Genomic DNA, 115343 nt, shown 5'->3' with positions numbered 1-115343 from the left:
GGTGGATGCACTTAAAGTGAAAAACGGGGACAAAATCGAGCGCTACGGTATTAGCGCACAACTGCGCTTTTTCTTACTCGGGACGTGGATTCCGATGCAAGGAGAGAACAAATATATTTTCGATAAGGAAGAAGGACGAACAGGTACACCTACCGCAATGACGATGACAAGCGACGGCACATTGAAAACATTGTTGACCGAGTGGCAGAAAGTGCTTGCTACTGGAGGTGCAGAATTTACGGATGCGGCGCCAACGAAAGGATTTCAGTCTGGGTTGTATTCGATGATTCCGGCATCTACGGCGTCGATGGGTGGATTTAAGAAGGATATTATTGACGCAGGCTTGTTTGATGTAGGGGTTGCAGAATTACCACGCGTTAACGGGGCGAGCACGAGCGGTACCGGAATCGGCGGCTCTGCTGTTTATCTTTTTGACCGTGCCAATAAAGATAGCTTGTTGGGTGCATGGGATTACTTGAAATACCTAGCGACCCCAGAGGTGTCAGCGAAATGGTTTATGAACACAGGCTATTATCCGATGAATACGAAAGCTATGGAATTAAATGAAACGAAGGAATTTTTGGTGAAAAACCCGCAGTTCAATATCATCAAAAAGATTAGCGAGAATTCTAAAAATTATAAGAAATATTTGGAGCCATGGATTCCTTCCTTTACGGACGTAGATCGCATCGTTCAGGATGAAATTATTCGCTTCAGCAAAGGTACGCAAGATGTAGACAAGACAATTGCCAATATTGACTCCAAATCCAAACAGATGCTTAATGACTGGCGGCAAGCGAATCCGCAGTAGGGGAGTCGAGCGTAATGCACAAAGGGCAATTAACTTTTTTTGGCGGGGTAGGTGAATCGGGCGGCGTACAGGTTCTCTACGGAAAAGGTGAACAGGCTGTTTTCTTCGATTTCGGTGTCGAGCACAGCAGCCTGCTGTTCCCTAAACAGTTGACGCTGTACGAGCCTGTAGGAGCAACACCCGGTCGTGAGCTGCGGCAGTTCTTGCTTGGCGGAATGACCGCTCCGATACTTGAGCTGTACGACCCGCAACATATCAAGGAACTAGATATGGCGAAGGTACGCCGTTCTTGGGGTAACATTGATTTTCCTCATTACGAGGGAATCCATTTGTTTATTGGCCATATGCATACGGATCATATGGCCCTTCTTCCTTATGCGAACCCGGATATTCCCGTATATATGAATCACGACGCGCATTCCCTGTACCAGGGAATGGTTGCAGGAGGCCATTCCTCTGATACGGCTGCACGAATTATGGTGTGCGACGATTTGAGTGTCGTGGATTTCGGCGAATTTACGATGCAGATCGTCGAGATGGACCACAATGCTACTGGGACGGCGGGTATTATTATAGACGGCGGCGACCACAAAATCGCTTATACAGGAGATTGGCGAAAACAAGGCAAACATCCGGAACGGATCGACCGGTTCATCGAACTTTGCCGTGAGAAGCGGATCGACCTGTTAATTACGGAAGGAACGCGTCTTACAGCGGACCCATCTGCTGTGTTGTCCAACCAGATGACGGAAGACGAACTGCTGTCTCGGTATGCCAATATCGTGGATGAAGCGGGTGGACTTATTTACCTGCAAATGTCGCCACGGGATTTGGAGCGAATGGCCGACATGATTGCCATTGCGGTAGAAAAAGGGCGAAAAGTTGTCATGGAGGCTTCCCATGCCATCATCTGGCATAGGGCCAATCAAGAGGGTCTGCGTATTCTAGAAGGGCATCCCGCGCTTGGCGTTGATATTCTAATCGTCGATGCAACAGTCACGGACAGGATTCAAGTACCTTACCAGACGATTTCCTTGGAAGAAATGGCCGAACGGAAAAACGAATATGTTTACTTTTATAAATTTCCCGATCTTGCCCATATGATTGAATTGGAAACGCTCGGTGATTTGCAGGGGTGTTCACATTTCATTCAATCCGATTATAGCGTAAAACTTGATCATGCTGATGTGGCGAAATATTTGAAAACATTCGGAATTACCGGCCATTCGTTGTGCAACGGTGGGCACGCGCATCCGGAAGCCATCGCCGATATGATCGAGCGAATAGCTCCTAAAGCGGTTATTACACTGCACAGCCGTCATCCAAGGTCGCAAAATACGAGAGGAATTCCTGCGTATTTTCCGCAAAAAGGAGAGACGGTGGAGGTCGCTTCGATCCTTGCCTTACCAAAGTACATATAAGAGATAAAGATATCTGAGGGAGAGGAAAGACGATGACCACGATTACTTTCGTCAGGCACGGGATTACCGATCATAATTTGGAGAAGAGAGCACAGGGTCATACGCAAAATCCGTTGAATGAAACGGGTAGAGCGCAAGCGGCATTAGTTGCCAAGCGTCTCTCTGAAGAGCAATGGGACGTCTTTATCTCAAGTGATTTAAGAAGAGCGCGAGAAACAGCGGAAATTATTTCTGTCGCCATCGGCAAGCCGGTTGACTTATTTGATGTGCGGCTGCGTGAAATGGATAGAGGATTAATCGCCGACACGATCGAAGAGGAACGAGTTGCACGATGGGGAGAGAATTGGAACGAGCTGGATATGGCTCAAGAAACCCATGAGTCCATGCGTGCGCGAGGACTCGACTTTGTTCAGGATATAGCTTCGCGGTATGCTGGCCGGAAGGTGCTTGTCGTCACTCACGGTTATTTCCTTGGACAAACCCTTAAGGAATTAATGAAGGATGAGTCAACGGGTGATGAATTGCACAATACGTCCGTCACTACGATCCTTCATAACGGCGAGGAGTCGGAGTATCTGCTGTATGATTGTGTTAGACACTTGTCAGAGCATGAAACACGATTAGGTTAATCTAATAATAGAGGAGAGTATGATTATGAAAGCAAAATTGAGAATGAAAATAGCATCACTTTTCCTATTTTGTATGGGTTTGCTTATGTTCAATATAACCTCATTTGCTGCTGCTCCTGCTGAAGCTGGCGTTTATTTTATCAACCTTGGTCAAAAAGGAAATGCTACCCTAATTAAAACAATTAGCGGTACTACGGCAAGCTATGGTTTGGTTGACACGGGAACGAGTGGAGATTACACAACGTATGTAGCGCCATATTTAACATCCGTACTTGGATCGACGAAATTGTCTTTTATCGCTTTCTCACATATGCATGGCGATCATGCAGGGGGTGCCGAAGCGGCAATCGCTAGTTTTGCGGATGCCAACACGACACTCTATCTAAAGGACGTAGCAGATCCGTCATCAACGTATTCGGGTGAAGCCAGTATTGCCAACAGAGCGAATGCGATTATTGCTGCAGCTAAAGTTAAAAACATGCCGATCGGTAAAATAAAGCCGTATGAAGCCTTCGATAATGATGTTGGTTCTTTATCAGAGCTTAGAGGTTTATCGGCTAATAAGTTCAAAGCGAAAATTGAGAAGTTTACTAAAAATGCACAAGGCAGCTACGTTTCGGTTGGCATGTATGATACGATTTCATTTGGGAAATTTACAATGACATGGTTTAATGGAAACGACTGGAACCATGAGTCAATCATAGAACAATTATCATCAAACAAATGGGATGAAAACTTGAACGCTGCAACTTTGTTGTTAAAGTGCACAACAAGTACGGGAACGAATTTCAGAACATACTTGGGCGCTGATGTAGGTGAGAATAGTAATCAAAATTATTCTTACGAAGTTGGGAGAAAAATAGAAGAAATCGTAGGGAATATTAGCGTTTATCAGGTTGCGCATCATGGTTTCTATTTTAGTCTCATGCCGGACTCGATCACTAGCACCATCAATCCTAAGTACGCGATTGTTACGAATAGCTATAATGACATCGTGAATTCTTATTACGAGAACCATAATATCACGAACCCGACTTCTGCCGATTTAACAGACGCTACCAGCACGCTAAAGGAAACTTTGAATAGTACAGTTCTGCAGAAAATGTACTTTTTAAGTGGAAAAGGCGGCGGAACGGATAATAGGATCATTGATGCCTTAAAGGCAAATAATTATGCCCTGCTTAACTGGACTGGATCGACTATCAAATCAGGAAATGTAAACGTTGAATTTGGCGGAACGGATCTTACAATCACGCAACCTTAGAATCTCCAATTGATTCAATTGTCGTAAAATTGTCACAAATTTTCAATCCCGATGCGGCTCGAAGCCAGGATGCATCGGGATTTTTTGCGCATCCTCTCAGAGGGGATTTGTTAATTCTCGAAAAATAAACATGCATATGTCATTCGTAAATTTTTCATTGACAACCTAGTAGGTGGGATATATAGTTGTGACAATGATAATCATTATCACAATTAAAAAGTGTTACAACATGAAAACCAACTATCCCCAAGTTGCGTGCCGGACCTGTCGAGGTTTCGGCTATTTTTAAGCAGATCGTCATGTTGACGAACGAGACGATCGTAAAAAAGCGCAAAACAAAAAAGAAAAGGGCGGGAATACCAATGCTTACAAAACAAAAAATCTCATTCAAAACTTTACTTATTTCAGCTGCGATTATGATACCACTTGTTGGTTGTGCATCGGAGAAATCAGGCTCAACGCCTGCTAGCTCAACTCCAGCAGCAACGCCAGTTGCGAGTGCTGCTGCTACTGCTGCGGCAACTACGGTCGCAGATGCAACGAAATATCCAATCGTAATCAAGCATGCTTTTGGTGAAACGACAATTCCAAGCAAACCTAAACGGGTTGCTACGATTCAATGGGCTAACCATGATGTTGTACTTGCGTTAGGGGTTGTACCTGTAGGTTTCTCAGCGGCAAATTACGGTGTACAAGATAAAAGCGGCCTTCTGCCTTGGACAGCTAAAAAGCTTAAAGAACTTAACGTAGATAAGCCTAATGTTTTCCAAGATACGGATGGTCTTAATTTTGAGGCTATTTCAGCTTCAAAACCGGATGTTATCCTTGCTGCATACTCCGGTATCACACAAAAAGATTATGAAACGCTTAGTAAAATCGCTCCAGTAGTTGCCTATGCAAAAAGCCCTTGGGTAACTACATGGCGTGAACAAGTCCTGTTTAATGCTACAGGCATGGGGATGAAAGCTGAAGGCGAAAAACTGATTAAGGACACCGAAGATCTGATCAAGAAAAAAGCCAGCGAGTATCCGCAGTTGAAAGGTAAAAAAGTTGCATTTACCAACTTCTCCGCAAAGGATTTATCCAAAATTAATATTTATACAGCTGCTGACCCTCGTGGTGCTTTCTTGATTGAGCTAGGCATGGTTTATTCGGAAGGTGTTACGAAAAAAATTACAGACCCTACCGCTTACAACTTGAAATTAAGTTCTGAAAATGCGGATGCACTTAACGATGCGGATATCTTAATCGGATATGGAGACGACGCTTTATTACAAGCCGTTAAAGCAGATCCTATTCTTGGTAAAATTCCAGCGGTTCAAAAAGGTGCTGTTGTCATGATCGGTAATGGTACACCTCTGGCAGCTTCCGGAAACCCAAATCCTCTTTCAATCTCTTTTACGATTGATGAATACTTGAAATTAATCGCAGCAGCAGTTAAATAAACCCATGAATCGTTCATCGGTTTCAGACAGCACACAACTAAACTCGCATATTCCAAAGCATTTTGTGTCAGTACTACTGATCTGTCTAATCTTGCTTGTCGTTTGCGTAATTACATCCCTAGCCTTCGGCTCTCGAGTGGTAAAATTACAAGATGTATTCGATGGTTTATTTCACCCCAATGTCGACTCCTACGGGGCGAGCATAGTTCAAAAACGGTTCTCACGAACCGTTTTTGGTTTGTTCTGCGGTGCAGCACTCGGTGTTTCTGGCGCGCTTATGCAAGCGGTCACGCGTAACCCGATTGCTGATCCGAGCATACTGGGGGTTAACACAGGCGCATCGTTATTCGTCGTTTGTGGCATTGCCTTCTTAAACATCACGACGGCTAATCAATATATTTGGTTGGCTTTAGCCGGGGCAGCACTTACTGCGATTTTCGTATTTGGAATCGGCTCAATGGGGCGTGGCGGTGCCACACCCATTAAGCTTCTTTTGGCTGGGGCTGCCACAAGTGCCGCCCTATCTTCGTTGGTCAGTGCGATTATGGTGCCACGCTCTTATGTCATGGATCAATTCAGGTTCTGGTCAGTTGGCAGCGTAGGCTCAGCTACTTGGGATGCCGTCGCTACTTTTACCCCGTTTCTGATCATTGGTATACTGGTCGGCATCATTTCTGGCCCCGCACTCAATGCGTTAGCACTGGGAGATGAACTCGCGACTGGGCTGGGGATTCGAACAGGTACATTACGTTTTATTGCAGCCTTTGCAGGGGTTATTTTGTGCGGCGCAACGACTGCTCTCGCTGGCCCCATTGGCTTTATCGGGCTTATCTCAACGCATGTCATTCGCCTAATACTTGGTCCTGACTTGCGTTTCGTTATTCCAATGTCAGCCCTCTCAGGAGCCATCATTCTGACAATATCTGATGTCATCGGTCGGCTTGTCGGTAGCCCTGGAGAGCTCGAAGTTGGTGTCGTCACTGCGTTTATTGGAGCTCCAATACTAATCATTCTAGCGATGAAATCGAAAGTGCGTTCATTATGACAAATACATCTATTGCATTTATTATGGCGGGAAGACGTCAAAGACGTCGGCGATGGGTCCTTGTTACTAGCATACTTGCATTACTCTCCTTCGCGCTTTGCTGTGCCATGCTTTTACTGGGGACTACTTTTTACTCGGTCAAAGATGTCATTCGCGTGCTCATGGGGGAAGAGCTTCAAGGTGTGTCATTTGCGATCAATACCGTACGTTTACCGAGAATGTTAGCAGGTCTTTTTGCCGGATTTGCTTTCGGTATTGCGGGAAATACCTTCCAGACCATGTTGCGTAACCCACTTGCCAACCCGAATGTCATCGGCATCACCGCTGGTTCGAGCGCGGCAGCTGTATTCTGCATCCTGATCCTTCATGCGAACAACACGGTTGTTTCCTTTGCTTCCGTGATTGCCGGGTTGGCTACTGTGCTGTTCATTTATCTATTGTCCAGAGGAAAAATATTTTCGATCGGGCGATTAATTCTGATCGGCATAGGAATACAAGCTATGCTGGACTCTGTCATATCTTATTTGCTACTGGTCGGTGCACAGCAAGATCTACCTGCAGCGTTCAGATGGCTTAGCGGCAGTCTCAATGGCGTTCAATTGTATGAACTTCCGCCTCTGATCATAACGGTACTGATCATCTCGCCTTTCCTTATCGTGCTCGGCAAACATCTGAGTCTGTTGGAGCTTGGCGAACAATCGGCCACTACACTAGGTGTAAACACAGACATGACAAGAATTGCATTAATTCTAAGTGCCGTCTTCCTGGTTGCTCTTGCTACGGCTACAACGGGTCCAATCGCCTTTGTCGCTTTTCTTTCGGGACCGATTGCCAAAAGATTAGTCGGGGTTGGTTTCTCAAACGCAATTCCGGCGGGGCTAGTTGGCGTTAGTTTGGTTTTGGCATCAGACCTCATCGGGCAATTCGCTTTCGAAACCAGATTCCCTGTAGGTATCATAACCGGAATCCTTGGAGCACCGTATCTGATCTTCTTGCTAATCCGAATGAATCGAAAGGGAGATTTATAATGAAGCCGACACATCTTTTTCAAGCCGATCAAACCGTTTCGGGCTATGATAATAAAACCATCATCCAAGGCGTCAGCCTGGTGATTCCAAGTAACAAAGTCAGTGTTATTATTGGAGCAAACGCCTGTGGCAAGTCTACGCTTCTCAAGACATTGGCAAGGCTCATTAAGCCGGAATCAGGAAATATTACCCTGGATGGAAAGCAAATCGATAAAATTCCGCCGAAGCAATTGGCTCGTGTTTTGGGTCTACTGCCGCAATCTCCCATTGTACCGGAAGGTATTTCCGTTGCCGATTTAGTGGGGCGCGGTAGATTTCCGCATCAAGCGTTGTTTAGCGGATGGACCATGAAAGACTATGAAGCCGTAGCCGAAGCCATGGAAATTATGAATATTACGGAACTTGCCAATGCAAATATTGATGAGCTTTCAGGTGGTCAAAGACAGCGCGTGTGGATTGCGATGGCTCTTGCCCAACAAACCGATATTTTATTTCTCGATGAACCAACAACTTATCTGGATATTACGTATCAGGTTGAGATTCTTGACCTACTCACTGATCTTAACCGGAAACACGGGACGACGATTGTCATGGTTCTTCATGATATTAATTTGTCCGCGCGTTATGCCGACCATATTTTTGCACTGTACAAAGGAAAGCTTGTGGCAGAAGGCGAGCCTTCAAAGGTTGTCACAAGCACCTTGGTGAAAGACATCTTTGGGCTAGATTGTGCGGTCATTGAAGACCCTGTTTCAGGTTCACCGTTAGTCATACCCAAGGGGAGATATCACGTAAATCAGGATTAAGATAAAGGCAACCAGTTCCTGCTGGTTGTTTTTTGTTAGGTAGAGTGACTGTCTGAGGATTCATCCACTAGCCTATTGTCGCGATATTGCACTTTCTGTGGCACCAATATGAACTAAAAAGTTGTGCGTCTATATGCTATTGTCAATCTGTATCACCATACAGAATGATTTGATTTCTTATACTTTCAGTAGAAAGAAGGATTGACGACAATGAGCAAAAAACTTCGTATTGGTATTATTGGAACTGGTGGCATTGCTAGGGCCCATGTATCTGCGTATAAAAAGCTAGACTATGTTGAGATCGTTGGTGTGGCAGACGTGATTCCGGGTAAAGCGTTCGCATTTACGCAGGCGGAAGGTTTGACGGAAGCGGCTTACTTTGAAAAACATGCTGATTTATTGCGCCTGGATTTGGACGGGGTTAGTATCTGTACGCCAAATGTCTCCCACCATGTGACGACAGTTGATTCATTGCGTGCCGGTAAAAACGTACTGCTTGAGAAGCCAATGTCAGTGACCCTGCAAGAGGGCATTGATATGACTCAGGCAGCAAAAGAAAGCGGCAAAATGTTAACACTTGGCTTCCAGCCGCGCTATGATCCGAATATGAAGCTATTACAAACGATTGTGCAGTCTGGGCGTCTTGGTAATGTCTATTATGTAGAGACGGGTGGCGGGCGTCGTCGTGGTATGCCAGGCGGGACATTCATCAGTCAAGCACTGGCTGGTGCAGGGGCGATGGCGGATATTGGCTGTTATTCATTGGATATGGCACTGAACACGTTGGGATACCCTCGACCGCTTACCGTGTCTGCCTTTACGTCTAACCATTTCGGTACAAATGCACAATACCATCCAGAAGCAAGTAAGTTCGAGGTTGAAGATTTCGGTGTCGCTATGGTGCGTTTCGAGAACGATCTTGTGCTGCAGTTCAAAATATCGTGGGCGATGCACATGGATACGCTCGGTCCAACAATGTTCCTCGGTACGGATGCAGGCCTGAAGGTCATGCCGGCAGGTTCTGGACCTTGGTCAGGTGTTTGGGATGGATCTGTTGGTTCCATTACGTTATTTCACGATGAATTCGGTGGCCATACTTCTACGCCAATTCCAATTGTTGAACATAAATTGAATTTATTTGATCAAAAAGTTCATGATTTCGCTGAAGCTGTGCGAGATGGTCGACCTGCACCCATTCCTGGGGACCAAATTCTCATCCAGCAAGCAATCATTGATGGGGTACTACGTTCTGCGTCAGCCCGTCGTGAGGTATCTGTCGAGTTGCCGAGGTAAATGCTTCAAGTAAAACAGCCAATTCTTTGGCTGTTTTTTTTATTGAGAATAAATGTCACACTTAGGCTTCGCCAGTTGTCTTATCTAAGGACGCTTTGTTTGTCTCATGCAATGTTTATTCTTTTACTGAGCATGGTTCACTTGAAGATGAAGAATAATAAGTAGATATGACCGAGATTACTCGTAGTAAGCAGGAGGAGTATTATGGAAAGTTACACCGTGGATCAACCCATTAGCAGTATGGAAGAATTGTATATCACTTACAAACCTCATTTATTTTCCATTGCTTATCGGATGTTGGGCTCTAGATCTGATGCAGAGGATATGGTGCAAGATTTGTTCATAAGCATGCATGGTTCTCACAATGAAAATATTCATAATATGAAATCGTATTTAAGCAAAATGATGATTAACCGGTGTCTGAATGAATTAAAGTCCGCGCGCAAAAAGAGAATCAGCTACGTTGGCAATTGGCTTCCAGAACCAACAGTGCAACTCAATGAGGATCGTCCATTAGAAAGCGTAGAACGTCATGATACGATTTCATATGCTTTTCTTATTTTGATGGATAAACTTACACCTACAGAGAGAGCTGTGTTTATTCTTAGAGAGGTCTTCGCCTATGAGCATAGTGAAATTGGTGAGATGATTAACAAATCGGAAGTGAACTGCCGTAAGATTTTCAGTCGTGTTAAGAAAAAAGTAGAAGACTCCTCAGAAAACAATGAAATGACAACCCACCATCCGGTTGAAGAAAAGGAACTGGTGACACGATTCATTTCAGCAATATCGAATGGTAATATTCAATCCTTGGTGGATATGTTAACCGAAGATGTCATCTTGTTTGCAGACGGTGGAGGCAAAGTATCAGCAGCAGTTCATCCTATCTTTAATAGAGAACGAGTGCTCAAGATACTCAATGCGCTGTCCGATAGTCGCTTTCCTGAAACGAAAGCAACGCTTGTTGAGGTTAATGATCAGCCAGGGATACTTTTAACGCAAGATGGCGAAACAACCGGGGTTATTTGCTTTGAATGGGATGCCCACACGAAGAACATTCAACGAATTTATGCCATCTTTAATCCTGACAAGCTCCAACATGTAAACTAATGGATTATCGATGTTTTACGTCTGTTACGAATACTGCCGATGCCCCATAAAATCAAGGGTATAACAAGGTAGACGGCAGGGTAAAAGTAGCAAAGAAGAAACATATTCTTAGTCGTGTACGAAAGCCGAATATGGTGAGTGATATAAATCACAAAGACGAACATGATCAAAGTCATCACCCAAGAAATCAACTTCCAATTCTTGAATCCAGTCCACTCCGATAAACCATAGCTAAGGATGAACAAGCATACCGCAATTTTAACGAAGGCACCAATCAGCCATAGTGGTATGAAGAAAGCATCGATATTCTGAACGAAATTGAGAATGGATATAAATTTGGTTAGTGAATAGACAGGAGTGACTAATTTAGCAAGCATATTAGGACCTGTAATGAACAGAAGCACCAAAGTGGCTAGTACACCCCATATCATGGATAGCGTAGTCCCCCACAGGATCGCTCTCTTGGCGGTTCGCTTATTCTCAGCGAAAAAGAAAAGCATGAGAATGATGGAGGGGTCTACCATTTGGCTGTATGCCATAAAGGTCCCATTAAGTATATGTAGCCAACCTGAATCTACATAGATGGGCAGCATCCGATTCAACTCCATGTCCTGAGGATTCAAGAATAGCTGTACGAAAAACATGAATACGAATACAGGACCAATAATCTCAGCACAACGGCTAATCGTCGTAAGGCCTCCTTTATGAACCGCATAGGCAACGAGAAATAACATGCATAAGATAATGACAATCATTGGGGTGTTATGAACGAGAACTAAATTTACAAATTCGGCCATACATCTTACAATATTGGTCATTTGCATAAACCATAGCAGGAAATACAGGATGACAACGATTTTACCAATCACAGTGCCCAAGAGATCTTTCATGAAACTGACTAACGTTTTATCTTTATTCTGCATGCATACACGGAGCATGATCCAAGTGATTGCAATCATGATCATGCTTCCAAGTAGAATGGATATCCAACAATCTTGACGCGACTCCTCCGCGGCTAATTGGATGGGAAGGTAGGAAACCAAGATGATGGAGGAAATTGTAATCATCCAAAAGATTTGATAACCGCTTACTTTCATACTTCCCACTCCTTATCCCCCTCATTTTAATTGCCCGCCTAGAGTTCCCAACGACCTGATTAGTATTTTCGCTTGGACAGTGATGTCGACTCTTTTGAAATTATTATCCCAATCGTCTTTTTGCAACTTCCACCAGGATGGATATTGGCGATGAAGATAAGCCCCAATCCCGAAAACATCGGTTCCCCAGTTTTGAACTTTTCCCAGTGTTAGCTGTAATTTTTTTTGGACTTGCTCGTCCACGTATTGCTGAACTTCTACGATATTGTCTGCAACGGACATGTCTAATGAGGTGGTGTTTTCCAGAAGATAGGCTTGTGCCCTCACAGTTACTGCAACCCGTTGAGGATCATTGTCACTTACGGATTGAAATTGGCTACTAAGATGTGTTAGACGAAATGATAAGATACCGGTGCCATCCTTCCAAGTAATGGTAAGACTTTGTGATTTTTCTTTACCAGATATCCAAGCAACGTCGGAGCCTTCCGCATCGTCCAATAAACCAGTGACTTTCAGTTTCTTATTTAAGATGGCATATCCGGAAAATAGGGCAAGGGGCTCCTCTTTTTTTGTGTTTACCTTCCTATTCTTGATCTGGAAAGTGGGAACAAGAGATCGGTGTTCTTCGGATACATTGTCGATAATAAATTGTCTGGTTGAAAAATTCCTCATTCCGTTGATATGCATCTCTTTTCCAGCGGCAATGCTTGATAGATTCTCTAATGGATGCTTAAGGAGAAGGAAATCCTTGGCACTGCTGCCTTTAATCATGAGTGTAATATCTCGTTGATTATTTGCTGGGTCTCTGCCCAGCTTATCAAATAACTTGCTAATATCGTTCTTATTGAAAAATTCTTCGCTGATCGCGATCAGTATACGATGGCTCGTCATCAATCTACGGGACATATCTCTTTGGATTTTCTCAGTTGCCTCAAATACGTCCTTCCCTCTTGCCGACATGACGAAGAAACTATCTGCATTGCCGGTTCCCCTACTTTTGGCATTCATCTGAGAAGGAATTGCGATCTGATGGCTAACTTCAATGTTCCCGTTCTCAACATGGTCAATGGCTGTTCCTACGACAAAAGCCAGTTGATTAGGCTCGACGAAATCGGTGCAGCCGGTGAAAAATACGATGAGAAAGAGAGAAAAACATGTTTGACTGATAACTCGAATCATGTTGAACGTCCTTTCTTGTTTCGACCGTTCTTCATCCAGAAGGGATAACGGATGAGCATGTCTTTAATCCGTCGGCCATCGAATGGAGCTACCGGGCTTAAGTAAGGCGTTCCAAAGGATTCAAGTGATACTAAATGGATCAACAAGAAGATCATGCCAAAAGCGAAACCTACGAAGCCAAGCATACCTGAGATGAATAGCATGAGATACCGGATTATACGGAAAGGAAGCGTGGCACTATACCTCGGAATCGTGTAAGCAGCAACACCTGTTAAGGAAATAACGATAATGATCGGCGTCGAGATTATACCGGCTTCAACAGCGGCTTGTCCGATGACCAAGGCACCGATAATACTGACGACGGGCCCGAGTTGATTGGGGAGATGAACACCTGCTTCTTGTAATCCATCGAAAATAAACATCATGAGGAACACTTCAATAACGGTGGGGAATGGTGTATTTTCCCTTGCCGTTGCGATCCCAATCATGAGGTAATTCGGGACCATTTCGGGATGGAACGTTGTTAGTGCGACGTAAATAGCAGGTAAGGCAAATGAAATGAACGTCATAATGTATCGGATCATCCGAGTGATGATAACAAATATAAACCGTTCGAAATAGTCGTCTGCAGATTGCAGACCTGACCAGAGAGTAATAGGGAGAATAAGGGCGAAGGGGGTTCCGTTCGTGAGGATTGCAAGCTTTCCGTCTAATAGGCTTGCAGCCACGATATCGGGTCTTTCGGTATTCTGGATTTGGGAGAAGAGAGAGAAGGAACTGTTTTCCAGCCATTCTTCGATATAGGATGAATCAATAACGCCATCTAACTCGATTTTATCTAGCTTTATTCGAACTTCGGATAATACTTTTTCGTCTACAAGTCCTTTCATATAAGTAATAATTACTTCGGTTTGTGTGTATGTACCGACCGTAAAGGATTCCATTTTCAGAAGCGGGTGAATAATTCGTCGTCTAATTAACGTCGTATTCGTGCGAATATTCTCGACAAAGCCTTCCTTGGAGCCGCGTAAGGTTGCTTCTTTCTTGGGCTCTTGTATACCTCTCGTCTCGTAACCTTGAACTTGCGCAATGAGGGCAGAAGCTTCACCATTCACCAAGATGCCTAAGTTGCCATGCAGCACGTGATCAACTAGATTCGCTAGAGAATTATCCGTCTTTATATCTGTTAATGGTATCCATTCACGTCTGAACATTTCAGATAGTGACTGTAAGCGATCAATACCTTGAGGCAAACCGTTAAAGAGAAGTGGCTTGAGCAGGTTATCCTCAACGCCTTGTAAGCGAGTCATTCCGTCCAAATATACGAGTAAAAGCTGAGTTTCATCCATTAAAACAAATGACCGCATAACAAAGTCTGAACAATCCGCAAATTGTTCAGTGAGATAGGCTTTGTTTACTTCCATATGTTTGCTTATTTGACTCAAGATGATCCCCCTATGCCCCAAATATCTTTCACATATTATGAGCAGAGGAGTGGGCGATTATGCAGATTTTGGTATGAATAAGAAGGAAGTGCAGGATCATAAAAAAAAGAACCCTTCGCAGGGTTCTTTTTAAAAAGCGTATTGCTTAGCTCAAGCCAGCTTTTGTAAGTCCAAATGCTACATCTGCAGAACCAGGTACATTCTTGAATGCAATGTTAATGCGATTCCAAGCATTGATGGACATGACAGAGAAAGTCAGATCCGAAAGTTCTTTTTCGGAATACTGTTCACGAACACGGTTATACAATTCGTCAGGTACACCGTGCTCAGGCAGGTTAGTCAGGACTTCTGTCCAAGCTAAGGCAGCTCTCTCGCGTGGAGAGAACAGCGTGGATTCACGCCAGATCGAAATGTGGTAGAGACGAAGCTCGCCTTCCCCGTGAATCTTAGCTTGCTTAATATGCATATCCAAGCAGAATCCACAACCATTCATCTGAGAAGCTCTGATGTGAACGAGATGAAGCGTCTTCTCTTCCACAGCACTTTGCTGTTCTGCGTTGCTGAATTCCAGCATTTTTTTGAAAAACTCCGGTGATTGTTGCATATAATTTATACGTTGTGCCATTTGTATTACCTCCTATTTGTTTTGACACTTATAAGACAATTGGCACCTCTCAAGTGTGACATCATCGATATATTTATATTTTACTTCTATTAATAGCAACGTTTTTTAACAGGGGAAACAGTTTCCATTAGGCAGAAGGTTCATAGTGAAGTATCATTTAGAACAGGGTGATTTCATATGTTCATTTCTCCTATGATGCTGTACAATGCCAAGAATAATAAACCATTTTACAGTAAGAATCATATTGCAGAATTAAAATTAGATGGTTTACGTTGTATTCTTTCCAACATGGATAAGCTGTATGTGTATACGAAGCAGAATGACTTAATTACGCATAAATTCCCAGAATTACTTAGATGTCCTGTACCAGAAGGCACCGTACTTGATGGTGAATTACTCATATTGGATGATCAAGGGAAACCAGACTTTGAAGCAATGTCCGCGAGGTTTTTGTCTAAGAAGAATAAGAAACCTGTGATTTTTTGTGCTTTTGATATTATGCGCTACAAAGGGATTGACGTCACGGGATTAAATTTACTTGAGCGTAAAGAGTTGTTAGACAAAGCGTTTACTGAAAATGAGACATATAAAAAGATTGAAATGTACGAGGGAAATGCGATCGATTATTTTGAACGGGTTCGGTTGCGAGGAATGGAAGGTATTATTATTAAATCCAAAAAAGAGAATTCAACATACGAAATCAACAAACGCTCGATTCAATGGCAAAAAGTAATCAACTGGACATATGCCGATGTGTATATTTCTGGTTATAGAAAAAATAATTTTGCCTTATTAGCCTCGATTGATGCAGCTGACGGTACTAAGTTTCCAGTAGGCATTATTGAATCAGGACTCTCAACCACGCACCAGAACGTGATTGAGCGCGTGAAGAAACGGCTGGTCTTCAAGGAAGACAAGAATTTTGCCTATATGGAACCGCGGATAATGGCTAGAATCAAGACGAGAAGCTGGACCCAAAGCGGCAGACTACGTTCACCGGAATTTATGGAATTTGTTATCTAATCATACAAAACAGTAAAGTTTATAGAGACTAAATCCACCTAGTAGAAAAGGGGATTCGGTCTTTTTTTGTGGATTCAGATTCCCGCTTATTTACATAAACTTCTTCTGTTCAGCGCATGATATACCTACTTTCGAAATGTCAGGATGAATGGTGAGTACGTGTTTTCTATAAAAAATATGCTGTTCAAATCAAAACCAAAGTTCAAGCAACCAAACCCGAAGGAGAATTCATCCTTTCACTTCGTACCTGAGTTGGCTCAAATGACGACACAATTCCAAGAAGCATTTCGGATGTTCCCTGATTTTGTAAGTCGAGAATTGAACCACAAAGTGACATATGGTGTTTATTATATAAGCAATTTGGTGGACACGGAGCTTCTTTATCAAGAAGTTCTTAATCGAATCATTGATTTAGAAGAGCAGCCTTCTCCTGAGAAGCTGGTGAATGTACTTCCCATCGGTCAGCTGCTGTCGGAGGATAATTGGAGCTATATGCAGCAACATGTCTTGCAGGGCTGGACGTATATCCACATAAGCGGTTATACCTACGGTATGCTAGCCAAAACGCCGAAACGAAGAGAACGAGCACTAGCTAAGCCCGAAAATGAGAGTCAAATATTAGGTCCGCAAATCGCTTTTACGGAAAGTCTAGATACCAATTTAGCACTGATTCATCACTATTTGCCTAATCCCGATTTAAGTGAAATAGCGATGAGTATGGGAGGTAATACTCAAACGGATGTTCGTATTGTCTACTTGAGCAATCGAGCTGATCTGGAGATGGTTTCCCATATTTATACCAAAATTCAGGCGTTGGATCTGGAAGCGCTTTTGGACGCAACGATTCTAGCACAATGGTTGGAAGACAATCCAAGCTCATCTTTTCCGCAAATGATTACGACGGAAAGGGTGGATCGAGCCATATTTCCGCTTCTAGAAGGAAAGGTTGTTATTGCCGTTAGCGGCAGTCCGCAGGTCATCGTGTGTCCGACTACGTTTTTCGATTTTTTTAAATCCATAGAAGATTACTACTATAGATGGTTCACGGGGCTGTTTTTCCGCGGGCTGCGTATTGTAGGTATTGCGATTTCCCTGTTCGCTACGGCTAGTTATGTGGCGGCACTTACCTATCATTACGAAATCATTCCTCAAGCCTTTCTGGTGCCTCTGGCCCAATCTCGTGCTAGAGTCCCTTTTCCTCCGCTTGTTGAGGCGCTGATGCTGGAAACGATCATTCAGTTGCTTAGTGAAGCGGGTGCCAGACTGCCCTCCAAAGTAGGTCAAACGATGGGGATTGTGGGCGGTATTGTTATCGGTCAGGCAGCGGTACAAGCAGGCTTTACCAGCAATATTTTAATCATCATCGTAGCATTAAGCGCCTTATCCTCGTTCACGACACCGGTGTTAGCGATGGCAAATACGATTCGGATTATTCGCTTTCCAATCATTCTGTCCGCAGGTATTATCGGTGGTTTAGGTATCGCGGTAAGCATTGCTTTTTTAATTCTGCATTTGCTGCGACAGTCCAGTGTGGGACAGCCTTATTTCTACCCGCCCTACGCTATCCAGAATAAAAACAAACGAGATGGCATCCTCAGGCTCCCTTATAAACTAAACCCGAAAAGATCTGTCTTCGCTAATAGTGCGGAGAACAACCCGAAGGGAAACACGGATATTGATGAGTAACAAACAACAAACGTATATGTACAGCAGCTTTCTACTCATGTTTATTATTCATGACGCTCAGGTGGGTGTGGGACTTCCCGGATTTCAACGAATTGTGTTTGGTGATACAGGTCATGATGCCTGGATAGCTGTTTTGCTTGCGGGGATCGTAACGCAGGTAATAGTTTGGCTGATGCTAAAAATGTTGGCGAAATTTCAGAATAAAGACCTCTATGATATTCATTTGCTGGTCTATGGCAAAGCGATTGGACAGGTCGCGAATCTGATTTATATGATTTATTTTTTAATAGCTACTATTATAGTGATGCGCAATTATATTGAGATGATTCAGGTCTGGTTATTTCCGAATGCCCCGCAATGGGTGATTGCCTTGTTAATTATCAGTATCGTATTTTATGGCGTAAATGGTGGCTTGCGAACGATTGTAGGCACTTGTTTCATCTTTGTAACCTTTACGGTTTGGCTAATCTTCCTGCTGTATTTCCCACTGAAATACGCGGATTGGACCGGTATTTTGCCCGTAATGGAGACAGATCTGAAGCATCTCAGCAAAGGTGTTCTTTCTATGTCATTCACCATGGCAGGGTTTGAGATACTTTACTTTATTTATGCCTATGCCAAAGATAAGTCCACTGTCCAACGGTACACCCAGATAGGTCTCATGAGTGTTAACTTGGTGTATACGGCTGTTATGTTTGTGTCCATTGTTTTCTTCAGTGGAGGTGAGCTCTTGAAGACGGATTGGGCTACGTTTACTATGCTGAAAATTATTAAGTTCCCATTTCTGGAGCGGTTTGAGTACATAGGAGTGAGTTTATGGCTGTTAGTGATTGTTCCTAATCTGCTTATGTATAGCTGGGCAGCGACGAAGGGGCTGAAGAAAGCATTCTCATGGAAACAGAAATACTGGCTGTATCCATTCATGGGAGTTGCTTGGGTCGCTTGTTCTTTCATTGACTCCCGTATTCAGATGGATCAGATCAATGATGTCTTTGCAAAATGGGCGTTCTACATCGTTTATGTCTATCCTGTGTTGCTCTTCGGAATTGTCCACATCCATTTCTGGAGACAGAAGAAAAGGAGTCAATCCGAGGTGATCGTATGAAAAAATTCAATATCATGTTCCTATTGCTGCTTGTGCTCACGTTGACTTTCAGCTTGCATTTGGAGAAAAACGTTTTGGAGAAATTAGGCATGACGATCGCGGCGGGGTATGACCAAGGTGAGGGAAATAAAATCAATGCTACCTTTGTGATTCATCAAATAGATCCGAACTCCAGATCGAATGTCATGACAATTAGTTCAGAGGGATTGACCAGTAAAGGTGCACGTGTTGCTGCTAATCGGAAATCGAATAAGAAAGTCGTATCGGGTCAGTTGCGGGTGGCCGTTTATGACTATAAGCTGGCACAGAAGGGGCTTTTACCCTTGGTAGATACTTTATTTCGGGATGCTTCAATTGCTAGTACGGTGTATATGGCTGTCAGTAAAGATACGGCACAGGATTTGTTAATGCATAAATATACACAGTTCCCAGATGTCGGAACATTCATCGTCGACAACATCAATCAGAATATTATTGAGGAGCAGATGGTTTCAGGCACCTTACATGAGTTCCTTTCGGCTTTGTATTCTACGGCAGACCCGATGGTGCCACTGTTAGAAAGAAAAGGCGATACGGTTGAGCTTAAAGACGTGGCTGTGTTTAGTGAGGATAAAATGGTAGGAACTGTTGACCCGAAGGAAGCTTTCTTCCTCAAGACGATAAGGGGTCGATATAAAACAGGCAGTATTGAACTGTCTTTGGACACGGATCAATTGGGAGATATCGCGAAGCAAGTCAAGGATAAGACGGTAAGAGTAGTGCTCGAGAATATTTCTAGCAATAGTACCAAAAGGCTGATTAGCCAAAATCCGCTGAAGTTTCAGGTTACTATTCAATTGAAGGGCATGCTTACGGAAAGTTCTGCACAATTTGATCTCGGTCAGGCCGAGGTAATTCAAGCCCTGGAAAAGCAAATGAACAAAAAATCCGAAGCGCACATACAAGCTTTATTAAAGAAATTAACGGCCTTAAACTCAGATCCAGTCGGATTTGGCGAAGTCTACCGCAGTCGGGTGTATCATTCCAATCTGACCAGCGAATCGTGGCATGACATGTACAAAACTGCCTCGTACGATGTCCATGTAGATATGCGGATCGTGCGATTGGGGCAAATCCAATAGCGCATAAAAAGTGTTGCCAATCAAACTGTAACCTGATAGTATACACTTAATCGAATATGAACCTTCGGGGCAGGGTGCAATTCCCTACCGGCGGTGAGGATACGTGTGTGTATCTCCAGCCCGCGACTCCTAGCCAGCAATGGCTGGGACTGACTTGGTGTAATTCCAAGGCCGACGGTATAGTCCGGATGGGAGAAGGTGAAGAACAGCTTGTTAAATTTTTATTAAATTTAACAGGTCTGTTTGTCAATGCCCCCGTTGAAATGAACGGGGGCATTGTTTCTTCGAGAAGGTTCAATTCAGACCGTATACTAGGAGGTTTTTGAATTGGAAAATGCATTTAAGTTTGGAAGTAAGGGTGCGACTGCCCAGTCAACTCGTACAGGTGGTATGAGTGGGATCTGGTATGTAGCGCTTGGCGCCACACTGTGGGGATTGGATCCGCTCTTTCGGATCCTCTTGTTAAAAAGCTTGACCTCAGCGCAAATCGTATTCATTGAACATGTTTTATTGGCCATTTACGCTGTACCTATCCTGATAAAGTATCGCAGGACGTTAACTGGCAAGCTATCCCTGGCCGTCATAGGAGCACTGCTCTTCATCTCTTGGGGAGGATCGGCTATCGCTACCATTCTCTTCACTGCGGCGTTCTCTCATGGAAGTGCCAACGCCATCTTACTTTTGCAGAAATTACAGCCCTTATTCGCGATTATATTAGCTCGTGTTCTATTAAAAGAAACATTGCCTTCAAAGTTTTTTGGATACATTGTTGTGGCACTGTTAGGTACTTATCTGTTGACGTTTGGTCTCGGTTTGCCTGACATGGGCTTGAAGGATTTAGGTACGATCAGCTGTTTATTATCAATTCTGGCAGCCGTATTATGGGGCGGTTCAACCGTGATGGGGAAATACTTGCTTCAGCAAAATTTGAATTTCCCAATTGTCACTTCACTGCGCTTCTTACTGGCCCTCCCGTTATTAACGGTCGTGCTTTTAGTAAGTGGTGACCATTGGCAGTTGAACGGTTCAAGCAGCGGGCTGACGATCATCGCAGTAAACCTGCTGTTCCAAGCCTTTTTCCCTGGATTGCTCAGCATGCTGCTTTACTATAAAGGTTTATCATCGACGAAAGCGTTCTTTGCTACGCTAGCTGAACTTGCATTCCCTGCTGTTGGTGTATGCATGAATTGGCTTGTATTTGGCCAAAAGCTGACGATAGGGCAACTGCTTGGTTTCATCCTGATTTGGTTAACCTTATGGTTGATGAGTCAGCAAAGCCGGGTTAAAAATTTACACTAGTCAAATAATGGCAGATGTTTTAAGCTTGACTCATTGATGTAATGAGGAGGGCTTTTTAGGATGGAAATTAAATTATTCAAAGCATTGTGGGGCATGGAGGGTTCTCTAGAGTCCCAGTTTGAGCGTATTGCTGCTGCGGGTTATGATGGCATTGAGGCACCTATGCCGACTCTAGCCGACGAGGAACAGTTCCGGAAGCTATTAGAAGCGTATCATATGGACTATATCGCCATGGTCTTTACTGAAGGACCTAATCATATTGCTTCATTCGAGGAACAAGTGGCACGTGCGGTATCCTTTCATCCCGTCAGCATAACTTCACATAGCGCGAAGGATGCGATGCCGTTCGAAGAGCAAGTCGAATACTTCCGTGTAGCAGCTGCTATTGAGCAGAAATGCGGTATCGGGATTGGCCATGAGACTCACCGCGGCAGAGCGTTGTATAATCCTTGGGAAACTGGCAGGCTGCTGGATGCTGTGCCTGGGCTCAAGCTGACAGCGGATTACAGCCATTGGTGCTGTGTTACCGAGACCACTTTGGAGAATCAAGAAGAGAATCTACACAAGTCTTTTTCCCGTGTCCAACACATACATGGCCGTGTAGGTTATGCACAAGGACCACAAGTCCCAGACCCAAGAGCGCCGGAATACGCACACGAATTACAGCGGCATATGAGCTGGTGGGATAGCATCGTTCAAGCGAAGAAGGAGTCCGGCGAAACAACGATAACCTATACGCCAGAGTTTGGACCTCCAGGTTATTTGCATACCTTGCCATTTACGAATCAACCAGTAGCGGATTTATGGGAAGTATGCCTTTGGATGGGAAAACATTTCAAAGGACAATATAAGAGTATCTAATCCTATTACTCTCTGTTGAAGGTACAATCATGCTAAGCAAATTACAGAAAATGCCTGCCTCGCGACTGATTGTGATCGCATATTTAATTGCCATATTTTTAATTGCTATCCTTTTAAAATTACCTATTAGCTTGCAATCGGGCGCCACAATCTCTTTTGTGGACGCCCTCTTTACTTCCGCCAGTGCTGTCAGTGTGACAGGCCTCACGACGGTAGGGATCAAAGATACGTTAAGCGGCTTCGGTATTGGCGTACTAATCATGGCTTTTCAATTCGGTGGTATCGGCGTTATGACGCTAGGGAGCTTTTATTGGCTATTGTTCGGGCAGGAGATCGGATTGCTGCAGCGCAAGATGATAATGATTGACCAGAATCGCAACAATTTATCTGGGCTCGTTCAGTTAATGAAGCTAGTACTAGGCTTTACGTTGATTCTTGAGGCGATTAGCACACTGGCCTTTGGCTTGTATTTTTATTTCGCTGGGGAATACGGATCGATATGGAGCGCAATGTATTATGGCATGTTTCATACCATTTCGGCGTTTACGAATGCAGGTTTTGATTTGTTCGGCAATTCTTTACTCGATTATTCGGGAGATTATTTCGTACAGGCACTCACTATGCTATTGATTGTATTAGGCGGGATTGGGTTTCCAGTACTGGCTGAGTTGAGAGAGTATTTGTGGGGTGGCCATAAAAATTTCCGTTTCTCCTTGTTTACGAAGCTTACCATCATTACAACCTCAGTGTTGTTATTGTTCGGAGCGATCGGATTTTGGTTAACGGAGCGAACGCATGCGCTGGCAGGTATGAGTTGGCATGGGAAGATATTAAGCTCATTATTCATGTCTGTCACATCACGCAGCGCGGGGCTGACAACGATTGATATTTCTACTATAACGGAGGCAAGCTTACTGCTTGTATCCATACTAATGTTTATAGGCGCAAGCCCCTCCAGTATGGGGGGCGGTGTCCGGACAACGACAGTAGCCGTCATTGTATTGGCTTTGATTGCATATGCACGCGGGGAGAAGGAGCCGAAGGTGTTTGGCCGGATGATTAGTCAAGAGGACTCCCTCAAGAGCTTTGTGTTTTTCTTAACGGGAATTGCACTGTTGCTTGGAGGAATGTTTGTGCTGCTCATGGCAGAGCCGAATCGTTGGGGAGTGTCCGCCATCCTATTCGAGGTAGCCTCGGCATTTGGAACGTGCGGTTTGTCTACGGGAATTACAGCTGATTTGGGCAGCGTTAGTAAAATCTCATTGATTGTGCTCATGTTTATTGGAAGGATTGGTTTATTTCTGTTCTATACCTTATTTACCAACGGGAAGAAGAAACCTCTTATCCGTTATCCAGAAGAAAAGCTGATCATTGGATAAACAGCAACCAGAAACAGACGAATGGAAATTTTTTGAATATCATATGTTGTATGATGTTATACTAAGATAAAACGCAGCCTAGGATTATCCTGTGGCTGTTTTTGTTTTTGAATTCTGGGGGATTTTGACTACTAAAGTCGAATTCACAAATAATTTACCCAGGAAAGTGAAACGTGATTGAATTTCATGCGTATCAGATAAGGGAGTTCACTAAAACAGGTAAGCGAAGGGAGGTGGCCTCGTTGACAATCAGTTTAGTCAAAGGTCAAAAGATTGATTTAACTAAAGGTAACGCAGGTCTTTCTAAAGTTGTGGTTGGATTGGGTTGGGATCCTGCAGTTGTTGAGAAGAAGGGGTTCTTCGGCTCAAAGAAATCGGCAGTCGAGATCGATTGTGACGCTTCCGTGATCTTATTGGATGAAAAGGGAAGAATAACGAATCAGAAACATGTGATTTATTTTGCTAATCTACAAAGCCCTGATGGTTCAGTCGTTCACTCTGGTGACAACCGTACCGGAGACGGCGCTGGAGACGATGAGACGATTTCTATTAATTTAGGACAAGTTCCCGCTGAGGTGAGCAAAATCGCATTCGTCGTGAATATTTATGACTGTGTGAATAGAAAGCAAGATTTCGGTCTCATTCAATCCGCATATATCCGTGTATTGAATGGTGCAAATCAACAGGAGTTGGTTAAGTTTAACTTAACTGATGACTATTCAGGTAAATCATCCCTCATCGTTGGTGAAATTTACCGACACGGCAGTGAATGGAAATTCAGTGCAATTGGTGAAGGCAGTACTGATACAACTATTGGACAATTGGTTAAAAGATATCAATAATGGCTCAGCCAAATCCTATATAAAAGAGAGGTAATTCCCATGTCTATTTCATTATCTAAAGGTCAGAAAGTCGATTTAACGAAAACAAACCCAGGCTTGACGAAAGTTCTCGTTGGCTTAGGATGGGATACGAACAAATATGATGGCGGTAAGGATTTCGATTTGGATGCTTCCATTTTTGCAGCGAATGCGGCTGGTAAAGTTAGCAACGAATCCGATTTTATTTTCTACAACAACACCAAAAATGCGAATGGTTCCATCGAGCACAAAGGTGACAATCGTACAGGTGCAGGCGATGGCGATGATGAAGTTATCTACGTTGATCTTAGCGCAGTGCCAGCTGAAACAGAGAAAATCGCATTCTGCATTACGATTCATGATGCGGAAGCAAGAGCGCAAAACTTTGGACAAGTCTCCAATGCTTATGTGCGTGTACTAAATGAAGGTTCTGGCTCAGAATTAATTCGTTTCGATCTTGGCGAAGATTTCTCCGTTGAGACAGGTGTAGTTATCGGTGAACTTTACCGTCATAGCGGTGAGTGGAAATTTAGCGCTATCGGCAGTGGATACAAAGATGGACTAGCAGGTTTGGCACGTGATTACGGTTTGCAAACTTCCTAAGTTGGAAGTTTAATTAAATGGGTGGTACTTTCAGGGTATCACCCTCCTTACTCTTCTTAATCAATTCGACTCGAGAAATGGTGTTCACTTGACCAGCTTTGTTGCGTTATGGATTGGAAATCAATGCTCCGAAGAGACGAATCGTGTTATTGGAGAATGATATAGATGAGGCTTGAAGCGCGTGAGGTTGAATAGCAAATAAAACAGGGGGTCCACCTTAATGTCAGACTTTTTTCAAAGTTTTGTAGATAACTTCATGAATTTTTTCAGTTGGGACGTGCTCTCGGCAACACTTACTGATCCCGTAAACTGGGGGATTATTGGTACCCTTATTATTCTAGAGGGACTACTTTCAGCAGATAATGCACTCGTTCTTGCGGTTATGGTTAAACATTTACCGAAAGAACAACAGAAGCGAGCGTTATTCTATGGTCTACTCGGTGCCTACATATTCAGGTTTGTTGCAATTGGTGTAGGAACGTTCTTAGTCCAGATTACTTGGATTAAAGTGGCCGGTGGTGCTTATCTCCTATGGATTGCATACAGTAATCTCTTCAAGAAGAAACATGATAACGCCGAGGGCGGGGAAGTTAAGAATAAAGGCCTTTCCTTCTGGCGTACAGTATTAGCAGTAGAAGTCATGGATATTGCTTTCAGCGTGGATAGTGTACTTGCTGCATTCGGTGTTAGTGACAAGGTTTGGGTATTGTTCCTTGGTGGTATTTTAGGAGTACTTATGATGAGAGGCGTGGCGCAAGTCTTCTTAAAGCTCATTGACAAGATACCGGAATTGGAAAAAACTGCGTTTATTCTTATTATTCTCATCGGTGCCAAAATGATTGCTGGTGCGTTTGGTTTCCATCTTTCACACTTCGTTTTCTTCTCCTTAATTATTGCTTTGTTCGGAGGAACGATTATTCTAAGCTCACTTCGCAAGAGGAAGGCTGGATCTGTAAAAGGATCTTAATAACTACATCATATGTTTAACAAGGACAATCCCTCCGCTAAGGAGGGATTGTCCTTTCAACAAATAAGGGAGGAATCGGCATGCGATATTTCAATTATTTAACTGCGGATGAAGAGCAAGCTTTATTTTTTTTACCGCCGAATTCCTTCCATAATCATTCGCACAAAGACATTCTAGCACATTCCATTGGTGCGGCTCTGTATATGCCAGCGACACGGCTTACGTTTGCAGAAGACATCGCATTTGGTAAAATCGAAGGCCTTGTTTCCGTTGTTCTTGATCTGGAGGATGCGGTAGGGGATAACGAGGTGCATGCAGCAGAGGAATCCCTCATTGGACAAATGAATCGAATCGCTCATTGGATTGATGTCGGCATTCTTAACGCAGATAATCTACCTTTGATTTTCTTGCGAGTAAGAAGTGTCAATCAATTGAATTATTTACTGGAACGGTTAGAGGATCATGTAGCCCTTCTGACAGGTATTGTATTTCCGAAATTCACAGCTGACAATGGTGAGGCTTATTTTCAAATTTTAGAAAATTATAATGATGAGAAAGCAGAAGCTGCGCCTACTTTGTATGGTCTACCCATTTTAGAATCAGGAGCGATTATTTATAAGGAAAGTCGAACTTCTACCTTACTTTCGATTAACGAAATCATTAAGAAATATAAGCATTTGGTCTTGAATATTCGCATTGGTGCCACGGATTTCTCAAGCTTGTTTGGGCTTAGACGCAGCCCTGATCGGACGATCTATGATATTGTACCTATTCGGGATTGCGTTGCGGATATTCTTAATATCTTTGGGCGTATGGAAGCTTCTAACGTGATCTCTGGACCTGTGTGGGAATATTTCCCCACGAAAGGACTTATCAACGAAGTCATGCTGGACAAGGAAAATGGCATGATCGGCAAAACCATTATTCATCCTACGCACATTAAGCCAGTTCAAGCGCTCTATACGGTCACGCATGAGGAGTACACGGATGCTACGAGCATTCTATCCAATAATCATGGAGATCTTGGCGTCATGAAAAGTGCGTATGGGAACAAAATGAACGAATTTAAACCCCATTCTAATTGGGCGAAGCGTATTCTTTTACGATCACAAATTTACGGGGTGCTGCATGAACAACAATCCTTTGATGGACTATACATTAGGACTAACCGAGCGTACGTATAAAATAGCAGGTGATTTGGAGCTCGACATCACTGTGACCTCCAATCCGTATAACATCCCTTTGGATGCGTTATTCGCGATGGCAGCGAGAATTAATAAGAAACGGTCTTTTTTGTTTGTGAGCAAAGTATTAGGCAAGCATATTCCTTTGAATCCATACACTTCGCTGCTAAGTGGGACTGTATTAGCGCTACTACTGCAGCAAGCTTTAGAGGGCAAGGAGTCCGAAGAGAAGGTACAACTGGCAGTTGAAGGGCTTGTCTTTCCAGAGAAAGCGGAAGCTGCCTATAAGACGGTCATGTCTGAGCGCCTACATCTGCAGCAGCCCATTACTTTTATTGGATTTGCAGAAACAGCAACAGCAATTGGTCATGCGGTGTATGAGACGTTTGGACAAGGAAGTCATTATTTGCACACGACACGTGAAGTGATCGAAGAATCACCATCTATCCTTCAGTTCGAAGAAGAGCATTCCCATGCTACGGCCCACTATGGTTACTCCGACGACCCTGCGATTCTTGGACAACCCGAAATTCTTGTTCTAGTGGATGATGAAATTACGACAGGCAAAACATCGCTCAATATCATTCGCGACCTGCAAGGGAAATATCCGAAGAAAATATATTATGTGCTAGCGCTCTTGGATTGGCGTACAGAGGAAGACATCTTACAATTTGCTCAATTGGAGAAGGAATTGCAAGTTACGATTCACGTTATTTCCTTGATAAGCGGGTATACGAAGGTCTATGGCTCAAGTGAGAGCCTAGCTCTGCAGCCGCCAAGCCCTCTAGCTGAGGAGCCTACAGGGGCTCTGCAAATGTTCTATGTGAATGATCTATTCGCGCACGCACCTTTTGCAGGTGATCGTCCCTATTTGCAGCATAGTGGTAGATTCGGGCTAACACCCGCGAATACCGAGCAACTAGACCGTTCCATCACGCAAACGGCAGAGCGGCTCAAGCGCAAGCGTACAGGTAGCAAGACGCTCTGTGTGGGTACAGGGGAGTTTATGTATATCCCGATGCGAATTGCTGCTGAGATGGGTGCAGGGGTCTCGTATCAATCTACGACGCGCAGTCCCATTCATGTCATCGAACAAGGTGACTATGCGGTGAAATATGGTCATGCTTTTCCGTCCCCTGAGGATGAGAACGTTGTGAATTTCTTCTACAATATCGCGTATGGCATGTACCAAGAGATATTTCTTTTTATGGAAAGAGAAACGACGCCATCCGCTTTGGAGCCGATCTTGCGCATTCTTCAAGCGAAGGGTCTGCACACCTTGCATATTGTCTTTTTCTCCCCTCAAACGGTGGACTGGAAGGAGGCTAGGGTATGGAAGATTGGCGATCCAGAGCTATAGAGGAGCCCCAACCTATGGGCAGCTATCCCTCTGCTGATGTGACATTTTTACTGAAGGATATCAGCCATGTACAGCTTGAGGTTGCCTTGGATGCAAGAGAACGGGCAATTCAATCCGGGACGCACTATTCCGAAATGCTTCCGCAGGAGCATCTGCCTTCCTCTGAGTATTTGAACTTGTATCATGAAACCCTGAAGCTATCTGCAAGGAAAGTAGCTGTTTCCGTGGGGGCTGTTGCCGAGATTATACGGGCCAAGAAGGGACCGAATACGGTCCTTGTGTCCTTGGCTCGCGCGGGGACGCCTGTCGGTATTTTGATCAAACGCTATTTGCAAGACATCCATCAGCTGAACCTGCCGCACTATAGTATCTCCATTATTCGTGGCAAGGGAATTGATGAGAACGCTCTCTTGTACATGTTGCAGAAGCATCCTGAAGCAAAACTGCAGTTCATAGATGGGTGGACAGGCAAGGGGGCCATTCGTAAAGTGCTAACCCAAGCTTGTGGCAAAATAGCAAAGGATTACGGGATCATCTTGGACGATGATCTAGCGGTTCTCGCCGACCCCGGTCATTGCACAGATATGTTCGGAACCCGCGAAGACTTCCTGATTCCGAGCGCATGTTTGAACTCGACGGTCTCTGGTTTAATGAGTCGAACGGTGTTGCGTGACGATCTGATTGGGCCTACTGATTTTCATGGCTCCAAATATTACAAGGAATGGTTGGAACACGATCAGTCAACGCATTTTATTGATACGATCGTGCCTTATTTCAGTCAGGTGACAGAGGAAGCTCAGACGATTGCCAAGGATATGTTGTTGCATCCACCCGCCATATCTTGGCATGGCCTACGAGATATTCAAGCCATTCAGGCTACTTATCAAATGGCAGATATTAATCTCATCAAGCCAGGAGTGGGGGAGACAACGCGTGTCTTGCTCAGGAGAGTGCCGTGGCGGATCTTGGTAGATCGCATGGATAATCCGCATATTCGTCATATCCTGCTCTTAGCTGAGGCACGTGGTGTCCCTGTTGAAGTGTATCCAGGTCTCACCTATTCCTGTTGCGGCCTCATACAATCTGTGAAAGGAGATGCCGAATGATTTATGCAAGTGATTTGGATCAGACCTTAATTTATTCTCAGCCTGAAGAACGTGCAGCGCACTGGGGAGATCGTATCTTGGTCGCCGAGCTGATAGATGGCAAAGTACGGTCTTACATGTCCGCAGCCACGTATCAACGTTTGCAAGCGCTGATGAATGAGCTCATATTCATCCCTGTGACAACACGAACCATCGCGCAATATGTACGGATTCATCTCATCAGCCAAACCCTGAGACCCCAATATGCCGTGACAAGCAACGGGGGAAATATGCTGATCGACGGCAAGGTCGATACGGATTGGAGAGATCTCGTCAGGTCACGTGTTAGCGAGACGAGTGCGCCTGTGGAAGATATTCGCCTAGCCATGCATGGCGTGTTAAGCCAGGATTGGGTGATCAGCTCAAGTTGGTGTGACGATCTCTTTTACTCCCATATCGTAGATCGTGACCGAATGCCTAAGCAGGAAATCGCTGAACTCAGCACTGAATTGATGGGGATGGGCTGGCGGACTTCTGTTCAAGGAAGGAAGGTGTACATCGTCCCTGAGGCTGTAAGCAAGGGAGCAGCGGTTGCACACCTGAGCGAGATTCTTGGTGGACGAAAAGTCATCGCTTCCGGCGATTCTCTTCTGGATCAGAGCTTGTTAGACATCGCTGATTTCGCGATTGCTCCAGGTCACGGAGAGCTATTCCGCCAAGAGCAGATGGGACAGTCCGGGAAATATCGATTTACCGAGGAATCTGGTATTTTTGCAGCTGATGATATTACATCATTTGTACATTCGACACATGACGAGCACAGAAAGTTGCTCATAAAGGAGCCCTCATGAAAAAAGTATGGTTTAACCGCTGGTTCTCTGTCGCTTATCATTATATGAACAGCATTCGTAACAATGAGGACGGAGCTCCTTTCAAGATGTACGCAACCCATCCGGATCGAACGCATATGGCGCTGCAAGCGGCAGATTATGCAGATACAGAGCCTGTCCTCGGTGACGATGATTACGTAGAATTTGCGCTCAACTTTTGTAAGCAGCATGGGATTGATGTATTTATTCCTAGATTGCATATGTACGCGATTGCCAAGCATATTGATGAATTTGAGAAAATCGGTACACGTGTAACCGTTTGTCGTGATCTTGAGCTCCTTGAAAATCTCATGGAAAAGCAAAAGTTCTACGAATCCATACGTCCAAAGGGAATTGTCGCAATTCCCGATTATCATGTGGTGAATACGGCAGAGCAGTTTCTAGAGGCGTATGATGCCCTCACAGCGGCTGGTCATGGTGTCTGTATGAAGCCAACGAATGGTGAAGGCGGCAATGGTTTTAGGATTATCAGCAATAAGCGGAATGCGTTGAATGACATGTTTGGACCCGTCATGCCGTATCTCACGAAAGAGCAAGCCTACCAGAACTTCTCGACAGTGGAACGTTTTGATGACGTCATGGTTATGGAAGTACTGAATGGTCTTGAATACAGCATAGACTGCCTAGCTTCCGCAAAAGGTGAGCTTCTTGCTGCGGTTCCGCGTCGTAAAGCAGATGGTCGATTGAGGCTGTTGGAGGAAGTACCAGAGCTGATTGAACTTGCTAATCAGGTAGCTGCTACCTATCGCATTCCTTTTAATTATAATATTCAAGTCAAATACAATCAGGGTGTACCGAAGCTGCTTGAGATTAATCCTCGGATGTCCGGCGGTTTACATGTAACCTGTTTAGCGGGCATTAACTTCCCATATCTGGCGGTGAAATCGCTTCTTGGTGGACATGTTGAGGTCCAAAAACCGACCTACGGCTTACTGGTAAGCCATATTGAGCAATATGTTATTATGAATCTCGGCGAATAATAAGTAACGCGCATCATATCTTTGATAATAGATGATCATTCGTATCAATCAGTCAAAGAGGGTGCGCTGTATGACCGTAGGCGGGATTATCTTATTCGGAATTATTGTAACGCTAATTGTGATTGCAAGTGCAGAGAAAGCGGAATATGTGTCCAATTTTATCGATAAATAGTCATCTTTGAAGCCTGAAAAGGTTTCTTTTTTTTGCTTTGATTTGGTAGAATAGTAGATAGGTAGTTTCATTAGTGAAGGAGATTTAACATGCTGCAATTAAGCGATAGTCAACTTGCAACAATGTGGAGTCAAGGAGATGCGAAAGCGTTTAATCGACTTCTGGAGCTGTATAAGGACAGAATTTATCGATTGGCTTTTCGTATGCTTCGTAATAAATCGGATTCCGAAGATGTTGTTCAGGAGACTTTTTTGCGAGCACATTTGAATTCACATCGATTTGATGCTACCAAGAACTTTTCCAGCTGGATTTTTAGCATTGGCAAGAATGTAACCATTGATCTGATGCGGAAGAAGAAGAAAGAACTCTCCATGGACACGAGTGCGTTTCCTTCGCAAGACGAGCGCCCATTGATTGAGAAATTGGTGAGTCTTGAGAAGACGCCGGAGCTTCAACTGATTGAGCAAGAAACATTTATTCAGGTCGAGCAGATGATTCAAGACCTACCGGATAAATACAAAGATCTTATCGTTTACAAATATTATTTGGATATGTCCTTAGAAGACATCAGCCGTGAAGTGAATTTACCTGTTTCTACGATTAAGACGAGGCTCTTCCGTGGTCGGAATTATATCAAAAGAAAATGGGGATCCTTATTCTTCATGCTGCATAGCTTATCCACAATGATCATTTTATAAAGGTAAGCCGATAAGGCTTATTTTTTTGCCCCCATTACCTTATGATAAGGAGCTTCTCATGAGTATTCCTAAATTGGATGCACCAAAACTTCCTAAAGAATTACCTATCATTACGCTGCAAGAAGGAAAATTTGAACCTGAGGATTGCTTTCATACAGGCATCATTAGTGATTGTGTAATTGATAATCAGTCTGCTTATAAAGTTGCATTTGATAAAATTATTTTCCGCAACGTGACCTTTACCCGGATCTCGATGAAAGAAATTGAGTTCACGGATGTAATTTTTGACCGATGTGATTTGTCGAATGTGAACTTCACTGAAGCGACGATTCACCGTACAGAATTTCGTAATTGCAAAATTATGGGCATGGATCTCACGGGAGCCACGCTGCGAAACATCTTTTTTCAAGATTGCTTAGGGGACTTTGCAACATTCCGGATGGCTAATCTGAAGCAGATTACGTTTCAATCTTGTTCTTTAATGAGTTCTGATTTTTATGAGGCTACTTTGCAAAAACTACAATTTGAGGGTTGCCAGTTGGACCAAGCTCAATTTACAGGGGCTAAGCTCGAAGGCATTGACTTAAGCACATGTGAGTTTACAAGCTTAGGTGTAAGCATTGAGGATCTGCGGGGATGTATCATATCTAGAGGGCAGGCCTCGGTATTTGTAAGTCTTTTCGGGATCAAACTAAAAGAATAAAGGCCAGGTGAATGGAGGGTTAGACGGTGAAGTTTGGATTTGATATTGATGATACCCTCATTAATTTAAGAGAGCATGCGTTTCATATTTATAATCGGAAGCTGAAGCAGAACATTGGGCTAGAGGTGTTCCAAGCCCTGCCTTCAATGGAAATTCACAGTGCGTTTGGATTAACCAAAGAGGAGGGGGGAAAGCTGTGGCACAGTCTGCGCGATGAGATTTATTATTCGGATTGCGCGACATTTCCCCATGCACGTGAGGTTCTCAACCAGCTGGTAGCGGACGGCCATGAGGTGTACTACATTACGGCTCGACCCAAAGAGCATACGGAACGAACCCGACAATGGCTGATCGATCATGGATTTCCTGTAGCGGAAGGACATTTCTACTGTGGGATGAGTGATTCGGAGAAAGTACATATCATAGAGGCGTTAGAGCTGGATTATTATTTTGATGATAAACCGACGGTTCTGGAGACGTTAGCTCACTTGCCGGTCCGTAGTTGTGTGAAGGACAGATCCTATAATCAACATCTGGATTTGCCGCGGATTACGTCCTGGGATGAGCTGAATGACATGTTAAAAGGGTAAAAAGTGCTCGCATCGTTACAAAACGATTCGAGCACCCGGACCAAGGGAGAGCAGATCTTGCTCTCCCTCTTTTTCTAGCTGCTGGAGTAACTCATCGGTATCCCGTTTCGGCGCATGAACGAGAAGCTTGAAGTTACTGCGCATAGATCGGACCATCCGGCGGACATCGGGGAGTCCTTGATGAATTTTGTAGCGGATGGCACGTATCCGGCATCCACGATCAGCATCCGGCAGCGCGAGTAATCGATGCGCTGTTGTTCCTTTGGCGGCATGCCCCGTAATCAGGATGCCATTATTGTTGTGATTACGCAGCATGTCGTAATACCACTGTGCTTTCACGGATTGCATCATGCCATCCGTGGTGATCCAAATGGCCGCGCGCGAACACGCGATGTCCTCCTGGAGTAGACGTTCGCGATCATCATCGGTAGAGATGATCGCTGAACGGGAGCTGCTTAAGGCTTCGGCTAATCGTGCAGCCACGCCGACCTTGAGCCAGCTTGGATGTTGAAGCATGAGCTTCATGGCTTCAATCAGCTCTTGCTCTACGCGGATCGGCGTATTCGGGTAGCGCTGCTCCATCAAGAGCAGCAGCTCCTGCCCCCGGCCGCACACAGGAACTGGCAGCAGTAGCTGGCCGTTTGCGGCTAATATGCGATCTGCTTCTATGAAGAGAGACTCGAGCTTCGACTCTTGCTCTTCGGTATCCGTGCTATAGGCAGCATCGAGGATAGCACCATCCAAGGCAGGACTTAGTTCAGTCAGCCGCGGCGTATCTGTACCGAGCACAATAGAATCCTCGCTATAATCACCCGAGTAGAAAAGTCGCTTTCCTTCAAGCTCAATCATGAGCCAGATGGAACCAAGCATATGTCCGCTGCGTCCCCAACACACGCGCAGTTCAGGAGAAATAGTGAACCATTGCTGTGCGGGCACAGCTTCTTCAATGAAAGCGTATTTGACCGCTGCCAGATGGGTATCATCGAAGGGCAACTCGCCACCTTGTTGACGAACGTAATTCCCCCAGCTTGAATAATAACCAGGCAGTTGTTCGGCTGTAACTCTTGTCGTCCACACGACGCCAGTGTACCCTAATTTGTATAGCAAAGGGATCGCAATCGAATGATCTTCATGGGCGTGAGAAAGAAAAACCGCATCCAATGCGGCTACTTTAGCAGCATCTAGGAGTGGGTATTCACCGATGCCTTCACGCTTTACCCCACAATCGAGCATGAGACTGCTCCTCGTATTTCCAATCCAATAACAGGAGCGACCGTGTTCACCGGCTCCGCCCCATACTTCCACATGCATCATTACGCATTCCACTTTCTGTTTGAATTCATGTTGTTGACTATCAACAGCAGGATCGTCGTTATACCAACTGAAACGACAGCCATAGCCATACCAAGCGAAATTTGACCTTGCTCAAATTGAGCGAAAATATAGGTCGCCGACGTCTGCATCGACGGCGGGAGTACCATCATCGAGGCGACGAGCTCGCGGAGCGAGATGGTGAAGGTCATCATCCAGCCGGCGATAATGCCCGGCAGGAGAAGGGGTAAGACGATACGTCGGAACACGTACCACGGCTGACCGCCGAATACTTGCCCGGCTTGCCGCAAGGATTCGTCAAGCTGGCCGTTGCGTGCCTTGACGTATTGCACGGTGTACGGCAGGAAGAATACCACGTACGTGAGGACAACCATGCCGTAGGTGTTGTAGAGATGGAGCGGCATCCAAGTCGAATTCCATAGCATGATGAGTCCGACCACGAGGACCATGTCGGGAACCGTGTTCGGCAGCAGGCTGAACATATCTGTAATCCGTTCCGGCAAGCGCTTGCCGCGCCCGATCGTAAGGGCGCCACGTACCGAGCGCTGCCGCTAAGCAGGCAGCGAGCAAAGCGAGCCCCATGCTGTTCGTCAAGGCCTTCATGCTCAGTGAGCCCCATGTCAGAAGCTCACCGTAATGGCGAAGCGTGAGATTCGTCCAAGCGAGACCATTACCCCTCAGCTTCATGAGTGAAGCTGAGATGATCGAGAAATAAGGGATGCCAATCGCTGTGGCGAGAACAAGAATCACATACAACCAAGCGAGTGCCCGCTGCCAGTGCCGATATCCCATGACTTTGCCTTGTGAACTTTTACCACTAACCAGATTATAAGAGTGCTTCCGAACAATCAAAGATTGTACGTACCAGAGCACGAGACAGGCCATCAGAAGAAGAGAAGCTAATGAAGTCGCTTTTCCAAAATCGACGGGCCAACTAGAAATCGAGGCTTGAATTTCTGTCGTAAGCACGAAATAACCAATACGTTTTCCGAACGTGATAGGTGTACCAAACTCGGCAAGTGTTTTAACAAAAATGAGCAAAGCGCCCATGATATAGCTGGAGAACACAAGAGGCAGCAGAACCCGTCGTAACGTATACGAATAGCTAGCACCGTGCACAGCCGCGGCTTCTTCTTTATTACCACCAATTTGCACAATGGCATTGCGGAGAATGAGATACAAGAATGGGAATAAATGCAAACTCATGATGGTGATCATGCCGAAAAGGGTGAAGAAATGAGTGCTAACCCAGTGTGCACCTGGAAAAAACTGCTCTAAGTATCCTCGCGGCTGCATGAAGAGAATCCAACCCATTGAGCCGATGTATGGCGGTGTCATAAAGGGGATCAGTAACACAATGTCTAACCAGCGATGCTTGCGAAGTGGTGTTTTGGCCATGATCCAAGCGAGCGGCAAAGCAAGCAGCGTACTGCCAACGACTACCCAAATGCCCAGCATGAAAGAATTTGTGAATACACCCGACAAATCTTTTTCGATTACGGTTCGTAATGGGGCAAGGAGATCTAAAGTCCCCTTTGTCCAAATACTTTTCCAAGCCACGAATAGAAGAGGAAGGACGACTAGCATGGCTAGTAGCAGCAATGCTAAGTACGTCCCTGTGCGTTTTACGATCATCTTGTCGTCATCCCCAACCTCAGCTTACTTTTTAAATAATTGCGTAAACTTTTGTGTAATCGCATCTTGATTCTCATTCATCCAGCTCCAGCTCACATCAAAAGTAGGGATATCTTTCGCATTAACGCGTCCTTGAATTTGAATGTCACTGCGACCCGAAAGCAAGTAAGAGTCCGTAACCAATTTCTGAGCTTCATCGGAAAGCAAGTAATCAATAAAAGCTTTGGAAGCATCGACATTTTTGGACGTTTTCATAATCATCGCAGGTCGCGGAGAGATCACCGTTCCGCTTGCTGGATAAATCAAATCAATCGGTTCACCTTTTGCTTTTGACGCGTAAGTCATATAGTCAACGCTTGCCATAACAATCTTTTTCGCGCCAGAGATAACCGGATCCATAGCTTCTTGGTTAGCACCAGCAATAATAGCGCCATTTGCTTTCACTTTACCGAAAAGATCCCAAGCAGCGTCACCGTTTTTATTCGTATAGCCAGACATGAAATCAAGAGCGGAACCAGATTGAGCAGGATCTGGAATATTAATTTGATCTTTCCATTCTGGTTTCGTTAGATCGCTCCACTCTTTAGGCGGATTCGTTACAAGCTTTGTGTTATAAGCAATACCTAATGCTGACAAGCTGTAGCTAAAATAGTTACCCTCTTTATCCGAATAAGCTGGAATTAATTTATCGATATTTTTTGCTTCTTTATAAGGGAGAGTTAACCCACTTTTCGTCATTCCGATTGCGGAAGGAAGTGAAGCTAGAATAACTACATCGACTACTGGATTTCCTTTTTCCGCTTCCATACGTGCCATGATTTTACCTGTCGTACCTTGGAACATTTCAACTTCTACACCAGTTTTTGCTGTGAAGCCTTTTTGAATGCTAACGGCAAGTGGGTTAGGTCCCGCACTATAAACAACGATTTTACCGCTTAACTTTTTTGCTTCAGGCGTTGTTGTTGGAGCTGTAGACGTGGATGCAGTTGCTGCTGTTGTTGGTTTTTCCGTTGCTGTTCCAGCGGTCGTCGTTTGGCTGCCCGTTCCACACCCCGTTAATCCTACGCCGATCAAAACCGTCATTAAAGCTAATGTACTCGTGTGCAAAGATTTCTTCATTTTTGTTTTCATTGTTAAACTCCCTCTCCTATGTATGGTAACTGCTTAAGAAAGCACGTGAATCTGCTGCTGTGAAACGTAAAGCTTTACGAAATCCCCTACCCTTAATCGCGTAGGATGATACGCCATCCAAACTTCTCCCGTATTTAAACGCACGGTGACCTCATACCGTTCTCCCATGTAACTTACCGTTTGTACAACGCCTTCATAGGTGAGGTCATTCTCAGAAAGAGATTCCCACCGCACATGCTCAGGTCGGATTAGTCGCTTGTCCACTTCTAACCAATTGGTTTTGCCAATAAAGCGAGCAGTGAAGGGATGCGTAGGCTTTTGATAAATGGCTTCTGGGGTATCTTTTTGTAAAATACGACCATCTTTCATTACGATGATTTCATCTGACATCGACATGGCTTCAGTTTGATCGTGTGTGACATAAACGGTGGTGAAACCGATTCTTCGTACCAAATTCATGAGTTCTAAACGCATTTCTTCTCGCAAAAGGGCGTCAAGCGCGCTCATTGGCTCATCGAATAATACAAGCTGTGGCTGGACAACAATTGCACGAGCAAGCGCAACACGTTGCTGCTGGCCTCCTGAAAGTTCGTGCGGATAGCGCTTTTCCTTCCCTTGCAGCTGTACCAACTCGATCGCTTCCATCGTTCGCTGGCGCCAATTTGATTTGTCACCAGTAGCTTTGAGTCCAAAAGCAACATTCTCCAGCACGGTTAAATGCGGCCAGAGTGCAAAATCTTGAAAAACCATACCAAAATTACGCTTGTGTACAGGGCGATTGATCCTGCTCTTCTTCGAGAACAAACAGATATCTCCGAAATGCAGCTCACCCGCATCAGGTGTCTCCAGTCCAGCAATGATTCGAAGTAGGGTAGTTTTACCGCAACCCGAGGGACCGAGTAATGTAGTGAATCGTCCTTTGGCGAGAGAAAGCTCAATACCTTCCAACGCTGTCATAGAACCAAAAGATTTGCTTATACCGCTAAGTTGTAGAGACATCGCATGCTTCCTTCCGTGCTTTTGATCTCACTTTTAGTGTAAAAGCCTATCGTCAGCTAAGTGTCAAAGCAAAGTAAATAGATTGTTAAGTTTTTGTTGTGTATCTATTCATTTCCATAGATTTTTTCTATAATGGTCCCCAAAGCCGATAGATGGTGGGTAGGAAAGAGGGATGAATGCCATGAATTGGAACATGCTAAAACTTCAAGTAATAGAGCTATTGGATAAACACAAACGAATCACGTCAGTTGCTGAGCATCTAGGGCTTAAGCAGCCCACAGTCTCCTTTCATATGAAATCGATGGAGCAGGAGCTAGGCGTGCAACTATTTTATTCGCGAGGCGGCAAGGTTCATTTAACCGAAGCGGGGCAATCATTGAATCATTATGCGAAGAAAATTAACGCACTTGTTCAGGAAGCTGAACGAGTCGTGAGGGAGTTCGATGAGCGTGGCAGTGGTCATTTGAAAATAGGAGCAAGCTCCGTTCCAGGAACCTATGTGCTTCCAGAGATGCTGAGCTCATTTTCGAAGCTGTATCCGCAAATTTCAGTCTCTTTAACCGTAAGACCAACACCCGTCATTCAAGAAATGCTGCTAAATCATGAAATTGATATTGGCATCATGTCGGCAGAACCTTTCCAATGGTCTCCACTTGTTGGGGAAACGCTATGTGAAGATGAGCTCGTTTTCTTTTTTAATCCCAATCATCGCTTTGCGAGGCAAGAGTTGCTGCACCCTGAGTTCTTAAACGAAGTACCTTTTATCCTGCATGGGCAGGAGTCTAGCACAAGAACCATGACACTCAACTGGGCTAAAACACTAGGAGTTAAAATAAAACCAGTTATGGAGATGGACTCCTTAGAAGCGATTAAACAGGCCGTTATGACAGGGGAAAGTGTTTCAGTTATCTCTAAAATAGCCATCGCAAAAGAACTGTTACGAGGTGAATTGAGCTGTCGAAGCATCCCTCAAAACCCTTTTAAACGCTACATTTATTTCACCTACAATGCGGATCGCATCCGTTCATCTGTCTTTGATAGCTTCCTTTCCTGCTTACATGATTCTGTACGATCCTTCTAATCCTATTTACAAAAAGCACAAATCTAGATGACAATCTACAAACAAATCACCTTTATGCTCAGTTCTGTAAGGGAAAAACTTTCCAGAACCGTAGAGGAGATGAAGTGATGTTTAGGAAAAAGGCAATGACTGTCATTATGGCGGCTGTAGTTGGGACTAGTTTAATTGCTAGTATCGGCGCGGCACCACAGTCAGCAAGTGCAGCAAGCAACATGGTTCCAGATTACGAGGTAAAGCTTCTCCTTAATCCAAGTGTCGTACTTGGAACTGATTTCAAGTTGACGAGCAGTGTAAGATCAGCATTTGGTATGCCAGATACCGTTACCAAAATGAACGTAGAATTCCTTGATACCAATGCCAAAGACATCTATAACAATGGCTGGAGTCCACGTATTCGTAAGACAGAAGGTGAGAGTGACTTTGAACTTAGCTATAAAAAGAGGTATGCCATAACTGGAAGCGACATTAATGGGGCACTCACATTGGCTAATCAACAAGGATTTAACTCAGGGGATACAGGGTACGAGGCGCAAGTTGAGTGGGGTTATCAGAAGAAAACACTTAGTATCACTCGTTCGAAACAAGGAAGTAAATCGGGCTATAGCGGAATGGATCTGCCTAATCTATCGGATTCACGCAGTTTACTAATAAATAATGCTCCTGATAAATTTAACAACTGGGTTTCTAGTGGTTGGGGAACTAACAAGCTTTCGACTTCACGAGTCTTTGGTCCAATCCTTGCTAAACGATCCATTGGTACATGGAGTGGGTTGCAGTTGTACATTGAAGTTTGGCCAATAAAGAATGCAGCGGGGACAGGCACTGAATACGTCGTGGAAGCTTCCTTCAAAACAACAAGCCAGACGACAGCATCTACCAAACATGACGAGTTAATTACCTACCTTCAAGGAAAAGGCTGGTTCCTTGCACAAGATTCCTTGAAGACACAATTAATTATGGATCGTTACTAAATAACGAATGGAGATGAGTAAATCAATGTTCCAAGCTCATAAATTGTCCAAAGTAATCATGGCTTCAACCGCAGCGGCTTTGCTATTAACAGGAGGCATTCTTAGTCCTCAGCAGGCTTCCGCAGCGAACGGTACACCGAACTATGAGGTTAAATTCAACTTAAATCCAAGTGTCGTAGTGGATTCAAGTCATAATTTGATCAGCAGCGTACGCAGTCAATTTTCAACCGGTTCTTCCTCCAAAGCCTACCGTGTTCAATACATGGATACAGCAACAGGAGCCATGGATGCGCAAGGTTGGAGTGATCGTATTCGAAAAAAAAGCAGCGACAGCACACATCAATTCCAATTCAAAAAGCGCTACCCAATCACCAATGGAGATATTAATGGTGCTTTAACGACAGCGGCCAACGATGGCTTAAATAGTTCAGCATCCGGCTTCGAGTTCCAGGTGGACTGGACCTATAGTAAACAAACCTTAAGTGTCCAGTATGAAAAAGACGTGACCGTGTCTGGCTATAGTGGCAGTGGACTTAATGTGCCAAACTTGGCAACATCTCGCTCCGTTTCTGTTTCCAATGCGCCAAGCCAGTTTAAAAACTGGACCAGCTCAGGTTGGGGGACAACGCAATTAAATAATTCAGTTATTTATGGCCCTATTGATTTTAAACGATACGAAGGTACCTTTGAGGATTTAGATCTCGATATCGAAGTATGGACCATTCTCAATGCAGCAAAAACAGGAACTGAAGACATTGTGGAAGCTTCCTTTAAGACAGACAGTCTAAGCGAGGCTACGAGTGTTCGCACTGCATTAATGAATGTACTATCCACTAAAGGCTGGTTAGTGCAGTCTGATGTTCTAAAAACAAGCTTAATTATGGAGCGTTACGCACCTGTAGCCCAAACGCCAGATACCGCTGCTCCTTCCGTACCAGCTGGATTGAGCGCTACTGCAACCTCTAGCTCTCAAGTTCAATTGAACTGGACTGCATCGACAGACAACGTCGCAGTAACTAGCTACGATATTTTTCGTAACGGTTCCAAAATCGGAACATCATCAACGCCAAGCTATAGTGATTCGGGATTAACAGCATCGACAGCGTACAGTTACACCGTCATTGCTAAAGACGCGGCAGGAAACGCTTCTGCAGCGAGCGCGACTGCAGCAGTTACAACGCTAGCAAGTGGCGGCTCTGGTACAGGATCACTGTACTACAACATAAATGGAAGTTCCGTTTCGTACCTAGAAGCTGAGACTTTCACAGCAAAAACAGGCACATTCGCACAAGCGACTTGTTCGGCTTGCTCAGGTACAGCTAGCATGCAAACACCTAATGGATCTGGAGATAGTGATTCCAATTACCTCAAATATGACCTTGAAGTCACAAATGGCGGTTCCTTCTACATCTACTTGCTTTCCCAAGGTCCAGATGGCAGCTCGGATAGCTTCAACGTAGCTGTTGATTCAGGCAGTAACTACCAAGTAACAACTGGAAGTGCTGGCAGCTGGGCTTGGAAAAAACCAAGCAGCTCCATCTCACTTTCAACTGGTACACATACGCTTTACATCAAAGTGCGGGAAGACGGCGCCATGGTCGACAAAATCGCCCTCTCCAAAACAAGCAGCACCCCAAGCGGACTTGGCGGTACAGCACTCATTCCATCAACTCGTTAAAGAAAAATGCCTTTAAGCGTGAAGCTCTCATCCCATCCACGTGATGGTATTGAGAGCTTTTTTGTACAAATGATACAGGCAAATACCACCATAGTTCCAAGAAATGATCCTCAGCAATCTATTCGTCAAGCCTCACCGCGAACTCCGTGGGAAGCTCCACAGCAAACCCCACCGCGCCCTCCATGGGCTTCCCCTGCCAGTTTCGGCAGCAAGCCTCACAGCGAAGCCACACGGTAATTTCCGCCCAACGGAGTTCTTGTATCTTTTTCTCGTTTCTATTAGCAGTATCCCTTTAGCTCAGAAAGTGCTCGCAGTCGTGAATACTTCAAAAACGTTACTTTTAGACAATACAATAAAACTGATTAGAGCTAGGTTATGGAGAAATGGACTAGATGGGGTTAGCAAAGTTATGGAGATATGCAATTGATGGGGTTAAGCAAAGTTACAGAGATATGGTCTAAATGGAGTTAGCAAAGTTTATGGAGAAATGGACTAGATGAGTTAAATCAAGTTATGGAGATATGCAATAGATGGGGTTAAGTAAAGTTACAGAGATATGGACTAAATGGGTTAAATAAAGTTATGGAGAAACAGACGGGATCGAGTTAAACAAAACTATGAAGTAACGGAATAGTTGAGATAGAAAGTAATGTTACATCCAAATGCACTAAAGTAGATTGAGGTAATGATATTTGTGAAATGGACTAAACGCAATTTAAGGAATGAAGTGTAGGATTTTGATTTGTGTAGGAAGCATGCGTTGTGTTACTTCATAGTGGGGAGTTGGTGGTTCTAGAATTATTCATACAGGTTTTGACTAGATGTTCAAAAACAGGAGTATCGGATTTAATAAGATTAATACGATAGCAGAATTCGTCTAAATACGTTTGAAGATATTTGGGCCCGATACCGTGAAAGGTAGTGTTGAGCCATGTACTAGCCTGTTTTGCGAATTCGAGAAGGGGGCGTTGTTTTTTTGAAGTGTAAAAACCTGTGACCATTTCAATTGTATCAACCAAAGGATCAATGTGTTTTTGTTGAAAGCTGTAAGTATCGGACTTTGTTATATGTTTGGAAAGAGGTTGATTAGGTATGACATGTTTAATTTTAATCATAGTTGAAGTCTCAGCTTGATCAAGCGATGAGCCGATAAGAAGTAGTTGTTCCTGGGGATGTTTATGGACGGTTGGATTAAAAGGGCGCCCATATATAGCAGAGTTAATCAGAATAGATCCAGTTAACGGACAGTGGTTATCTGCCTGATGAATGGAAGTGCGAATTTTATGGAGGATTAGCCAGGCTGTTTTGTAAGTAACCTTAATAAGCTGGGACAGCCCTGTAGCTGTAGTGCCAATATGAGTGCGTGAAATTAAAAATATAGCCAGCAACCATTTGCGAAGTTGTGTTCTCGAGCCCTCCATAATTGTTCCCGTAAGCAGCGACACTTGATGCCGACAGTTGGAACATTCATATAAGGGTAACCGTCGTGTAGTAGTTATGTAAGCATGTCGGTGCTCACAGCGTGGACAGCAAAAACCTGTCGGCCATTTGGATTGAAATAGATATTCGATGCAGGCATCTTCTGAGGAGAAATGTGAGTTAAATTGCTCAAGGGACCAGCAAGAAATGTTCATGACATCTATCCTCCAAAGTACATGAAATGGAAACGTTTGTTCCTATTTATTATATCAAACATATGATCGTATTTCAATAATTTGGGGGTTTTCTCTTGAAAGTTATTTCTGAGTTAAAGGGATAGTTGTGATAGCTAAATCGAAATTAAGATAGGAGGTAGGTTGAGTGGGAGGCAAAGTGAAAAAATAGTTGACCGGAAAAGGTGTAGTTTTTGGAAAATGGAAGAGGAAGAGGAAGAGGAAGAGGAAGAGGAAGAGGAAGAGGAAGAGGAAGAGGAAGAGGAAGAGGAAGAGGAAGAGGAAGAGGAAGAGGATGAGAATGAGAGGGGGGAGTTAGTGAAGTTAGTGGGGGAGAATTGTGTCCTGATACGCGCGGGAGGAAGGAATGTGTTTTCTTCTTTTTTAGGTCATGTCCGCATAAGGTAGTACTAATGAATTGGGCGCTATAACAGGAACGGGGCAATAGAGAAAGGGGGAACAGAATGCTGCAGAGGCGACGGTGGAGAAGCAGACCAACTGTGAAAACAAGCCGAAAAAAAGTACTGTGGATTGGTCTGCTCATCTTTGTCTTGTTTTGTGTACAGTTTTTTATCTATGTAGAACGGAATATTAGACCACCTTTAATGAATTTGGCCAAGGTTAGGGTTAAACAGATTGCAACTCAGGCAATTAATAGTGCGATTGCTGAACATGTTGCAGGTGGAGCGAATGCTGAGCAGTTGATTGATTGGAAAATGGATAAAAACAATAAAATCACGGGTTTCATGTTGAATTATAATGAACATATGCGGATTACTTCGGAAGCTATTAAAACGGTGCAAGGTGAGTTGAACGGTTTGGAAACAATTTCTGATCATATTCCTATTGGGCAAGCGATGAATAGTGCGATTCTGGCTTCTTTTGGGCCCGATATTCCGATTAGGTTGCTTCCAGTTGGAAGTGTGAAGGTGGATTTGCATACACGTACGCAAAATGTCGGCATTAATATGGTGATGTTCGAAGTGTATGTGCGCATTATTGCTGAGGTTTCTGTTATTATCCCGTTTGATTCGGAAACGGAAATCGTAGAAACGGAGATACCAATTTCCTACTCGCTTGTAGTTGGGGATGTTCCTACTTACTACTATGATAATAAAGGAAATCCTGTGGGAGGTTCGAAGGAAGGCACCCCGCCAAGTATAACTTTACCAACAATTCCTAACTCAGGGACTACGAGTGCTCTCCCTAAGGAGGGAGTTACCAAATAATAAATAAAAAGAAGTAACTCACCCAAAAGGGGGGTTACTTCTTTTTGCTTCGATCTTCGCGCTCCCATCTGCGTAAGGAAGGATAGGGATCATAGCTCCACTCTGTTGCCCCATTATCGCGATACAGACCAAAATGAAGATGAGGTGGGAATTTGCCAGATGTACCAGGTTTCCCATACCCAGAGCTGCCAACCCAACCAAGGGTTTGTCCGGGTTTGACGATGTCATTGATTTTAATCGTTTTTTGAAATCCAGATAGGTGGGCGTAATAGTGATAGATGTTATTGAGATCGCGAATACCAATTCGCCAGCCCCCGTAGGGATTCCATCCTTTTATTTCAACGATGCCGTAACAAGTGCTTCTTACAGGTACGCCGTAGCCAGCGAATAGATCTGTACCTTCATGGGTCCGATGTCCTCCCCAACCGCGACTATCCCCCCAGGTGCTGCGGTACGAGTAGTTGGATGTGACAGGTAGAGGGAAAGCATGCGTATTTGCCTCTAGGCTACCCAAAGACTCATAGATGGCAGCGAATTGTCGGATTCGCTCCACGCTTCGTGCATTTTGGTAGTAATTCCAGAGATTAGTTTGTAAGTTATCAACTTTAGTCCCATTGCTGCTTAAGATGGCAGCCATTGCTGCCATTACATCTAAATCGTTGGTGCGTTCTGCAAGACCATCCCCCGATCCATCCCGGCCAACGCCATGGAAAAAGGAGACGCTTTTCAGATTAGTGTCTTGTGGATCTGGGTTGAGCATGCCTGCCCAAATTTGTTCGGAGAAATAAATATTTGTCATGCGTTGTTGTACAGTTCGTTTCTTCACGGTATTCATTGTTTTCTCATATTGATCAACAGCAGCTAAGTACGTCCAAGGGATACCTGTGAGTAAGCCTATTTTTTCAAAAAGTTCCTTTCGCTCTTCTTGTGTATACTTCGTGGTTTGGGAACTCGGCGTTGGAACAATCTGGTCATTAGCCATAGCATGTGATGGGTAAAGATGTGAAAAAGGCGTTGGTGTGATTGCTGATAGGAGGAGGCTAAGGACGAGAACCTTTGACCAAAATGCTCTGCTTTGCATCTCTATCATCCTTCCTGAAATGTTAGTTCTTAGGATGTACGGATTTGTGGTTGTTTATCCTTCGATCTTTCGTTGCCCCGAGATATTTGCTATGATGCCAATAAGAGGTGGGAATAGTGACTTTTAACCATAGAGAAGAACATGTTGATGATGACATGCTAGTCGTTCAAGCTAATTTGGATGATGTAAATCCAGAGTGGATGTCTTATGTGATGGATAAGCTTTTTGATGCAGGTGCAAATGATGTTTACATGGTGCCTATTATTATGAAAAGAGGACGCCCAGGCATCATGTTGAATGTGCTTGTGGACGAGGGACGTCTATCTGCCATTGAGGAGATTATTTTTAGCGAAACTACGACACTGGGTATTCGCTATATGCAGGCATCGTGTCATCGATTGGCAAGAGAATTCGAAAATGTGGAGACTCCTTGGGGGACCTTAACCGTAAAGGTTGGCTATCATGCTGGGAAATTAGTGCAATTTGCACCTGAATTTAAGGAATGTGAACAAGTGGCAAGGCTGCATGAAGTTCCTCTGAAGATGGTCTATGAGGAAGTTAGGTTGTTATTTATGCAACAACAAAGACAAAAAAACGCTCTTCCACTGTGATGGAAGGGCGTTTTATCTTTTTATTGTGGAGTACCAGGAATGGCATCGCCTTGGTGCGTATGAGAATGAGAGTGACCATGATGATGGTCGTGATGATGCTCGTGTTTGTGATCATGATCATGACTATGATCGTGGCTGTGAGAATGGTCATGATGGTGGTGATGGTCATCGTGTGTATGCGCATGTTCATGGCTATGTTCATGTGCCAGATGCTCATGACTTACTTGCCATTTTCCAATAAAGGGGTCGATTTTACCAACTACTACACGTAGTACATTAGGTTGCTTAGGCAAGTCTCTTGTGCCTGCGCCATAGCCAATATGATCAACTACCATGGGTGGGAAGCTTTTGGAGAATTCATCAACAATTCCAGAAATAATACCGGCTCCTGTTGGCGTTGTCATTTCTAAACTATAAGGAGTTGAAGCGATAGGTACGCCTTTCATCATCTCCAGTGTGGCCGGAGCGGGTACTGGATAAATACCGTGATCGATATGTATGGTACCAGATCCAAGTGGCACTGGTGAGGAGAAAATACGCTCGATTTGCAAGGAGTCGATGGCTAATGCAACACCTACGATGTCGACGATAGAATCTATGGCACCGACTTCATGAAAATGCACTTTTTCAATTGGAGTTCCGTGAATTTTAGCTTCGGCAATCGCAATTTTTTCGAAAATAGCCAAGCTTAGTGCTGTAACACGCTCATTGAATTCTGCTTTTCGAATGGTATTGACGATTTCTGAATAATGTCTGTGTTGCTTCGGTGGATGCTCAGGATCAAGAATGACATCCAGTTTGAGAGCGGAAATCCCGCGTTTCATAACACGTTTCCATTCCAAGGTGTAAGGCTCTAGTTTGATTTTGGAAAGCTCATCCTCAATATAAGCACGATCTGCTCCCGCATCAACCAAAGCGCCAAGGGTCATATCGCCGCTAATTCCAGAGAAGCAGTCCAAATATAAAATGCGCATGGTCGTTATTCACGCTCGTTTCGACATATTTTTGTTAATGAGTCCAGCATAATAACCACCGCCAAAACCATTGTCGATGTTAACGACGGAGATGCCTGGCGAACAGCTATTGAGCATGGACAGCAACGGTGCGATCCCAGCAAGGTTCGCGCCGTAACCAATACTCGTCGGCACAGCGACGATGGGTTTAGACACAAGCCCGCCCATGACGCTGGCGAGTGCGCCTTCCATGCCGGCTACAACGACAATCGCGTTCGCACCGCGAATGAGTTCGAGCCGGCGGAAGAGCCGGTGAATGCCAGCGACACCCACGTCGTATACACGTTCAACGTGGCTGCCCAGGCATTCTGCCGTAAGTGCGGCCTCCTCCGCCACGGGGAGGTCGGAGGTGCCTGCGCACACGACGGCAATATAGCCGTCGTGGACTTTGAGCAGCGGGCGCTTAAACCAAGTGAGAGCCCGTGCAGTTTCGTGGTAGGTGACACCTGCCACGTTGGCTACAACATGAGCGGCTTTGGCCGGGTCGACGCGTGTGGCTAGCACGCGGTCGGTATGCTCCATCAGCCGCCGGAAAATGGCCTCGATCTGCTCGGGCGTCTTACCTTCCCCGAAAATAACCTCGGGGAAGCCTGTACGCTTCTCGCGATCGACGTCGAGCTGCGCAAATCCAAGATCAAGGTTGGCGGGACCTGATCCGCCTTCCTTGATGATTTGCTTTTTGGCTTCTTCTATATCCAGATCGCCGGTCTGAACGAGTTTTAAAATCTTCTCTAAGTCCATCATAAGGAAGCTTCTTTCACCTTATCTTTCGTTTCCTGGGATAGTACTTCATTCATACTTCCCGTGCGGTAGCCTTGCAGGTCTAGCGTGACATAGGTGAAGCCAAGCTTGCTGAATTTTTCATAGATCGCATCGCGATGTTCGACGACCTTGTGAATCTCATCTGGCATGACTTCAATACGAGCAATCTTCTCGTGATGACGCACACGTACCTGATAAAGACCAAGCTGGGAAAGGAAGTACTCGCCTTCATCCAATTGGTCAATCTTCCACTTCTCGATTTGTGTGCCGTAAGGGATACGAGAGGATAAGCATGCAAAAGAAGGTTTATTCCATGTGCTTAAACCAAGCTCTTTGGAAAGCGCTCGGATCTCGTCTTTGGTTAAGCCGGCTTCTTGCAGCGTGCTGCGGACGCCTTGCTCATTCTTCGCTTGTAGTCCTGGTCTATAGTCGCCTAGATCGTCGACATTGGAACCATCCAAGATATATGGATATCCCAGTTCCTTTGCAATGTCTTGTAAATGGGAATAAAGCCCCGTCTTGCAGTGGTAACAACGGTCAGGATTATTGGCAACGAAATTCGCGTTTTCCAATTCCTTGACCTCCGTTTTGTGCAAGCGAACACCAAATTGTTCGGCTAGTTGTGCTGCGGCATCGAACTCCCTCGTGGGAAATGTTTCCGAGGCTGCGGTTACGGCAAGGACTTGGTCACCAAGCTCTTGCTGTGCACGTTTGAGGACGAATGTACTGTCAACCCCTCCGGAGAAGGCGACGATGACACGGCCCATGTTTCTTAAAATTTCGCCAAGCTTGCGATCTTTCTCGCGCGTCACTTCAGTTATGCTCATGTTTCTTTCCTCCCATACAGCCTTTATGTAGTAAGCTGAGCTGTTTTGGTCCATCTAAACAAGTGTATCACAAGTGACCCCCAAAGTGGATTGTTTTGTCAGTCATTCATGTTATAATAACATCATTGAGAAACCAAATAAAAAGGCGGGAATTACAGTGCCTAGAAAAGTATTAGAGAGAAAACCAGACTGGTTAAAGATCAATCTCAAAACCGATGAGAATTTTAAAGAAATTAAATCTATGATGCGTTCCAAGACGTTGCATACAGTGTGTGAAGAAGCCAAATGTCCGAACATTCATGAATGTTGGGCGAATCGGACAGCGACCTTTATGATATTAGGCGATATTTGTACGCGTGCATGTCGCTTTTGTGCAGTCAAAACAGGTCTCCCTACGGAACTTGATCTGGAAGAACCAGAACGTGTTGCAGACGCAGCCTTGCAAATGGGTCTTCGTCATTGTGTTGTTACTTCTGTTGCACGTGATGATTTAACAGATGGCGGTGCGATGATTTTCGCAGAGACGATCAAGGCGATTCGCCGTAAGCTGCCGCTATGTACAGTTGAAGTATTAATTCCTGACTTCCTAGGTCGCGAAGAGTCACTTGCAACCGTACTAGAGGCAAAGCCTGACATTCTTAATCACAATATGGAAACTGTCGAGCGGATGTCAGATCGCGTTCGTTCCAAAGCGAAGTATCGTCGTTCGCTGGAGCTGTTGCAGCGTTCTAAGCGGATAGCACCGAACATTCCAACCAAATCCAGTGTAATGATTGGTGTAGGGGAAGAGTGGGACGAGCTGCTTCAAACGATGGAAGACCTGCGTGAGGTGGATTGTGATATTATGACGATCGGTCAATATCTGCAGCCGTCTACGACGCATTTAGCGGTATCCAAATATTATACACCTGAGCAATTTGCCATGCTGAAGGAAGAAGGCATGAAACGCGGCTTTAAGCACGTGGAGTCCGGTCCGTTAGTGCGCAGCTCCTATCATGCGCATGAACAAGTGAAAGCAGCATCAAGCGTTTAGAATTTATTGAACGGATCATAGAAAGGAGAGCTTCCTACCACCATGATTCATATCGCAAATAAAACATACGAGCTTGTTACCGATCACAAAAATGGTTGGAACTTTGAAGTGTTCAAAGAACGTTTCAGCGAAGTCTTGGAGCGGTACGATTATATTGTAGGCGATTGGGGATATAGTCAATTACGCTTGCGTGGGTTTTTCAAAGAAATTCACCCGAAGGCGACCAAAGAATCCTCCATCGCAGCTCTTCAAGATTACTTGAATGAGTACTGCAATTTCGGCTGTGCGTATTTTATTATTGAAAAAGTAAACGCGCCTAAACAGCAAACTCCAGCGGAAGTAATTAGTTCAACTACAGTGTAAGCAGCTGCAGTCATAAAAAAACGCCATCTGAACTCCAATAATAAGGAGCGTAGATGGCGTTTTGTTGTTCAAGGATTGTTCAGTCCTATTTAACTTCAAGTCCGACGAATGCTTCACGGACACGATTCCAGAAGGGGAATGGTCGGAAGCGAGCGAATTTTACTTTCACATTGGAAGCAACACGGCACCGAATGGATACCACATCTGCACGCTGCATGTATTTATGGTCCAAAGACAGAAGCATATTCTGTTGCGCTTTCGGGTAAATGTCACAATGGTGATGCTTCGGTAAAATCATCGATGAACCTAATGTACGGTAAACACGATTGTTGATCGACGCAATCTCAGCAATTTGAATAGCTTCTAGCGATGGATGGACCATGGCGCCGCCTAAGCTCTTGTTGTAGGCTGTACTGCCTGCAGGTGAAGAGATGCAGATGCCATCTCCACGGAACATCTCGAACATTTCGTCGTTCACGTGAAGTCGTGCGACTAGCGAAACTTCGATACCGCGAATCGTAAACTCGTTAAGTGCCAGATGTGTTTCTACCCCTTTGTCGGTCGTAATTTCAATCTCGACAACGGGGTATCGTACGACTTGCAGTTCCTCAGGTGTTGCTACGCTAAACATAAGTGAAGCCAGGTGATCCAACTCATTGGGCTTCCAATCCGCAAAAAAGCCAAGATGCCCCGTATGGATCCCAACGAATGCGATATGATCTAACTTGTCCACATACTTATGAAAAGCTTGGAGCATTGTGCCATCTCCGCCAATGGACAGGACGATATCGGGATTTTCCTCATCCCTTGGCATACCTTGTTTCGCGGCGAGTGTGTGGAACCGTTCAGTCAGCCCCTTGGAGATGTCATCGCCTCGTTCAATGACGTTATATTTCAATCTTGTTCCTCCTAAGAGTTTTCATAGAATTATCTGCTTTAATAATTAGAGCAATAGGCGTCGATTTCTTGGAGAATGGAGTCAGGTGTATGCCGGAATTCTGCGGCAACGCGATAACTGTCGTTACTGAAATGCGCAACTCTGACAATTTCGCCGTAGACTGTAATGGGTTGGGTAAGACTCGGGAGGATAAAGCTGAACTCCAGAATCAAAGGAAAGAAAAGTCGGTTGGATGTAACAAAAGATAATCCGCCAACACTAATATCGAGGAGTTGCCCTGTAAATGCGACACCCTTCTGTGCAGACAAGTTTCGTATGCCGGCAACACGCAGTGTAATTGGTGTGCGAATGGTAAGCTTTGCACGAGGATGGCGTCGGTTTTGATGCTGAAAAACTTCCTCAGGAAGCGACAGCGTTAGAGAACAGATCGTCTTTTTGAGTTCAAGTTGAAGCAAATCAACATAAGCATAATATAAAATGGCACCGTCTTTGAAAGAAAACTCTACGAATGACACATGGTCAAGCTTGTCAAATGGGTATACACCCGATTGTTCCAGACAAACTGTTATCGAATTTTCACTTATTTTGTCGATAGCAAAATTATCTTCAAAACAGAAAGGCTGTCCATCTTTGCATTCACCAACAATGATAATATGACAATCCCGATTTGGCGAAAAGGAAGCCAATTCTAGTACCTTATTCCAATCCATAGCATCACCAAGTCGTTAGATTTACATTCACATCTGCCTATACATCCAGTAATTCTTCTCTCATCATAATTTATATAAGTCAATAAGAAAAGCCCCAAACGGGGCTTTCTCTAAGGTTTTATGATTTTCTTGTTAAGACAAGGTGCTCGTCACGAGTGAGAGTTCAAAGGAATGCGCAAAGTTGGTTGAGATGGGGCGTACACGTATAGAGAAGTGAGGACCATGAATAAGATGTGACGGAATCGTAGCTTGGAAGCGCTGCGAATGATCAATAAGCTCCCCGATGGGCGCCATCAGGATGATTTTTTGCTCCCAAGTTTCGCCATTTTCTGCATAATAAATGACTTCGACTGCCGTATCCTGCGGCCAAATGGAGCCGAAGTGTATGTGCGCTGAAATCACCTTCGTCGATGGAGGGATTTCGTCTAGAGGAACGTCGGAAGTCGATTTATTGGCGTGATCATCGATACTCATAATTCGCACCTGATGCCAATTGGTGCGAATGAATTGTTTATAATCGGCCACTTTGGTAGCAACATCATAATGGTCCGCTACAAAGAGGCGAGCACGTTTGGCAGTGGGAACATACGTAATATTCGTATAATCCTGCACCATGCGGTGTGTGTTATAAACAGGTGTCAGTGATTGAACGGATCGCTTCATGCGTCCAATCCACTGGTGTGGAACCTCACCTTGATTGTAGTAGAGGGGAATAATCTCTGTCTCCAACAGGTGATAAATCGCTTTCGTATTTTCTTTTTCCTGCGCGGCCCAGTCCGCGGTACCCGTGGATCCGATGGCCCAACCATTCATGCCGTTGTAGCCTTCTTCCCACCAGCCGTCCAGCACACTGAAATTGAGGACGCCATTCATGGCAGCTTTCTGGCCGCTGGTACCGCTTGCCTCGAGAGGTCTGCGAGGGTTATTTAGCCACACATCGACGCCTTGCACAAGATATCGAGCCATATTCATATCATAATTCTCGAGAATAACGATCTTTCCAAGGAACTCCTTCAGCTGTGAGATACGGTATATTTCTCGAATTAATTCTTGACCGGGGTAATCAGCAGGATGGGCTTTGCCTGCGAAAATAAATTGCACGGGTCTCTCAGGATCATTGATTAATTTCTTGAGCCTATACAAATCATTGAAAATCAAATTCGCCCGTTTGTAGGTAGCGAACCGTCTCGCGAATCCAATTGTAAGGGCTTTAGGATTTAAATAGTGCCGTACCTCTTCAATCCGTTCTTCGGATTCCCCGTTACGTGTACGCTGCTCCATGAGATTGTGGCGGGCATAGCGTACTAAATCTTCCTTCAAATGTTGATGAACCTTCCAGATGGATTCATCAGGAATGACCTCGATTTGTGCCCATTGATGCTCGTTGGATTGCTCTGCCCGCCATGTACCTGGGAGGAAACGGTCGAATAGTTCTTTCCAAGCAGGTGCTGTCCATGTATCCAAATGAACACCGTTCGTGATGGATCCGATAGGCACCTCACTGGCATCGATATGCCCATGGAATTCTTTGAACATTTCGCGTGAAACTTGCCCATGCAGCTTGCTTACACCATTTCGCAGCCCCGCTGTATTCATCGCCAAATGTGTCATATTAAATTGACCGGACTTATGATCAAGTCCTAACGCAATAATGCTTTGTTTATGCTTAGGCAACTCGCTGAATAGGAGTCCCAAATAATGTTCCACCATCTCGACAGAGAAGGTATCATGACCCGCAGGGACAGGGGTATGCGTTGTAAATACAGTGGCGGAGCGCACAGTTTCTACAGCAACGTGAAAAGAAAGGCCTAAGTGAAGCAATTCCTTCAAACGTTCTAGGGTAAGGAAAGCCGCATGGCCTTCATTGATGTGGTAGACATTCGGGTAAATCCCTAGCGCTCGAAGCATTTTGACACCACCGATTCCCAGCACCATCTCCTGAGCTATCCGCATATCTTGATTGCCCCCATACAACTGGGCAGTCAGCGCTTTATCTGCGTCATTATTGGCTTCATGGTCAGTATCCAGCAAAAAGACCAGATTGCGGCCTACGCGAGCAGCCCAAACCAAAAGGGTGATATTTCGACCTGAAATATTTAGTGTGACAGTGAGCTGTTCGTTATTTTGAAGTACAGGACGAATCGGTAATTGCTTAAAATCATAGGAGAATAGTTCACTTTGTTGACTGCCGTTCGCATCAATCTTTTGTGTGAAATATCCTTTTTTATAAAGCAGACCAACACCTGCAAGCGGTATGCCCAGGTCACTGGATGATTTGATATGATCACCAGCAAGGATACCAAGCCCTCCGGAATAAATCGGAAGCGATTCATGAAACCCAAATTCGGCTGAGAAATAAGCGATTTGGACATGGCCTTCGTCAGAATGGTTGTTCTGGAACCAGCCGGGTTCCTTCATATGCGTATCGAATCTGGACATGACTTTTTGATAGCGTTCGATAAAATTAGTGTTCTGACTAAGTGCCTCTAGTTGAGAGGCGTCTATTTCATGCAGCAGTCTTACGGGATTATGGCCGTAGGCTTTCCAGCGATCAGGGTCGATGCTTTCAAAAAGCTGGAGGGCATCATGGTTCCAGCTGAACCATAAATTAAAGGCAAGCTCGTTTAATCGTTCAATTGCCTGCGGTAACGCTTTCGCCTCTTGGGGGACGGCTTCTAACATATTTGAATATTCGCTCCCTTTATAAACATGATCATAGTTTCCCATATTATCTTGTTCCACCAACCTTTTCATACACCAGTTTAAGTAAGGAATATGCGAGGAACAGACCCATGATGACTGTAAAAGAACCAACAAAGACCATCGCACTTATCGGGAAAATAAGTTTTAGATAGCTCATCAATGGGGCTGCCGCGTCATAGTGAGGCGCAAATACGGCTTGCGGACTTCGAAATTGCTGCATAGGCTCCCAAATCAGGAGAACAATAGCAGCAGAGAGAAATCCATGAAGGAGGCGGGCAAAAAGAAAAGGGAGATAGCGCATGTTGGTATGGCTTAGCAAGCTAACAATTTGAGCATGCACGGACATGCCTGCCCAGGAGAGAATGAAGGCGCCTATCGCGACTTTACTGGAGAGGGCTAGATCAGCGGGTGCCCCGCCTGCAGCCTTAGCTCCTAATGTAACTTCGAATAACCCGTTCATGACAGCTTGTGAGAGCTCATGAGGTAACCCTGTGATGGTTAAAAGGGACGTAATGAGCAGGTAGAACACATTCATGACCTGGGCAGAGGTGAGCACTTCTAGAACGACGGAGAAGAAAACAACAAGTCCACCTACAACGAATATTAATCGTAGAGAGTGGAGAATAGAGTCACTTAACAAAATGCCTAAAGAACGACCATCCTGCATTCTTGCGTTGTGCATGGTTTCGAAGGCTTGTTTCCATATAGGGCCCCGTTCCTTAAGTGGCTGAGGCGTAGGTATGGCTTTTCTGCCATGAAACCGCATGGTGAGACCGATCAGGAAAGATCCTCCATAATGGGCAATGGCCAAAATAAAGGCTAAAGTAGCATCATGGAAAAATCCGATCGAAACAGCCCCGATCAGAAATATAGGATCCGAGCTTGTTGTGAAGGCAACCAGCCGCTCGCCTTCTTCCCGATTGACCAGCTTCTGTTCCCAGAGCTGCGCCGTTAGCTTAGCTGCTACGGGATAGCCAGCAGCGAAGCCCATTGCCATAACGAATCCTCCGATGCCAGGAATTCGAAAGACTGGACGCATCATGGGATCAAGCAGCGTGCCAAAGAAATGAACTATTCCGAAACCAAGCATGATTTCGGAGATAACAAAGAATGGGAATAGCGCTGGGAATAGCACATCCCACCAAATGGAAACGCCGCGCAAGGCAGCTTGAAACCCGTCATGAGGGAAAAGGACTAAGCATACAATAATGCCAATAATGACGAATGACATAAGTAAGGCTGGGGTGAAATTTTGTTTCGGCATAGACGATAGATACCTCCTCTTATTCAACTATATGAATAAGCTTGGACATACATGCCGTCCCGAATTTCTTGAAGTAGTAGTAGGACTGGACAGCCGTTAATTTTAGTCCTTGGGACTGTTCAGACCTTGTTTTTATGGTAAAATAGAACTAGTACACGTAAATCCTATACATCGGGAGTGATTCAAATGACAGGTGTCATTGCCGGATTGGTTGTCTGTATGTTCGTGTTTGTCATTCGAGAAACGCTCATGCACACAGGAGATGAGGATTTAGAGAACTATTGAATATGAATTGCGAGGTTCCTAGGTATGTCAGAGAGCAAGAACAGAACCATATTTGAGTTGATGGGTGGAGCGGAGACGGTAAATCGTTTGGTAGAGGCTTTCTATCCGAAAGTCGTGCAGCATCCGTTACTTTCGCCGCTCTTTCCAGCTGATATAGACCCAGTTATTGAGAAACAGAAGCTGTTTCTTACCCAATTTTTCGGTGGTCCAAGCTTGTATTCTGATCGCCATGGTCATCCGATGATGCGAGCTAGGCATATGCCATTTCCAATTACAAGGGAACATGCAGATGCATGGTTATCTTGTATGACCGAAGCTATGGTAGAAATAGGCATGCCGGAGGACCTAAAGGCTTTTCTCATAGAACGGCTTAGAGGTTCGGCATATCATTTTATAAATACACCTGAGGAAGACTAGTCCGTTCTTCCTACCACACTAACTAGGGAAAAAGGCGGGAATTCAAGTGGTCGAACCCTTATATGAGATATCAGTAACATGCACCTACTGTACCAATTCGTTCAAATCGAAGAAGGTTCGACCAAGCTTCAAAAAAGCGAGTAAATCAGATACGGATTTCTGCCTTCACTATAAGGAGATTAATCCGGATTATTACGTTGTTCGGATCTGTCCTTTTTGCGGGTATGCGCATACAGAGAACTTCTCGGATAAATGGACTCCGACAGAGCGAGAAGTGTTTCATGAGAAAGTAGCTCAGAACTGGTCGATGCGCGACTATTGCAAGGAGCGTACGTGGGAAGATTCGCTCCACTGTTTTAAGCTGGCTCTTCTCAGTGCACAAATCAAAAACGAAAAATCCCGCGTTGTTGCTGGTTTATTACATCATTTGGCTTGGCTGTATCGGGGTAAAGGTGACTCGGAGCAGGAAGAACGCTTTCTATCCTATGCATTAGATGCTTATATCCAAGTATTTGAAACGGAAGGCATGGATTTAAATAATGCGAAGCTCATGTATCTGATGGGAGAGCTAAGCCGAAGATTGAAACGTTTTTCAGATGCGGTCAAATGGTTTTCACGTATCATTAATGATCGTAAGATCATGGATGCCGGGATGATTAGAGCTAGTCGTGAACAATGGATTATAACGAGGGAAGATATGCTTGCTATGCGTCTAGAGCTGCCTGAAGAGATGAAACAAGCTACCTAACTGAAGCCAATATAGGCATATAAATAAAATGAACGCTCAACCATGATACGGTCATCAACCGAATGGTTAAGCGTTCATTTTTTGTACAATGACTTGGGGATGTTGATAAAGGGTGGGCCGGTTCTTGCCGGTATGCTTGGACTGATAGAGCGCGTGATCAGCTTCTGAAATAAGCGTTCTAAGATCCATGTGCGAAGATGCTGATGTTGAAATTCCAATCGAGATCGAGATCGGTGCAGCTTCCAGTCCATTCTTTTTATGTAGAAACAATTCGGCAATTGAGGTACATAAGGTTTGGCCGTAGCTAAGGACACGGGTAGGATCGGTTTCTGTACAGAGCAGAATAAATTCTTCTCCCCCATATCTGGCTAAATAATCTTGCTCATCAATCAGATGATGCAGAACAGAACTTACTTCCTGAAGGAGTTGATCGCCTTCCAAATGCCCGAATCGATCGTTGTATAACTTGAAGTTATCAAGATCAATCATCATGATGGAGATTTTCCGCTTATGTAGTGCACGCTGTGCAATGGGCATAAAGCTTCTTAAATTGGGCAGCTTGGTTAAACCATCTTGATTCGCTTGTAATTCAAGCTTTCGTTGCAGTCGCCAATTGTTATTCTCGTCGTTCACCATAATGATGATCATGAAGAGGGTGGCAGATGTAATCGCAAACATGAATAATTGATCAAGGGTATATGACCAAGAGAAACTGCTTGTCAGGAAGCTATGTGTAACTAGACGAAGAATGAAAACGAATGCACATATTTGGAGCGCTAATCGAATAGGAATGTCCAAGAAGCCGTTGCGGTACTCTTTGTTATGAAAAAAGGAGCTAATGAAGGCTGGGGCAATGAGGTCTTGTGCGATGATAAACCAGGCTTGATTGTCAGATACGATGAGACTAGTACCTGCAGGCAGTAAGGTTGAAAAGAGAGCAACAGGTAATCCATATCGCAATCCGGCCATGAAGATGGGTAATGAACGAAGATCAATTAATCCAAATGTCTCCGGAAGAGGAACCAGCATCATGATGATGCTGGCCAAACCTGTAAGCAACGATGCAAATAGATGTTCGTGTGAATCAATTAGCATTTTGCTATGAACTTTTAACGCCAAATAATTTAAGGTCACTAAGGTACATGCGCTTGTCAAAGGAATGAGATACTCATTCATAAAGGTTCGTTTGCTCCTTGCAATGAACTACGAATTATGTTTGTTTCGTACCGCGGTGTCCGCTAATAAATAATCTCGATCTGTATCCACAAGTGTCAATTTGTTATGACAGCAAGGGAACACAAGGAGTTTCTTCTTACCTTCGTGTATAGAGGTGAGTTCATGAATTTTGAGCGGCAATAAGACATTTGAGCTCAAACAGAATGGACATTGGGCCACGTAAACGTCCTTCATGATGATGTCGTAAGGCCACGTATTGGCAAAAGGTATCAAGGGTTACTTCGTTTCCGTTTCGCTCTTGTCGGAAGAAGAACTTTTCGCGAGCTCAGCTAGTTTCTGCAGGAGAATATGTTGTGGCATATGCATGAGATGTTCTAAAGGTACTTTAAGCTGTTCCGCTAACTTCACAGCTGTTTCAGGAGAAATTTGCAACGGTTTCATTATTAAGAAATCACCCATCCTGTTCCGATTTAGTCCGAAGGAACTATACATAATTGAATCATACTTTTTGAAGAGAAGCAATGAGGAAGATGCGGATAGTTGGCGAATGGCGAACGGATATGATTTAATTAAAAGTGGAAAGGATAGGTGATCGCATTGTTAACATTACCTCTTAATCAAACATGGAATCTTGAAACATTTTTCCCTGGAGGAAGTGACTCTCCTGCATTCGCTGCACACCTGAAGAAGCTTCAGGAATCGATTGCATCTTTTCAAGAGCAAGTACGTCATACAGCTTCCCCGCAAAGCGTGGAGGACACAGCGCAACTAGCACAATTGATTGAATTGCTTCAGCACAATGTGATGCATATTCATGAGGCTGATTCCTTCGTGGGTTGCTTGCAGGCGGATAATCAGAAGGACAAAAAAGCACCTGTGCTAAGTGGACAAGTGAAAAGCTTATATGCCGAGCATTTATCGTCCCTCACACATTTTGATCAGATTCTGACAGGTGTGCCAGATCAGGTCTGGGGAGCGATACTGCAACAAGAGCCTTTTCAAGCTATCGCCTTTTCGTTGGATGAACGTCGCTCACTAGCTAAAGAAAAACTCCCGCCCGAACAAGAGGCGTTAATTAATGATTTGGCCGTAGACGGCTATCATGGGTGGAGCGATTTGTACAATTCGACCGTAGGTCAATTCAGCATGGCGGTTGAAGTTGACGGCAAACAAGTTGAATTATCAGCAGGTCAAGCCTTTAATAAGTTGCATACGGAGAATCGCGAAGAACGTCTAGACCTATTTGAAAAATGGGAACAAGCTTGGACAGCTAAAGAGGAATACTGCGCAGAAGCATTGAATCACTTGGCTGGCTTCCGTCTTCAGGTTTATAAGGCAAGAGGCTGGAAAAGCATACATAAAGAACCGCTAGCGATCAATCGGATGGAAGAAAAAACATTGAACGTGATGTGGGATGTCATTGACCGTAATAAAGGTCTTTTCGTGGAATATCTCAATCGAAAAGCGAAGCTGCTTGGGGTTGACAAGCTCGCATGGGTTGACGTGGATGCACCGCTTGGCGATTCATCCAAGAAGATTTCCTATGACGAGGGTGCGAGTCTGATCAGTGATCAGTTCAAGCAATTTAGTCCGAAGCTTGCTGCCTTCTCTGCGGAAGCTTTCGAGAAGCGCTGGATCGAAGCAGAAGACCGTCCTGGTAAGCGCCCTGGCGGCTTCTGTACGTCATTCCCGCTAGCGGGTGAGACACGTATCTTCATGACGTACGGCGGAACGCTGAACAACGTCTCTACGCTCGCTCACGAGCTTGGGCACGGCTATCATCAGCATGTGATGACGGATATGCCGGCTCTGGCGCAAGAGTATGCGATGAACGTGGCAGAAACCGCATCTACCTTTGCTGAGATGATCGTAGCGGATGCTGTCGTGAAGAGTGCGTCGACAGATGAGGAGCGCATTGTTCTGCTCGAGGATAAAATCCAGCGGGCTATCGCGTTCTTCATGAACATTCATGCGCGGTTTATTTTTGAGACGAACTTCTACGCGGAACGCAGTCAAGGCTTAGTTAGTGTGGAGCGCCTTAATGAGCTCATGGTCGATGCTCAAAAGCTCGCTTACAAAGATGCTTTGAGCAGCTATCATCCGCATTTCTGGGCAGCTAAGCTACACTTCTATGCGACGGATGTGCCGTTCTACAATTTCCCGTATACCTTCGGATACATGTTCTCTGCAGGCATTTACGCAAGAGCTGTGCAGGAAGGCGCGTCCTTCGAAGACAAGTACATCTCACTGCTTAGAGACACGGGCAGCATGAATGTAGAAGAGCTTGCGAAAAAACATCTCGGCGTGGATCTGACAGAGCCAGATTTCTGGCAAAGTGCCGTCGATATGGCAGCGCAAGACGTGAAGCAATTCATGGAACTAACGGAATCGAAAGTTCGCGTTTAGGCTATTTGCATAGAAAAACAGCCCCTCGGAGAAGGTCTCGAGGGGCTGTTTCGTTTATGTATTAAAGTTTAAATATCTGAATCGTCTGCTGCAGTTGGGTCACTACCCGCGTCATCTCTTCCGCTTGTGTAACGATGCCCTGCACGGTTGAAATTTGCTCATTCATCGAAGCGGACACTTCTTGCGTACCAGCCGCGGATTCTTCTGTAATGGCTGAAATGTTTTCCATGGCAGCAGCAATTTGTCCGGAGCTTTGAAGCATGCTATCGCTTTCTTCAGCGAAGCGTGTGATCTCTTCCGAGATAAAGCCAACGCTGCCAACAATCTCAGCAAATACAATTTCGGTTTGGTCGATCAAGACGGTTTGCTTTTTAACGACATCTTCGTTCACTTGAATGCTGCGAATCGCATCTTGAATCCCTTGTTCAATGCTCTTAACGAAGCCGAATACTTCGCGCGTTAGGGACGTAGATTCTTCAGCGAGCTTACGCACTTCTTGAGCTACGATGGCAAAGCCACGTCCATGTTCACCAGCTCTAGCTGCCTCAATGGATGCGTTAAGGGACAAGAGGTTCGTTTGTTCAGCAATCTCAGAAATGGAACGAGTTACATTTGTAATACCAGCTGCTTGGCGTGCAAGCATATCAATTGTATCGGAAACCTGTCTAGTTACTTCTACATTTCGTTTCATGCCGACGCCTTGGCTCTCAACCGATGTGCGTCCTTTTTCAACGAGGGTCATCATTTGATCCGAACGGTGTTTCATTTCTTGGGCAGATCCAGCATAATTGACGATTTTCACTTCAATATCTTTGGATGTGATGGAAACGCCTGAAATCTCTTCGGAAATTTGTCCCGCACCTGCTGCCAGCTCATGGGCCGAAATACTCACTTGTTCAAGAACAGTGCGGAAGCTTTCATTTTTTACATAAATATCACGGCTTGTCTGGAAAACCTGCTTCGAAATAGTCCCTGTATCACGTAAAATATCGCGAAGCTTGTCAATCATTTTGTTAAAAGATTGACCTAGTTGACCTAGCGAGTCGTCACTTGTGATAGCAACTTTTTGGGAAAAATCACCTTTGGAGATGTTAAGCGCAATGCGGGAGATATCTGCAATGGGCTCTGTCAGTTGAGCTTCAAACCAACGAATGAACGGAAAACTTCCTGCTAGAATGATTACCAGGAAAATAATGCCAAGTAAGCGGTTCCAGTCTGAGGCGAAAGTTACAATTAACATGAAAAGCGAGTTTAAACCAATTAGTGCAAAACAACCAAGTTGTAGTTTCTTTCTAAACGATAAGGATGAGATTTGTTCCAATCCGACCGACTCCTCTGCAAAATTTGTTAACATATGGAGAAAATTATTAGGTGTATTCGAAAATTATATCACTGAACATGGAAACATTCTACAGTTTTTCGACAAGAATCGTTCGGTATTTACAAGAAAATTGACATTTATATTAACTGAATATAAAGAATTTACTGAATTATTAAAATATTGTAAATAAACTGTTGAATTCTGTAAATTCACTGAGTATAATAGGGCTACAGTCACAATAAATTAACATAAATTACAAATTAAAGTAATATAAGGAGTGAAAGCACAAAAATGGATCATTTTACACTTGCGAGACAAATTGATCTGGTATTTCGTAAGATCAAAGAAGAGCTTTCGCATATGAACTCCGGCACTGTTTTTGTTCATATTCGGAACAACGAGATTGGTAAATTTGGAATTAAACACCTGCCGTTTGAAGGTACAGAAGGTGCATTGTCAGCAGCTGATAACGTGGGGCTGACGGAGTTACAATTTCAATCTTTCCGTCAAATGGCGATAGAATCATTGAAGCGTAAGAAGAGCTGGACGCACGGGGAAATTTTGTTCGACTTCGCGGTAAGAAGAAATGTCATTTCCGTTAGTGTAAGTTTAGAAAGCAATTATAATATGGCTGCTTATGCAAGAACGATTTAGCACTTATACCGAAATAAAAGAAGAACCCCTATCACAATTGTGATTGGGGTTCTTTCGTTAGCAGGATGCGACCCTTGCCATACGGAATGCACATCGGTGTCCCGAAGATCGGATCGGTGGTCACCTGACAATCCATATCAAATACTTCTCGCAACAAGGAAGCATTGACAATGTCCTCTGGCTTGCCTTCGGCATAAATAGCGCCTTTTTTGATGCTGACAATGTGGTGAGCATAGCGACAAGCTAGATTAATGTCATGAAGGACCATGACAATTGTGCGTTGTTCTCTCTCATTTAGCTCGAATAATAAGTCCAGTACCTCAATCTGATGGGTAAGATCTAGATAGGTGGTTGGCTCATCTAGGAGCAAGGTAGGTGTGTCCTGAGCTAAGGTCATTGCAATCCATGCGCGCTGGCGTTGTCCACCAGAGAGTGAATCTACGGTGCGATCGGCAACCTCTAACATATCGGTAAGTTCTAGAGCCTTCATGACCTTGTTCTCATCCTCTTCACTCCATTGCTGCAGCCAGCTTTGATATGGATATCGTCCTTGTTTGACGAGTTGTCTGACGGTGAGGCCTTCTGGTGCTGTAGGCCCTTGAGGCAGGATGGCCATCCGTCTAGCGACCTCTTTCGTAGACAGCTTAGCGATCTCATGGCTGTTCAATAAGATGCTCCCCGAGGTCGGTTTCATTAGTCTGGCCAGCGAGCGCAGCAGAGTTGATTTCCCACAGCCATTGCTACCGATAAAAACAGTTATTTTCCCCTTGGGAATTTGTACATCTAAGCTTTGAAAAATGGTTGTTTCTCCATATGTCAAGCGAAGCGATTGGGCTTCGAGAGCTGGGTCTAAGGTTGTCATGAACATGTTCTCCTTTGTCGTAGACATGGCGGCTTAACCGCGATTTCTACTTCGATATAGGACATAAATGAAAATAGGGGCGCCGATTGCTGCCGTGAAAACACCTGCTGGAATGTCGAGCGGTTTGAATAGGAAACGACCCGCTAAGTCAGCAAGCAATAACAGTAGGGAGCCAGTTAGTGCAGAGACAGGTATCAAAGAGCCGAAGCTAGGACCGACTAGTTTACGTGAAATATGCGGGGCCATAAGCCCGATAAACCCGATGGCTCCGCCAAATGCAACAGCAGCTCCCGACAAGGCAACACTGAGCATAATTAACAGAAATCTTTGACGTTGAACCCGGCTACCGACACTCATTGCGATATCCTCGCCTAGGGATTGAACGGTAATATGCCGCGCACAGATGAAGATGACCGGGATTAAAACAATAACCCAGGGTAACAAGGGATAGACGGCTTTGGTCCACGATACACCGTAAATGCTGCCCGTCATGAAAGTAAGTGACTGCTGAGCAAGAACAATAGGGCCTGTAAGCATTAAGAGATAGGAGATTGCACTCATCGCAGCTGTAAGCCCCGTACCAATAAGTACGAGTCGCAGCGGAGTTATGCCATTTTTCCATGAGAAAAAGTACACTAGCAAGGTTGCAGCGAATGCACCTAGAATGGCGGCGACTGGAAGCCAATGGATGCTGAGTTTGTCTGAGAAAAAGAAGAAAAACGAAACAGCACCAAGCGATGCCCCGCCTGTTGTGCCAATCGTATCCGGTGAGGTTAGCGGATTGCGGACGATCCCTTGCAGAATCGCACCAGCGACGCCTAACGATGCACCGATTAGAACGGCCATGATGACACGTGGAAGACGCAAAGTTCGCACAATCATGTTACTTGAATCAGTTCCATATCCGAATACGGCTTTTACAACATTCAAAGGCTTAATTGAAATACTGCCGACACCTGTACTTATAATCATCATGAGGATGACGGCAATGAATAGAGATAGAGTGATGATGATGGCTTTTTTGCTTATTAAAAAAGAGTAACTTTGGCTTCGGATTGTCACATCACGCTTGGAAGTACTCATTTCAAGAGTCCCCCTTTGCGCGCAATATAAATAAAGAACGGAACGCCTAGAATTGCTGTCATAACGCCGACATGAACTTCCTTCGGCATAATAATAAATCGAGCACCAATATCTGCGCTTACCAAAAGGATACCTCCAAGCACGGCGCAATATGGAATGACCCATCGATAATCAATGCCTACCAGGAAACGGACGATATGAGGAATCATGAGTCCGACGAAAACAATAGGACCCGCAACAGCGACGGAACCGCCAGCAAGAATGACAATTATAATTGCAGTGATTACTTTTATGTACACCGTTTGTTGTCCAAGCCCTTTGGCAATGTCGTCACCCATCGATAAAACATTAATATGAGGTGATAACACGATGGCGCCGATCCAAGCAAGCAGCATATACGGGTATACGGACTGCAGCATGGCCATTGTACGTCCTTCTACGGAACCAACAAGCCAGTACAAAACTTGCTCAAAAGCTTTGCCATTACCTAGAAGAATCCCTTGGGTGAGTGAAGCGAAAAATGCTGTCATCGCTGCACCGGCGAGTGTAATTTTCATGGGTGTTAAGCCGTCGCGTCCTAGCGATCCAAGCCCATAGACCAATGTAGCACTTACGGCAGCACCGAAAAAAGCAATCCATGTAAATTGCGTTAGACTAGATGTGTTGAAAAAGCTAACAGCGATAACAATCGCAAACGCAGCTCCTGAATTAATTCCGAAAATACTCGGCGAAGCGAGTGGATTTCGAGTCATCGCTTGCATGAGGGCACCGGCTACTGCCAAACTGCCACCAACGAGTGCAGCAATTAATGCTCTAGGGATTCGTACAGTCTGAATGATAATAGATTCATTCGTGGGTTTGTCAGAAGGATCAAAGGAAGTAAGGATTTGATCCCAGGAATACGTTTTGAGGCCAAATCGGACACTGCTGAGCATTAATGCCATGAGCACACAGGCTGCAGCCAGTAAACCTATGCTCTTATAAATACGAGAGAGACGTTCTGTCGTCGTTGTGGCATGCATGATGGATGGTTACCCTCTTTCTTTCTACCTTTCATTGTACCTTTCTTGCTTCATTTATTTTAAAGATAACCGTACTTGAAGTCAATGAATATGAGAATCATTATCACGAGTGTTGACAAATGAGACCCGATTCTAGTAGTATGTGCTAGAGAATGAGAATCGTTATCACGATAAATTCACCAAGGGGGAACAAATTTATTATGTTTAGTACAAATCGTCGCAAAATTGGAAGAGCGTGGGCTTTGCTTGCATGTCTCTTTGTATTTAGTATGATCGTAACGGCATGTGGGGGAAAAGCAGATACGCAAACATCCTCTGCTTCTGCAGCGCCGCAAGAAACTGCGAAGTCAGATGCTCCTCGTACAATTAAGCACGCTATGGGAGAAACAGCAGTACCTTCTAATCCAAAACGTGTTGTCATCTTAACGAATGAAGGAACGGAAGCATTACTTGCACTAGGAATTAAACCAGTTGGGGCTGTTGAGTCTTTTTATGGGAATCCTTGGTTTGACCATTTCAAAGCGGACATGCAAGGTGTTACAACAGTCGGCGTTGAAGGACAACCGAATTTGGAAGTCATCGCTTCACTTAAACCTGATCTAATTATTGGTAATAAGCTTCGCCAAGAGAAAGTGTACGAGCAATTGAAAGCCATCGCACCAACGGTGTTCTCTGAAACACTGCGCGGTGAATGGAAAAACAACTTCAGTCTATATGCAGATGCTTTGAATAAAAAAGCTGAAGGCGATAAAGTAATTTCCGACTACGATAAACGAATTAATGATTTCAAAACCAAAGCAGGCGACAAGCTGAAAGAAAAAATTGCTGTTGTCCGGTTTATGGGCGGTAAAACAAGATACTACTATGATGATATGTTCTCGGGTGTAGTTTTCAAACAGCTTGGTTTCGCTCGTTCGGATGCGAAGAGTGCTGAGAAATCCTTTGAGGATATTACGAAGGAACGTTTAACAGAGTTGGATGCCGCTGATCGCGTATTCTACTTTACGTATGAAATCGGTGATGGCAAAGGGAATAAACAAGAGCAAGAGTGGATGAATGATCCACTTTGGAAAAACTTGAAAGTAGTCAAAGAAAATAAATTGGTCAAAGTAAACGATGCAACTTGGAACACAGGCGGCGGAGTGAGATCGGCTAACATCATGTTGGATGATTTGTACAAAATCTACGACATTAAATAATGTAAAAAAGGGCTTTCACCGAGTATCTACCCGGATGAAGGCCCTTTTGTTGCTTAAGTATTTTGGATCGAAATTATCTGCTGAATTTATTGCTTGTACCAGCAAGTTGTTGCTCAGCAATTTGAACGAGACGACGAGTGATGCTGCCTCCGATAGAACCTGTGTCATAAGACGTCATGTAGCCGTAGTAGCCATCTTGAGGAATTTGGATGCCCAATTCTTGAGCAACTTCATACTTCAATTGGTCTAGTGCTGATGAAGCTTGAGGAACTACTAAGGAGTTACTGCTGCGAGATTGTCCTGTAGCCATCTGATATCACCTCCAGTAATAGGTAGTATGAACAGTTTTGTTAATATTACTCATTATTTTTTTGGAAATTTTAGCCTTTTTTTAAAAGCTCAAAAGCAGGAATGTTTCGTCTTTGTTATAATGAAAGAATGTCGTAGGGAAAGCGGGGAGAAAGCATGTTTGAACTAGCGATTAAGGGCTGGTCATTAGATAAAGATTTACAAATTATTCAGGCGGACGTTCACATGTCTGTGGAAGATAGCCTAATTATTGAAGAACCTTTATGCATTGATGTTGGACTGCCTGCTTTGTTGTACAGCGCATTGCATGATACCGCACCGAACCGTTATGCCCCTGCTGATCAGTGGGAGCGGATGCCGTTCTTCGTCTGTGGCTGTGGGGACCCGGAGTGCAGAGGTTTCTCCTTCGTTGTACGCCATTTGGCAGCGGAGCAGCTGGAGCTTTCGTCTGTAGAAGAGCGAACGAATGGAACGTACCGCGAACTCGAGACGCATGTCATTCCTACTCGTGAATACCGTCAGCAACTTGTTGACATTGGCGAGACGTATCTGAAATTTGTAGCTGAGTTGGATTACCGGCCTTATTTCCAGGATACAGTGAAGGTCGTCGAAGAGCTTGTCGCACAATTACATCTTAAATTACGGAGTGAATGATATGGCGTCATCAGTGAAATTTTATGTGGTTTGGGTAGGGCACAAGCCAGGTGTTTACCGTTCATGGGCCGAATGCCAAGCCCAGACCAATGGCTATCCACAAGCGAAATTCAAGTCTTATGAGTCTGAAAATGAAGCCCGCCAAGCACTTGAGAAGGGCTGGCAAAAGTCGCTTAATTTTGCTGCTAAAGGGACTGGAACTCAAGCTGCGGGTAAAAAGTCAGCAACTCCGGAGTCTGCACCTGAGGTTGATTATGATAGTATTTCTGTGGACGTAGGCTGCTCAGGAAATCCAGGAATTGTGGAGTACAAGGGAGTAGATACGCGGACTGGAGAAATCATATTCTATCAAGGACCGATTTCGAAGGGGACGAATAATCTAGGGGAGTTTCTTGCCATCGTACATGGACTAGCCTACTTAAAGAAAAAGGGAAGTAAACAAACCATTTATACGGATTCGGTGACTGCACTGAGTTGGATTCGCAAGAAAGAAGTATCGACTAATTTAGTTCGGGATGTATCAACGGAAGAAATTTGGACATTAGTGGATCGCGCATTGAAATGGCTGCATACGAATACGTACACGAATAAAATCGCCAAGTGGGATACAAAAAAATGGGGCGAGATCAAAGCGGATTTTGGCAGGAAGTAAGTGGATGAATCTTGTTTGCGAGTTGCTGGCAAGCTGAATTAGACTTACTTTGATGCGTTATCACACTAAAGGGAGAAATATTACGAGAAGTGTGGTATGATAGTTTCATTGTTTTCATAACAGATATGAATTCTAGGAGGAATCAAGTATGGCACAACAAAAACAGCGCAGTGACATGATTAAAAAAGGTTTTGACCGCGCACCACACCGCAGCTTGCTGCGTGCAGCCGGCGTTAAAGAAGAAGATTTCGGCAAGCCGTTCATCGCGGTTTGTAACTCCTATATAGACATTATTCCTGGACATGTTCATTTGCAAGAGTTTGGTAAAATCGTAAAAGAAGCCATTCGTGAAGCAGGCGGCGTTCCATTTGAGTTCAATACAATCGGCGTTGATGATGGTATTGCTATGGGTCATATCGGTATGCGTTATTCCTTGCCAAGCCGTGAAATTATTGCGGATTCCTTGGAAACGGTAGTAAACGCGCACTGGTTTGATGGTATGGTGTGTATTCCTAACTGTGACAAAATTACACCAGGTATGATCATGGGTGCACTCCGTGTTAACATCCCAACGATGTTAGTAAGTGGTGGACCGATGAAAGCTGGTAAAGATAAAAATGGAAAATCCATTTCCCTTTCTTCCGTATTTGAAGGCGTTGGTGCTTTCCAAGCGGGCAAATTGGATGAAGCGGGTCTGGAAGAGCTTGAACAATACGGTTGTCCAACTTGTGGATCATGCTCAGGTATGTTCACAGCGAACTCAATGAACTGTCTTGCTGAAGGTCTTGGATTGGCTATGCCAGGTAACGGTACAATTCTTGCTGTTGCTGAAGAGCGTAAACAATTCGTTAAGGATTGTGCAAAACAACTGATGGTTCTTATCGAGAAAGACATCAAGCCGCGCGATATCGTAACGATTGATGCGATTGATAATGCATTTGCTTTGGATATGGCAATGGGTGGTTCTACGAATACAGTTCTTCACACATTGGCAATCGCGGCAGAAGCGGGGATCGAGTATCCGATCGCTCGTATTAACGAAGTAGCAGAGCGCGTTCCTCACCTTGCGAAAATTGCACCAGCTTCCGATTACCACATTGAAGATGTGCATTTGGCAGGCGGTGTGAGTGCGGTAATTAATGAGTTGCTCAAAAAACCAGGTGCTTTCAACGGTGACTGTCTATCCGTTACGGCACAAACACTTCGCGAGAACGTGGCTGGACGTGAAATTCAGAACTTTGACGTTATTCGTCCACTTACGAACCCACATAGTGAGCGCGGTGGTTTGGCAGTACTGTTCGGTAACCTAGCTCCTGAAGGCAGTATCGTAAAAGTTGGAGCTGTTGATAAGTCCGTTGGTGGACGTCACGTAGGCCCAGCGATTTGCTTTGACTCTCAAGACGAAGCATTGTATGGTATCGCAAATGGTAAAGTAAAAGAAGGACACGTTGTTGTCATTCGTTATGAAGGACCAAAAGGTGGACCTGGTATGCCAGAAATGTTGGCACCAACGTCGCAAATCGTAGGTATGGGTCTTGGCGCGAAAGTAGCTTTGATCACAGACGGACGTTTCTCCGGAGCATCCCGCGGGATCTCACTTGGGCATATGTCCCCAGAAGCTGCTGAAGGTGGACCACTTGCTTTCGTACATGATGGCGACATCATCGACGTAGACATGGATGGACGCAAAATCGAATTGCAAATCAGCGATGAAGAGTTTGCAAAACGTCGCGAGTCATGGACAGGGTTCCAACAGAAGATTACTTCTGGTTACCTAGCTCGTTATACCAAAATGGTAACTAACGCAAGTGCTGGCGCTATTTTGAAAATCTAATTTTTATAAGATAAAAGCCCTATCCGACTTGATCGGTAGGGCTTTTTTTTGCACTAGTGGATGCATGTTCAAAAGATATACTACTATCACTATCCCCTAAGCTCAGATCAGCACACGGAGAACGACAACCTGAGCGAAAGGGATAGTGGTCATAGATTCGGTTCTCATGACACTCCACGTACCGCGTAACTTAGGCATGAACCCATTCAAGCCAGGAAAAAATGCATAAACAGAAGCGATCCGCTCAAAACTGTTATCCCTACCACGATCGATAATGAGAGGACGAAACGCGCCTTGAAGATCGATAGCATCATCAAGGTGCTCTTCACATCGATCATAGGGCCGAAGACTAGGAAAGCGAGCAGAGAGCCTGGTGAGAAGGATTTGGCGAAGGAGGCAGCTACGAAAGCGTCTGTCGTTGAGCATAAGGAGAGCAGGTAGGCGAAGCCCATCATAAACACATGAGAGATGAAGGCGCCTTGGCCGATGGCGCTCAGGCTGTCTTGTGCCACGAATGTTTGTATCAGTGCTGTCAACAAGGCACCAAGCATCAAGTATTTACTCATCTCGAATAGCTCGGAGGAGCCGTGACTGACCATCGTCATGACGCGACTATCACCGTGAGCGTGGTTGTGACCATGGTGATCATGTTGGTGTCCGTGATCATGATGATGCACATGGTTATGCTCGTGCTTGTGGTCATGATCATGGCTATGATCATGATGGTGAGCATGAGCATGTGTCTTGCTTGCAGCAGGCTCAATCGGATGGCGCAATGGATTGCTTTTTAGGAAACGCGTGAGCAGGAAGCCAATGAAAAGCGCAACGCCAAAAGTGAGCCCCATGCGTGAGTAGGCCATGGCTGGGTCGCCTCGGAAAGCCATCCACGTGGAAGCGAAAACGATGGGGTTAAGGATGGGACCGACTAGAATGAAAATGACGGCGATGTAGACGGGCATCCCTTTGCGCATCAGTTTGCGGACGAAAGGGATCATGCCACACTCACAAAGGGGGAACATAATGCCTAGCACACAGGCAAATAACACACCCCCAAGAGGGTGTTTAGGTGTCATGCGCTGAATGACACCCTCAGGAATGAAGTTTTCTACGATCGTAGACAGCAGCACGCCGAGAATCATGAAGGGAAGGGCGTCTAGGAAGATGTCCAGAAAAGCCATAAACACTTGGCTGATTGGATCCATGATCATCCCCAGTGGGGGGAGTTGTCTTGTTGTCACGATTAGAAACAAGAGAAACACGCAAATCACCGTGGAAACAGGAAGGCTCCATCGGTATAGAGTTGAGGACAATGCATTGACACCCCTTTGCCGCAAGGATTGGTATGTATCTATCCTATGTACATGCTAGGCTATCTAGGACAATGTCCTCGATTGACATTGATCTTTAAGGGTGTATAATAATAGAAAATCAATTGCGATGATAGGAACAAGTACGTTTGTCTTTTTCGTTTCTCAGAGAGCCGGTGGTTGGTGCGAACCGGTGAAACAAGCAAACCGAATGGATCCTTGAGCTTGAAGCTGAACGCTGTGTAGAATCACCGGAACCTAGGCCGGATTAAAACCACAGTTAACTATGCTAAACGGTAGCTCTCCGTTATCAGAGCCTGAAGGTTTACATGCGCATAACTTTGGTTATGTAGGTAAACAAATTAGGGTGGTACCACGGTCTCTCGTCCCTTGCGGAGGGAGGCTTTTTTGTTGTCTTTTTTACCGATACGAATGAGAAGAAGTGAAAATCATAGGAGGTTTTTAAGATGAAACGTGTATTATCAGGCATGCAATCCAGCGGTCAGCTGACGATTGGTAATTATATTGGTGCACTACGCAACTTTGTGAAGCTGCAGGAGCTCCACCGTTGCTATTTCATGGTGGTTGATATGCACGCAATCACAGTGCCGCAAGATCCTGCGGCGCTCCGCGAACAAACCGAGTCTATCGCTTCGCTGTACATTGCTTCGGGTCTAGACCCGAATAAGGCATCTGTCTTCCTACAGTCCCACGTTCACGCACATGCGGAGCTGGGCTGGATTATGACGACGCTAACCCATATGGGCGAGCTGGAGCGCATGACACAATTTAAAGATAAGTCAGAAGGCAAGGAATCAGTGGGTGCAGGGTTGTTCACCTATCCATCGCTAATGGCAGCCGATATTTTGCTGTATAACGCAGATTTAATTCCTGTTGGCGACGATCAGAAGCAGCATTTGGAGCTGACGCGCGATTTGGCGAACCGTTTTAATAACCGTTTTGGCGAAATGTTTGTCATGCCACAACCCTACATGCCAGAAGTTGGCGCAAGAATTATGTCATTAGATGATGCTTCTAAAAAAATGAGTAAGAGCAACCCGAATGCCGGTAGTTACATTGCGATGCTGGATGAGCCAGATGTGATCCGTAAGAAACTTAGCCGTGCCGTCACGGATTCTGGGCGAGAAGTTAAGTATGATCCTCAGAACAAACCAGAGGTAAGCAATTTGATGTCGATTTACTCACACTTTGCGGATATGAGTCTGGCTGAGATTGAGGCTAGATACGAAGGGCAGGGGTATGGTCCGTTCAAAAAGGAGCTTGCTGAACATATTGTTTCTGTTTTGGAGCCAATTCAGCAACGCTATCGTGAGATTCGCAGTTCGGGAGAAATTTTTGATATTTTGAAAAAAGGTGCGGATGAAGCTGCAGAAGTTGCTAATCAAACGCTGCTTGAAGTGAAGAAACATATGGGCTTTATTGTTCGATAAAGATAACCTCTACAATCAAAAAAAGCTCAAAATCCCTAAAGTCGGGGATTTTGAGCTTTTTTAATTTACTCGCTAGGTGTATTTTTACGACGCATCTTAGCCTTCACGGCGAAACCGTAACCGATAAATCCTAACGATATAAGAGTGAAGAGGAGTACCATCCAAGGCTCACGAAGAGCAATGAAAAGGGAGATAGAAGCGAGCAGCAGTGTACCAACAACTGCGAATAGGAGTGCGAGTGGTTTACTCATAGGTGTGACCTACTTTCTAGAAGTTATGGCTATGATCTTATTTTAAACTTTTTTTAACGCTGTGCATATAAATTCATTTCCTTCACATACTATCTTTGCAAGCTTGCAAATACATCAAAGATTATAGCTGACTGAAAGGAGTACGATCCTGATGGCACAATCTCGTAGCAGTAACACACTAGTCGTTCCGCAAGCCAATCAAGCTTTAGATCAATTGAAATATGAGGTAGCTCAAGAACTGGGCATTCAAATCCCTCAAGATGGTTACTATGGCAACATGGCAACCCGTGATACTGGTTCTATTGGTGGTGCGATTACTCGTCGCTTGGTACAAATTGCTGAGCAATCGCTCGCGGGACAATCTGGGTCTAACTACCGTTAACTTAGAGTCTCCGTACTAGCATACCCGAAATATGTAATAATAAAGCTCAGGAGCCTAAATAGCTCCTGGGCTTTTGGTGCGTAATCGAAAGATCTGCAATGAAAAAGACCCAGGCAACTTGCGCATGGGCCTCGTTCGATGTTGGATCTCAGTTCATGAACTTTCAGTAAAGATCAACCTTCAGTTTCTTTCCAAGCTTGGTATCGTTCACCCATCCAACATAAGAATCAAGGGTTTGGAAGTTATGATCCATCAGGATGACACCGACGAATGGATATTGCTTACGATGACGATAGCGGACATCTGCCCATCTGACTTCATAGCCCCATCGATGTTCTTTGACCTCTGCAGAGGTGAAAGAGGAGAAATAGAGGAGCGATTGAATATCCTCGTGATGCTTGGAAACCTCGATAGCGGGGTGCTCTGTGCAAGTAATTGTGTCCAGCCACTTGAGCTTGCCATTCTTGAGCTCGCCTAATTGATAGGTACCATCGGCGCACTCTTTGACGACATTCCAGACGTAGAGATTGAATGTTACAATAAGCGTATATTTGTCACCGGGTTGATAGGTTGCATCTTTGCGATAGAGACCTTTTTCGATAATTGCGTGGTCTAAGGTTCGCCAAATGTAATAAAGCGCGAGTAAGCCGTACAAGGTTGGGAAAATCAACTGTGGCCTAGCGAGATCGAAGGACCACATGAAGATTGCGGCAATGTGACTTGTGAAAATAAATGGATCGAAGATGTGAATGATGTTCCAAGATACCCATTTTTCCGAAAACGGTCGAATGGCTTGTGTGCCATAGGTATTGAAACAGTCGGTGAACACATGCACACAAACGGCGATGCCGATCCACATGGCCAGATGTAAGAAGGAAATACCATGGAAAAATGGCGCAAGAGCACCAGTAATCAGTAACGTCCATAAGGGAAGGGCTGGCAAGGAATGTGAGCGACCACGGTGATTACGAATATAGACGGCATTTCCCTTGAAACGGAGAAGTCCATCAATATCAGGAATCTGAGAACCGACGACAGTTCCAATAAAAACAGCCGTCGTTGCTGCAGTATTTGCAGAAATGCTCGGGTCAATTTGCGAGAGGCCTGCTAAACCTAAGCCAATGACGAGATGAGTGCCTGTATCCAACTGGTTTTCCTCCTAAGTTTTTCTGTACATAGTTTGTCTGCAAAGTGAAGGGTTATTTAACATCTTCCTCTTAGTTTACCATTTTAGAGTAAAAAATAAATCAGAAGGAGATCTAAAAATGTCTAAAGTTTTTGTAGAGTATGCCATAAAATCGGAATATCGGGCCTCATTTCTCATCTATATGCAAGAGGTTCAGCGGCGGGAAGGGCGTTTGGAGCTATTGGAAGGAACAGATCAAGAAGGACTTTATGTAGAAATTTGGCATGATGTTACGTATGAGGATTATCTAAGTATGAAAAAGGATCGTTTGAATGTTGAACGGATGCGTGAAGGTCAGCATGGGGATTGGGAGCTTTGGATTCAAGGCGGTATAACTAAACTGCATATGTGGCATTTCTCAACAACAACATTTTCGTAAAACAAAAAACCGCTGCTCTATTCGGGCAACGGTTTTCGTATGTGTTTCAGCTATTATCTGGATATGGATCCGCCACGGAAGGGATAGCTGTAATTGAGTTCTTCATCAAATGTAATGTAATCCAAGTTCACCATAAGTAATAGGAAACGCATGCCAGTTACAGGATCGCTGATGATGATATGATCACGACCTGCAGCTTCCAATCTTCCTTTGAAAATCTTGGCGTTCCACTCGGAGTTATTTTCATATGTCATGTAGATGGTGGCCATTTTACCGAGGTTCAAACGCAGGATATTCTCGATATACGACTCTTCCACTGGAAGGCCAGGGATATTAACGCCTGTTTGTAATCCACTCCCTGGTGGTGTGAGAACGGATCCCGCTGGAGTTTGGGGAACAATTTTATTCGTAATGGTAGTTGGTACAGGGTATGCCGGATAGGGATTGCCGTATTGCATTTGCGGCATTGCTTGATTACCTATTTTGTAAGGGTTATTCAACATGATGATAATTTCCTCCTTGAGCTTTCGATATGAAAGCTTCCTTCATTTAATGTGTTTTAACGATCGAAAAGGTCATTTTCCATAATCATCATATTGTGCTAGTGCCTATTTGGTGACGAATTTGAAAGGATTTCACAAAACAAAAAAGCTCCCGAAGGAGCTTATGTGAATAGAAATTTATAGCCGACACCCCACACAGTCTTGATGTGCTTGGGTTCTTTAGGATCATCTTCAACTTTTTTGCGAAGGTTGGCGATATGCACATCGATTGCACGTTCCGTTACTTGGGAATCAAAGCCGCGAACACGGTTTAACAACTCTTCTCGACTGTAAACCCTACCTTGATTCTGCCAGAAAAGCTTCATGATTTCGAATTCGGAGAAGGTTGTTTCAATATTCTTGCCGTCAACGTAGAGACAGCGTTTCTCGAAATCCAATTGTATCCCTTGTTGATTAAGTACATCGGCAGGCGATGGAGCCAGTGGTGAAAAGGTGCTGGAACGTCGAAGTAAGGCTTGAATTCTGGCGGATAGCTCTCTCATCGAAAACGGTTTGCACAAATAGTCGTCAGCACCCGTCTGAAGCCCCTTTACACGATCTGAAACTTCGTTCTTGGCAGATACCATTAGAATTGGAATGTTCGAGGTATGACGAATCGTCGTACATAAGTGTATCCCATCCATATCGGGAAGCATGAGGTCAAGAATAATCATATCAGGCTGAAATTCTCGAAATAAGGCTTCACCTTGTCTGCCATTCTCCGCACGTTTCACTTCATAGCCATCTTCGTATAAGTAAATGGACATCATTTCACCGATACTTACATCGTCTTCAATAATTAAAATTTTAGACATACAGGTTCCCCTCCTTTTCCTTTAAAAGGCTAGGTGCTCGCTATGCCCTCCGCAATAATAGATCCTATCTATATGACATGTTATCCTATCCATTTTGTGACGTCCAGTTTTAACTTTATTTTCAAACGAGAAAAAAAGAAGCTGTTCGTAACTTAAACCCTCGGTACTCAGGTTAAGTTAGCCAGCTTCTTGGGGGTAAGGTGATAAGGCAATAAAACAATCATACGGTCAAATGCTTTCGGACAAGATCTTCGCTTAAATGCTCCGCTTTCCCTTCGGCGGCAATGGTGCCGCGGTCGAGAACATAGTAGTAATCCGCAATACTTGTAGCAAATTCTAAGCTTTGTTCGACTAGGAGCACCGCAATTTCTCGATTGCGCTTAATCGTTTCAATGATCGCCTCGATCTCCATGACGATAGATGGCTGTATCCCTTCCATGGGTTCATCCAACAACAATAGCTTAGGTCCTGAAGCTAACGCTCGTGCGATGGCTAGCTGCTGCTGCTGACCGCCACTGAGGTCGCCACCTTTGCGATGAAGCATTTGGTGAAGGACCGGAAACGTATCGAAGAGTGTTTCAGGCAATTTCTTGCGGCGATCAGCCGCGGCCTCGAGGCCTAACATGAGATTTTCCTCGACAGAAAGTTGGGGAAATATTTCCCGGCCTTGTGGCACATAGCCGATACCAGACTTCGCGCGGCGATCTGGCGAAGTGGAAGTTATGTCATTGTCCAAGTAATGGATATGGCCTGATCTTGGCTTAATAAGACCCATAATACTCTTCATCAGTGTTGATTTACCAACCCCGTTGCGCCCCATTAGGCAAACGATCTGACCGGGTCTTACTTCGAGGTTGACGTTACGAATAACCATGCTTTCGCCATAGCCGGCTTCTATATTCTGTAGTTTAAGCACCGCGCTCAACTCTCCTTCCGAGATAAACTTCCGCTACTTTATCATCATTCTGTATGTCTTGCATGGTGCCTTCTCGAAGGACGGTTCCTTCATGAAGTACAGTTACCGTTCTAGCGAATTGGCGTACGAATTCCATGTCATGCTCTACGACAATAATCGTTTGATTCTCTGCGATCTCATGAAGCAGCTCGCCGGTTTTCTCTGTTTCACTGTCGGTCATGCCTGCAGCAGGCTCGTCGAGCAGCAACAAGTCAGGCTCTTGCATCAGCAACATGCCGATTTCGAGCCACTGCTTCTCACCATGGGAGAGGGAGCCTGCGCGTTCTTTAGCCTTACTCTGCAGGCCGATCATGCCAAGCCTGAGGTGGAGGCGATCTCTTTGTTCGCTAGTTGTTTTAGCCCAGAGCGCGCTGAGGAGGCCGCGCTGCTGCTTCATAGAAAGTGCTAGATTCTCAAAAACCGTCAGGGTAGAGAAAACCGTAGGTGCTTGGAATTTACGTCCAATACCTAGCTGGGCAATCTGGTGCTCTTGGTGCTTGGCGAGGTCAATCGTTTCTTTGAAAATGACATGGCCTTGGGACGGCTTTACTTTGCCGCAAATGACATCGAGCAGCGTTGTCTTACCGGCACCATTAGGGCCGATAAGAAAACGGAGTTCGCCAGACTTTAACGAGAAATCTAGATTTCGCAAGGCTTTGAATCCGTCGAAGTTCACCTCAAGTCCCTTGACGCTCAGGATGGTCTCGTCAGTTGTCGGTTGTTGTTTCGCTAATTGTCCTAGCATTGAAATGTTCCCCTTTCTGGTTTTCATAAGCAGAGTTTACGTTTCTATGACTTCTTGCGATGAAGTGATAATTTTGGGATGGCTATTTCGTTTCCACTTAGGGAGATAGTGTGTCAATGTGCCCACGATTCCCTTCGGCAGTAGGAGAACGACTATGATAAACATGGCTCCCATCATGATCGGCCACCAAGCGGGGTAAGCTTCGCTAAACGTCGTTTTGGCTGTATTGGTAAGTAAAGCCCCAAGAACGGCACCGCCAATGGTTGAACGACCGCCAATAGCTACCCATAGCACCATTTCAATTGAGGGTACAATCCCCATTTGCGCTGGCGAGATAATACCTTCTTGAAGTACGAAGAGTACACCCGCAAGTCCAGCTAAGCCTGCCGAGACGCAATAGATGAAGACTTTATACGTGACGGGATTATAGCCGATAAAGCGCACCCTGTTCTCACCATCCCGAATCGCAGTGAGGATATTGCCGAGTCGGCTGGTTACGAGTAAAGAACTCAGGATGAGAACCACGAGTACAACGGCTAAGGTGAGATAGAAGAATATCAGCTTTGTCGATTGGGATTGCAGGTTCAGGCCAAGAAAGGTTGTAAAATTCGTCAAACCATTCGTGCCGCCTGTATAACCTTGCTGACCGACGAACAGTGTTACGGTAATGATGACTAATGCTTGCGATAAAATGGAGAAGAATGCCCCTTTAATCCGATTGCGGAAGGTGAAATAGCCAAGAATGAAGGCGACAATCATCGGTACTATGAGCGCTAACAGGAACGCTGCTGTTGCACTGTGAAACGGTACCCAGAACCACGGCAAGCTTTTGACACCACTCCAGGACATAAAATCAGGCAATTGATTAGGCGTGGAAGCAAGCTTCAGATGCATCGCCATGCAATAAGCGCCAAGCCCAAAGTAAACGCCATGTCCCAGACTTAAAATACCGGTATACCCCCAGATTAAGTCAATTCCGATCGCGATAATGGCATAAGCCAGGAATTTGCCGAGTAAGGATAAACGAAAGTCAGACAAGAACAGGGGGGCAAGCGCAATGAGTAATAAACCTATCCCATAGATGGTTAGCTTGAGCTTAGATTGTCTGGCAAAGAGCATAGATGAGGTCACATCCTTTCTTCAATCTAAGGATCTCGAACGCATCGTTACAAGTCCCATTGGTTTCCACTGTAAGAATGCGATGATCAGTGTAAATACAAGCACTTTACCGAGTGTAGCGCTGGTTGTATATTCCAAGGCGGTATTGAAGACTCCGATCCCTAGCGCGCCAGCCACAGTGCCAATTAACTTCCCGATTCCACCTAGTACAACGACCATAAAGGCGTCGACAATATAATAGGTGCCTATCGTAGGTCCAATCGGACCAAGCAAGGACAATGCACAGCCAGCGATTCCTGCCATGGCTGAGCCGAAAGCGAAGGACTGTGCATCGACTCTACGTGTAGAGATACCTAAACACGAAGCCATTTGGCGATTTTGCATAACGGCTCTCATACGTCTTCCGCCAGCGGAGTGATAGAGATACAGATAGATGATGAAGATACATAATGCCACGAGCCCAAGGATAAAGAGTCTCTTATAGGGAAGGATCAAGTCTGCTGTTACATGCCATCCGCCTTCCAGCCATTGCGGTGCTTTAACGGCCACATTGGGTGCCCCAAAGATGGAGCGCGCAATTTGTTGCAGGGCAAGAGAGACACCCCAGGTAGCCAATAGGCTATCCAGTGGTCTACCGTACATGAAACGGATAAGTACAACTTCGAGCAGCCAGCCGATAGCAAAGGCTACTACGAAGGCGACACCAAGTGAAACGACGAAGTACCATCCGAATGCAGAGGCTGGCAAATAGGTTTGGAACCCTTTTTGTACGAGGTAAGCCATATAGGCACCGATCATAATAAATTCGCCGTGTGCCATATTCATCACATTCATGAGACCGAAGGTAATGGCGAGACCGATGGCGATTAAGAGCAGAATGGAGCTTAAGCTGAGTCCGTTAAATATTTGAAGCAGTAGCAAACTCATGACAACATCTCCTTTCTGTAGAAAGCGGGAGTGAAATGATGAAATCCAGGACTGCGGTTAGGCAGTCCTGGTTTCTGAGTGTACAGAATGCTTATCACTTCGTTACTTCTGCGCCCCATGGGTACGTTTTGAGGAATGGATCCGGTTTGAGTGCTTTCCCAGAATTCCAAATTTCTTTAATTTGGCCATCTGCTGCAATTTGACCAATTCGTGCTGTTTTGTAAATATGTTGATTCTCACCATCAATGGTGACTTTGCCTTCAGGTGAGTTCCACTCGATACCTTTGGCTGCTGCTTTGACTTTCTCAACGTCAAAGGAACCAGCTTTCTTCACAGCTTCAGCCCACAGATATACAGCTGTGTATCCAGCTTCAATTGGATCATCTGTTACACGGTCTTTACCGTATTTCGCTTTGTAAGCCTCAACGAACTTCTTATTCTCTGGTGTATCTGTCGTTTGGTAGTAGTTCCATGCTGTGTAGTGACCGTCGAGAACGGAAGCGCCGATACCGCGCACTTCTTCTTCAGCGATACTCACGGACATCGTAGTTAAATCTTTAGACGTAATCCCAGCATCTTTCAGCTGCTTGAAGAAAGCAACGTTACTATCACCGTTCAATGTGTTGAAGACAACGTCTGGTTTTTCCTTTTTAATCTTACTAATGATTGTATTGTAGTCCGTGTGTCCAAGCGGTGTGTACTCTTCAGCAACAAGCGTTCCGCCATCTGCCTTGAGCTGCTCTTTAATAATTTTGTTAGCAGTTCTTGGGAATACATAGTCGGAACCGAGGAGGAAGAATTTCTTGCCTTTGTTTTGCAGGAGCCAAGTTACTGCGGGGATGATTTGTTGATTCGTTGTCGCACCGATGTAGAAGATGTTAGGTGAGGACTCTACGCCTTCATACTGAACCGGGTACCAAAGTAAACCTTTGTTTTGCTCAACCACAGGTAGCACAGCTTTACGGCTAGCGGATGTCCAGCAGCCAAAAATTGTAACTACGCTGTCTTTTTGCAGGAGCTTCTTTGTCTTCTCTGCAAATGTTGGCCAATCCGATGCCCCATCTTCGATGACGGGTTTAATCTTTTTACCTAATAGACCCCCAGCTGCATTGATTTCGTCAATTGCCATGAGTTCAGCATCTCTAACGGATACCTCACTGATGGACATTGTACCTGTTAGTGAGTGAAGAATTCCCACTGGTACGGTGTCGCCAGATGTTGTTGAAGCCGCAGGTGCAGTCGTCGTAGAGGTGGTAGTTTCTGTCTTCGCACAGCCGGCCGCTACCAACATCAAAGCCATACTTAGTGCAACTGTAAGCTTACCTTTGTTTCTTATCTCTCTCATTCACGTCCCACTCCCTTGCCTTACAAGATTTGGATTACATGGCTTATGATAAATGCCGATACAAGTTAATGTCAATATACATGACATAAATGGAATCTTTTTTGTTGTTAATGCACAAAAGGAAGTGGGATTCCTGTGAAAATCACATAAAAGCGAAATATTTTTATGGAATTCAAGGCTTGAATGTAACTATATATAACATTAAAGATTTACAATCCTAAAATACACGAATATAATGAGTGTAAAGGATTACCATTATTCGGTTTTTGGTGAGGTGAGACATGTGCATTTAACGGAAAGAGAAAAAGAGAAGCTGCTCATAACTGTGGCAGCTGATCTAGCTAGACGAAGGCTAGCCAGAGGATTAAAGCTTAATTACCCTGAAAGTATCGCTCTGCTGACTTCTGAAATCATGGAAGGAGCTAGGGATGGCATGACAGTTGCCCAACTTATGGCTTTTGGCACGACGATTTTGAAGGCAGATCAGGTTATGGAAGGCGTTCCTCAAATGATTCATGAAGTGCAAGTGGAAGCTACGTTTCCCGATGGAACAAAATTAGTTACGGTACATGAACCCATTACATAATTACTCAGGAAAGGGGCGAGCGCATGGTTCCAGGTGAATATCGAACAGCCAAAGGTTTTATTGAAATGAACGCCAACAGACAGACGATAGAAATCATTGTTACCAATACAGGAGATCGCCCAGTCCAGGTAGGATCACATTTTCATTTTTTCGAAGTAAATAGAGGCTTAGCATTCCCACGAGAGCTGGCATTCGGCATGCGGCTAGACATTCCAGCTGGAACGGCTGTCCGTTTCGAACCTGGCGAGCAGAAGCCCGTTCAGCTTGTCGAATTAGGCGGAGCAAAGCTGTCTTATGGGCTTAATAATTTGAGTCAAGGCTTGGCGGAAAAAGACAAAATGTCGGTTGAAACAAGAGAAAGATGGCAGACTTGGGAGGGGATGCTCGGTGAGTCGAATAGATCGTAAGAACTATGCGCTGATGTTTGGCCCAACAACAGGTGATGCCATTCGATTGGCAGACACAGAGCTTTGGGCACAAATCGAGCATGATTACACTGTTTATGGAGATGAATGCAAGTTTGGCGGCGGGAAGGTTATCCGCGACGGTATGGGACAGTCCAGCGGCGCCACCCGTGCACAGGGTGTCTTAGACACATTAATAACGAATGCTGTCATTATTGATCATTGGGGCATTGTCAAAGGCGATATCGGTATTCGGGATGGTCATATTGTCGCAATTGGCAAAGCTGGTAACCCGGATATTATGGATGGCGTACATCCGAATATGATCGTAGGTGCAAGCACGGAGGTTATTGCAGGTGAGGGCAAGATCGTGACGGCTGGCGGCATCGACGCACATATTCATTTCATATGCCCACAGCAAATTGAAACGGCACTTTCTTCAGGCGTAACGACGATGATCGGCGGTGGTACCGGTCCGGCAACGGGAACGAACGCGACAACCTGCACGCCAGGTGCTTGGCATATGCAGCGGATGTTGGAGGCGGCTGAGGGGTTCCCGATGAATCTGGGATTTACAGGCAAAGGGAACTCATCCTTCTTGGAGCCTTTGACAGAACAAATTGAAGCGGGCGCCATTGGCTTGAAGCTTCATGAAGATTGGGGAACAACGCCGGCAGCGATCGATATGTGCTTGGAAGCAGCAGATCGTTATGATGTGCAAGTAGCGATTCATACGGATACATTAAATGAAGCGGGATTTCTAGAGGATACGTTTGCAGCGATCAAAGGGCGTACCATTCATACGTATCATACCGAGGGTGCAGGGGGCGGTCATGCACCGGATATTATCCGAGCGGCTGCTGAACTGAATGTTCTCCCCTCCTCAACGAATCCGACTCGCCCATACACGATTAATACCATTGAAGAACATTTGGATATGTTGATGGTATGTCATCACTTAGATAGTCGTATTCCGGAAGATGTGGCATTCGCAGATTCTCGGATTCGCCCTGAAACTATTGCAGCGGAAGATATTCTGCATGATCTTGGCGTGTTCAGTATGTTGAGCTCCGATTCCCAGGCAATGGGGCGTGTGGGTGAGGTCATTATTCGTACGTGGCAAACAGCGGATAAAATGAAAAAACAGCGCGGGCCGCTAGCTCCCGATACTGCTGATCATGATAATTTTCGCATTAAACGGTATATAGCGAAATATACAATCAATCCAGCTATAACGCATGGTATCTCACATCTTGTTGGGTCCATTGAACCAGGCAAGTTTGCAGATTTGGTCGTTTGGAATCCGATGTTTTTCGGTGTGAAGCCGGATCTGGTTCTCAAAGGGGGCAGTATCGCTTATGCGCAAATGGGAGACCCAAACGCCTCCATTCCTACCCCTCAGCCTGTCTTCGGCAGACTGATGTTTGCAGCATTTGGGAAAGCGTTGACGCAAAGCTCGATAACCTTCGTTTCTCAGGCGGCATATGACAGTGGGATTGCAGAACGCTTCGGATTACAAAAGCGGGTAGAACCTGTGAAAGGCTGTCGCAGCATTTCTAAGAAGGACATGATCCATAACGATGGAACACCTTCTATTGAAGTGAATCCGGAAACCTACGAAGTGAAAGTTGACGGCGAAGCAGTAACCTGTGAGCCTGCGACAGAGCTGCCGATGGCTCAGTTATATTTCTTGTTTTAAATATAATAGAAGGAAGCCGCGATTGAGGATTGAGGTGACGATATGACAGCAACAGAACAATCATCCTTTCATTGGTTAGCCTATCAGCAACTGTTGGATTCGGCGCTTCCAATCGGCGGGTTCTCCCATTCATTTGGCTTGGAAACACTTGTCCAGCAGGGGAGACTGACGACGATCTCCGAGCTGGAGGCCTACATTCGTTCGATGCTTGCTAATAGCTGGGTATCTTCTGATGCGATGGTCATTAAAGCGGCTTATATGCACATTCCTAGCGGGGAGCTTAGTAATCTGTGGGACATTGACCATATGCTTCATGTGCAGCGAGTTGGAAGTGAGAGTCGGATTGGTGTTCAGAAAATGGGACGCAGACTGCTTCAATTAGCTCGATCCCTCTATCCAGAACTGAATTGGCAGCCTTTTGATGAGGCAGTGAGTGCTGGGAGATGCAGCTCGAATCATCCTGTTGTTCACGGATGGGTGAGCTACCATCTTGGTGTTTCACTCCATCAGGCAGTGGAGGGTTATCTATATAGCTGTATCCTGACTTGCATCAATAGTGCGCTCAGACTGATGTCCATTGGACAAACGCAAGGTCAGATGCTCCTGGCGAAGCTAGTCCCTTTGACAGGCAGCGAATGGCAGCGTGTTTCCGAGATGGATCCAAAGGAAGCATACACGAATTCACCTGTGGGGGATTTAGCTATGATGCAGCATGAAACCTTATATTCACGTTTATTTATGTCTTAAAAAAATCTAATTATAGATCTGAGGAGGAATGACGATGTGTCAAGGTAACGGTCATCATCATCATCACGAATGGGAGAAGCCAGCAGCAGATCGCGATCGTCCAATGCGAATTGGCATCGGAGGTCCCGTAGGTTCAGGCAAAACAAAATTGGTAGAACGCTTAGCCGGAAAGCTCAGTAACCGCTATAGTATAGCTGTTATAACGAATGATATTTATACGAAAGAAGATGCGCGAATTCTGATTAGCACGGAAGCGTTGCCGGAGGAACGAATTATTGGGGTAGAGACAGGTGGATGCCCGCATACAGCGATTCGTGAGGATGCTTCAATGAATTTTGAGGCGATAGAAGAGCTGGAGAAGCGTTTTGAGAATCTCGATATTATTTTCATTGAGAGTGGCGGCGATAATTTGGCGGCTGCTTTCAGTCCGGAGCTTGTAGATCGCTTCATTTATATTATTGATGTAGCCCAAGGGGAGAAAATCCCACGTAAAGGCGGACCTGGTATCATGCGTTCGGATATGCTGATCATTAACAAGATCGATCTTGCCCCCTATGTAGGCGCTAGCCTCGAAGTAATGGATTCCGATACGAAAAAAATGCGCGGCGAACGTCCCTATATTTTCTCCAACTTGATGGGTGGTACGGGGCTGGATGATATCGTTACCTGGGTGGAGACGGAGTTCAGCCATGCCTAAGCTGACTGGGGAGATATCTGCACAATTTGCTGTACGCAGCGGTCTTACGCGACTCGTGCACAAGTATCATGCCTCCCCGCTCAAAATCGCTAAAACGTTCCGTTATGAGAACGATACGTTTCTCGATGATGCCGCCCCCATGGATCAATTGGGCGTATATATGATGGATTGCTCACCTGGGCTGATGGCCGGTGATCATTATGAAATTAACGTGCGCCTTGAAGAGGGCGCACGTGTTTTTCTAACGAACCAGTCGTTTACCAAGGTTCATCCAGCTGCAGTGGATCAAGGTAGCACGCAGCATCAGATCCTTCGGCTTGCAGCAGATTCGCTGTTAGAGTATATACCTGAGCCGTTGATGCTATATAAGGACGCCGAGTTGTTCGCGGAAACAGAAGCACATCTAGCGAAGGGGTCAGCATTGATATTCTCGGATGTTATCTGTCCAGGGCGAACACAACGGGGGGAAATATTTCAATATTCGCGATATGTGAATCGGATGAAAGTTTGGTTTGAGGGAGAGTTAATCTTTTATCAAAATCAGCGTATTGAGCCGTTGACCATGCGTCTGACTTCTCCAGGTTGCTGGGAAGAAGAAACGCACATGGGGAATCTGTTTATTTTCTCTGATCGTCTGAGCCAGCGTCACTTGGAGGCGATTGTGGAGAAACTGAGTCAGTTGGAAGGTGGTACGGTTCGAGTGGGAGCGAGTATGACGTATAAATATGGCCTCGTCGTGAACGTTATGGGCAGGCATGCTTGGGAGCTGCAAGATGTCCTGACCAAGGCATGGCATCAAATCCGGCGCAGTTTATTTGATTTAACACCGTTGCTAGTAAATAAATAGGAAGAGGAGGCAGGTTTCGACCTGTCTTCTCTTTTTTTATAGGGGCCAGCAGGTGGGGATTATGTTTAAAGCTAATGCTTATGGTCACTATCCCATTGGCTCAGGATTGTCGATGCTTGCTAACCTGAGCCAATGGGATGATGGTGATAGATAGCTTAATGAAAGCATAGATAGGGGGTTTCAGGTGCCCCACCCGTTAATCCTCACAACTTTTTCACATATTCCAAAATGGAATCGAATGGTAAGTGCATTTTCCACGCATACTGGAAGGGAGAATCGACAATCTGATGACAACTGCCCGTGCTTCATTGTCAAATGATGTAGGGGTTGGTATGATGAGAATGTTCATTAAGATGTAGGATCGGAAATTCGACATAGAGGAGGTAAGCGCACATGGATAATCAAGTCACTTACGAAAATGTTTCAACCGGCTCGTCCCAAGGGCAAGCTGGAACTGATGCCATAGATGCTAGCTCGACGAAAGGTGCAAATGGGCCTGTGACCTTGAAGGAATATTACCGACTGATAAAACCGGGTATTATTTATTCCAATTTGATGACAGCTTTCGCTGGATACTGGGTAGCGGCTAAGTGGGAAGTTGACTGGCTCCATTTATTTATGACGATGTTAGGCACAGCACTTGTTATGGCTGGAGGTACGGTACTAAATAATTTTCTGGACCGTGAGATGGATGCGAAGATGGAACGCACACAGAATAGAGCACTGCCAAGTGGTCGGTTAAGCGCCAATTTTGTTCTTTGGTTCGGAATTATACTTGGTACGATTGGATTAGGGGTTCTCTATTTAGGAGCGCATTCACCTTTAGCTACATTAATGGGCTTACTTGGATTGTTCTTTTATGTTTGGATCTACACAGCGTGGTTCAAAAGAACATCGGTATGGAGCACATTCGTAGGCGCGATCTCAGGAGCAGTACCACCTCTGATCGGTTATTGTGCGGTTAGTGGGAATATTGATTTGGGAGCGATCTTAGTTTTCTTGTTCTTATTCCTATGGCAGCCACCGCATTTCTGGGCGCTTGGCATTCGCCGTATGGAAGAGTACCGTGCAGCGGGATTCCCGCTTTTGCCAGTAGTTAAAGGGACTTTCGTGACGAAAATTAGTATGGTTCGCTATGTTGTACTATTAGTACCTGTTACGGTGATGTTAACGGCGTACGGCTATGTAGGAACTATCTTTTTGATCGTATCAACAATACTTGGTTTAACATGGGTTTTCATGAGCGTCAAAGGGTTTAAAGCAAATGGGGAAGCGGAAATTGTATGGGCAAAACGCATGTTCTTGTTCTCCCTTTTATATTTAACGCTGTTATCGATCTTGATGGTCATTGATACAACGGCGAAAATTAGTTAATCTGGGGGACGGAAACGATGGGGACGTTTTTCGAAAAAAACTGGTTCAAATTAGCATTGGGAGCAATATTAATTGCGATGATTGCATCCTTTGCTTATAAATTAGTGACGAATGGCAGTAAGCCAGATGAAAGATTAACAGCTATGAAGGCTGCACCTTCTTTTCAGTTACAGGATTTAGATGGCAAAACGGTAACCTCCCAAGATATGGAAGGTAAAGTGCGACTCGTCTATTTCTTCTTTTCTTACTGTCCTGATGTGTGCTTACCGACAAGCTTTTTAATTTCACAAGTGCAAGATGAATTGAAGAAAAAGGATTTACTTGGCTCGAAAGCAGAAATTTTATCAATTACAATTGATCCAACGAGAGATACACCAGAGGTGTTAAAAGCATTCGGAAATCGCTTTGAATCGAAGCCGATTCCGGGCGGATGGACGTTCCTCCGTGGTGAGGAAGCGAAGGTTCAGAAGCTTGCTGAGGACTTCGGTATCATGGTAATCAAAGAGAAGGACGGTAACTTCTCGCATGCTAATGCGATTCTTCTAGTAGATCCAAAAGGTCAGCTAAGAAATTACTATGACGCTAGCAATCCAGAATTGGATGCGGAGCATATCGTGAAAGACGTTGTAACCCTTTCAAAAGGGAAATAACGCAAAATGGTTATTCATAAGCAGGGTTGGGCGCAGGGTAGATAATATACGCGTCCAGTCCTGCTTTTTCTAATTGCTGTATGAGATATTCCTCAGGTGTTCCCTCGACACCCGCATAGCCCTTACGGGTATACATGTGTTCTGCGTCTGGAAATGTATCACGCAGCAAAAAGCGGATCTTTTTGCCTGAAGCATCATTATCCGTGAAAATATAAACGGGCAGATGGTCAACTTTTTTTCGCAGTGCGTCAAGTGTAGTGGAACTAGGCGTTCCGAACGTGCAATGGATGCTGACTGTATCATCAACGACGCGCTTTAAGCGACTTTTATCATTTTTACCCTCAACAATAATAGCAATGGACATCGAATCACCTTCACTCCTTTTTAGAGTAGTATACCCCGTTTGGAGCGGCGATCCAAGTAACATGCACCAGCGATATTTCCTGGGAAATGACAAGGATTTACAGCGTGTGACACAGGAAAAAAAGGCCTGACGACATCAAGCCTTTTTTCGATGAGGAAATTATGATGTTATCAGTGGCGATTTGAAAGTGCGAAGCGGCAAAAGTGATAAGGCTAGCATCAGAATGAAAAACGCGATGAAGTAGGAGGAAATGTGATCACGAAGCTGACCAGCCATCATTGGGCCAATGAAGGCGCCGACAGAGTAAGAAATGGATAGCAATGAAAATACGCGACCGTATCTAGCACTGCTTGTTATGCTGGCAAGTAATGCTGCAAGTGCAGGATAGATGACACCTTTGGCCATACCGATGAGAAAGAGAGAAACCGTCAAAGGAATCGGCCATTGAATGGCTAGTCCGAAAAATACGGCGGCAAGCCCGATACTGCCGACAATCGTCCGAAGGAAGGGTGATATTTTGTTCAAAAACCAGAAAGAGATACTTAGCAGCGCACCTAAACTGACCAATGTAAAAAATACGCCAGAAGTAAGGATGGACTCCCGTGCTGATTTCATTAGAGGGAGCTCAAAGAACAAAATCCCTTGCGAGCATGAAAGTGCCATAGGGATGAGGAAGAACAGCCAAGGGATAGATACATCATTGGAACCCTCATGGGGATCTGTAGAGACATGATGACCATGAGCATCTAAGATAGCTGTTGAACCTGTTTGTTTCCCTTGGTGAGCTAAGAGTTGCTTCTCTTTTACACCGAAAATAGCAAGGAAGCCCGTGATGATAAGGATCCAGCCTAATACGGAAAACGCCGTGGTAAAGCCGATTTTGGCCACTAAAACAGCACCTGCTGCAGGAGAGACCACGGATGCCAAGGTGTGAACGAGGCCGTTGCCGGCCATAAGCTTGCTTTGCTGAATGCGGTCACGGGCTATTCGCGCTAGTAATGACAAACAGGCAGGGGATAGGAAGGCAAGAACAAATCCGCTGATGGAACGAATGTAGAGCAAATGCCAGGGGTCTTTGACATTCGATTGAAATAGTAAGATGATCCCTGCTACAATTAAACTACAGACGATGAAGATTTTACTGCCGTATTTGTCTACACCATAACCTGCAATGAGATTGCCAGGGAGATGGGTAAGAGAGTAAACACCCATGATGAGCCCTATAAATGAAGGAGCAGCGCCCAGTGATAAGGCGAAAGGAGATAAAATCGGATATTGCGCGTGTAAATCAAAAAAGGCAACAAACATAAATAAGTACAACCATATGGCTGTTCGCACGGTTTCACCACCTCGATCCTTTCGTCAACGACATAGCCGTTTATTTCATCTCTTCTTAAGTTTTACGCCGCTCGTCCCAAGGATATGACCGTTCGGGACAAAAGACACAATTTCGTACATAGGAGGAAGTATGGATCCCATTGTTTATATACTGTTGGCTGCAGTTGGTATATTTCTCGTATTCCGTTTAAGACAGTCCTATCTGAGAACAGGGAAAACGTTGGATAAAACCAATGAAATCGAGCAGAAGCTTGCACAATTAAGGAAAAAAAGAGATGAAGATTAAGGAGTCCATGTAGTATGATAGGAATGGACTTTTGGATGATGAGGAGGGGATAAAGATGGATCAGTGGATTTCGTTTGCACAGGATCGTTGGTATTTAATTGTAGGTGCTATTATTGTTCTATTTATTGTGATTGGTATTGTCAAAACCGTAGTGAAATGGGTAGTAGTTCTTGTCATTGTAGGGGCGCTTGTCGTTTATGGAGCGAGCTATAAGGATAAAATAAAGGATATTGGGGCAAGTGTCGTTTCCCAAGTCAGTGACGATATCAAGGATAAGGCAGTGAGTGCCTTGACGTCCGAGGCCAAAGAAGCCAAATTTAAGGCGAACCCGGATGGTTCCTTTTTAATTACGACGAAAAGCTTGCAGGTAGAAGGTAAACCAGGATCGGATGAAGTACAGGTCACGTTTCTCGGGAAATCCTTCAAAATGAATGCCAATGCAGCTGTGAATGCATTTATTGAACAAGCCAAGAAAAATACCTAGCTATTACGCTGGTCAGCCTATCAAAGGAAGGTGAGTACGCATGACGGATAACACGTGGTTGTCAAGCTTATCAATCAATCTCATATCCATCTTGATCGTTCTCACCATTGCGGCTTCCGTGCTGCAGGGATTTTTCCGTGGTGGCTCTGGCTCGGCTAGGCATTTTGTAGCCATGTTGGTGGAAGCCGTGCTCGCTGTAATATCCCTGTTGATTGCATGGAAAGCTGTGCAACTGATTTCACCTTGGATTCAAACGTGGTTAAAAGATCAGAATCTGCAAATTCCAGTGGTTGATTTAAGTGCGATAAAACAAGCCTATTATACCGTCATCACTAGCTTGCGTGATTTTCCATTACTCCGTTTCGGAGTTTTATTTATCCTTGGTTATGTCATTATCAAACAAATTTTGAATCGCTTGGTGGATGTATGGCTTGGACGTTGGTTGGCTGAACGGTATGCCATGCCGAGACAAAGTCATTCCGTACTTAGTTCCGTTTCAGGCGGTGCCATTGGTTCTATAGCTGGATTTGCTAGAGCGCTCATGCTAATCGCAATTTTATTCATCTATGTTTCCTTGTTCCCACACTCGTTGATAACCCCCTATATTGAGTCCTCAGCCATGTATCAAAAAGGGGCTAAAGAGGTTATTTCACCCTTCACAGGTGATTTTATAGCGGAGAAGGCGCCTGTATTCACACGTGCGGTTGAGCAGGAATTCACTAATATTTTACAACGGAAATATGAAGTACTTGATGCGAAAATCCCTGGCAATATCGCGGATGCGGCGAAAGAGATTACGGCGAATGCGCAGACGGATGAAGAGAAAGCCAAGCTACTGTACAGTTGGGTTGGCACCCGAGTCAAGTACGATTGGAATAAAGTGAAATTGTATGAAGAACAGCGGATTTGGAAGGAACAGACACCAGAGGATACGTTTAATACCAAAGAGGGTGTTTGTATCGATTACTCTAGGTTATATGCCCAAATGGCCAGATCGATTGGACTGGATGTGAAGGTAGTCACGGGTTTAGGGTATGATGGACAAGGGGGGTATGGTCCTCATGCTTGGAATGAAGTGTACTTGAAAGAAACCAGCAAGTGGGTGCCTCTGGATTCAACTTGGGTAGCAAGTGGTGCGAATTGGTTTAATCCGCCTAATTTTGATCAAACTCACGTGAGGGACGTTTAGCATTAGGCTTGTTAGAAGGAGACGATATGCGAAAAGAATTAACATCATACAAGATGATTTATTTGGATGCAGGTGACACCTTAGTAACGATTCCTGCGGCACAAACAATTTTAAAGCAATACTTAGAATTGCGCTCTGTTGACCGAGATGAAGCGCATATTCATGAACTTTTTACAGAAGCATTTCGTCTATTTTATTATGTTGAGAAAAAAGATAACTTCGTGGTATGCAGTCCTGAGTCAGATCGTGAATTCTGGGTTAACCTATACCACTATGTCCTGCATAAACTAGGCATTCATGAAGATTGGACAGAGGAAGAAATTTTCAACTGCTGTCATGAGCTTTATGACATTTTCACGGCGCCAAAGTATTACGATTTGTTCGATGATGTGAAGCCATTTCTAGAAGCACTGCGCGTGAGAGGCTTTCGAATCGGTATTATCTCTAATTTTGCTCCAACGCTGAAAGCCATTCTGGCAGACAAAGACGTATTGCACTATTTTGACCCGGTACTTGTTTCCACAGAAGTTGGCTTAGAGAAGCCTGACCCCGCAATTTTCAAGCTTGCGCTGCAAATGGCGGACGTTGCGGCTGAGGATGTGCTGTATGTCGGGGATCATGAGACGAATGATATATGGGCTCCTAATCAAGTAGGCATTGATGCTGTTCGTATCATTCGGTACCCTTACCATACGGGAGATGGGATTCGTTCTCTACTCGAACTGATTCAGGAGCCTACCGGCGATGTACGAGAGAAAGGATATGAACCCGCATGAAATCATCCATTATGGATGATCCGAAGAAAAAAGAAATCACTAAAAAACGGCACTTTTCGTTTCGGATCAATATATTTTTCTTCGTTACCTTTTTATTGTTTTCCGTGCTAATCGTGAGGTTAGCGATTCTTCAATTCGTTCAAGCCAAGGATCTGAAGGCCGCAGAGAATACCAATACGAATCAAACCAACAAGATCGCTCCGATTCGCGGTAATATTTATGATTCAACAAAATCTCCGCTAGCCTACACGATTCCGGTGCAGTCCTTATTTTTTCGTATTGAACCAGGTCAGGATAAGGATGCTAATATTGATTTAGCCAAGCGCATTAAGCGGGATGTTTTTGACCCATTTGCTAAACCCAATACCGTTAGCCCGACAGCTGAAGAGATTGTTCTTGCCATGGATTTGGGCTATGACATTAATAAAAATAAAGTAAAAGACCCAAGCTACTATTCCGTTCCTCGCCGTATTAAAGCGGATTTATCCAATGCTGAAATTGCATTTTTGCTGGAGCATCGTGATGAATTCAAAGGGCTGGAAGTAACGGAAGAAAGTATCCGTACTTATGAAGTGGAAGAAGATAAAACGACAATTGCGACGCAATTGGTCGGGTATACGAATGCTTTTTCAACCCAAACTGCGAAAGAAATCTATAAGGATAATCCGAATAGTGAAGAATATTTAAGCAATGAAAATGTCGGTTTCGATGGCATCGAACGGATGTATCAGGATGAGCTGCGTGGCAAGAACGGGAGTAAGAAGTACCCAGTGAATGCTGCCATGAAAATCATTGGAAGAGCCGAAGTAACAGCCCCGATTAAGGGGAATAATCTGTATCTGTCGATCAACAAGGACGTTCAGAAGGCGACGGAGAAAATGCTGAAAGATCATATCCAATATCTGCGAAGTCCTACTCATGCCAATGATTTGTATATGAAAACGGGGATGAAGGCTTCTTCGGGCTTTGCGGTTGCCATGGAAGTGGATACGGGCCGCATTATCACGATGGCGAATTATCCAGATTATGATGCGAATGCTTGGACGGGTGGTATATCGCCTACTATTTATAAGGATATCAGTACGTTTATTTCCAATGGTACGATCATGACGGCAAAATCGAAGTACCCGGATGAGAAAGAAAATGCAAAGCATCCTTCTTCCATTGTTTTCATGGGATCGACGATTAAACCATTGTCTGTCTTAATTGGTTTGAAAGAGAAGCTGTTTACATCGGGGCAAAAATATTATGATTCAGGCACATTTACCTTCGGTAAAGATGGCAACAGTGCTATTTCGAACTCCGGAAAAGCTTCCTATGGCCCAATTAATGCAGCAGAAGCGATTGAACACTCCTCGAATACGTATATGTCGGCTATGGTTGGTATTCCATTTTGGAACAAATTCGGACGTGAGAATTCGAAAGTAACGGCAAAATGGGCAGAATATCTGGCTAAATTCGGCATGGGTGTGAAGACGGGCAGCGGGCTTCCAGGTGAATTCGCTGGCTCCAACGACTTTATCAAAAATGCGGAAAAAGACAGTTATCAATCGGCCATGGTCTATGCTTCTTGGGGTCAGAATGAGAAAACGACTACGCTTCAGTTAGCGCAGTATACGGCAACACTGGCTAGTCGTGGCAAACGGATGAAGCCTTTGTTCGTCGATGAAATTCGTGATTACCAAGGTGAATTGGTGAAAAAGGTGGAGCCGGAGGTCCTCGAGGATGTATCGAAGGAATTCGCTCAAGCCGATTGGAATACGATTATCCATGGGATGAAAAGCGGTGCCGAAGGCATCGAAGAATTGCCATTCAATGTCGCTCGTAAAACAGGTACTTCTACACAGGTTGTAGCAGGTGGATCTGTAGAAAATGCGGTACTTATCGCCTTCGCTCCGGTCGAGAATCCGAAACTGGCTGTGGCGGTTGTTATACCTGAGGGTGGATTTGGACGTTACGGGGCATCCCCAATTGCGGCGAAAATCTTCCAAGCGTATGACGCGGCGAACGATGGTATTTTGACAAAGCTTGGCGGCGGGAAGAGGCCGTGGTAATGATAAAGAGAGCTTGCTGCGGCAGGCTCTTTTTTTTTGTGATATGAGCCACTTGCCCCAGCCCGAACCCGAACTCGAATCTATTGTCAGTTACCCACAACCACTTCCCCAATGAAACGCTGGTTGCCATTTTATAATAGATGGATTTCCTGTAGTTAATTTTTCGTAAAATTGGTACAAATAATGAATAAATGGATTTTATACAGTTAATTTCAGGGTATTCTGGAAATATGCGCAAATGAGCAGGAATTAGCTACATATTTTCCATCTATTACGCTAATTAAGGTGGATTTCTCCGAAATAGCTGTACAATTTACAGTTAAATTCACTTCACTGGGACTAGAGGTGAGCAGGAGTCGAAGTGGCAGTTACGCTTTTTTAACACGAAAATCTGACACAATACTCTCCTTTTTCAGCAGCATGCACCAGTTACTCTCCAACGGCATACCCTGTATCAAGGGGGAGAACTTGCTCCACCCTAAATGTTGCCCTAACTCAACTTTTATGCGTGTAGGAAAGGTGGTCGATTCATTTGAAAAAAAGGCGGTTATCTGCTTCTTTAAAACGACTTATCATTTCCATCATTTTTCTATAGGATACAGCTATTCTCGTACCCTCATGGCATTTCCTGAATGGCGGGCTGATATGGTATACTAATATATCGGTTGTCCAAGAGAAAGAATGATGAGCGTACGGAGGAGTGAGTCTCACCATGTGTGGTATTACGGGTGTTATGTATTTTGAAGATAGAGAACCAACTGAGGCTAGCTTGAAGCAAATGACGGATGTGATTGTTCATCGAGGACCGAATGATGAGGGCTTCTGGACAGAGAATCGCATTGGCTTAGGATTTAGACGATTATCCGTTATTGATATCAAAGAAGGCCATCAGCCACTAGCGAATGAAGATGAAACCGTCTGGATTATTTTCAACGGTGAAATTTATAATTACAAAGAGCTGCGCACGATGTTGAAGGAGCGCGGTCATATCTTTCGCACGCAGAGTGATACTGAAGTCATCGTTCATCTTTATGAAGAGTTCGGCGAGGACTGTGTAAAGCACATGCGCGGAATGTTTGGCTTTGTGATCTGGGATCGCAAGAAAAAGCAGCTGTTCGGAGCGAGAGACCACTTCGGCATTAAGCCGTTTTATTATCATGTGAGCGACCGTCAGTTTTTGTTCGGCTCAGAAATCAAGAGCTTGCTGGCGGCCGAAGGCATGAACCGGTTGATCCATACGGACAGCTTGCTGAATTATTTGACGTTTCAGTATGTACCAGAGCCGCATACCATGTTCGAAGGTATCTATAAGCTGCCGCCTGCTCATTCGGTTACGATCACCTTTGATGGCAAAATGTCCATACATAAGTATTGGGATCCGATGTTTGAACCGGAAGATAAGCCATTTGACTATTATGTGGAACAAATTCGTGAAGGCTTGAAAGAATCCGTCAAACTTCACATGGTCAGCGACGTGGAACGCGGATGCTTCCTATCGAGCGGAATCGACTCGACGGCGATTGCCACGCATATGCGGAATATCGAACCGATCCGCACGTTCTCAGTTGGCTTCGAAGGTGCCAACAACGAGACGCCCATTGCTGCGCAGACCGCAGCAACGCTCGGCACAGAGCACTACGATAAAATCATCACGCAGGATGATTTCTTCGCGACCATGCCGAAAGCGATCTGGCACCAGGACGAGCCTGTTGCCGATCCTTCGGCCATTGCCCTCTACCACGTGGCGCAGCTTGCGCGCGAGCACGTGACGGTTGTGCTGTCCGGCGAAGGCGCGGACGAGCTGTTCGGCGGCTATCGCATTTATCGCGAGCCGCAATCGCTCAAGCCGCTGGATCAGCTGCCGCCATCGGTGAAACGCATGCTGAACCGCTTCGCACGCATCCTGCCTAGCGGAGTGAAAGGCCGCAACTATGTGTTGCGGGGAACGACTCCGCTTGAGGAACGGTTCCTCGGGAACGCCAAAATCTTCTCCGAGGATATGAAGGCAGAAGTGCTCCGTCTCGATAGCGAGATGCTGCGCGCCTACAAAAACCCGGTGCAAATCGCCGGCGATTACTATAACAAAACGAAGCATCTGGATCCAGTCAGTCGGATGCAATACATCGATATGAATTTGTGGATGCCTGGCGATATTTTGATGAAAGCCGACAAAATGACGATGGCACACTCCCTAGAGCTGCGTGTTCCATTCTTGGACAAAGAGCTGTTCGAAGTGGCTCGCCGCATTCCAGCGAAATATCGCATTGCGAATGGCACGACGAAGTATATCTTCCGTAAAGCGATGGAAGGGATTATTCCCGATCCGATTCTGAATCGTCCGAAACTAGGCTTCCCTGTTCCACTCCGTGATTGGATGAAGGGTGCGATGGGTGACATGGTCATGGATCAAATCAAGTCCAGCGGAATCGAGGATTATATCGATATCGAGGCGGTTGAGAAAATGCTTCATAAGCACCGTATTGGTCAGGGAGACTATGCGAGACGCTTGTGGACCCTTTATATTTTTGCTCTTTGGCACAAAACGTTCATGGAAGAACTGCCTAAGAAAGTGCTCACTGCTTACTAGGTAGACATCATATAGGCTTCATGAGACTAGGAGTTGACGAGATTGTGGGAAAGTATAAATTAATCGCACTCGATATGGATGGAACCTTGTTGAATGAGGACAAAAAAATATCTGCCGAGAATCAGGCGGCTATTCGTGAAGCATCGTCACAAGGCAAAGTCGTTATTATGTCTACAGGTCGTGGAGCGATAAGCGCGATGCCTTTCATTAAAGAATTAGGTCTCTCAACCCCACTTGTCGTAGTCAACGGCGGTGAAGTGTGGGCTTCGCCGGATCGGTTACTGAAACGTACACTTGTACCGATTGAAACGATTCGTGACTTGCATCAGTTAGCGGTAGCTCATGACTGCTGGTGGTGGGCTTATTCCGTGGCAGGCGTGTTCAATCGTGAAAGTGAAGGATTAAATATGGATGAGCATGAATGGCTTAAATTCGGTTACTTCACAGACAATGCGGAGAAATTGCAACGCATTCGCGAAGTTGTGGCGAGCTGGGGAACGCTTGAAATCACCAATTCGCATCCATCGAACTTGGAGATGAATCCGCTTGGCGTCACCAAAGCAAGTGGTGTTGAAACGGTGTGTGACTTTTTGGGTATTTCGATGTCCGAAGTTATTGCTATGGGTGACAGCGAAAATGATATTGCGATGATTCGTGAAGCAGGACTTGGCATCGCCATGGGCAATGCACAGGATGAAGTGAAGCGAATCGCCGACATGACGACGGTTACGAATAATGAACATGCTGTTGCACAAGTCATTCGTACTTACATGCTTGCCTAGTTTAGACAATGCACTGTCCTAAGAGGACCGTGAATCCGTTTAAGATAAATGGAGGAATGAACTGAGCATGATTACCTTAGGTTGGATTGTCGTTATTCTTTTATTTGTTGTCGGAATGGTGGGTGCCATTTATCCGATTCTGCCTGGCGTATTGGCGATTTACGCGGCCTTTTTCATCTATGGCTGGCTGATTACTTGGGAGCACTTCGGCTTGTGGTTCTGGTTGATCCAGACCTTGATCGTCATTATTATTATCGTGGCGGATTATGCGGTTAGTGCATTAGGTGTCAAAAAGTTCGGCGGCTCGAAACCTGCAATCGTCGGAAGCACCATTGGTTTGATCATTGGCCCATTCGTGATTCCAGCATTCGGGATCATCCTAGGTCCATTCATCGGTGCCGTAGTGGGTGAATTAATTGCTGGAACTTCGTGGCAGAACGCTATACGCGCAGGAATTGGGTCCGTGCTAGGTTTTTTCGCCAGCTCCGTGGTGAAATTTGTTTTGCAGCTCGCTATGATTATTATTTTCTTCTTGTGGATCTTTTGAGGCCTAGATAGACGTAATAAAACTGTAAGAGAGAGAAGGAACGGACTTGACGAAGGTAACCAAAGATTCCCTTGTAAAAGGGACGCTCATTCTCACCGTAGCCGCGCTTGTAGCGCGGTTTCTCGGCGTTTTCCAGCGTATACCGCTGGTGCATCTGCTTGAGGAAAAAGGAATGGGCAGCTATTCCATTGCTTTTAATTTATATTCTATCCTGCTCGTTATCGCAACAGCGGGTATTCCGAGTGCATTAAGTAAAATGGTTGCCGAGAAGAGAGCCATCGGTCGACCTCATGAAGCGCAACGGATTTATCGAGCAGCGATCTGGTTTGCTGTAGTCGCTGGGGTTGGGATGACGGTACTGTTATATGTCTTCGCACCTATTTATGCCGAGAACATTTCACATGGTGGCCCGGATGCAACGTTAGCAACGAGGGCGATCGCACCAGCGATGCTGTTCTTCCCGCTTATCGCGATTATGCGAGGCTATTTCCAAGGCAGACAACATATGATGCCCAATGGTATTTCACAAGTGGTGGAACAAATTTTCCGCTTAATTACGTCGATTCTACTTGCCTTCTTCTTGCTTAATATCTCACTGGGTTGGGGAGTTGCAGGGGCTTCCTTCGGAGGTGTTGTCGGAGGTATTGCTGCACTTGCGGTCATGCTGTACTACGGTATGAAATTGAAGCGAAGTGATGCAAAAACGGTCCAGTCTACTGTTGCTGCATCACACGCCGCGGCAGAGCAGATTGGTGCCGCACGTTCAGGCGAGCAACCATCGGAAATGTTCAGATATCGGGATATTTATCGAAGCTTGCTAAAGCTATCGATCCCAATTGTCGTTTTCTCCGTCACCGTCACATTGGTGTACGCGATCGATACCTCGATGATTATTCCGTTGCTTGAAGATAAGATTGGTGCCGCGGAGGCCTTAGGCTTAGTAGGGATCATTGGTGGACGCGCGCAATCACTCGCGGGGATTCCCATTATTTTGGCTATCGCGTTGAGTCAATCGGTTGTACCTATTATTTCAGCTGCTTATTCACGGAAAGACTTAAAGCAAGTCGGACAGCAGACGACGCGCGTGCTTCAACTGGCTATCCTTTCAGGTCTTCCAGCCGTACTTATGATTTGTATTGCGGCTAGACCGATCGACTTCTTCGTGTTTGGGTACGAGGATTCCGCCTATGGTATTGCACATGGACCTGCGATGATCTCCTTGCTGACGGCCGGTGCAATGTTTCAGATCGTGATGCAGACCTCAGGAGCCGTTCTGATGGGGATGGGACGGATGAAGCCACTAATGGCTCATGTTGGTGTCGGCATCGCAATCAAGCTGCTTGGCAGCTTCGTTCTAGCGCAATGGTTCGGCATATACGGTATTATTATCTCCACAGGACTTTGCTTTATCGCGATGTCATGGTTGAATTTACGCACGCTCCGCAAGGAAGTATCGTTCACGATTCTGGGGCGCCGATTTGGTGGACTTATCGTAACAATTATTGTCATCGGCGTTCTAGGCTTTGCAGCAGAATGGGTGACGCACAACTATGTGGTGCCATTCTCTTGGTACCGCTTGAATCAAGGCATTCAGGCCGTGTTGATTTGCGGATTCACTGTGGCTTTGTACCCTGTTATGCTGATGCTAACACGTGTGGTGACGAAGGATGATGTGAAAAGCTTCCCATCACCTATACAGAAGCTCATCGCGAAAGTGAGTCGGTTGTTGAAGCGATCTTAATGGCATAAGTATCACTAACGAATGAGCTTCTTAATCGCTTGTGCACTAAGAACAGCGAGTTCAACTTTACTTAGTCCGAGGCACATTTCCTTTGTTAAATCGTAAGCAACCGGAACAGCGAAGGATTGCATATGTTTCAGAGGTTCCTCTAACTCAGTAAACCAATCCCCACGCTCAACCGGCGCTAGTGGCCTGTCAGGCCATGCTGAATGAAGCGGTGGACTATAAAACGGCGCTGCGCCTTTCTTAAGGCTGTAACCATCGAGCCTCTCCTGATACTTGAGATCAGGAGGGGTTTTTCGTATTTGTGCAAATAGATGAGGCCAGTAATCAGAACGTGACCCCGTATGGGGAGTAGAGGCTGCAAAAGCTATTGCACCCTGAAGGATGCCTGGTGCCCAAAACAGGATGGCGTATAAGCTTTTGCCGAATTCGATGCGTTCAGAAAGGTTCTTGAAATTTTCAAGAATAAGGCCAGCGAGATGTGGTTGTGGTGGATCTAGCGAAGCGGAACGAAAAGGGAATCCGACTTGATTGAGCTGCAGCCAGGCTTGTGTCTTGAACTGTGGCGTATTTAAAACCGTTTGTTTGTAGATTGGATTCTGAACGACGCGCTCCTCGACGTAATGCTGTTCATTGACAATCAACCCGAGGGTGAGGAGGGTAGTATCTTGATATAACCAAAAATCCTGCCAAATGGGCATCATCCAGGCGGATATATGCAAATGAGGAAGAAGATGAAATAAGTTAAGCTTCCTCCGTTTGCTTTCGGCATAGAGCAGCAATTGCGGGTAAGCATCTTGAAAAATAAGAGCATTTGCGCGCTCGAGAAAGGCAAATAAATGCTCAGTGGCTTCGTTGTTCAATAAATGAGGCAGTAATTCGCCACGCAGATCGGTCATGCACCAGCCCCCATTGCGGGAAACCATGTGGGCTAACAACGCCCAGTGCAGCTCAGGGAAGTCTCTATAACAAGTCCAGTAGGCTTGTGTACGAGTTACGTTATTACGATTAAGGACTTGGGTCTTGGCGACAATTCGGGCAACAATCTCTTGCTCATACGCCGTGATGGCGGGAGGAATAACGCCTCCTTGCTGCAAAGCATGCTGTTGGCGCAAAGCTTTTTCTAGTCTCGCTAACATCGTAGGCGTGATCTCGATAGTAGGAAGCGAAGCTGCCTTTTCTGCATCTGAAGAGGTACTCAACTTGGCAGCCTGCTGTTTAACAAGCTGAACAATGGCACCAGGCAATCCTCGCATTTTCCCATATAAGCTTAGGTTCTTCTTATTCTCCGGCGGAAGTTGTACTCGCATTATGTCCTCCTTTCTTCGCGAAATCCTTCTTTCTATTATTTGCATGTTGGGGTCGTGGTATGTCAACGGTGTGGAATAAAGGGGAGAGTGTAACTTTAAATACCAATTGTTGACAGATAAAGTGTATGAGTAGTATAGTACACATAGAGTGTATGAACCATGTAGTACACACACTAAATACTTCCAGTTTTACCTAGAAAGGAACATAGGAGATGGGTAGATGAACATTACATTTAATAATCGCGATCCCGTTTATCTGCAGGTTGTCAGGTATTTTAAAGAGGAAATGGCCACGGGCAGGCTGGTAGGCGGACAAGAGATTCCGTCAAGGCGAGAGCTAGCAGGACTGCTTCAAATCAATCCGAACACCGCACAGAAGGCTTATAAAGAAATGGAGGAGCAGAAGTTGATCACAACTGCAGGTAATTCCCCGAGTCGGATAACGACGGATAAGCAGATTTTGAATACCATTCGTGAAGAACTCATTCAAGAAGCCGTTGGGGTGTTCGTACAATCCATCAGCAAAATCGGGCTGCCAACGGAAGAATTGCTGCGTGTTGTGAAAGAACAGTATGAGGCAGAACGCGCAAGGGAGGTTGCGGAATGATCGAAGTAGATGGACTGGTGAAGCGATTTGGGCGAAAAAATGTATTGGAACAGGTTTCCTTTACCGCGGAGAAAGGCCAAATCACCTGTTTGATTGGGATCAATGGCGTGGGTAAATCTACGATTATGAAGGCGATCATGGGGCTGACCCCCATCCAAGGAGGAGCTATACGTGTGGATGGTCAGATACCAATTTCAAAATCGTATGAGAAGGTTGTATTCATTCCGGATACTTTAACTATGCCCTCTCATATGAAAATTAAAGAAGCCATGCTATTTATGAAGGATTTCTATGGGAACTGGAATGAAGTGCGGGCGGAAGAGTTGATCACCTTTTTCAAATTAAATCCTGAGGATCGACTTTCGAGCTTGTCCAAAGGAAATTCTGCAAAGGCGAATCTGCTGCTAGGACTGTCTTTGGACGCAGACTATTTACTCATGGACGAGCCATTCTCGGGGATTGACATGTTCAGCCGAGAGCAAATTACAGCCGTATTTACAAGCCATTTGATGGAAGATCGCGGTGTTCTGATCACGACCCACGAAATTCATGATATTGAGCATTTAATTGATAAAGTAGTTTTGCTGGATGGAGGGCGGGTTAGCAAACAGTTTTACCCAGAGGAAATGCGCTCGAATGAAGGAAAGTCCGTTGTGGATGTCATGAGAGAGGTGTATGTGACTTGAAATTCTTTATCAAGTTGTTGAACTGGGAACTGGTACGGTTTAGCAAACTATATGGTGCTTTGGCACTTCTGTTGGTGGTATCTCAGTTTGTGGGAATTTGGTTAACGGCCCAATCGTATCTAAGTGATGCACATGCTTGGGCAGACAGAAATGGCGGAACAGTTGCGCAATACGCGGAAAATTTTCAAAAATTGAATCTTATTAATATTTTTCATTCGGTCTGGTACGAAGGAGCTATCAGTTTATGTGCAATCGTTCTGCTCCTTTATGTTTTCATGATTTGGTACAAGGAATGGTTCGGCCGGAATACGTTTGCGTATCGACTGCTTATGTTGCCAACTTCACGGATGAACGTATATTACGCTAAGTTAAGTGCGATTGTGCTGTTTGTATTTGGTTTTGTTTCCCTACAATTTGTGGTGATTCCGCTGCAATTGTCCTCCTTCCTTGCTATCATCCCAGCTGAACTACGAGTAGAGGTTACTATTGGAGAATTGATTCGAAGAGATCCTTTGCTGAATTTGTTTATGCCGAGCTATGTTATGCAATTCATTTTATATTATGGAGCTGGCATTCTAGGTGTTTTTGTACTTTTTACGACTATACTTTTGGAACGAAGTTATCGTTGGAAGGGCATTATTGCTGGTATTCTGTACGGTACAGCCGTTCTGATCGTGATCGTTTTGCCACAAGAAATAAGTCAATTAGGAGTTACACTTCCGCTATTTCCAAGCGAAATCGTGTTGCTGCAGGTGTTCATCGGACTGTGTATGATCGCCATTTCAATCGGATTTAGTTCGTATTTGCTGCGAAAAAAAGTGACGGTGTAAATTCTCGAATTCTCGAAATTCGGGTGAAGGGCTTTCAAAGAAAATGCTAAGGAGGTGCACGCATGAAACGATACTGGCTGCTTGCTACACTGATACCTTTTTGTGTATTAGCTATGGGAACGTATTATGTGTCAGGTACTGGTGATCAGAAACCGGAGTATGAGTTAAAGACGATGAAAGGCCTAGAAAGCGATGCTGCTGGGCTGCAAATTAAGGTAAATATGGATGGCATCACGACAACCGTTTCTACGAAAGGGAACGAGTCGGAAGTCGAGCAATTCTCCTATTTGGCTAGGCTTGATGCTGAATCTTACTATGAGGACGATTTGAAAAGGCTTGTCAGAGAGCATCGTTCTTTCATGCGAGGGAAGAATGATGTGAATGCCTTTTATGAGGATGATCAGATACTTGCGTATGCGGGTACGGAAGCTCACAACGATGTATCGAAGAAGCAATCTAACCAGTTAACCATCTCAATAATGGAAAAATTGGACGAAGGAACATCATCATTTCATGTTCTATCCGATAAGAAAAACGATGAATATATAAATATCCATGATGTTCAGGTCAAAGATAAGATCATGAAGGTACTTGTCAATCGTATGCGAACGGACAAATATCCGCAGTTCTATCATGTTGGATATGATATGTATACGATTGATCTTGCAAGCAAAAGCTTGCTGAAAAGCGAGCAGATCCTCTCTGCCGAGACACAAGTGAATGAAATAAGTACATGGTATATATCTGGTAATGCTCGGATTAGCCCTACTGGATATGCGATATTTGATCGCAGTGAAAATAAAATCGTAGATAAGGTCGAAAGTCAGACCGTAAAGAGAAATGAAGGGTTAGTAAACCGGGAAATTCGAGTATATGATATTTGGAACGGACAATGGCGGACACTGCAGAGCGAGCAACTACATCATTTTTTGATGGAAGATAACTCGATGGGAATGTCTATCCAGAATGCCAATCAGGAGATATCATTGGCTGCTATTTCGGAGAATAAAGACACTCACGTCATGGTAGTTAATGTAGCGGAGAATAAGGTGATTCGTGATGTTCAACTACCGCTTCAAGCGATTCAGAAAGAGTGGGGCAGAGTCAATTATAGCCTAGTAGAGAAGGATCGCTTGTATCTACTCATGTCTGGTCGTGGTCGTCCCGTACCAAACGTTGCAATCGTTGAACTGCAAACGGGGAATATCCTCTATCAGGGAGAAATTGAGCGTAAGAATCTGAAGAGTATTGGCTATATCAATGCGAACGGAATCAAAGTGCAGAACTAAAATTGCAGAAATAAAAGGTAGAAACCCCCTAATCACCATGATCAGGGGGTTTTCTATGTCATAAATGGGGATAAGTACCGAGGTGAATATCCAATTTCAGGTAAAGTTTCTTGCATAAGATATCTTAATCTATGAGTGGCTTGTGAGGTGATTCCCATCCGGAAACGAAAACGTCTTGAAACAACGATCCGAAGAAAGTCAAAAAAGAGCAAAGAACGGCTGCGTAAAGCCAAGTATGTCTCAAAGACTTATTTTTATTATACCATTTCAGACGGAGACAAGCGTTGGTATACGGAAGAGGATCGTACCAAAGGTTATGGCGCTCAATCGATTCCAGATCCGAAAACTGTCACATTCGCACAAGTTTTCGTTAATGGTGTACTTCAGCCCAGCACGCTCTATCACATAGATAAAGGCTCTATCATGTTAACTTCGAAGGATGTGCCTGAAAAAGGTGTTCCCATCATCGTGCAATGTATTCGCGTCTACAAGCGAAGATCGGGAAGGGGGTGAATTAGATGGCAGCCTCACTTATTAAACTTTTTGTTACAGCAGCGTTGGCGAATGCTCCAGTTGCTTCGGGCGGTGTTGTGACAACAACCGTAGATCCCGATGTGACGAGATACAATGCAGTACTTGACGCAGGTATGATTGGGGGTACGGAAACAACGATTCTTGCAGAGGATTTTCTTGATGACAATGGTGATCCCTTACTCGCGAACGAACTACCAGCCGTACCTACTAACGGATATATTAATGTGTATGTCAATGGTGTGTTACAAGAAGCGGGTCTCTCGACGCTAACAACGGCTTCCTTGGTGTTAGATACGATCTTAGCGGTAGTTGGTACACCTGTCGTTCTCGAAGTTGCTGATTTCTCAAATACAAGCTCTGCGATTACTACACCACAAACCATTTCTGCGCCAGCAATTAACGTTACAACATAAGAAAAAAACAATCTTACATGAAACTGTGTAAGATTGTTTTTTTGTTAGTTGTCCAAATCTTCATTTGTTTGCTGCGCGGCACTAGTTTTAGGGAGCCGTCCTGAACGGAGGAGCGCTTCTCGGAGTAAATATTCAATGTGTCCGTTAACACTTCGGAACTCATCTTCAGCCCACTGCTCTAGAGCTTGGTGCAGCTTCGGATCAAGTCGAAGCGGGAAGTTTTTCTTGAGAGCCATACCATGGCCTCGTTAGTACAACGTTCCGGTATTAATGACCGGAGTCGCTGAACGATCAGATACAATCGCAACAAGCAGATTGTTGATCATGGCAGCTTTACGCTCCTCGTCAAGCTGCAAACCTTTGGCTTCCAATTGTTCGACAGCCAATTGAACCATGCCTACTGCACCTTCTACAATAATGGAGCGAGCTGATAAAATGGCAGAAGCTTGCTGACGCTGCAGCATCGCACTGGCAATTTCAGTGGAGTAGGCAAGGTGAGTCAGACGGGACTCAATCACCTCAACACCTGCAACGGAAAGTCGTTGCTGAAGCTCTGTGCTGAGCTCGGCCGCAACCTCATCGGCATTGCCTCTAAGTGAGTAGCCTTCTGTTTCGTAGCGGTCATATGGATATTTGCTGGCTACATGACGCAACGCAGTTTCACTTTGAATTTCTACGAATTTCTCATAGCTGTCCACATCGAACAAGGCTTTATACGTATCTACCACTTTAAACACGATCACAGCAGCAATTTCGATCGGATTCCCATCGATATCATTCACTTTTAATTTGACACTGTTAAAATTGCGAACACGCAGCGAGATTTTCTTATGAGAAGAAAAAGGGATAACGAGCCATATCCCGCTTTTACGAATGGTTCCTAGATAGCTCCCGAAAAAAGTAATGACGGTAGCTTGATTCGGCTGAACGACAGTAAATGACGACAGCGAGATGATGCTAACGACAATTAAAATAGCCCCAATGAGAAAGCTTTGTTGTGTGAAACTATAAATGCCTAGCCCAAGTGCGGCGAAAAATAAGAGTAAGCCAATAAAGCCATTGACTGACCCTGCTTTAACTTCTTTCATAGATGTATTGCCTCCCTTAGTTTAAATATTATTTTGATATTTATATGATATCACTTTTTACTTTAATTGTAAAATATTAAAATAAGAAATCCAGCCTTGCCGAATTGGGCAAGGCTGGATTTCTTGGACTACTATTGAATGCCGCCTAGTGATCAAGGAAAATAAAGATCGTTAGTGGAAAATAAAGTTCGTTAGTGGAAAATAGAGTTCGTTAGTGGATGTTTACTTTTGTGAACATCCACTTTTGAATTCCAGCTTCCAGACCCTGTTCTTGTATTGATACTTACTTTTCAATGGCATGGAGATGGCTCCATGTCTTTTACTTTTCAAAATAGGAGTGGAGTGATTGGTCGCTGTTTTCGTTTGGACAAGCCAGGCGTTTACTTTAATCCGATACCGTTTTGCGGTAGCTTAAGCATAAGCATACCACGTGTTACCGGACTCTCATTATTTCCATATATTTCTTTTATACAACCGGTTGTATGGTATTATGGAACCAATAGACAGTTGTTGAATTTTAGAAGTTAAAATGAAATGTGGAGGAACTATAAATGCTTTCAGTTACTATGTTTCCTGCAAAAAATGGAGATTGTTTTTTGATATCGTTCGGTGAAGATTCAAAAAAACACATATTAATAGATTGTGGATATGCTGAAACGTATAAAAGTTATTTAAGAAAAAAACTAACTTCAATAGCAGAAATAGATGAATATATATCATTATTTGTAATCACTCACGTCGATCAAGATCATATATTAGGGGCTATTCCTTTTATTGAGGAAAATAATGTAAAAAATATTATTAACATTTCAGAAATATGGCATAACAGTTATCGGCATTTGCAGTTTTCGAAAGGTAAAGTGGGCAATATTGATGAGTTAGAAAAAAAGGTGCTTGAAGAAGAAATAGCATTAGGTAGTTCAATTATTGAAAATTCGGAGGATGGTATCGTAGATTCTGAAATAAGCGTTAAGCAAGGTTCGACGTTGGCATCATTAATTTATGAAGGCAAATACAATTGGAATAAGTCGTTTGATGGAAAAGCAGTGAGTACTTGTGTAAAGCAATTCATCGAGATAGATGACGTGAGATTATACATATTGTCACCCGACAAAGATAAATTAGACTCTCTTTCGAAGGATTGGCTAATGCATTTACAAAGCTATAAATATAATTTTAACTTATCTGAGGATCAAATGTTTGACGATGCGTTTGAATTCTATATGTTAGGAAAACCAGAATTAAATATTGTTGACGAGAGTATTTCTAGGAAATCAATAAATACTTTAGATTACTTTCTAAATCTGAAACAAAATGAAATTGATACAGCAGTATTGAACGGCTCTTCAATTGCATTTTATATGGAATATAAAGATAAAAAGCTCTTATTTCTCGCTGACTCCCATCCAGATATTATCTGTTCAAATATTGTAGAACTTGGTAAGTTAGGTGTGTTGGAAGGTGGTTTTGATCTTGTGAAGATACCACATCACGGAAGTGTGAAAAACATGACACCTGAGTTAGCCAAATCAATCCCATCCCGAAAATACCTAGTATCCACTAATGGTACAACACATGACCATCCTGATTTAGCAGCAATAGCGAGAATTCTTCTTGCAGGGCAAAAAGGAAAATTAAAAGAACTTATTTTTAACTATCCTACAGAGACGGCAATGATGCTGGATAACAAGGAATGGATGGACAAATATAATTATTCAGTAAATATTGCAAACGGTGTTAATCCAGTAACTGTCGAACTGTAAAGGAGATTACTATGGATATTTCAATATGGAAGTCAATTCCTAAGATTGAATGCGGGTCTCAGAAGGGTACTGCATTTCTAGTTTCCCCTAACATTGCCTTGACAGCAACTCATGTAGTCGGTGAGTGCTTAAGCCAAGGAAAAGAAGTAAAGCTTATTTTCAGAGATATTTTTGGTTTGGAGCAATTAATAGTAGATGCAAAGCCCTTGTATAAGAAGGATACTCATAATTATCCAATTATTGCACTACAATTAGCGAGAGAAATAAATGAATGTGCCTTACTAGAATGTTTAGATTATAAGTTTGATACAGCAGCAGAGTGTTTTAGTTTTGGTTACCCACCTGTACGCTCTACCGAAGGTACTTCTATTAAATTAACCGTGGTTAATTTTAATGAAAATTTAGGTTACAGTGACTGGAACATAGACCTAAGAATTAAGGATAACATTAAAAATTATCAAGGTGTTTCTGGTGCTCCTCTTATCTTTGAAAATCGTGTGGTGGGTATAGTTCAACGACAAGTTTCCGAAGATCGGGCAGCAAGTCGGTTATCTGCCGTTAGCTTATATTTTTTTATCGAGTATTTAGTGTCTATTGGAGTTCATCTAAAAAAGAGAATACATACTGGAATATATGATAACAAAGTTTCTTCTCCGCGAAATTACCCTATGATACAAGGGCATATACCGAGAAAACTAATTCCAGCTAATAAACGTAACGCAATCTCTTGGTTGATTAATAGTGAGGATCTGAAAGATCCCTTAGATGTCATTAGGGAAAGTAAACTTGTCGCACTACTAGGAGGGGCGGGAACAGGTAAATCTATTGAGTTAGATTATATAGCTTCAATTTGTTCACAGGCTTCATCCGAATTAGTACCAGTACTGATAAAATTAAACAAGTTTGTTCCACGCAGTTTGAATGAAATTATTTGCGATTATTGGTCAGATTGGACTTTGATTCCTGACAATGCATTGTTATTAATATTGGATGGTTTGGATGAAGTTGAGAGCCACTACAAAAGAGATGCAATAAAATATATAGAGTTATTCGTTGAACAGCATCCTGAAATCCACATTATTGTTTCATGTAGGCGTAATTTTTATCAATCGGAAAATGAATATTTTTCTGGAACTCTCCAAGGATTTAAGACATTCCTTCTATATGATTTAAATCAAGAAGAAATTGATGCTTATATTTTTTCTGTGTTAGGAAAAGAAATATCAAAAGATTTTATAAACGCTATTCAACACAGCAATCTGAGACCACTCATGGATATACCCTTTTATTTAGTGAGAATAATTGATATGTATTCAAAATTTGGGGCGTTGCCAAAAAATAAAGCTGAACTCTTTCAAAACCTGATTGTCCAAGGCTTACAGAATGATATTCAGCATTTCAAAAATGCCATGGATTTAAGTAAAGAACAAGAGAAGTTGATGTTGTGTTTAGAAACAATAGCGCTCGGTATGGAGGATTTAGGAAGAAATTACTTGACCAATCAAGAGTTTACCCTGATTACAAGCGAAGAGAACCAGCATCTGTTGACACATTGTACGCTTTGGAAGAGGAATGAGGAACAAGGCGACATTAGATGGCAGTTTGAGCACAATAACTTTCAAGAATTTCTTGCAGCTAGAATTCTAGCAAGACAGGAATTGAAGGTAATCAAGGAGTTTCTTGCATTTCCACCAGAAAATAATAAAGTCATCCCAAGTTGGGTGAATACGTTGTCTTTTTTAGTCAGTTTGCTGGAGCCCGATGATAATAAGTTCAATGATTTATTGAAATGGCTTATTGAAGGAGATCCTGAAATGGTGATTCATTTCGAAGCTGATCGAGTGGATGAGACATTAAGGATTCAATTATTCCAGAGTATCTATACCTTTTATGAAGAACGAAATATATGGATTAATAGGGATAAGTTCGATTTTAGAACGTTAGCCAACTTTGGGCAGACTGATGCCAATGTAGATTATTTATTGAACAAAATTTCGCAAGGCCACTATACATCCCGTGTAAACGCATTAAAACTCTTGAGCTATATGCGAGCTCCTATTTCAAAAAGATCAATGATTCGAGATATAGTAATTGAAATTATTGCGAACGACGACGAACTTCCAGTTGTAAGAAGCACGGCATTAGGTGTGGTGACTAAATATAAATTTCGGTCATCTAGTCATGTTGAACGTATTGTTTCAGCTACTAGAGTGTCTTCGGATGACACAATACGCACTTATTTATATCAATATTTAATTGAATGTGATCTGGAGGAGGACAATATAGATGTTTTTCTTGAGGGGATTCAATACGTTGGAATCAATATTAACAATAAGGAATCAAGGTTAATAAATGAAAAGATGGAGTTAGAACGAGGGATACAGAAAGCTAAATCTCCGGCTAGTGTAAACAAGATTTTGGTTTTTCTCAATGAGAATCTAAAGCATATTGACCATTTTTCCTTGAAAGATCAATTTGGAATTATTGGCTCAAATACTGCAGTCGCATATGAATCAGATAGTAGTATTTTTATGCCAGCTTTAATTTTATATATAAATCTTCATGAAAATTACTGGGGTAAAGAGGCGAAAGATTTTTCGATCTTCTTTGATAAAAGTTATACGAGTCAGGAAGCCATGAAATTACTGCTAGAACAGCGTAATATTAGGGCGCTAGGATTATTGGTTGATGAGGAGTCTATTGAGTTTGTATCACAACAATATCTAGAAAATAAATTATCAAATGATGATATTTGGAAGATACAACATGAAATAAGCCCAAGGGATCTATATATGGCATTTAATAAACACATGAATGAAGTGACAAATAATACGTTTGTGTTTCAGCAAAGAAGGGACTATGAACAGGAGCGAAAAGTTGGGCTAAAGCGTGATATTGATCTGTTATTTAATAAGGAAGCGTTTATAGAACAGGCGCGGAATATTTACACTGATGAAGGAAAGGAACAATTCAACCAAGATGAGATTTTAGATATACGGGTAAGAAGAAACGAGAATGAGTACTCTAACCTTGTAACTGATAAAATCTATCGGATGGCTGGAACTGGTGACATTTCGTATGAAAAGGTAGTTGAGAATATTCAATCTTGGGATTGGGATTACTTTTGTTTAAGTGAATTATGTAGGAATATGTCTTCATCAACTGATGTTACACTTACAGACGAACAGATCCGGTGGGTTTCTGATTGGTGTATAAAAAATGTTGAATTGTTTGATTTTACAACAGCTTGGCGACGTAATCCAGATGGAGGGAACACTGTAAAAGATTTAGCAATAATCTTTTGGTATTTCCAAAGAAAATACAATCTGGAATATTCACAAGAAGTTTTTCTTGATATGCTTTCCTTTGATTGGAGCGAAGGTAGTGAAATGTTGGGGATTAAATATTTAGAACAATACCTTGATATCGAAATAATGTCTGAACGAGTTTGGGATAATTTACAAAATGGGATAGAGATAGACGACATTCTTAATAATCACTTGGATTTTTGTGAGAGACATTCCATTAATGATGTATTGCCATATGCTTTACGTATCATTTGTGATACCTCAAGGAGTTTCACAATACGAATTGCCGCGTTAAAGACTTATATGAAATTATCGATTGCTTTGCATGTGTTAATTGTTAACTTACCTAATATTCAAGATAACTTTAAGTGGGAAGTCGTGCGGCAGTTATTTGAAATCGATAAAGGGCCAGAGTGTGAAAGCTACCTAATGTCACTTTTGGACCCAGCACAGAAAAAAGAAGAGGAGTTACAGCCAATAAAATTCCTTATTAAACTACAAAATTTGGATGCACTACAAGCTTATACAGACTGGGTAGAAAGTCAAGTAAGAAGTAGAAGTCTCATAGAACGAACAATTCCATTAAGTAGCATAAAGAATGTCGAAGCGTTACCGTTTCTAATTAGATTGCTTTCCTTTACTTATGATGATGGCTTTAAACAAAACAATTTTGAGCGTGTAGATTTTGAAGTGCAAAATGCAATTACAAATGTTGCAGTTCAATCACCTGAAAATTTTGAAGCGGTAAAAACATTACTGGAGAGTTTTATAAGAGAACATAGTCATTTCAAACATATTAATTTTCTGTATGTATTCATGGAAGATATAGAATCTAAGTATTATGTTGCTCTGCAAAATGGGCGTGATATTTCTGAAGTGAGACAACGATTACAATCTATTGGATTGTTAAGTTAACTATCTTGCTTAATTACTAAGGTGGCCACTCTGCCACATTTTAGGTTAATAGAAATATTTATTCAATTGATTAGAAAATATGAAGACGACACTTATGATAAATTAAGAAATCACGTACAAAGTTAAGGTCCGATTACGATTCTAATCGGACCTTAACTATGTCTTCTACAGAGCAAGTTCATTGACCTTGACGATAATACTTGAGCGTCCAATTAACAACACTCATGAAGACACAAGATGCTTTTACAAAACGGGTACCATTTAATATGCTGGACGCAGCTTTTAGAAAAGCTTGTATTTACGATTTTGTACATGCTCAGACAGATAGTTATGATACCATAATCGGCGAGAAGGGGATAAAGCTGTCTGGTGTCGGGTGACAAGAACATTATCTCATTAACGGCCGCGTAAATCGCGGCTTTTTTGTTTTATGGGATCAAGTTCTTGTTACAAGGCAATGACAAGAACTTGATCCCATTGCCGACAGAATCATTCAAACGTTCTTTGGCAAGTTCTAACGAGAAACTTCAATTCAAATAAACATGAGTTCCTTTTGGCTTTCTTCGCTAAACTAAACATTCCTGTTAAGGCTAAGAAATGGCCTTTGTCAAAAAAGGAGCGCCTCGGTATGATGGGTTTGTCCCGGGCTTAAAACCCAACACCATCAAGGAGGCGCTCTTAT

General features: G+C 44.3%; 111 protein-coding genes, 2 pseudogenes, 1 riboswitch and 1 other annotated feature (1 of these 115 running past the window's edge). Of the genes and pseudogenes, 72 read left to right on the top strand and 41 right to left on the bottom strand.

Features of this window, described 5'->3' with window-relative positions:
* From AC58QM_RS29405 to AC58QM_RS29360, 10 genes are all read left to right on the top strand, one after another.
* Nucleotides 1-811: the 3' portion of an ABC transporter substrate-binding protein gene (locus tag AC58QM_RS29405; protein WP_497288344.1), read on the top strand. The gene continues 602 nt to the left of window position 1, outside the view; only the last 811 of its 1413 coding nucleotides appear in the window; its start codon lies beyond the left edge, outside the window; it ends in the stop codon at nucleotides 809-811.
* A 14-nt stretch (nucleotides 812-825) separates the two neighbouring features.
* Nucleotides 826-2232 (top strand): MBL fold metallo-hydrolase, encoded by a 1407-nt coding sequence (locus AC58QM_RS29400; RefSeq protein WP_497288343.1) that lies wholly within the window; start codon nucleotides 826-828, stop codon nucleotides 2230-2232.
* 32 nt (nucleotides 2233-2264) lie between these two features.
* Nucleotides 2265-2861, top strand: a complete 597-nt coding sequence (locus tag AC58QM_RS29395; protein WP_497288342.1) for a histidine phosphatase family protein — start codon at nucleotides 2265-2267, stop codon at nucleotides 2859-2861.
* 25 nt (nucleotides 2862-2886) lie between these two features.
* Nucleotides 2887-4125 (top strand): ComEC/Rec2 family competence protein, encoded by a 1239-nt coding sequence (locus AC58QM_RS29390; RefSeq protein WP_497288341.1) that lies wholly within the window; start codon nucleotides 2887-2889, stop codon nucleotides 4123-4125.
* A gap of 362 nt (nucleotides 4126-4487) precedes the next feature.
* On the top strand, nucleotides 4488-5570 hold the full coding sequence (locus tag AC58QM_RS29385) for an iron-siderophore ABC transporter substrate-binding protein (protein WP_497288340.1): 1083 nt from the start codon (nucleotides 4488-4490) through the stop codon (nucleotides 5568-5570).
* Between the two features lie 4 nt (nucleotides 5571-5574).
* Nucleotides 5575-6615 (top strand): FecCD family ABC transporter permease, encoded by a 1041-nt coding sequence (locus AC58QM_RS29380; protein ID WP_497288339.1) that lies wholly within the window; start codon nucleotides 5575-5577, stop codon nucleotides 6613-6615.
* Nucleotides 6612-7643, top strand: coding sequence for a FecCD family ABC transporter permease (locus tag AC58QM_RS29375; RefSeq protein WP_497288338.1), 1032 nt, complete (start codon nucleotides 6612-6614; stop codon nucleotides 7641-7643). The genes AC58QM_RS29380 and AC58QM_RS29375 overlap by 4 nt, the downstream gene beginning before the upstream one ends.
* The gene (locus tag AC58QM_RS29370) at nucleotides 7643-8449 is read left to right on the top strand and encodes an ABC transporter ATP-binding protein (protein ID WP_497288337.1); all 807 of its coding nucleotides are present in this window, start codon (nucleotides 7643-7645) and stop codon (nucleotides 8447-8449) included. The genes AC58QM_RS29375 and AC58QM_RS29370 overlap by 1 nt, the downstream gene beginning before the upstream one ends.
* Before the next feature lie 210 nt (nucleotides 8450-8659).
* Nucleotides 8660-9742 (top strand): Gfo/Idh/MocA family protein, encoded by a 1083-nt coding sequence (locus AC58QM_RS29365; protein ID WP_497288336.1) that lies wholly within the window; start codon nucleotides 8660-8662, stop codon nucleotides 9740-9742.
* Between the two features lie 204 nt (nucleotides 9743-9946).
* Nucleotides 9947-10852, top strand: coding sequence for an RNA polymerase sigma-70 factor (locus AC58QM_RS29360; protein WP_497288335.1), 906 nt, complete (start codon nucleotides 9947-9949; stop codon nucleotides 10850-10852).
* On the opposite strand, the gene AC58QM_RS29355 is transcribed toward AC58QM_RS29360, so the two are convergent.
* The 4 genes from AC58QM_RS29355 to AC58QM_RS29340 form a co-directional block, all read right to left on the bottom strand.
* The gene (locus tag AC58QM_RS29355; RefSeq protein WP_497288384.1) at nucleotides 10849-11949 is read right to left on the bottom strand and encodes a GerAB/ArcD/ProY family transporter; all 1101 of its coding nucleotides are present in this window, start codon (nucleotides 11947-11949) and stop codon (nucleotides 10849-10851) included. The genes AC58QM_RS29360 and AC58QM_RS29355 overlap by 4 nt on opposite strands.
* A 21-nt stretch (nucleotides 11950-11970) precedes the next feature.
* On the bottom strand, nucleotides 11971-13128 hold the full coding sequence (locus AC58QM_RS29350) for a Ger(x)C family spore germination protein (protein WP_497288334.1): 1158 nt from the start codon (nucleotides 13126-13128) through the stop codon (nucleotides 11971-11973).
* The gene (locus AC58QM_RS29345) at nucleotides 13125-14573 is read right to left on the bottom strand and encodes a spore germination protein (protein ID WP_497288333.1); all 1449 of its coding nucleotides are present in this window, start codon (nucleotides 14571-14573) and stop codon (nucleotides 13125-13127) included. The genes AC58QM_RS29350 and AC58QM_RS29345 overlap by 4 nt, the downstream gene beginning before the upstream one ends.
* A 145-nt stretch (nucleotides 14574-14718) precedes the next feature.
* Nucleotides 14719-15198: a carboxymuconolactone decarboxylase family protein gene (locus AC58QM_RS29340; RefSeq protein ID WP_497288332.1), complete on the bottom strand. Its 480-nt coding sequence runs from the start codon at nucleotides 15196-15198 to the stop codon at nucleotides 14719-14721.
* Between the two features lie 177 nt (nucleotides 15199-15375).
* On the opposite strand from AC58QM_RS29340, the gene AC58QM_RS29335 reads away from it, so the two are divergent.
* The 18 genes from AC58QM_RS29335 to AC58QM_RS29250 all read left to right on the top strand — a co-directional run bounded on the left by AC58QM_RS29335 (nucleotide 15376) and on the right by AC58QM_RS29250 (nucleotide 33764).
* A complete protein-coding gene (locus AC58QM_RS29335) occupies nucleotides 15376-16221 on the top strand; it encodes an ATP-dependent DNA ligase (protein ID WP_497288331.1) in 846 nt (281 codons plus the stop codon).
* A 159-nt stretch (nucleotides 16222-16380) separates the two neighbouring features.
* On the top strand, nucleotides 16381-17907 hold the full coding sequence (locus AC58QM_RS29330) for a spore germination protein (protein ID WP_497288330.1): 1527 nt from the start codon (nucleotides 16381-16383) through the stop codon (nucleotides 17905-17907).
* A complete protein-coding gene (locus AC58QM_RS29325) occupies nucleotides 17900-19012 on the top strand; it encodes a GerAB/ArcD/ProY family transporter (protein WP_497288329.1) in 1113 nt (370 codons plus the stop codon). The genes AC58QM_RS29330 and AC58QM_RS29325 overlap by 8 nt, the downstream gene beginning before the upstream one ends.
* Nucleotides 19009-20133: a Ger(x)C family spore germination protein gene (locus AC58QM_RS29320; protein ID WP_497288328.1), complete on the top strand. Its 1125-nt coding sequence runs from the start codon at nucleotides 19009-19011 to the stop codon at nucleotides 20131-20133. The genes AC58QM_RS29325 and AC58QM_RS29320 overlap by 4 nt, the downstream gene beginning before the upstream one ends.
* Before the next feature lie 56 nt (nucleotides 20134-20189).
* Nucleotides 20190-20337, top strand: a riboswitch (FMN riboswitch).
* Between the two features lie 186 nt (nucleotides 20338-20523).
* The gene (locus AC58QM_RS29315) at nucleotides 20524-21432 is read left to right on the top strand and encodes a DMT family transporter (RefSeq protein WP_497288383.1); all 909 of its coding nucleotides are present in this window, start codon (nucleotides 20524-20526) and stop codon (nucleotides 21430-21432) included.
* Nucleotides 21433-21492: 60 nt separating this feature from the next.
* Nucleotides 21493-22293, top strand: a complete 801-nt coding sequence (locus AC58QM_RS29310) for a sugar phosphate isomerase/epimerase family protein (protein WP_497288327.1) — start codon at nucleotides 21493-21495, stop codon at nucleotides 22291-22293.
* 29 nt (nucleotides 22294-22322) lie between these two features.
* Entirely contained in the window at nucleotides 22323-23672 is a 1350-nt protein-coding gene (locus AC58QM_RS29305; RefSeq protein WP_497288326.1) for a TrkH family potassium uptake protein, read from the top strand.
* Nucleotides 23673-23914: 242 nt separating this feature from the next.
* Entirely contained in the window at nucleotides 23915-24514 is a 600-nt protein-coding gene (locus AC58QM_RS29300; RefSeq protein ID WP_497288325.1) for a TerD family protein, read from the top strand.
* 39 nt (nucleotides 24515-24553) lie between these two features.
* Nucleotides 24554-25135 (top strand): TerD family protein, encoded by a 582-nt coding sequence (locus AC58QM_RS29295; RefSeq protein WP_497288324.1) that lies wholly within the window; start codon nucleotides 24554-24556, stop codon nucleotides 25133-25135.
* Nucleotides 25136-25355: 220 nt separating this feature from the next.
* On the top strand, nucleotides 25356-26102 hold the full coding sequence (locus tag AC58QM_RS29290; RefSeq protein ID WP_497288323.1) for a TerC family protein: 747 nt from the start codon (nucleotides 25356-25358) through the stop codon (nucleotides 26100-26102).
* A gap of 80 nt (nucleotides 26103-26182) precedes the next feature.
* The gene (locus AC58QM_RS29285; RefSeq protein WP_497288322.1) at nucleotides 26183-27286 is read left to right on the top strand and encodes an HpcH/HpaI aldolase/citrate lyase family protein; all 1104 of its coding nucleotides are present in this window, start codon (nucleotides 26183-26185) and stop codon (nucleotides 27284-27286) included.
* A complete protein-coding gene (locus AC58QM_RS29280) occupies nucleotides 27231-28646 on the top strand; it encodes a phosphoribosyltransferase family protein (RefSeq protein ID WP_497288321.1) in 1416 nt (471 codons plus the stop codon). Before AC58QM_RS29285 ends, AC58QM_RS29280 begins: the two co-directional genes overlap by 56 nt.
* On the top strand, nucleotides 28619-29752 hold the full coding sequence (locus AC58QM_RS29275; protein ID WP_497288320.1) for a cysteine protease StiP family protein: 1134 nt from the start codon (nucleotides 28619-28621) through the stop codon (nucleotides 29750-29752). The genes AC58QM_RS29280 and AC58QM_RS29275 overlap by 28 nt, the downstream gene beginning before the upstream one ends.
* On the top strand, nucleotides 29749-30582 hold the full coding sequence (locus AC58QM_RS29270) for an HAD family hydrolase (RefSeq protein WP_497288319.1): 834 nt from the start codon (nucleotides 29749-29751) through the stop codon (nucleotides 30580-30582). The genes AC58QM_RS29275 and AC58QM_RS29270 overlap by 4 nt, the downstream gene beginning before the upstream one ends.
* Nucleotides 30579-31601 carry an ATP-grasp domain-containing protein gene (locus tag AC58QM_RS29265; protein WP_497288318.1) on the top strand — a complete coding sequence of 341 codons (1023 nt, stop codon included), beginning with the start codon at nucleotides 30579-30581 and terminating at the stop codon, nucleotides 31599-31601. Before AC58QM_RS29270 ends, AC58QM_RS29265 begins: the two co-directional genes overlap by 4 nt.
* A 261-nt stretch (nucleotides 31602-31862) precedes the next feature.
* Entirely contained in the window at nucleotides 31863-32471 is a 609-nt protein-coding gene (locus AC58QM_RS29260) for a sigma-70 family RNA polymerase sigma factor (protein ID WP_497288317.1), read from the top strand.
* Nucleotides 32472-32529: 58 nt separating this feature from the next.
* The gene (locus tag AC58QM_RS29255; RefSeq protein ID WP_497288316.1) at nucleotides 32530-33174 is read left to right on the top strand and encodes a pentapeptide repeat-containing protein; all 645 of its coding nucleotides are present in this window, start codon (nucleotides 32530-32532) and stop codon (nucleotides 33172-33174) included.
* 26 nt (nucleotides 33175-33200) lie between these two features.
* On the top strand, nucleotides 33201-33764 hold the full coding sequence (locus tag AC58QM_RS29250) for a 5' nucleotidase, NT5C type (RefSeq protein WP_497288315.1): 564 nt from the start codon (nucleotides 33201-33203) through the stop codon (nucleotides 33762-33764).
* Nucleotides 33765-33779: 15 nt separating this feature from the next.
* Here the strand turns inward: AC58QM_RS29250 and AC58QM_RS29245 are convergent, their stop codons facing one another.
* The 4 genes and pseudogenes from AC58QM_RS29245 to AC58QM_RS29230 form a co-directional block, all read right to left on the bottom strand.
* Nucleotides 33780-35078 carry an MBL fold metallo-hydrolase gene (locus tag AC58QM_RS29245; protein ID WP_497288314.1) on the bottom strand — a complete coding sequence of 433 codons (1299 nt, stop codon included), beginning with the start codon at nucleotides 35076-35078 and terminating at the stop codon, nucleotides 33780-33782.
* Nucleotides 35078-36731 (bottom strand): annotated as a pseudogene (locus AC58QM_RS29240) (ABC transporter permease). The gene AC58QM_RS29245 and the pseudogene AC58QM_RS29240 overlap by 1 nt, the downstream one beginning before the upstream one ends.
* A gap of 24 nt (nucleotides 36732-36755) precedes the next feature.
* The gene (locus AC58QM_RS29235) at nucleotides 36756-37862 is read right to left on the bottom strand and encodes an ABC transporter substrate-binding protein (RefSeq protein ID WP_497288313.1); all 1107 of its coding nucleotides are present in this window, start codon (nucleotides 37860-37862) and stop codon (nucleotides 36756-36758) included.
* A gap of 33 nt (nucleotides 37863-37895) precedes the next feature.
* Nucleotides 37896-38861: an ABC transporter ATP-binding protein gene (locus AC58QM_RS29230; RefSeq protein ID WP_497288312.1), complete on the bottom strand. Its 966-nt coding sequence runs from the start codon at nucleotides 38859-38861 to the stop codon at nucleotides 37896-37898.
* Between the two features lie 181 nt (nucleotides 38862-39042).
* Between AC58QM_RS29230 and AC58QM_RS29225 the strand changes: the two genes are divergently transcribed.
* The 3 genes from AC58QM_RS29225 (at nucleotide 39043) to AC58QM_RS29215 (ending at nucleotide 42591) form a co-directional block, all read left to right on the top strand.
* Nucleotides 39043-39942: a LysR substrate-binding domain-containing protein gene (locus tag AC58QM_RS29225; RefSeq protein WP_497288311.1), complete on the top strand. Its 900-nt coding sequence runs from the start codon at nucleotides 39043-39045 to the stop codon at nucleotides 39940-39942.
* 107 nt (nucleotides 39943-40049) lie between these two features.
* On the top strand, nucleotides 40050-40913 hold the full coding sequence (locus AC58QM_RS29220; protein ID WP_497288310.1) for a hypothetical protein: 864 nt from the start codon (nucleotides 40050-40052) through the stop codon (nucleotides 40911-40913).
* 25 nt (nucleotides 40914-40938) lie between these two features.
* Nucleotides 40939-42591, top strand: coding sequence for a fibronectin type III domain-containing protein (locus AC58QM_RS29215; RefSeq protein WP_497288309.1), 1653 nt, complete (start codon nucleotides 40939-40941; stop codon nucleotides 42589-42591).
* Nucleotides 42592-43361: 770 nt separating this feature from the next.
* On the opposite strand, the gene AC58QM_RS29210 is transcribed toward AC58QM_RS29215, so the two are convergent.
* Nucleotides 43362-44012, bottom strand: a complete 651-nt coding sequence (locus tag AC58QM_RS29210) for a hypothetical protein (RefSeq protein ID WP_497288386.1) — start codon at nucleotides 44010-44012, stop codon at nucleotides 43362-43364.
* A gap of 36 nt (nucleotides 44013-44048) precedes the next feature.
* Nucleotides 44049-44225: pseudogene (locus AC58QM_RS29205) on the bottom strand (transposase family protein); the annotation flags it as partial.
* Between the two features lie 162 nt (nucleotides 44226-44387).
* On the opposite strand from AC58QM_RS29205, the gene AC58QM_RS29200 reads away from it, so the two are divergent.
* Nucleotides 44388-44651, top strand: coding sequence for a hypothetical protein (locus tag AC58QM_RS29200; protein ID WP_497288308.1), 264 nt, complete (start codon nucleotides 44388-44390; stop codon nucleotides 44649-44651).
* Between the two features lie 56 nt (nucleotides 44652-44707).
* Entirely contained in the window at nucleotides 44708-45472 is a 765-nt protein-coding gene (gene yunB / locus AC58QM_RS29195; protein WP_497288307.1) for a sporulation protein YunB, read from the top strand.
* Between the two features lie 34 nt (nucleotides 45473-45506).
* Here yunB and AC58QM_RS29190 read toward each other — a convergent pair whose 3' ends face one another.
* Nucleotides 45507-46553, bottom strand: coding sequence for a M23 family metallopeptidase (locus AC58QM_RS29190; RefSeq protein ID WP_497288306.1), 1047 nt, complete (start codon nucleotides 46551-46553; stop codon nucleotides 45507-45509).
* Nucleotides 46554-46669: 116 nt separating this feature from the next.
* Between AC58QM_RS29190 and larC2 the strand changes: the two genes are divergently transcribed.
* Entirely contained in the window at nucleotides 46670-47164 is a 495-nt protein-coding gene (larC2, locus tag AC58QM_RS29185; RefSeq protein WP_497288305.1) for a nickel pincer cofactor biosynthesis protein LarC2, read from the top strand.
* 20 nt (nucleotides 47165-47184) lie between these two features.
* Here the strand turns inward: larC2 and larC are convergent, their stop codons facing one another.
* From larC to larE, 3 genes are read right to left on the bottom strand one after another with little or no spacing between them, the layout of a single operon-like run.
* Nucleotides 47185-48138 carry a nickel pincer cofactor biosynthesis protein LarC gene (larC, locus tag AC58QM_RS29180; protein WP_497288304.1) on the bottom strand — a complete coding sequence of 318 codons (954 nt, stop codon included), beginning with the start codon at nucleotides 48136-48138 and terminating at the stop codon, nucleotides 47185-47187.
* 9 nt (nucleotides 48139-48147) lie between these two features.
* Nucleotides 48148-48921, bottom strand: coding sequence for a nickel pincer cofactor biosynthesis protein LarB (gene larB, locus AC58QM_RS29175; RefSeq protein ID WP_497288303.1), 774 nt, complete (start codon nucleotides 48919-48921; stop codon nucleotides 48148-48150).
* Nucleotides 48918-49766, bottom strand: a complete 849-nt coding sequence (larE, locus tag AC58QM_RS29170; protein WP_068668198.1) for an ATP-dependent sacrificial sulfur transferase LarE — start codon at nucleotides 49764-49766, stop codon at nucleotides 48918-48920. Before larE ends, larB begins: the two co-directional genes overlap by 4 nt.
* A 73-nt stretch (nucleotides 49767-49839) precedes the next feature.
* Between larE and lipA the strand changes: the two genes are divergently transcribed.
* Nucleotides 49840-50799: a lipoyl synthase gene (gene lipA, locus AC58QM_RS29165; RefSeq protein WP_497288302.1), complete on the top strand. Its 960-nt coding sequence runs from the start codon at nucleotides 49840-49842 to the stop codon at nucleotides 50797-50799.
* 42 nt (nucleotides 50800-50841) lie between these two features.
* Nucleotides 50842-51162, top strand: a complete 321-nt coding sequence (locus AC58QM_RS29160) for a YutD family protein (RefSeq protein ID WP_065850742.1) — start codon at nucleotides 50842-50844, stop codon at nucleotides 51160-51162.
* 85 nt (nucleotides 51163-51247) lie between these two features.
* On the opposite strand, the gene AC58QM_RS29155 is transcribed toward AC58QM_RS29160, so the two are convergent.
* The 4 genes from AC58QM_RS29155 to ylbJ all read right to left on the bottom strand — a co-directional run bounded on the left by AC58QM_RS29155 (nucleotide 51248) and on the right by ylbJ (nucleotide 56737).
* The gene (locus AC58QM_RS29155) at nucleotides 51248-52060 is read right to left on the bottom strand and encodes an NAD kinase (RefSeq protein ID WP_497288301.1); all 813 of its coding nucleotides are present in this window, start codon (nucleotides 52058-52060) and stop codon (nucleotides 51248-51250) included.
* A gap of 38 nt (nucleotides 52061-52098) precedes the next feature.
* Entirely contained in the window at nucleotides 52099-52770 is a 672-nt protein-coding gene (locus AC58QM_RS29150; protein WP_497288300.1) for a PilZ domain-containing protein, read from the bottom strand.
* Between the two features lie 132 nt (nucleotides 52771-52902).
* Complete coding sequence (gene glgP / locus AC58QM_RS29145) at nucleotides 52903-55452, bottom strand: alpha-glucan family phosphorylase (protein ID WP_497288299.1); 2550 nt, start codon at nucleotides 55450-55452, stop codon at nucleotides 52903-52905.
* A 46-nt stretch (nucleotides 55453-55498) separates the two neighbouring features.
* Entirely contained in the window at nucleotides 55499-56737 is a 1239-nt protein-coding gene (gene ylbJ, locus AC58QM_RS29140) for a sporulation integral membrane protein YlbJ (protein WP_497288298.1), read from the bottom strand.
* A 309-nt stretch (nucleotides 56738-57046) separates the two neighbouring features.
* On the opposite strand from ylbJ, the gene AC58QM_RS29135 reads away from it, so the two are divergent.
* Both AC58QM_RS29135 and AC58QM_RS29130 read left to right on the top strand, forming a co-directional pair.
* Complete coding sequence (locus tag AC58QM_RS29135) at nucleotides 57047-57439, top strand: globin domain-containing protein (protein ID WP_497288297.1); 393 nt, start codon at nucleotides 57047-57049, stop codon at nucleotides 57437-57439.
* Between the two features lie 46 nt (nucleotides 57440-57485).
* Nucleotides 57486-58187, top strand: coding sequence for a DUF2225 domain-containing protein (locus AC58QM_RS29130; RefSeq protein WP_497288296.1), 702 nt, complete (start codon nucleotides 57486-57488; stop codon nucleotides 58185-58187).
* Nucleotides 58188-58253: 66 nt separating this feature from the next.
* Here AC58QM_RS29130 and AC58QM_RS29125 read toward each other — a convergent pair whose 3' ends face one another.
* Genes AC58QM_RS29125 through AC58QM_RS29115 form a run of 3 tightly spaced genes read right to left on the bottom strand, consistent with a single transcriptional unit; the run spans nucleotide 58254 to nucleotide 59804 of the window.
* Complete coding sequence (locus AC58QM_RS29125; protein ID WP_497288295.1) at nucleotides 58254-59363, bottom strand: GGDEF domain-containing protein; 1110 nt, start codon at nucleotides 59361-59363, stop codon at nucleotides 58254-58256.
* 27 nt (nucleotides 59364-59390) lie between these two features.
* Nucleotides 59391-59636: a hypothetical protein gene (locus AC58QM_RS29120; protein WP_497288294.1), complete on the bottom strand. Its 246-nt coding sequence runs from the start codon at nucleotides 59634-59636 to the stop codon at nucleotides 59391-59393.
* Nucleotides 59637-59639: 3 nt separating this feature from the next.
* Nucleotides 59640-59804 (bottom strand): YycC family protein, encoded by a 165-nt coding sequence (locus AC58QM_RS29115; protein ID WP_497288293.1) that lies wholly within the window; start codon nucleotides 59802-59804, stop codon nucleotides 59640-59642.
* 147 nt (nucleotides 59805-59951) lie between these two features.
* Between AC58QM_RS29115 and AC58QM_RS29110 the strand changes: the two genes are divergently transcribed.
* A complete protein-coding gene (locus AC58QM_RS29110; RefSeq protein ID WP_497288292.1) occupies nucleotides 59952-61769 on the top strand; it encodes a M3 family oligoendopeptidase in 1818 nt (605 codons plus the stop codon).
* 61 nt (nucleotides 61770-61830) lie between these two features.
* Here the strand turns inward: AC58QM_RS29110 and AC58QM_RS29105 are convergent, their stop codons facing one another.
* Complete coding sequence (locus tag AC58QM_RS29105; protein ID WP_497288291.1) at nucleotides 61831-63090, bottom strand: methyl-accepting chemotaxis protein; 1260 nt, start codon at nucleotides 63088-63090, stop codon at nucleotides 61831-61833.
* A gap of 291 nt (nucleotides 63091-63381) precedes the next feature.
* Between AC58QM_RS29105 and AC58QM_RS29100 the strand changes: the two genes are divergently transcribed.
* Nucleotides 63382-63744 (top strand): O-methyltransferase, encoded by a 363-nt coding sequence (locus AC58QM_RS29100; protein ID WP_497288290.1) that lies wholly within the window; start codon nucleotides 63382-63384, stop codon nucleotides 63742-63744.
* A gap of 31 nt (nucleotides 63745-63775) precedes the next feature.
* Here AC58QM_RS29100 and AC58QM_RS29095 read toward each other — a convergent pair whose 3' ends face one another.
* The 3 genes from AC58QM_RS29095 to AC58QM_RS29085 are packed head-to-tail and all read right to left on the bottom strand — an operon-like array spanning nucleotide 63776 to nucleotide 66711.
* Complete coding sequence (locus AC58QM_RS29095) at nucleotides 63776-64606, bottom strand: ABC transporter ATP-binding protein (protein ID WP_497288289.1); 831 nt, start codon at nucleotides 64604-64606, stop codon at nucleotides 63776-63778.
* Nucleotides 64607-64639: 33 nt separating this feature from the next.
* Nucleotides 64640-65689 (bottom strand): FecCD family ABC transporter permease, encoded by a 1050-nt coding sequence (locus AC58QM_RS29090; protein WP_497288288.1) that lies wholly within the window; start codon nucleotides 65687-65689, stop codon nucleotides 64640-64642.
* Nucleotides 65686-66711 carry a FecCD family ABC transporter permease gene (locus AC58QM_RS29085; protein WP_497288287.1) on the bottom strand — a complete coding sequence of 342 codons (1026 nt, stop codon included), beginning with the start codon at nucleotides 66709-66711 and terminating at the stop codon, nucleotides 65686-65688. The genes AC58QM_RS29090 and AC58QM_RS29085 overlap by 4 nt, the downstream gene beginning before the upstream one ends.
* A 200-nt stretch (nucleotides 66712-66911) precedes the next feature.
* On the opposite strand from AC58QM_RS29085, the gene AC58QM_RS29080 reads away from it, so the two are divergent.
* Nucleotides 66912-67910, top strand: coding sequence for an ABC transporter substrate-binding protein (locus AC58QM_RS29080; RefSeq protein ID WP_497288286.1), 999 nt, complete (start codon nucleotides 66912-66914; stop codon nucleotides 67908-67910).
* A gap of 73 nt (nucleotides 67911-67983) precedes the next feature.
* Here the strand turns inward: AC58QM_RS29080 and AC58QM_RS29075 are convergent, their stop codons facing one another.
* Nucleotides 67984-68220 (bottom strand): alpha/beta-type small acid-soluble spore protein, encoded by a 237-nt coding sequence (locus AC58QM_RS29075; RefSeq protein WP_056613391.1) that lies wholly within the window; start codon nucleotides 68218-68220, stop codon nucleotides 67984-67986.
* A gap of 155 nt (nucleotides 68221-68375) precedes the next feature.
* Between AC58QM_RS29075 and AC58QM_RS29070 the strand changes: the two genes are divergently transcribed.
* The 3 genes from AC58QM_RS29070 (at nucleotide 68376) to ilvD (ending at nucleotide 71359) form a co-directional block, all read left to right on the top strand.
* A complete protein-coding gene (locus AC58QM_RS29070; protein WP_497288285.1) occupies nucleotides 68376-68873 on the top strand; it encodes a hypothetical protein in 498 nt (165 codons plus the stop codon).
* 1 nt (nucleotide 68874) lies between these two features.
* Nucleotides 68875-69525, top strand: a complete 651-nt coding sequence (rnhA, locus tag AC58QM_RS29065) for a ribonuclease H (RefSeq protein WP_497288284.1) — start codon at nucleotides 68875-68877, stop codon at nucleotides 69523-69525.
* A 148-nt stretch (nucleotides 69526-69673) separates the two neighbouring features.
* On the top strand, nucleotides 69674-71359 hold the full coding sequence (gene ilvD / locus AC58QM_RS29060; protein WP_497288283.1) for a dihydroxy-acid dehydratase: 1686 nt from the start codon (nucleotides 69674-69676) through the stop codon (nucleotides 71357-71359).
* A 206-nt stretch (nucleotides 71360-71565) separates the two neighbouring features.
* On the opposite strand, the gene AC58QM_RS29055 is transcribed toward ilvD, so the two are convergent.
* Nucleotides 71566-72561: a permease gene (locus AC58QM_RS29055; RefSeq protein WP_497288282.1), complete on the bottom strand. Its 996-nt coding sequence runs from the start codon at nucleotides 72559-72561 to the stop codon at nucleotides 71566-71568.
* A gap of 226 nt (nucleotides 72562-72787) precedes the next feature.
* Nucleotides 72788-73060, top strand: a binding site (T-box leader).
* Between the two features lie 73 nt (nucleotides 73061-73133).
* On the opposite strand from AC58QM_RS29055, the gene trpS reads away from it, so the two are divergent.
* Nucleotides 73134-74117, top strand: a complete 984-nt coding sequence (gene trpS, locus AC58QM_RS29050; protein WP_497288281.1) for a tryptophan--tRNA ligase — start codon at nucleotides 73134-73136, stop codon at nucleotides 74115-74117.
* A 65-nt stretch (nucleotides 74118-74182) separates the two neighbouring features.
* Here trpS and AC58QM_RS29045 read toward each other — a convergent pair whose 3' ends face one another.
* Nucleotides 74183-74368, bottom strand: coding sequence for a DUF5325 family protein (locus tag AC58QM_RS29045; RefSeq protein WP_310501531.1), 186 nt, complete (start codon nucleotides 74366-74368; stop codon nucleotides 74183-74185).
* Between the two features lie 151 nt (nucleotides 74369-74519).
* Here AC58QM_RS29045 and AC58QM_RS29040 point away from each other — a divergent pair, with 151 nt between their 5' ends.
* Entirely contained in the window at nucleotides 74520-74750 is a 231-nt protein-coding gene (locus tag AC58QM_RS29040; RefSeq protein WP_397341622.1) for an alpha/beta-type small acid-soluble spore protein, read from the top strand.
* Nucleotides 74751-74913: 163 nt separating this feature from the next.
* Here AC58QM_RS29040 and AC58QM_RS29035 read toward each other — a convergent pair whose 3' ends face one another.
* Nucleotides 74914-75897 carry a metal-dependent hydrolase gene (locus AC58QM_RS29035; RefSeq protein ID WP_497288280.1) on the bottom strand — a complete coding sequence of 328 codons (984 nt, stop codon included), beginning with the start codon at nucleotides 75895-75897 and terminating at the stop codon, nucleotides 74914-74916.
* A 118-nt stretch (nucleotides 75898-76015) separates the two neighbouring features.
* Here AC58QM_RS29035 and AC58QM_RS29030 point away from each other — a divergent pair, with 118 nt between their 5' ends.
* The gene (locus tag AC58QM_RS29030) at nucleotides 76016-76315 is read left to right on the top strand and encodes a hypothetical protein (protein ID WP_497288279.1); all 300 of its coding nucleotides are present in this window, start codon (nucleotides 76016-76018) and stop codon (nucleotides 76313-76315) included.
* 53 nt (nucleotides 76316-76368) lie between these two features.
* Here AC58QM_RS29030 and gerQ read toward each other — a convergent pair whose 3' ends face one another.
* The 7 genes from gerQ to urtA all read right to left on the bottom strand — a co-directional run bounded on the left by gerQ (nucleotide 76369) and on the right by urtA (nucleotide 82763).
* Complete coding sequence (gene gerQ, locus AC58QM_RS29025) at nucleotides 76369-76818, bottom strand: spore coat protein GerQ (protein WP_497288278.1); 450 nt, start codon at nucleotides 76816-76818, stop codon at nucleotides 76369-76371.
* Nucleotides 76819-76979: 161 nt separating this feature from the next.
* Nucleotides 76980-77672, bottom strand: a complete 693-nt coding sequence (locus AC58QM_RS29020) for a response regulator transcription factor (protein WP_497288277.1) — start codon at nucleotides 77670-77672, stop codon at nucleotides 76980-76982.
* A 220-nt stretch (nucleotides 77673-77892) separates the two neighbouring features.
* Nucleotides 77893-78588 carry an urea ABC transporter ATP-binding subunit UrtE gene (urtE, locus tag AC58QM_RS29015; protein WP_497288276.1) on the bottom strand — a complete coding sequence of 232 codons (696 nt, stop codon included), beginning with the start codon at nucleotides 78586-78588 and terminating at the stop codon, nucleotides 77893-77895.
* On the bottom strand, nucleotides 78581-79372 hold the full coding sequence (gene urtD, locus AC58QM_RS29010; protein ID WP_497288275.1) for an urea ABC transporter ATP-binding protein UrtD: 792 nt from the start codon (nucleotides 79370-79372) through the stop codon (nucleotides 78581-78583). The genes urtE and urtD overlap by 8 nt, the downstream gene beginning before the upstream one ends.
* A gap of 36 nt (nucleotides 79373-79408) precedes the next feature.
* A complete protein-coding gene (urtC, locus tag AC58QM_RS29005) occupies nucleotides 79409-80491 on the bottom strand; it encodes an urea ABC transporter permease subunit UrtC (RefSeq protein WP_497288274.1) in 1083 nt (360 codons plus the stop codon).
* Between the two features lie 21 nt (nucleotides 80492-80512).
* A complete protein-coding gene (gene urtB / locus AC58QM_RS29000; protein ID WP_497288273.1) occupies nucleotides 80513-81418 on the bottom strand; it encodes an urea ABC transporter permease subunit UrtB in 906 nt (301 codons plus the stop codon).
* A 94-nt stretch (nucleotides 81419-81512) separates the two neighbouring features.
* Nucleotides 81513-82763: an urea ABC transporter substrate-binding protein gene (gene urtA / locus AC58QM_RS28995; RefSeq protein WP_497288272.1), complete on the bottom strand. Its 1251-nt coding sequence runs from the start codon at nucleotides 82761-82763 to the stop codon at nucleotides 81513-81515.
* Between the two features lie 283 nt (nucleotides 82764-83046).
* Here urtA and AC58QM_RS28990 point away from each other — a divergent pair, with 283 nt between their 5' ends.
* From AC58QM_RS28990 to AC58QM_RS28955, 8 genes are all read left to right on the top strand, one after another.
* Nucleotides 83047-83349: an urease subunit gamma gene (locus tag AC58QM_RS28990; protein ID WP_497288271.1), complete on the top strand. Its 303-nt coding sequence runs from the start codon at nucleotides 83047-83049 to the stop codon at nucleotides 83347-83349.
* Nucleotides 83350-83372: 23 nt separating this feature from the next.
* The gene (locus AC58QM_RS28985; RefSeq protein WP_497288270.1) at nucleotides 83373-83756 is read left to right on the top strand and encodes an urease subunit beta; all 384 of its coding nucleotides are present in this window, start codon (nucleotides 83373-83375) and stop codon (nucleotides 83754-83756) included.
* A complete protein-coding gene (gene ureC / locus AC58QM_RS28980) occupies nucleotides 83737-85452 on the top strand; it encodes an urease subunit alpha (protein WP_497288269.1) in 1716 nt (571 codons plus the stop codon). Before AC58QM_RS28985 ends, ureC begins: the two co-directional genes overlap by 20 nt.
* A gap of 42 nt (nucleotides 85453-85494) precedes the next feature.
* Nucleotides 85495-86199 (top strand): urease accessory protein UreF, encoded by a 705-nt coding sequence (locus tag AC58QM_RS28975; RefSeq protein ID WP_497288268.1) that lies wholly within the window; start codon nucleotides 85495-85497, stop codon nucleotides 86197-86199.
* A gap of 34 nt (nucleotides 86200-86233) precedes the next feature.
* A complete protein-coding gene (gene ureG / locus AC58QM_RS28970; RefSeq protein ID WP_497288267.1) occupies nucleotides 86234-86896 on the top strand; it encodes an urease accessory protein UreG in 663 nt (220 codons plus the stop codon).
* Entirely contained in the window at nucleotides 86889-87743 is an 855-nt protein-coding gene (locus tag AC58QM_RS28965; RefSeq protein WP_497288266.1) for an urease accessory protein UreD, read from the top strand. The genes ureG and AC58QM_RS28965 overlap by 8 nt, the downstream gene beginning before the upstream one ends.
* A 393-nt stretch (nucleotides 87744-88136) precedes the next feature.
* A complete protein-coding gene (gene cyoE / locus AC58QM_RS28960) occupies nucleotides 88137-89117 on the top strand; it encodes a heme o synthase (protein WP_497288265.1) in 981 nt (326 codons plus the stop codon).
* Between the two features lie 17 nt (nucleotides 89118-89134).
* On the top strand, nucleotides 89135-89767 hold the full coding sequence (locus tag AC58QM_RS28955) for an SCO family protein (RefSeq protein ID WP_497288264.1): 633 nt from the start codon (nucleotides 89135-89137) through the stop codon (nucleotides 89765-89767).
* Between the two features lie 10 nt (nucleotides 89768-89777).
* On the opposite strand, the gene AC58QM_RS28950 is transcribed toward AC58QM_RS28955, so the two are convergent.
* Both AC58QM_RS28950 and AC58QM_RS28945 read right to left on the bottom strand, forming a co-directional pair.
* A complete protein-coding gene (locus tag AC58QM_RS28950; RefSeq protein WP_497288263.1) occupies nucleotides 89778-90131 on the bottom strand; it encodes a toprim domain-containing protein in 354 nt (117 codons plus the stop codon).
* A 159-nt stretch (nucleotides 90132-90290) separates the two neighbouring features.
* Complete coding sequence (locus AC58QM_RS28945; protein ID WP_497288262.1) at nucleotides 90291-91469, bottom strand: MFS transporter; 1179 nt, start codon at nucleotides 91467-91469, stop codon at nucleotides 90291-90293.
* 130 nt (nucleotides 91470-91599) lie between these two features.
* Between AC58QM_RS28945 and AC58QM_RS28940 the strand changes: the two genes are divergently transcribed.
* The 9 genes from AC58QM_RS28940 to AC58QM_RS28900 all read left to right on the top strand — a co-directional run bounded on the left by AC58QM_RS28940 (nucleotide 91600) and on the right by AC58QM_RS28900 (nucleotide 101915).
* Nucleotides 91600-91755, top strand: coding sequence for a hypothetical protein (locus AC58QM_RS28940; RefSeq protein WP_497288261.1), 156 nt, complete (start codon nucleotides 91600-91602; stop codon nucleotides 91753-91755).
* A 55-nt stretch (nucleotides 91756-91810) separates the two neighbouring features.
* Nucleotides 91811-92239 carry a hypothetical protein gene (locus tag AC58QM_RS28935; RefSeq protein WP_497288260.1) on the top strand — a complete coding sequence of 143 codons (429 nt, stop codon included), beginning with the start codon at nucleotides 91811-91813 and terminating at the stop codon, nucleotides 92237-92239.
* A 40-nt stretch (nucleotides 92240-92279) separates the two neighbouring features.
* Nucleotides 92280-93428, top strand: coding sequence for a transglutaminase domain-containing protein (locus tag AC58QM_RS28930; protein ID WP_497288259.1), 1149 nt, complete (start codon nucleotides 92280-92282; stop codon nucleotides 93426-93428).
* A gap of 26 nt (nucleotides 93429-93454) precedes the next feature.
* A complete protein-coding gene (locus AC58QM_RS28925) occupies nucleotides 93455-94204 on the top strand; it encodes an HAD-IA family hydrolase (RefSeq protein WP_497288258.1) in 750 nt (249 codons plus the stop codon).
* Nucleotides 94201-96258 carry a peptidoglycan D,D-transpeptidase FtsI family protein gene (locus AC58QM_RS28920; RefSeq protein ID WP_497288257.1) on the top strand — a complete coding sequence of 686 codons (2058 nt, stop codon included), beginning with the start codon at nucleotides 94201-94203 and terminating at the stop codon, nucleotides 96256-96258. Before AC58QM_RS28925 ends, AC58QM_RS28920 begins: the two co-directional genes overlap by 4 nt.
* A gap of 712 nt (nucleotides 96259-96970) precedes the next feature.
* Nucleotides 96971-98845, top strand: a complete 1875-nt coding sequence (gene asnB / locus AC58QM_RS28915) for an asparagine synthase (glutamine-hydrolyzing) (RefSeq protein WP_497288256.1) — start codon at nucleotides 96971-96973, stop codon at nucleotides 98843-98845.
* Between the two features lie 44 nt (nucleotides 98846-98889).
* Nucleotides 98890-99627 carry a Cof-type HAD-IIB family hydrolase gene (locus tag AC58QM_RS28910; RefSeq protein ID WP_497288255.1) on the top strand — a complete coding sequence of 246 codons (738 nt, stop codon included), beginning with the start codon at nucleotides 98890-98892 and terminating at the stop codon, nucleotides 99625-99627.
* Between the two features lie 67 nt (nucleotides 99628-99694).
* The gene (locus AC58QM_RS28905; RefSeq protein WP_497288254.1) at nucleotides 99695-100174 is read left to right on the top strand and encodes a DUF456 domain-containing protein; all 480 of its coding nucleotides are present in this window, start codon (nucleotides 99695-99697) and stop codon (nucleotides 100172-100174) included.
* A 46-nt stretch (nucleotides 100175-100220) separates the two neighbouring features.
* Nucleotides 100221-101915: a putative polysaccharide biosynthesis protein gene (locus tag AC58QM_RS28900; RefSeq protein WP_497288253.1), complete on the top strand. Its 1695-nt coding sequence runs from the start codon at nucleotides 100221-100223 to the stop codon at nucleotides 101913-101915.
* A gap of 14 nt (nucleotides 101916-101929) precedes the next feature.
* Here AC58QM_RS28900 and AC58QM_RS28895 read toward each other — a convergent pair whose 3' ends face one another.
* Nucleotides 101930-103228, bottom strand: coding sequence for a DUF2515 family protein (locus tag AC58QM_RS28895; protein ID WP_497288252.1), 1299 nt, complete (start codon nucleotides 103226-103228; stop codon nucleotides 101930-101932).
* Nucleotides 103229-103448: 220 nt separating this feature from the next.
* Here AC58QM_RS28895 and AC58QM_RS28890 point away from each other — a divergent pair, with 220 nt between their 5' ends.
* The 6 genes from AC58QM_RS28890 to AC58QM_RS28865 all read left to right on the top strand — a co-directional run bounded on the left by AC58QM_RS28890 (nucleotide 103449) and on the right by AC58QM_RS28865 (nucleotide 107587).
* Nucleotides 103449-103835 carry a GntR family transcriptional regulator gene (locus AC58QM_RS28890; protein ID WP_497288251.1) on the top strand — a complete coding sequence of 129 codons (387 nt, stop codon included), beginning with the start codon at nucleotides 103449-103451 and terminating at the stop codon, nucleotides 103833-103835.
* Nucleotides 103832-104521 carry an ATP-binding cassette domain-containing protein gene (locus AC58QM_RS28885; protein ID WP_497288250.1) on the top strand — a complete coding sequence of 230 codons (690 nt, stop codon included), beginning with the start codon at nucleotides 103832-103834 and terminating at the stop codon, nucleotides 104519-104521. The genes AC58QM_RS28890 and AC58QM_RS28885 overlap by 4 nt, the downstream gene beginning before the upstream one ends.
* The gene (locus tag AC58QM_RS28880; protein ID WP_497288249.1) at nucleotides 104518-105351 is read left to right on the top strand and encodes a hypothetical protein; all 834 of its coding nucleotides are present in this window, start codon (nucleotides 104518-104520) and stop codon (nucleotides 105349-105351) included. Before AC58QM_RS28885 ends, AC58QM_RS28880 begins: the two co-directional genes overlap by 4 nt.
* Before the next feature lie 62 nt (nucleotides 105352-105413).
* The gene (locus AC58QM_RS28875) at nucleotides 105414-106640 is read left to right on the top strand and encodes a hypothetical protein (RefSeq protein ID WP_497288248.1); all 1227 of its coding nucleotides are present in this window, start codon (nucleotides 105414-105416) and stop codon (nucleotides 106638-106640) included.
* A gap of 147 nt (nucleotides 106641-106787) precedes the next feature.
* On the top strand, nucleotides 106788-107153 hold the full coding sequence (locus AC58QM_RS28870) for a DUF4183 domain-containing protein (RefSeq protein ID WP_497288247.1): 366 nt from the start codon (nucleotides 106788-106790) through the stop codon (nucleotides 107151-107153).
* Between the two features lie 5 nt (nucleotides 107154-107158).
* Nucleotides 107159-107587: a DUF4183 domain-containing protein gene (locus tag AC58QM_RS28865; protein WP_497288246.1), complete on the top strand. Its 429-nt coding sequence runs from the start codon at nucleotides 107159-107161 to the stop codon at nucleotides 107585-107587.
* Between the two features lie 44 nt (nucleotides 107588-107631).
* Here AC58QM_RS28865 and AC58QM_RS28860 read toward each other — a convergent pair whose 3' ends face one another.
* Both AC58QM_RS28860 and AC58QM_RS28855 read right to left on the bottom strand, forming a co-directional pair.
* Complete coding sequence (locus AC58QM_RS28860) at nucleotides 107632-107823, bottom strand: type II toxin-antitoxin system antitoxin (protein ID WP_497288245.1); 192 nt, start codon at nucleotides 107821-107823, stop codon at nucleotides 107632-107634.
* A gap of 12 nt (nucleotides 107824-107835) precedes the next feature.
* Complete coding sequence (locus AC58QM_RS28855) at nucleotides 107836-108675, bottom strand: SPFH domain-containing protein (RefSeq protein ID WP_497288244.1); 840 nt, start codon at nucleotides 108673-108675, stop codon at nucleotides 107836-107838.
* 551 nt (nucleotides 108676-109226) lie between these two features.
* On the opposite strand from AC58QM_RS28855, the gene AC58QM_RS28850 reads away from it, so the two are divergent.
* Together AC58QM_RS28850 and AC58QM_RS28845 are read left to right on the top strand one after the other, a co-directional pair.
* Nucleotides 109227-110438, top strand: coding sequence for an MBL fold metallo-hydrolase (locus AC58QM_RS28850; RefSeq protein WP_497288243.1), 1212 nt, complete (start codon nucleotides 109227-109229; stop codon nucleotides 110436-110438).
* Between the two features lie 11 nt (nucleotides 110439-110449).
* Nucleotides 110450-114661, top strand: coding sequence for an NACHT domain-containing protein (locus AC58QM_RS28845; protein ID WP_497288242.1), 4212 nt, complete (start codon nucleotides 110450-110452; stop codon nucleotides 114659-114661).
* Nucleotides 114662-115343: the final 682 nt, after the last annotated feature.

Source organism: Paenibacillus sp. J22P165 (assembly GCF_059692015.1).
This window is presented reverse-complemented; position numbering and strand designations above follow the sequence as displayed.

Excerpts from the sequence above, each read along its gene's own strand:
- AC58QM_RS29020 (WP_497288277.1), bottom strand. The coding sequence starts at position 77,672 with ATGTCTAAAATTTTAATTATTGAAGACGATGTAAGTATCGGTGAAATG.
- AC58QM_RS29245 (WP_497288314.1), bottom strand. The coding sequence starts at position 35,078 with ATGATGCATGTGGAAGTATGGGGCGGAGCCGGTGAACACGGTCGCTCC.
- AC58QM_RS29265 (WP_497288318.1), top strand. The coding sequence starts at position 30,579 with ATGAAAAAAGTATGGTTTAACCGCTGGTTCTCTGTCGCTTATCATTAT.
- AC58QM_RS29380 (WP_497288339.1), top strand. The coding sequence starts at position 5,575 with ATGAATCGTTCATCGGTTTCAGACAGCACACAACTAAACTCGCATATT.
- AC58QM_RS29030 (WP_497288279.1), top strand. The coding sequence starts at position 76,016 with ATGTCTAAAGTTTTTGTAGAGTATGCCATAAAATCGGAATATCGGGCC.
- AC58QM_RS29315 (WP_497288383.1), top strand. The coding sequence starts at position 20,524 with ATGAGTGGGATCTGGTATGTAGCGCTTGGCGCCACACTGTGGGGATTG.
- gerQ (WP_497288278.1), bottom strand. The coding sequence starts at position 76,818 with ATGTTGAATAACCCTTACAAAATAGGTAATCAAGCAATGCCGCAAATG.
- cyoE (WP_497288265.1), top strand. The coding sequence starts at position 88,137 with ATGGATAATCAAGTCACTTACGAAAATGTTTCAACCGGCTCGTCCCAA.
- AC58QM_RS29350 (WP_497288334.1), bottom strand. The coding sequence starts at position 13,128 with ATGATTCGAGTTATCAGTCAAACATGTTTTTCTCTCTTTCTCATCGTA.
- AC58QM_RS28975 (WP_497288268.1), top strand. The coding sequence starts at position 85,495 with ATGACAGCAACAGAACAATCATCCTTTCATTGGTTAGCCTATCAGCAA.
- AC58QM_RS29285 (WP_497288322.1), top strand. The coding sequence starts at position 26,183 with ATGCGATATTTCAATTATTTAACTGCGGATGAAGAGCAAGCTTTATTT.
- AC58QM_RS28875 (WP_497288248.1), top strand. The coding sequence starts at position 105,414 with ATGAAACGATACTGGCTGCTTGCTACACTGATACCTTTTTGTGTATTA.
- AC58QM_RS29340 (WP_497288332.1), bottom strand. The coding sequence starts at position 15,198 with ATGGCACAACGTATAAATTATATGCAACAATCACCGGAGTTTTTCAAA.
- AC58QM_RS29115 (WP_497288293.1), bottom strand. The coding sequence starts at position 59,804 with ATGAAACCGTTGCAAATTTCTCCTGAAACAGCTGTGAAGTTAGCGGAA.
- AC58QM_RS29045 (WP_310501531.1), bottom strand. The coding sequence starts at position 74,368 with ATGAGTAAACCACTCGCACTCCTATTCGCAGTTGTTGGTACACTGCTG.
- AC58QM_RS29095 (WP_497288289.1), bottom strand. The coding sequence starts at position 64,606 with ATGACAACCTTAGACCCAGCTCTCGAAGCCCAATCGCTTCGCTTGACA.
- AC58QM_RS28985 (WP_497288270.1), top strand. The coding sequence starts at position 83,373 with ATGGTTCCAGGTGAATATCGAACAGCCAAAGGTTTTATTGAAATGAAC.
- AC58QM_RS29395 (WP_497288342.1), top strand. The coding sequence starts at position 2,265 with ATGACCACGATTACTTTCGTCAGGCACGGGATTACCGATCATAATTTG.
- urtC (WP_497288274.1), bottom strand. The coding sequence starts at position 80,491 with ATGCTCTTTGCCAGACAATCTAAGCTCAAGCTAACCATCTATGGGATA.
- AC58QM_RS29290 (WP_497288323.1), top strand. The coding sequence starts at position 25,356 with ATGTCAGACTTTTTTCAAAGTTTTGTAGATAACTTCATGAATTTTTTC.
- AC58QM_RS28935 (WP_497288260.1), top strand. The coding sequence starts at position 91,811 with ATGGATCAGTGGATTTCGTTTGCACAGGATCGTTGGTATTTAATTGTA.
- AC58QM_RS29215 (WP_497288309.1), top strand. The coding sequence starts at position 40,939 with ATGTTCCAAGCTCATAAATTGTCCAAAGTAATCATGGCTTCAACCGCA.
- AC58QM_RS29230 (WP_497288312.1), bottom strand. The coding sequence starts at position 38,861 with ATGTCTCTACAACTTAGCGGTATAAGCAAATCTTTTGGTTCTATGACA.
- AC58QM_RS28940 (WP_497288261.1), top strand. The coding sequence starts at position 91,600 with ATGGATCCCATTGTTTATATACTGTTGGCTGCAGTTGGTATATTTCTC.
- AC58QM_RS29235 (WP_497288313.1), bottom strand. The coding sequence starts at position 37,862 with ATGAAAACAAAAATGAAGAAATCTTTGCACACGAGTACATTAGCTTTA.
- AC58QM_RS29295 (WP_497288324.1), top strand. The coding sequence starts at position 24,554 with ATGTCTATTTCATTATCTAAAGGTCAGAAAGTCGATTTAACGAAAACA.
- AC58QM_RS28920 (WP_497288257.1), top strand. The coding sequence starts at position 94,201 with ATGAAATCATCCATTATGGATGATCCGAAGAAAAAAGAAATCACTAAA.
- AC58QM_RS29075 (WP_056613391.1), bottom strand. The coding sequence starts at position 68,220 with ATGGCTACAGGACAATCTCGCAGCAGTAACTCCTTAGTAGTTCCTCAA.
- AC58QM_RS29365 (WP_497288336.1), top strand. The coding sequence starts at position 8,660 with ATGAGCAAAAAACTTCGTATTGGTATTATTGGAACTGGTGGCATTGCT.
- AC58QM_RS29390 (WP_497288341.1), top strand. The coding sequence starts at position 2,887 with ATGAAAGCAAAATTGAGAATGAAAATAGCATCACTTTTCCTATTTTGT.
- urtD (WP_497288275.1), bottom strand. The coding sequence starts at position 79,372 with ATGCTAGGACAATTAGCGAAACAACAACCGACAACTGACGAGACCATC.
- AC58QM_RS29210 (WP_497288386.1), bottom strand. The coding sequence starts at position 44,012 with ATGGAGGGCTCGAGAACACAACTTCGCAAATGGTTGCTGGCTATATTT.
- AC58QM_RS29310 (WP_497288327.1), top strand. The coding sequence starts at position 21,493 with ATGGAAATTAAATTATTCAAAGCATTGTGGGGCATGGAGGGTTCTCTA.
- ilvD (WP_497288283.1), top strand. The coding sequence starts at position 69,674 with ATGGCACAACAAAAACAGCGCAGTGACATGATTAAAAAAGGTTTTGAC.
- AC58QM_RS29400 (WP_497288343.1), top strand. The coding sequence starts at position 826 with ATGCACAAAGGGCAATTAACTTTTTTTGGCGGGGTAGGTGAATCGGGC.
- AC58QM_RS28860 (WP_497288245.1), bottom strand. The coding sequence starts at position 107,823 with ATGGCTCTCAAGAAAAACTTCCCGCTTCGACTTGATCCGAAGCTGCAC.
- larE (WP_068668198.1), bottom strand. The coding sequence starts at position 49,766 with ATGAGCATAACTGAAGTGACGCGCGAGAAAGATCGCAAGCTTGGCGAA.
- AC58QM_RS29320 (WP_497288328.1), top strand. The coding sequence starts at position 19,009 with ATGAAAAAATTCAATATCATGTTCCTATTGCTGCTTGTGCTCACGTTG.
- urtB (WP_497288273.1), bottom strand. The coding sequence starts at position 81,418 with ATGAGTTTGCTACTGCTTCAAATATTTAACGGACTCAGCTTAAGCTCC.
- AC58QM_RS28950 (WP_497288263.1), bottom strand. The coding sequence starts at position 90,131 with ATGTCCATTGCTATTATTGTTGAGGGTAAAAATGATAAAAGTCGCTTA.
- yunB (WP_497288307.1), top strand. The coding sequence starts at position 44,708 with ATGCTGCAGAGGCGACGGTGGAGAAGCAGACCAACTGTGAAAACAAGC.
- AC58QM_RS29355 (WP_497288384.1), bottom strand. The coding sequence starts at position 11,949 with ATGAAAGTAAGCGGTTATCAAATCTTTTGGATGATTACAATTTCCTCC.
- AC58QM_RS28905 (WP_497288254.1), top strand. The coding sequence starts at position 99,695 with ATGATTACCTTAGGTTGGATTGTCGTTATTCTTTTATTTGTTGTCGGA.
- AC58QM_RS29160 (WP_065850742.1), top strand. The coding sequence starts at position 50,842 with ATGATTCATATCGCAAATAAAACATACGAGCTTGTTACCGATCACAAA.
- AC58QM_RS28890 (WP_497288251.1), top strand. The coding sequence starts at position 103,449 with ATGAACATTACATTTAATAATCGCGATCCCGTTTATCTGCAGGTTGTC.
- AC58QM_RS29270 (WP_497288319.1), top strand. The coding sequence starts at position 29,749 with ATGATTTATGCAAGTGATTTGGATCAGACCTTAATTTATTCTCAGCCT.
- AC58QM_RS29275 (WP_497288320.1), top strand. The coding sequence starts at position 28,619 with ATGGAAGATTGGCGATCCAGAGCTATAGAGGAGCCCCAACCTATGGGC.
- AC58QM_RS29070 (WP_497288285.1), top strand. The coding sequence starts at position 68,376 with ATGTTTGAACTAGCGATTAAGGGCTGGTCATTAGATAAAGATTTACAA.
- rnhA (WP_497288284.1), top strand. The coding sequence starts at position 68,875 with ATGGCGTCATCAGTGAAATTTTATGTGGTTTGGGTAGGGCACAAGCCA.
- AC58QM_RS28845 (WP_497288242.1), top strand. The coding sequence starts at position 110,450 with ATGGATATTTCAATATGGAAGTCAATTCCTAAGATTGAATGCGGGTCT.
- AC58QM_RS29150 (WP_497288300.1), bottom strand. The coding sequence starts at position 52,770 with ATGGATTGGAATAAGGTACTAGAATTGGCTTCCTTTTCGCCAAATCGG.
- AC58QM_RS29225 (WP_497288311.1), top strand. The coding sequence starts at position 39,043 with ATGAATTGGAACATGCTAAAACTTCAAGTAATAGAGCTATTGGATAAA.
- AC58QM_RS29255 (WP_497288316.1), top strand. The coding sequence starts at position 32,530 with ATGAGTATTCCTAAATTGGATGCACCAAAACTTCCTAAAGAATTACCT.
- AC58QM_RS29220 (WP_497288310.1), top strand. The coding sequence starts at position 40,050 with ATGTTTAGGAAAAAGGCAATGACTGTCATTATGGCGGCTGTAGTTGGG.
- AC58QM_RS28925 (WP_497288258.1), top strand. The coding sequence starts at position 93,455 with ATGCGAAAAGAATTAACATCATACAAGATGATTTATTTGGATGCAGGT.
- AC58QM_RS29085 (WP_497288287.1), bottom strand. The coding sequence starts at position 66,711 with ATGCATGCCACAACGACGACAGAACGTCTCTCTCGTATTTATAAGAGC.
- asnB (WP_497288256.1), top strand. The coding sequence starts at position 96,971 with ATGTGTGGTATTACGGGTGTTATGTATTTTGAAGATAGAGAACCAACT.
- AC58QM_RS29335 (WP_497288331.1), top strand. The coding sequence starts at position 15,376 with ATGTTCATTTCTCCTATGATGCTGTACAATGCCAAGAATAATAAACCA.
- glgP (WP_497288299.1), bottom strand. The coding sequence starts at position 55,452 with ATGTTAGAAGCCGTCCCCCAAGAGGCGAAAGCGTTACCGCAGGCAATT.
- AC58QM_RS28850 (WP_497288243.1), top strand. The coding sequence starts at position 109,227 with ATGCTTTCAGTTACTATGTTTCCTGCAAAAAATGGAGATTGTTTTTTG.
- AC58QM_RS29125 (WP_497288295.1), bottom strand. The coding sequence starts at position 59,363 with ATGAATGAGTATCTCATTCCTTTGACAAGCGCATGTACCTTAGTGACC.
- AC58QM_RS28895 (WP_497288252.1), bottom strand. The coding sequence starts at position 103,228 with ATGCGAGTACAACTTCCGCCGGAGAATAAGAAGAACCTAAGCTTATAT.
- AC58QM_RS28965 (WP_497288266.1), top strand. The coding sequence starts at position 86,889 with ATGCCTAAGCTGACTGGGGAGATATCTGCACAATTTGCTGTACGCAGC.
- AC58QM_RS29040 (WP_397341622.1), top strand. The coding sequence starts at position 74,520 with ATGGCACAATCTCGTAGCAGTAACACACTAGTCGTTCCGCAAGCCAAT.
- urtA (WP_497288272.1), bottom strand. The coding sequence starts at position 82,763 with ATGAGAGAGATAAGAAACAAAGGTAAGCTTACAGTTGCACTAAGTATG.
- AC58QM_RS28865 (WP_497288246.1), top strand. The coding sequence starts at position 107,159 with ATGGCAGCCTCACTTATTAAACTTTTTGTTACAGCAGCGTTGGCGAAT.
- AC58QM_RS28885 (WP_497288250.1), top strand. The coding sequence starts at position 103,832 with ATGATCGAAGTAGATGGACTGGTGAAGCGATTTGGGCGAAAAAATGTA.
- AC58QM_RS29305 (WP_497288326.1), top strand. The coding sequence starts at position 22,323 with ATGCTAAGCAAATTACAGAAAATGCCTGCCTCGCGACTGATTGTGATC.
- AC58QM_RS29190 (WP_497288306.1), bottom strand. The coding sequence starts at position 46,553 with ATGCAAAGCAGAGCATTTTGGTCAAAGGTTCTCGTCCTTAGCCTCCTC.
- AC58QM_RS29360 (WP_497288335.1), top strand. The coding sequence starts at position 9,947 with ATGGAAAGTTACACCGTGGATCAACCCATTAGCAGTATGGAAGAATTG.
- AC58QM_RS29090 (WP_497288288.1), bottom strand. The coding sequence starts at position 65,689 with ATGAGTACTTCCAAGCGTGATGTGACAATCCGAAGCCAAAGTTACTCT.
- larC (WP_497288304.1), bottom strand. The coding sequence starts at position 48,138 with ATGCGCATTTTATATTTGGACTGCTTCTCTGGAATTAGCGGCGATATG.
- AC58QM_RS29055 (WP_497288282.1), bottom strand. The coding sequence starts at position 72,561 with ATGGATCCAATCAGCCAAGTGTTTATGGCTTTTCTGGACATCTTCCTA.
- trpS (WP_497288281.1), top strand. The coding sequence starts at position 73,134 with ATGAAACGTGTATTATCAGGCATGCAATCCAGCGGTCAGCTGACGATT.
- AC58QM_RS28855 (WP_497288244.1), bottom strand. The coding sequence starts at position 108,675 with ATGAAAGAAGTTAAAGCAGGGTCAGTCAATGGCTTTATTGGCTTACTC.
- larB (WP_497288303.1), bottom strand. The coding sequence starts at position 48,921 with ATGATGGACTTAGAGAAGATTTTAAAACTCGTTCAGACCGGCGATCTG.
- AC58QM_RS29370 (WP_497288337.1), top strand. The coding sequence starts at position 7,643 with ATGAAGCCGACACATCTTTTTCAAGCCGATCAAACCGTTTCGGGCTAT.
- AC58QM_RS29325 (WP_497288329.1), top strand. The coding sequence starts at position 17,900 with ATGAGTAACAAACAACAAACGTATATGTACAGCAGCTTTCTACTCATG.
- AC58QM_RS29375 (WP_497288338.1), top strand. The coding sequence starts at position 6,612 with ATGACAAATACATCTATTGCATTTATTATGGCGGGAAGACGTCAAAGA.
- AC58QM_RS29385 (WP_497288340.1), top strand. The coding sequence starts at position 4,488 with ATGCTTACAAAACAAAAAATCTCATTCAAAACTTTACTTATTTCAGCT.
- AC58QM_RS29135 (WP_497288297.1), top strand. The coding sequence starts at position 57,047 with ATGTCAGAGAGCAAGAACAGAACCATATTTGAGTTGATGGGTGGAGCG.
- AC58QM_RS29260 (WP_497288317.1), top strand. The coding sequence starts at position 31,863 with ATGCTGCAATTAAGCGATAGTCAACTTGCAACAATGTGGAGTCAAGGA.
- ureG (WP_497288267.1), top strand. The coding sequence starts at position 86,234 with ATGTGTCAAGGTAACGGTCATCATCATCATCACGAATGGGAGAAGCCA.
- AC58QM_RS28930 (WP_497288259.1), top strand. The coding sequence starts at position 92,280 with ATGACGGATAACACGTGGTTGTCAAGCTTATCAATCAATCTCATATCC.
- ylbJ (WP_497288298.1), bottom strand. The coding sequence starts at position 56,737 with ATGCCGAAACAAAATTTCACCCCAGCCTTACTTATGTCATTCGTCATT.
- AC58QM_RS28955 (WP_497288264.1), top strand. The coding sequence starts at position 89,135 with ATGGGGACGTTTTTCGAAAAAAACTGGTTCAAATTAGCATTGGGAGCA.
- AC58QM_RS29280 (WP_497288321.1), top strand. The coding sequence starts at position 27,231 with ATGAACAACAATCCTTTGATGGACTATACATTAGGACTAACCGAGCGT.
- AC58QM_RS29080 (WP_497288286.1), top strand. The coding sequence starts at position 66,912 with ATGTTTAGTACAAATCGTCGCAAAATTGGAAGAGCGTGGGCTTTGCTT.
- AC58QM_RS29100 (WP_497288290.1), top strand. The coding sequence starts at position 63,382 with ATGGATCATTTTACACTTGCGAGACAAATTGATCTGGTATTTCGTAAG.